The organism is Branchiibius hedensis (assembly GCF_900108585.1).
Lineage (GTDB): Bacteria > Actinomycetota > Actinomycetes > Actinomycetales > Dermatophilaceae > Branchiibius > Branchiibius hedensis.
This window is the reverse complement of record NZ_UESZ01000001.1, coordinates 112308-226888: the sequence shown is the minus strand read 5'-3', so window position 1 is coordinate 226888 and position 114581 is coordinate 112308. Positions and strand designations below refer to the sequence as shown.

109 protein-coding genes and 4 tRNA genes (2 of these 113 cut by a window edge) are annotated in these 114581 nt (G+C 66.9%); 32 read left to right on the top strand and 81 right to left on the bottom strand.

All coding sequences use genetic code 11. The annotated features are described in order from the left end of the window. The 12 genes from DR843_RS01165 to DR843_RS01110 all read right to left on the bottom strand — a co-directional run. On the bottom strand, positions 1–2506 hold the 5' portion of the coding sequence (locus DR843_RS01165) for a DNA-directed RNA polymerase subunit beta' (protein ID WP_109683725.1). 1391 nt of this gene lie to the left of the window's left edge; the window shows 2506 of its 3897 coding nt (coding positions 1–2506); its start codon is at positions 2504–2506; its stop codon lies off the left edge, out of view. Between the two features lie 111 nt (positions 2507–2617). Next, positions 2618–6103: a DNA-directed RNA polymerase subunit beta gene (rpoB, locus tag DR843_RS01160; RefSeq protein WP_109683724.1), complete on the bottom strand. Its 3486-nt coding sequence runs from the start codon at positions 6101–6103 to the stop codon at positions 2618–2620. Between the two features lie 407 nt (positions 6104–6510). Further along, a complete protein-coding gene (locus DR843_RS01155) occupies positions 6511–7596 on the bottom strand; it encodes an acyl-CoA dehydrogenase family protein (RefSeq protein ID WP_170119708.1) in 1086 nt (361 codons plus the stop codon). Between the two features lie 31 nt (positions 7597–7627). Next, a complete protein-coding gene (locus tag DR843_RS01150; protein WP_109683722.1) occupies positions 7628–8809 on the bottom strand; it encodes an acyl-CoA dehydrogenase family protein in 1182 nt (393 codons plus the stop codon). Between the two features lie 145 nt (positions 8810–8954). Further along, positions 8955–9347 (bottom strand): 50S ribosomal protein L7/L12, encoded by a 393-nt coding sequence (gene rplL, locus DR843_RS01145; RefSeq protein ID WP_109683721.1) that lies wholly within the window; start codon positions 9345–9347, stop codon positions 8955–8957. Between the two features lie 57 nt (positions 9348–9404). Next, complete coding sequence (rplJ, locus tag DR843_RS01140; RefSeq protein ID WP_109683720.1) at positions 9405–10013, bottom strand: 50S ribosomal protein L10; 609 nt, start codon at positions 10011–10013, stop codon at positions 9405–9407. Positions 10014–10344: 331 nt separating this feature from the next. Beyond that, entirely contained in the window at positions 10345–11166 is an 822-nt protein-coding gene (locus tag DR843_RS01135) for a hypothetical protein (RefSeq protein WP_146202455.1), read from the bottom strand. Between the two features lie 153 nt (positions 11167–11319). Next, entirely contained in the window at positions 11320–12042 is a 723-nt protein-coding gene (gene rplA / locus DR843_RS01130) for a 50S ribosomal protein L1 (protein ID WP_109683718.1), read from the bottom strand. 76 nt (positions 12043–12118) lie between these two features. Next, a complete protein-coding gene (rplK, locus tag DR843_RS01125) occupies positions 12119–12550 on the bottom strand; it encodes a 50S ribosomal protein L11 (RefSeq protein ID WP_109683717.1) in 432 nt (143 codons plus the stop codon). Positions 12551–12659: 109 nt separating this feature from the next. After that, positions 12660–13616, bottom strand: coding sequence for a transcription termination/antitermination protein NusG (nusG, locus tag DR843_RS01120; RefSeq protein ID WP_109683716.1), 957 nt, complete (start codon positions 13614–13616; stop codon positions 12660–12662). A gap of 100 nt (positions 13617–13716) precedes the next feature. Next, entirely contained in the window at positions 13717–13983 is a 267-nt protein-coding gene (gene secE, locus DR843_RS01115) for a preprotein translocase subunit SecE (protein ID WP_211310159.1), read from the bottom strand. Positions 13984–14058: 75 nt separating this feature from the next. Then, positions 14059–14131, bottom strand: a tRNA-Trp gene (locus DR843_RS01110). A gap of 131 nt (positions 14132–14262) precedes the next feature. On the opposite strand from DR843_RS01110, the gene DR843_RS01105 reads away from it, so the two are divergent. Further along, positions 14263–15315 (top strand): adenosine deaminase, encoded by a 1053-nt coding sequence (locus DR843_RS01105; protein ID WP_109683714.1) that lies wholly within the window; start codon positions 14263–14265, stop codon positions 15313–15315. On the opposite strand, the gene DR843_RS01100 is transcribed toward DR843_RS01105, so the two are convergent. The 9 genes from DR843_RS01100 to DR843_RS01060 all read right to left on the bottom strand — a co-directional run bounded on the left by DR843_RS01100 (position 15281) and on the right by DR843_RS01060 (position 21465). Beyond that, on the bottom strand, positions 15281–16351 hold the full coding sequence (locus DR843_RS01100; protein WP_109683713.1) for a UDP-N-acetylmuramate dehydrogenase: 1071 nt from the start codon (positions 16349–16351) through the stop codon (positions 15281–15283). The genes DR843_RS01105 and DR843_RS01100 overlap by 35 nt on opposite strands. After that, positions 16348–16761, bottom strand: coding sequence for a MaoC/PaaZ C-terminal domain-containing protein (locus DR843_RS01095; protein ID WP_109683712.1), 414 nt, complete (start codon positions 16759–16761; stop codon positions 16348–16350). Before DR843_RS01095 ends, DR843_RS01100 begins: the two co-directional genes overlap by 4 nt. After that, positions 16761–17207: an FAS1-like dehydratase domain-containing protein gene (locus tag DR843_RS01090; protein WP_109683711.1), complete on the bottom strand. Its 447-nt coding sequence runs from the start codon at positions 17205–17207 to the stop codon at positions 16761–16763. The genes DR843_RS01095 and DR843_RS01090 overlap by 1 nt, the downstream gene beginning before the upstream one ends. Positions 17208–17285: 78 nt before the next feature. Further along, positions 17286–17456 carry a 50S ribosomal protein L33 gene (gene rpmG / locus DR843_RS01085; protein ID WP_109683710.1) on the bottom strand — a complete coding sequence of 57 codons (171 nt, stop codon included), beginning with the start codon at positions 17454–17456 and terminating at the stop codon, positions 17286–17288. Positions 17457–17558: 102 nt separating this feature from the next. Continuing rightward, positions 17559–17632 (bottom strand) — tRNA-Met (locus DR843_RS01080). Between the two features lie 45 nt (positions 17633–17677). Then, positions 17678–17750 (bottom strand) — tRNA-Thr (locus tag DR843_RS01075). Between the two features lie 176 nt (positions 17751–17926). Next, entirely contained in the window at positions 17927–18808 is an 882-nt protein-coding gene (locus DR843_RS01070) for a MaoC family dehydratase (RefSeq protein ID WP_109683709.1), read from the bottom strand. A gap of 6 nt (positions 18809–18814) precedes the next feature. Then, a complete protein-coding gene (locus DR843_RS01065) occupies positions 18815–20185 on the bottom strand; it encodes a 3-oxoacyl-ACP reductase (RefSeq protein WP_109683708.1) in 1371 nt (456 codons plus the stop codon). After that, a complete protein-coding gene (locus tag DR843_RS01060) occupies positions 20185–21465 on the bottom strand; it encodes an acetyl-CoA C-acetyltransferase (RefSeq protein ID WP_109683707.1) in 1281 nt (426 codons plus the stop codon). Before DR843_RS01060 ends, DR843_RS01065 begins: the two co-directional genes overlap by 1 nt. A 97-nt stretch (positions 21466–21562) precedes the next feature. Here DR843_RS01060 and DR843_RS01055 point away from each other — a divergent pair, with 97 nt between their 5' ends. Together DR843_RS01055 and DR843_RS01050 are read left to right on the top strand one after the other, a co-directional pair. After that, positions 21563–22237 (top strand): TetR/AcrR family transcriptional regulator, encoded by a 675-nt coding sequence (locus DR843_RS01055; protein ID WP_146202454.1) that lies wholly within the window; start codon positions 21563–21565, stop codon positions 22235–22237. A gap of 47 nt (positions 22238–22284) precedes the next feature. Continuing rightward, complete coding sequence (locus DR843_RS01050; RefSeq protein WP_109683705.1) at positions 22285–24216, top strand: acyl-CoA dehydrogenase family protein; 1932 nt, start codon at positions 22285–22287, stop codon at positions 24214–24216. 49 nt (positions 24217–24265) lie between these two features. Here the strand turns inward: DR843_RS01050 and DR843_RS01045 are convergent. Beyond that, positions 24266–24349 (bottom strand) — tRNA-Tyr (locus DR843_RS01045). A gap of 105 nt (positions 24350–24454) precedes the next feature. On the opposite strand from DR843_RS01045, the gene DR843_RS01040 reads away from it, so the two are divergent. Beyond that, a complete protein-coding gene (locus DR843_RS01040; protein WP_109683704.1) occupies positions 24455–24952 on the top strand; it encodes a YajQ family cyclic di-GMP-binding protein in 498 nt (165 codons plus the stop codon). 7 nt (positions 24953–24959) lie between these two features. On the opposite strand, the gene DR843_RS01035 is transcribed toward DR843_RS01040, so the two are convergent. From DR843_RS01035 to DR843_RS01010, 6 genes are all read right to left on the bottom strand, one after another. Next, the gene (locus tag DR843_RS01035) at positions 24960–26546 is read right to left on the bottom strand and encodes a dipeptide ABC transporter ATP-binding protein (RefSeq protein WP_109683703.1); all 1587 of its coding nucleotides are present in this window, start codon (positions 26544–26546) and stop codon (positions 24960–24962) included. Then, on the bottom strand, positions 26543–27463 hold the full coding sequence (locus DR843_RS01030; protein ID WP_109683702.1) for an ABC transporter permease: 921 nt from the start codon (positions 27461–27463) through the stop codon (positions 26543–26545). The genes DR843_RS01035 and DR843_RS01030 overlap by 4 nt, the downstream gene beginning before the upstream one ends. After that, a complete protein-coding gene (locus DR843_RS01025; protein ID WP_245933932.1) occupies positions 27460–28482 on the bottom strand; it encodes an ABC transporter permease in 1023 nt (340 codons plus the stop codon). The genes DR843_RS01030 and DR843_RS01025 overlap by 4 nt, the downstream gene beginning before the upstream one ends. Then, positions 28479–30029, bottom strand: a complete 1551-nt coding sequence (locus tag DR843_RS01020) for an ABC transporter substrate-binding protein (protein ID WP_109683701.1) — start codon at positions 30027–30029, stop codon at positions 28479–28481. Before DR843_RS01020 ends, DR843_RS01025 begins: the two co-directional genes overlap by 4 nt. A gap of 114 nt (positions 30030–30143) precedes the next feature. Further along, on the bottom strand, positions 30144–30749 hold the full coding sequence (locus DR843_RS01015; RefSeq protein WP_109683700.1) for a helix-turn-helix domain-containing protein: 606 nt from the start codon (positions 30747–30749) through the stop codon (positions 30144–30146). Positions 30750–30800: 51 nt separating this feature from the next. Further along, the gene (locus tag DR843_RS01010) at positions 30801–31400 is read right to left on the bottom strand and encodes a TetR/AcrR family transcriptional regulator (RefSeq protein WP_211310158.1); all 600 of its coding nucleotides are present in this window, start codon (positions 31398–31400) and stop codon (positions 30801–30803) included. A gap of 204 nt (positions 31401–31604) precedes the next feature. Between DR843_RS01010 and DR843_RS01005 the strand changes: the two genes are divergently transcribed. From DR843_RS01005 to DR843_RS00995, 3 genes are read left to right on the top strand one after another with little or no spacing between them, the layout of a single operon-like run. Next, complete coding sequence (locus DR843_RS01005; protein ID WP_109683698.1) at positions 31605–32750, top strand: acyl-CoA dehydrogenase family protein; 1146 nt, start codon at positions 31605–31607, stop codon at positions 32748–32750. Between the two features lie 51 nt (positions 32751–32801). Next, positions 32802–33560, top strand: a complete 759-nt coding sequence (gene fabG, locus DR843_RS01000) for a 3-oxoacyl-ACP reductase FabG (RefSeq protein ID WP_109683697.1) — start codon at positions 32802–32804, stop codon at positions 33558–33560. A gap of 4 nt (positions 33561–33564) precedes the next feature. Continuing rightward, positions 33565–34017, top strand: a complete 453-nt coding sequence (locus DR843_RS00995) for a MaoC family dehydratase (RefSeq protein ID WP_109683696.1) — start codon at positions 33565–33567, stop codon at positions 34015–34017. 14 nt (positions 34018–34031) lie between these two features. Here the strand turns inward: DR843_RS00995 and DR843_RS00990 are convergent, their stop codons facing one another. From DR843_RS00990 to htpX, 3 genes are read right to left on the bottom strand one after another with little or no spacing between them, the layout of a single operon-like run. Continuing rightward, positions 34032–34817 (bottom strand): serine hydrolase, encoded by a 786-nt coding sequence (locus tag DR843_RS00990; protein WP_109683695.1) that lies wholly within the window; start codon positions 34815–34817, stop codon positions 34032–34034. Further along, the gene (gene pepN, locus DR843_RS00985; RefSeq protein WP_109683694.1) at positions 34814–37288 is read right to left on the bottom strand and encodes an aminopeptidase N; all 2475 of its coding nucleotides are present in this window, start codon (positions 37286–37288) and stop codon (positions 34814–34816) included. The genes DR843_RS00990 and pepN overlap by 4 nt, the downstream gene beginning before the upstream one ends. A 38-nt stretch (positions 37289–37326) precedes the next feature. Then, positions 37327–38193: a zinc metalloprotease HtpX gene (gene htpX / locus DR843_RS00980; RefSeq protein ID WP_109683693.1), complete on the bottom strand. Its 867-nt coding sequence runs from the start codon at positions 38191–38193 to the stop codon at positions 37327–37329. 273 nt (positions 38194–38466) lie between these two features. On the opposite strand from htpX, the gene DR843_RS00975 reads away from it, so the two are divergent. After that, entirely contained in the window at positions 38467–38814 is a 348-nt protein-coding gene (locus DR843_RS00975) for a histone-like nucleoid-structuring protein Lsr2 (RefSeq protein WP_109683692.1), read from the top strand. Positions 38815–38897: 83 nt separating this feature from the next. Here DR843_RS00975 and DR843_RS00970 read toward each other — a convergent pair whose 3' ends face one another. The 10 genes from DR843_RS00970 to DR843_RS00925 all read right to left on the bottom strand — a co-directional run bounded on the left by DR843_RS00970 (position 38898) and on the right by DR843_RS00925 (position 47504). After that, complete coding sequence (locus tag DR843_RS00970; protein ID WP_109683691.1) at positions 38898–40370, bottom strand: NADH-quinone oxidoreductase subunit N; 1473 nt, start codon at positions 40368–40370, stop codon at positions 38898–38900. Beyond that, on the bottom strand, positions 40367–41845 hold the full coding sequence (locus DR843_RS00965; RefSeq protein ID WP_109683690.1) for a complex I subunit 4 family protein: 1479 nt from the start codon (positions 41843–41845) through the stop codon (positions 40367–40369). The genes DR843_RS00970 and DR843_RS00965 overlap by 4 nt, the downstream gene beginning before the upstream one ends. Then, the gene (locus DR843_RS00960; protein ID WP_109683689.1) at positions 41839–43809 is read right to left on the bottom strand and encodes an NADH-quinone oxidoreductase subunit 5 family protein; all 1971 of its coding nucleotides are present in this window, start codon (positions 43807–43809) and stop codon (positions 41839–41841) included. Before DR843_RS00960 ends, DR843_RS00965 begins: the two co-directional genes overlap by 7 nt. Next, positions 43806–44111: an NADH-quinone oxidoreductase subunit NuoK gene (gene nuoK / locus DR843_RS00955; RefSeq protein WP_109683688.1), complete on the bottom strand. Its 306-nt coding sequence runs from the start codon at positions 44109–44111 to the stop codon at positions 43806–43808. Before nuoK (DR843_RS00955) ends, DR843_RS00960 begins: the two co-directional genes overlap by 4 nt. After that, positions 44108–44626: an NADH-quinone oxidoreductase subunit J family protein gene (locus tag DR843_RS00950; RefSeq protein WP_109683687.1), complete on the bottom strand. Its 519-nt coding sequence runs from the start codon at positions 44624–44626 to the stop codon at positions 44108–44110. Before DR843_RS00950 ends, nuoK (DR843_RS00955) begins: the two co-directional genes overlap by 4 nt. Further along, positions 44623–45048: a 4Fe-4S binding protein gene (locus DR843_RS00945; RefSeq protein ID WP_109688291.1), complete on the bottom strand. Its 426-nt coding sequence runs from the start codon at positions 45046–45048 to the stop codon at positions 44623–44625. Before DR843_RS00945 ends, DR843_RS00950 begins: the two co-directional genes overlap by 4 nt. A gap of 68 nt (positions 45049–45116) precedes the next feature. After that, positions 45117–46073 (bottom strand): NADH-quinone oxidoreductase subunit NuoH, encoded by a 957-nt coding sequence (gene nuoH, locus DR843_RS00940; RefSeq protein ID WP_170119707.1) that lies wholly within the window; start codon positions 46071–46073, stop codon positions 45117–45119. After that, positions 46070–46585 (bottom strand): NADH-quinone oxidoreductase subunit C, encoded by a 516-nt coding sequence (locus tag DR843_RS00935; protein ID WP_109683685.1) that lies wholly within the window; start codon positions 46583–46585, stop codon positions 46070–46072. Before DR843_RS00935 ends, nuoH (DR843_RS00940) begins: the two co-directional genes overlap by 4 nt. After that, a complete protein-coding gene (locus DR843_RS00930) occupies positions 46582–47112 on the bottom strand; it encodes an NADH-quinone oxidoreductase subunit B (RefSeq protein WP_109688289.1) in 531 nt (176 codons plus the stop codon). The genes DR843_RS00935 and DR843_RS00930 overlap by 4 nt, the downstream gene beginning before the upstream one ends. A 14-nt stretch (positions 47113–47126) precedes the next feature. Further along, positions 47127–47504 carry an NADH-quinone oxidoreductase subunit A gene (locus tag DR843_RS00925; RefSeq protein WP_342767139.1) on the bottom strand — a complete coding sequence of 126 codons (378 nt, stop codon included), beginning with the start codon at positions 47502–47504 and terminating at the stop codon, positions 47127–47129. Positions 47505–47536: 32 nt separating this feature from the next. Between DR843_RS00925 and DR843_RS00920 the strand changes: the two genes are divergently transcribed. Continuing rightward, complete coding sequence (locus tag DR843_RS00920) at positions 47537–48352, top strand: alpha/beta fold hydrolase (RefSeq protein ID WP_211310157.1); 816 nt, start codon at positions 47537–47539, stop codon at positions 48350–48352. A 22-nt stretch (positions 48353–48374) separates the two neighbouring features. Next, entirely contained in the window at positions 48375–51497 is a 3123-nt protein-coding gene (locus DR843_RS00915; protein ID WP_109683684.1) for an AfsR/SARP family transcriptional regulator, read from the top strand. Here the strand turns inward: DR843_RS00915 and DR843_RS00910 are convergent. Continuing rightward, the gene (locus DR843_RS00910) at positions 51494–52312 is read right to left on the bottom strand and encodes an ABC transporter permease (protein ID WP_109683683.1); all 819 of its coding nucleotides are present in this window, start codon (positions 52310–52312) and stop codon (positions 51494–51496) included. The genes DR843_RS00915 and DR843_RS00910 overlap by 4 nt on opposite strands. A 1-nt stretch (position 52313) precedes the next feature. Further along, a complete protein-coding gene (locus DR843_RS00905; protein WP_245933931.1) occupies positions 52314–53258 on the bottom strand; it encodes an ATP-binding cassette domain-containing protein in 945 nt (314 codons plus the stop codon). Between the two features lie 188 nt (positions 53259–53446). Here DR843_RS00905 and rarD point away from each other — a divergent pair, with 188 nt between their 5' ends. Beyond that, complete coding sequence (gene rarD / locus DR843_RS00900; protein ID WP_109683682.1) at positions 53447–54376, top strand: EamA family transporter RarD; 930 nt, start codon at positions 53447–53449, stop codon at positions 54374–54376. A gap of 42 nt (positions 54377–54418) precedes the next feature. Then, positions 54419–54763, top strand: a complete 345-nt coding sequence (locus tag DR843_RS00895) for a DUF4288 domain-containing protein (RefSeq protein ID WP_109683681.1) — start codon at positions 54419–54421, stop codon at positions 54761–54763. Positions 54764–54825: 62 nt separating this feature from the next. On the opposite strand, the gene DR843_RS19955 is transcribed toward DR843_RS00895, so the two are convergent. From DR843_RS19955 to istA, 4 genes are read right to left on the bottom strand one after another with little or no spacing between them, the layout of a single operon-like run. Next, the gene (locus tag DR843_RS19955; protein WP_170119706.1) at positions 54826–54984 is read right to left on the bottom strand and encodes a hypothetical protein; all 159 of its coding nucleotides are present in this window, start codon (positions 54982–54984) and stop codon (positions 54826–54828) included. Between the two features lie 54 nt (positions 54985–55038). Further along, positions 55039–57516, bottom strand: a complete 2478-nt coding sequence (locus DR843_RS00890) for a plasma-membrane proton-efflux P-type ATPase (RefSeq protein ID WP_109683680.1) — start codon at positions 57514–57516, stop codon at positions 55039–55041. A 13-nt stretch (positions 57517–57529) separates the two neighbouring features. After that, positions 57530–58327, bottom strand: coding sequence for an IS21-like element helper ATPase IstB (gene istB, locus DR843_RS00885; RefSeq protein ID WP_109683679.1), 798 nt, complete (start codon positions 58325–58327; stop codon positions 57530–57532). Beyond that, entirely contained in the window at positions 58327–59544 is a 1218-nt protein-coding gene (istA, locus tag DR843_RS00880; RefSeq protein WP_109683678.1) for an IS21 family transposase, read from the bottom strand. Before istA ends, istB begins: the two co-directional genes overlap by 1 nt. 330 nt (positions 59545–59874) lie before the next feature. On the opposite strand from istA, the gene DR843_RS00875 reads away from it, so the two are divergent. Beyond that, positions 59875–60801, top strand: a complete 927-nt coding sequence (locus tag DR843_RS00875) for a PPK2 family polyphosphate kinase (RefSeq protein WP_109683677.1) — start codon at positions 59875–59877, stop codon at positions 60799–60801. On the opposite strand, the gene DR843_RS00870 is transcribed toward DR843_RS00875, so the two are convergent. From DR843_RS00870 to DR843_RS00785, 18 genes are all read right to left on the bottom strand, one after another. Beyond that, positions 60761–62077 (bottom strand): MFS transporter, encoded by a 1317-nt coding sequence (locus tag DR843_RS00870; protein WP_109683676.1) that lies wholly within the window; start codon positions 62075–62077, stop codon positions 60761–60763. The two genes, DR843_RS00875 and DR843_RS00870, sit on opposite strands and share 41 nt — an antisense overlap. A 78-nt stretch (positions 62078–62155) precedes the next feature. Then, positions 62156–63106, bottom strand: a complete 951-nt coding sequence (locus DR843_RS00865) for a polyprenyl synthetase family protein (protein ID WP_109683675.1) — start codon at positions 63104–63106, stop codon at positions 62156–62158. Beyond that, the gene (nuoN, locus tag DR843_RS00860; RefSeq protein ID WP_109688281.1) at positions 63103–64611 is read right to left on the bottom strand and encodes an NADH-quinone oxidoreductase subunit NuoN; all 1509 of its coding nucleotides are present in this window, start codon (positions 64609–64611) and stop codon (positions 63103–63105) included. Before nuoN ends, DR843_RS00865 begins: the two co-directional genes overlap by 4 nt. A gap of 26 nt (positions 64612–64637) precedes the next feature. Further along, positions 64638–66173, bottom strand: a complete 1536-nt coding sequence (locus tag DR843_RS00855) for an NADH-quinone oxidoreductase subunit M (RefSeq protein ID WP_109683674.1) — start codon at positions 66171–66173, stop codon at positions 64638–64640. Then, positions 66173–68083 (bottom strand): NADH-quinone oxidoreductase subunit L, encoded by a 1911-nt coding sequence (gene nuoL / locus DR843_RS00850; RefSeq protein WP_109683673.1) that lies wholly within the window; start codon positions 68081–68083, stop codon positions 66173–66175. The genes DR843_RS00855 and nuoL overlap by 1 nt, the downstream gene beginning before the upstream one ends. Positions 68084–68098: 15 nt before the next feature. Then, positions 68099–68398 carry an NADH-quinone oxidoreductase subunit NuoK gene (nuoK, locus tag DR843_RS00845; protein ID WP_109683672.1) on the bottom strand — a complete coding sequence of 100 codons (300 nt, stop codon included), beginning with the start codon at positions 68396–68398 and terminating at the stop codon, positions 68099–68101. Continuing rightward, positions 68395–69189 carry an NADH-quinone oxidoreductase subunit J gene (locus tag DR843_RS00840; protein WP_109683671.1) on the bottom strand — a complete coding sequence of 265 codons (795 nt, stop codon included), beginning with the start codon at positions 69187–69189 and terminating at the stop codon, positions 68395–68397. Before DR843_RS00840 ends, nuoK (DR843_RS00845) begins: the two co-directional genes overlap by 4 nt. Beyond that, a complete protein-coding gene (nuoI, locus tag DR843_RS00835) occupies positions 69186–69821 on the bottom strand; it encodes an NADH-quinone oxidoreductase subunit NuoI (RefSeq protein WP_425451526.1) in 636 nt (211 codons plus the stop codon). Before nuoI ends, DR843_RS00840 begins: the two co-directional genes overlap by 4 nt. After that, complete coding sequence (gene nuoH, locus DR843_RS00830; protein ID WP_109683670.1) at positions 69814–71193, bottom strand: NADH-quinone oxidoreductase subunit NuoH; 1380 nt, start codon at positions 71191–71193, stop codon at positions 69814–69816. The genes nuoI and nuoH (DR843_RS00830) overlap by 8 nt, the downstream gene beginning before the upstream one ends. Further along, entirely contained in the window at positions 71190–73673 is a 2484-nt protein-coding gene (locus DR843_RS00825; protein ID WP_109683669.1) for an NADH-quinone oxidoreductase subunit G, read from the bottom strand. The genes nuoH (DR843_RS00830) and DR843_RS00825 overlap by 4 nt, the downstream gene beginning before the upstream one ends. After that, entirely contained in the window at positions 73670–75007 is a 1338-nt protein-coding gene (nuoF, locus tag DR843_RS00820; RefSeq protein ID WP_109683668.1) for an NADH-quinone oxidoreductase subunit NuoF, read from the bottom strand. Before nuoF ends, DR843_RS00825 begins: the two co-directional genes overlap by 4 nt. Before the next feature lie 3 nt (positions 75008–75010). After that, a complete protein-coding gene (gene nuoE / locus DR843_RS00815) occupies positions 75011–75919 on the bottom strand; it encodes an NADH-quinone oxidoreductase subunit NuoE (RefSeq protein WP_109683667.1) in 909 nt (302 codons plus the stop codon). Then, the gene (locus DR843_RS00810) at positions 75919–77274 is read right to left on the bottom strand and encodes an NADH-quinone oxidoreductase subunit D (protein WP_109683666.1); all 1356 of its coding nucleotides are present in this window, start codon (positions 77272–77274) and stop codon (positions 75919–75921) included. The genes nuoE and DR843_RS00810 overlap by 1 nt, the downstream gene beginning before the upstream one ends. Next, entirely contained in the window at positions 77271–78017 is a 747-nt protein-coding gene (locus tag DR843_RS00805; RefSeq protein WP_109683665.1) for an NADH-quinone oxidoreductase subunit C, read from the bottom strand. The genes DR843_RS00810 and DR843_RS00805 overlap by 4 nt, the downstream gene beginning before the upstream one ends. Positions 78018–78087: 70 nt before the next feature. Next, positions 78088–78642: a NuoB/complex I 20 kDa subunit family protein gene (locus DR843_RS00800; protein WP_109683664.1), complete on the bottom strand. Its 555-nt coding sequence runs from the start codon at positions 78640–78642 to the stop codon at positions 78088–78090. A gap of 52 nt (positions 78643–78694) precedes the next feature. Further along, the gene (locus tag DR843_RS00795) at positions 78695–79060 is read right to left on the bottom strand and encodes an NADH-quinone oxidoreductase subunit A (RefSeq protein WP_109683663.1); all 366 of its coding nucleotides are present in this window, start codon (positions 79058–79060) and stop codon (positions 78695–78697) included. Between the two features lie 40 nt (positions 79061–79100). Continuing rightward, on the bottom strand, positions 79101–80408 hold the full coding sequence (locus tag DR843_RS00790) for a geranylgeranyl reductase family protein (RefSeq protein ID WP_245933930.1): 1308 nt from the start codon (positions 80406–80408) through the stop codon (positions 79101–79103). 332 nt (positions 80409–80740) lie between these two features. Then, positions 80741–81430 (bottom strand): demethylmenaquinone methyltransferase, encoded by a 690-nt coding sequence (locus DR843_RS00785; RefSeq protein WP_109688277.1) that lies wholly within the window; start codon positions 81428–81430, stop codon positions 80741–80743. A 65-nt stretch (positions 81431–81495) separates the two neighbouring features. On the opposite strand from DR843_RS00785, the gene DR843_RS00780 reads away from it, so the two are divergent. The 5 genes from DR843_RS00780 to DR843_RS00760 all read left to right on the top strand — a co-directional run bounded on the left by DR843_RS00780 (position 81496) and on the right by DR843_RS00760 (position 87097). After that, a complete protein-coding gene (locus DR843_RS00780) occupies positions 81496–82761 on the top strand; it encodes an isochorismate synthase (RefSeq protein WP_109688275.1) in 1266 nt (421 codons plus the stop codon). A gap of 118 nt (positions 82762–82879) precedes the next feature. Further along, positions 82880–83938 carry a TQXA domain-containing protein gene (locus DR843_RS00775; RefSeq protein ID WP_109683661.1) on the top strand — a complete coding sequence of 353 codons (1059 nt, stop codon included), beginning with the start codon at positions 82880–82882 and terminating at the stop codon, positions 83936–83938. A gap of 81 nt (positions 83939–84019) precedes the next feature. After that, a complete protein-coding gene (locus DR843_RS00770; RefSeq protein WP_109683660.1) occupies positions 84020–84937 on the top strand; it encodes a family 2A encapsulin nanocompartment shell protein in 918 nt (305 codons plus the stop codon). 14 nt (positions 84938–84951) lie between these two features. Continuing rightward, positions 84952–86643 (top strand): cysteine desulfurase, encoded by a 1692-nt coding sequence (locus DR843_RS00765; protein WP_109683659.1) that lies wholly within the window; start codon positions 84952–84954, stop codon positions 86641–86643. Positions 86644–86656: 13 nt separating this feature from the next. Next, complete coding sequence (locus DR843_RS00760; protein ID WP_245933929.1) at positions 86657–87097, top strand: flavodoxin family protein; 441 nt, start codon at positions 86657–86659, stop codon at positions 87095–87097. Here DR843_RS00760 and menD read toward each other — a convergent pair. Together menD and DR843_RS00750 are read right to left on the bottom strand one after the other, a co-directional pair. Then, complete coding sequence (menD, locus tag DR843_RS00755) at positions 87083–88825, bottom strand: 2-succinyl-5-enolpyruvyl-6-hydroxy-3-cyclohexene-1-carboxylic-acid synthase (protein WP_109688271.1); 1743 nt, start codon at positions 88823–88825, stop codon at positions 87083–87085. The genes DR843_RS00760 and menD overlap by 15 nt on opposite strands. Beyond that, a complete protein-coding gene (locus DR843_RS00750; RefSeq protein ID WP_109683658.1) occupies positions 88822–89775 on the bottom strand; it encodes an aldose 1-epimerase family protein in 954 nt (317 codons plus the stop codon). Before DR843_RS00750 ends, menD begins: the two co-directional genes overlap by 4 nt. A gap of 40 nt (positions 89776–89815) precedes the next feature. Here DR843_RS00750 and DR843_RS19950 point away from each other — a divergent pair, with 40 nt between their 5' ends. Next, complete coding sequence (locus DR843_RS19950; protein WP_109683657.1) at positions 89816–90034, top strand: VOC family protein; 219 nt, start codon at positions 89816–89818, stop codon at positions 90032–90034. Further along, positions 90031–92202 carry a helicase-associated domain-containing protein gene (locus DR843_RS00740; protein ID WP_109683656.1) on the top strand — a complete coding sequence of 724 codons (2172 nt, stop codon included), beginning with the start codon at positions 90031–90033 and terminating at the stop codon, positions 92200–92202. Before DR843_RS19950 ends, DR843_RS00740 begins: the two co-directional genes overlap by 4 nt. 12 nt (positions 92203–92214) lie before the next feature. On the opposite strand, the gene DR843_RS00735 is transcribed toward DR843_RS00740, so the two are convergent. Continuing rightward, positions 92215–94164, bottom strand: coding sequence for a M13 family metallopeptidase (locus tag DR843_RS00735; RefSeq protein ID WP_109683655.1), 1950 nt, complete (start codon positions 94162–94164; stop codon positions 92215–92217). Positions 94165–94241: 77 nt separating this feature from the next. Between DR843_RS00735 and DR843_RS00730 the strand changes: the two genes are divergently transcribed. From DR843_RS00730 to zwf, 4 genes are all read left to right on the top strand, one after another. Continuing rightward, positions 94242–95888, top strand: coding sequence for a DNA repair helicase XPB (locus tag DR843_RS00730; RefSeq protein WP_109683654.1), 1647 nt, complete (start codon positions 94242–94244; stop codon positions 95886–95888). Between the two features lie 9 nt (positions 95889–95897). Then, positions 95898–96161, top strand: coding sequence for a DUF2530 domain-containing protein (locus DR843_RS00725; RefSeq protein ID WP_109683653.1), 264 nt, complete (start codon positions 95898–95900; stop codon positions 96159–96161). An 18-nt stretch (positions 96162–96179) separates the two neighbouring features. Further along, a complete protein-coding gene (locus tag DR843_RS00720; protein ID WP_109683652.1) occupies positions 96180–96362 on the top strand; it encodes a hypothetical protein in 183 nt (60 codons plus the stop codon). 78 nt (positions 96363–96440) lie between these two features. Beyond that, entirely contained in the window at positions 96441–97862 is a 1422-nt protein-coding gene (zwf, locus tag DR843_RS00715; protein WP_109683651.1) for a glucose-6-phosphate dehydrogenase, read from the top strand. On the opposite strand, the gene DR843_RS00710 is transcribed toward zwf, so the two are convergent. The 6 genes from DR843_RS00710 to DR843_RS00685 form a co-directional block, all read right to left on the bottom strand. Further along, a complete protein-coding gene (locus DR843_RS00710) occupies positions 97859–98656 on the bottom strand; it encodes a DUF3027 domain-containing protein (RefSeq protein WP_109683650.1) in 798 nt (265 codons plus the stop codon). The two genes, zwf and DR843_RS00710, sit on opposite strands and share 4 nt — an antisense overlap. Positions 98657–98658: 2 nt before the next feature. Beyond that, positions 98659–99042 (bottom strand): cold-shock protein, encoded by a 384-nt coding sequence (locus DR843_RS00705; protein WP_109683649.1) that lies wholly within the window; start codon positions 99040–99042, stop codon positions 98659–98661. A gap of 79 nt (positions 99043–99121) precedes the next feature. Beyond that, entirely contained in the window at positions 99122–99742 is a 621-nt protein-coding gene (locus tag DR843_RS00700) for an HAD family hydrolase (RefSeq protein WP_109683648.1), read from the bottom strand. Further along, on the bottom strand, positions 99739–100419 hold the full coding sequence (locus tag DR843_RS00695; protein ID WP_109683647.1) for a hypothetical protein: 681 nt from the start codon (positions 100417–100419) through the stop codon (positions 99739–99741). Before DR843_RS00695 ends, DR843_RS00700 begins: the two co-directional genes overlap by 4 nt. Positions 100420–100439: 20 nt before the next feature. Beyond that, positions 100440–103085, bottom strand: coding sequence for an MGH1-like glycoside hydrolase domain-containing protein (locus DR843_RS00690; protein ID WP_109683646.1), 2646 nt, complete (start codon positions 103083–103085; stop codon positions 100440–100442). A 130-nt stretch (positions 103086–103215) separates the two neighbouring features. Beyond that, positions 103216–104145, bottom strand: a complete 930-nt coding sequence (locus DR843_RS00685; RefSeq protein WP_109683645.1) for a 1,4-dihydroxy-2-naphthoyl-CoA synthase — start codon at positions 104143–104145, stop codon at positions 103216–103218. Between the two features lie 24 nt (positions 104146–104169). On the opposite strand from DR843_RS00685, the gene DR843_RS00680 reads away from it, so the two are divergent. Both DR843_RS00680 and DR843_RS00675 read left to right on the top strand, forming a co-directional pair. Beyond that, positions 104170–105141 carry an o-succinylbenzoate synthase gene (locus DR843_RS00680; protein WP_109683644.1) on the top strand — a complete coding sequence of 324 codons (972 nt, stop codon included), beginning with the start codon at positions 104170–104172 and terminating at the stop codon, positions 105139–105141. Beyond that, on the top strand, positions 105138–105659 hold the full coding sequence (locus DR843_RS00675; RefSeq protein WP_109683643.1) for a DinB family protein: 522 nt from the start codon (positions 105138–105140) through the stop codon (positions 105657–105659). Before DR843_RS00680 ends, DR843_RS00675 begins: the two co-directional genes overlap by 4 nt. Positions 105660–105667: 8 nt before the next feature. On the opposite strand, the gene DR843_RS00670 is transcribed toward DR843_RS00675, so the two are convergent. Both DR843_RS00670 and DR843_RS00665 read right to left on the bottom strand, forming a co-directional pair. Continuing rightward, positions 105668–106027: a VOC family protein gene (locus DR843_RS00670; RefSeq protein WP_109683642.1), complete on the bottom strand. Its 360-nt coding sequence runs from the start codon at positions 106025–106027 to the stop codon at positions 105668–105670. A gap of 128 nt (positions 106028–106155) precedes the next feature. Beyond that, positions 106156–106920, bottom strand: coding sequence for an inositol monophosphatase family protein (locus tag DR843_RS00665; protein ID WP_109683641.1), 765 nt, complete (start codon positions 106918–106920; stop codon positions 106156–106158). A gap of 84 nt (positions 106921–107004) precedes the next feature. Here DR843_RS00665 and DR843_RS00660 point away from each other — a divergent pair, with 84 nt between their 5' ends. After that, complete coding sequence (locus DR843_RS00660) at positions 107005–108273, top strand: ATP-binding protein (protein ID WP_109683640.1); 1269 nt, start codon at positions 107005–107007, stop codon at positions 108271–108273. On the opposite strand, the gene DR843_RS00655 is transcribed toward DR843_RS00660, so the two are convergent. Continuing rightward, positions 108274–109011: an SDR family NAD(P)-dependent oxidoreductase gene (locus DR843_RS00655; RefSeq protein ID WP_245933928.1), complete on the bottom strand. Its 738-nt coding sequence runs from the start codon at positions 109009–109011 to the stop codon at positions 108274–108276. Positions 109012–109046: 35 nt separating this feature from the next. Between DR843_RS00655 and DR843_RS00650 the strand changes: the two genes are divergently transcribed. Continuing rightward, positions 109047–110189, top strand: a complete 1143-nt coding sequence (locus tag DR843_RS00650) for an AMP-binding protein (protein ID WP_109683638.1) — start codon at positions 109047–109049, stop codon at positions 110187–110189. A gap of 6 nt (positions 110190–110195) precedes the next feature. Next, positions 110196–111068, top strand: a complete 873-nt coding sequence (locus DR843_RS00645) for a 1,4-dihydroxy-2-naphthoate polyprenyltransferase (RefSeq protein WP_109683637.1) — start codon at positions 110196–110198, stop codon at positions 111066–111068. Positions 111069–111073: 5 nt separating this feature from the next. Here DR843_RS00645 and DR843_RS00640 read toward each other — a convergent pair whose 3' ends face one another. Both DR843_RS00640 and DR843_RS00635 read right to left on the bottom strand, forming a co-directional pair. After that, positions 111074–111505: a TA system VapC family ribonuclease toxin gene (locus tag DR843_RS00640; RefSeq protein WP_109683636.1), complete on the bottom strand. Its 432-nt coding sequence runs from the start codon at positions 111503–111505 to the stop codon at positions 111074–111076. Continuing rightward, on the bottom strand, positions 111502–111735 hold the full coding sequence (locus DR843_RS00635; RefSeq protein WP_109683635.1) for an antitoxin: 234 nt from the start codon (positions 111733–111735) through the stop codon (positions 111502–111504). Before DR843_RS00635 ends, DR843_RS00640 begins: the two co-directional genes overlap by 4 nt. A 26-nt stretch (positions 111736–111761) precedes the next feature. Here DR843_RS00635 and thpR point away from each other — a divergent pair, with 26 nt between their 5' ends. From thpR to DR843_RS00620, 3 genes are all read left to right on the top strand, one after another. After that, positions 111762–112370: an RNA 2',3'-cyclic phosphodiesterase gene (gene thpR / locus DR843_RS00630; RefSeq protein ID WP_245933927.1), complete on the top strand. Its 609-nt coding sequence runs from the start codon at positions 111762–111764 to the stop codon at positions 112368–112370. Positions 112371–112499: 129 nt separating this feature from the next. Next, entirely contained in the window at positions 112500–112982 is a 483-nt protein-coding gene (locus tag DR843_RS00625) for an FBP domain-containing protein (RefSeq protein ID WP_109683634.1), read from the top strand. Positions 112983–113098: 116 nt separating this feature from the next. Next, positions 113099–114088, top strand: coding sequence for an IS481 family transposase (locus DR843_RS00620; RefSeq protein ID WP_109683633.1), 990 nt, complete (start codon positions 113099–113101; stop codon positions 114086–114088). Here the strand turns inward: DR843_RS00620 and DR843_RS00615 are convergent. Next, positions 114085–114318, bottom strand: coding sequence for a DUF4229 domain-containing protein (locus DR843_RS00615; protein ID WP_109683632.1), 234 nt, complete (start codon positions 114316–114318; stop codon positions 114085–114087). The genes DR843_RS00620 and DR843_RS00615 overlap by 4 nt on opposite strands. Positions 114319–114321: 3 nt before the next feature. Then, positions 114322–114581, bottom strand: partial view of a c-type cytochrome biogenesis protein CcsB gene (gene ccsB, locus DR843_RS00610; protein ID WP_109683631.1) — the end only. It continues 757 nt past the right edge of the window; only the last 260 of its 1017 coding nucleotides appear in the window; the start codon falls outside the window, past its right edge; its stop codon occupies positions 114322–114324.

The window sequence follows — 114581 nt, the reverse complement described above, 5'->3', positions numbered from 1 at the left end:
CACGGAAGTTGGACTTGATCGGGCGCGGGATGATCTCACCCTTCGGGTTGGCCATCAGCCCACGCGCACCGGCGATCTGGCGGACCTGGTACCAGTTACCGCTCGCGCCCGAGGCCACCATGCGGTAGATCGGGTTGGTGCGGTCGAAGGAGCGCTCCATTTCGGCAGCGACCTCGTTGGTGCCCTGGGTCCAGATCTCGATGAGCTCCTGACGGCGCTCGTCGTCGGTCAGCAGACCGCGGTCGAACTGGCTCTGGACCTTGGCGGCCTTGGCGTCGTACCCGGAAAGGATCTGCTCCTTGTTGTCCGGGGTACGCACGTCGGAGATCGCCACGGTGCAACCCGAGCGGGTCGCCCAGTGGAAACCGGCCTCCTTCAGCGCGTCCAGCGACGCGGCGACCTGGGTCTTGGGGTACCGCTCGGCGAGGTCGTTGACCACACCGGACAACGTCTTCTTGTCGATCGTCACGTTGAGGAACGGGTAGTCCTCGGGCAGGGTCTCGTTGAAGAGCACCCGGCCCAGCGTGGTCTCGATCGTGACGTACGCGGCGCGACCCAACTCATCCAGCACGACGTCGTCGGCCAGTTCGTAGCCGGCCGGCGGCACCTGGTCGGCGACCCGGACGGAGATGACCGAACCAAGGTTGATCTCGCCACGGTCGAAGGCCATCCGGGCCTCGGCCGAGCTGGAGAACGAGCGCAGTACGCCGTCCGCCACTTCGGCGCGACCGTCCTCGGAGGTGAGGAAGTAGATACCCGTGATCATGTCCTGCGAAGGCATGGTCACCGGTCGACCGTCGGCCGGCTTGAGGACGTTGTTGCTCGAGAGCATCAGGATGCGGGCCTCGGCCTGGGCCTCGGCGGACAGCGGCACGTGCACGGCCATCTGGTCACCGTCGAAGTCGGCGTTGAACGCGGTGCAGACCAGCGGGTGGATCTGCACAGCCTTACCCTCGACCAGCTGCGGCTCGAACGCCTGGATGCCCAGACGGTGCAGCGTGGGCGCACGGTTCAGCAGCACCGGGTGCTCGCGGATGACCTCTTCGAGGACGTCCCACACGACCGGGTTGGCGCGCTCGACCTTGCGCTTGGCCGACTTGATGTTCTGCGCGTAGTCCAGGTCGACCAGACGCTTCATCACGAACGGCTTGAACAGCTCCAGCGCCATCTGCTTGGGCAGACCGCACTGGTGCAGCTTCAGCTGCGGGCCGACCACGATGACCGAACGGCCGGAGTAGTCCACGCGCTTACCGAGCAGGTTCTGCCGGAACCGGCCCTGCTTGCCCTTGAGCATGTCGGACAGCGACTTCAGCGGACGGTTGCCCGGTCCGGTGACCGGACGGCCACGACGGCCGTTGTCGAAGAGGCTGTCGACAGCCTCCTGCAGCATCCGCTTCTCGTTGTTGACGATGATCTCCGGCGCACCCAGGTCCAGCAGTCGCTTCAACCGGTTGTTGCGGTTGATGACCCGGCGGTAGAGGTCGTTCAGGTCGGAGGTCGCGAACCGGCCACCGTCCAGCTGCACCATCGGGCGCAGGTCCGGCGGGATGACCGGCACGGCGTCCAGGACCATCCCGGTGGGGTGGTTCTTGGTCTGCTGGAACGCGGTGACCACGCGCAGCCGCTTCAGGGCGCGCGTCTTGCGCTGACCCTTACCGGTGGCGATCGTCTCGCGCAGCGAGGCGGCCTCGGCGTCCAGGTCGAAGGTCTCCAGGCGCTTCTGCAGGGCAGCCGCACCCATACCGCCTTCGAAGTACAGACCGAAGCGGTCACGCATCTCGCGGTAGAGGGTCTCATCACCCTCGAGGTCCTGGACCTTGAGGTTCTTGAACCGGTCCCACACCTGCTCGAGCTTCTCGACCTGCTGGTCGTAGCGGCGGCGGATCTGGGTCATCTCGCGCTCGGCGGAGTCGCGCACCTTGCGACGCGCGTCGGCCTTGGCGCCCTCGGCTTCGAGGGCGGCCAGGTCGGTCTCCAGCTTGCTGGCGCGGGTGTTGATCTCGTCGTCGCGACGGTTGATCAGTTCCTTCTTCTCGACCTCGATCTGCGCCTCCAGCGAGGGCAGGTCGGCGTGCCGCTGCTCCTCGTCGACGGAGGTGATCATGTACGCCGCGAAGTAGATGACCTTCTCCAGGTCCTTCGGGGCGAGGTCGAGCAGGTAACCCAAGCGCGACGGGACGCCCTTGAAGTACCAGATGTGGGTGACCGGCGCGGCGAGTTCGATGTGGCCCATCCGCTCACGGCGCACTGCGGAGCGGGTGACCTCAACGCCACAGCGCTCACAGATGATGCCCTTGAAGCGGACCCGCTTGTACTTACCGCAGTAGCACTCCCAGTCCCGGGTGGGGCCGAAGATCTTCTCGCAGAAGAGGCCGTCCTTCTCGGGCTTGAGGGTGCGGTAGTTGATGGTTTCGGGCTTCTTCACCTCACCGTGGCTCCACTGACGGATGTCGTCAGCGGTGGCGAGGCCGATACGCAGTTCGTCGAAGAAGTTGACGTCCAGCACGTTGTGCCTTCCTTCTTGTTACCTAGCGAAGTCTGAAAGTTCGGATCTCAGTCGATGGGTGGTGAGGTACGCCGATCGGCAGCCTCTCGGCGTACCTCACCGTTGGAAGTCTCAGACTTCGTCCACTGAGCTCGGCTCACGCCGGCTCAGGTCAATGCCCAGTTCCTCCGCGGCGCGGAAGACCTCCTGGTCGCTCTCGCGCAGGTCGATCGCCTGGCCATCGCTGGACAGGACCTCGACGTTGAGGCAGAGCGACTGCATTTCCTTGATGAGCACCTTGAACGACTCGGGGATGCCCGGCTCGGGGATGTTCTCGCCCTTGACGATGGCCTCGTAGACCTTCACGCGACCGTTGATGTCATCGGACTTGATGGTGAGCAGCTCCTGCAGCGCGTAGGCAGCGCCGTACGCCTCCAGGGCCCACACTTCCATCTCACCGAAGCGCTGGCCACCGAACTGGGCCTTACCGCCCAGCGGCTGCTGGGTGATCATCGAGTACGGACCGGTCGAGCGGGCGTGGATCTTGTCGTCGACCAGGTGGTGCAACTTCAAGATGTACATGTAGCCCACCGACACCGGCTCCGGGAACGGTTCGCCGGAGCGACCGTCGAAGAGCCGGGTCTTGCCCTCGTGACCGATCAGGCGGTCGCCGTCACGGGTCGGGGTCGTGGAGTCCAGCAGACCCGAGATGACTTCCTCGCTCGCACCGTCGAACACCGGGGAGGCGACGCGCGAACCCGCAGGCGCCTCGTGGGCGTCGGCCGGGATCTGCTTGGCCCACTCGGGGTTGCCCTCGATCTGCCAACCGCGGCTGGCGGCCCAACCCAGGTGCAACTCCAGGATCTGGCCGAGGTTCATCCGGCGCGGCACACCGTGCGGGTTCAGCACGACGTCGACCGGGGTGCCGTCCTCCAGGAACGGCATGTCCTCGACGGGCAGGATCTTGGAGATGACGCCCTTGTTGCCGTGCCGGCCGGCGAGCTTGTCACCGTCGGTGATCTTGCGCTTGTTGGCGACGTAGACGCGGACCATCTGGTTCACGCCGGGGGCCAACTCATCGCCCTCTTCGCGGTCGAAGACCTTGACGCCGATGACCGTGCCGGTCTCGCCGTGCGGGACCTTCATCGAGGTGTCACGGACCTCACGGGCCTTCTCACCGAAGATGGCGCGCAGCAGGCGCTCCTCCGGGGTCAGCTCGGTCTCACCCTTGGGCGTGACCTTGCCGACCAGCAGGTCGCCGTCGCGGACCTCGGCACCGATGCGGATGATGCCCCGCTCGTCCAGGTCGGCCAGGACCTCTTCGGAGACGTTCGGGATGTCCCGGGTGATCTCCTCCGGGCCCAGCTTGGTGTCGCGGGCGTCGATCTCGTGCTCTTCGATGTGGATCGAGGAGAGGACGTCGTCCTGCACCAACCGCTGGGACAGGATGATGGCGTCCTCGAAGTTGTAGCCCTCCCATGGCATGAATGCCACGAGCAGGTTCTTACCGAGAGCCATCTCGCCACCGTCCGTTGCCGGACCGTCGGCGATGACCGAGCCCACCTCGAGGCGGTCACCGGTGGTGACCACGACGCGCTGGTTGTAGCAGGTGCCCGCGTTGGAGCGGGTGAACTTGGCGACGCGGTAGGTGATGTAGGTGCCGTCGTCGTTGGCAACCGTCACCAGGTCGGCGGAGACCTCCTGCACGACACCGGCCTTCTCGGCGCGGATGACGTCGCCGGAGTCCAGCGCGGCGCGGTACTCCATACCGGTGCCGACCAGCGGCGCCTCGGAACGGACCAGCGGCACGGCCTGACGCTGCATCGCGGCACCCATCAGGGCGCGCGAGGTGTCGTCGTGCTCCAGGAACGGGATCAGCGCGGTGGAGGCCGAAACCATCTGCCGGGCGGAGACGTCCATGTAGTCGACCTCGTCGGCCGGCACGTCGGTGGCTTCGCCGTCCTTGACGCGCACCAGCACCCGCTCCTCGGCGAACGAGCCGTCGGGGTTCAGCGGGGCGTTGGCCTGCGCCTTGACGAACTCGTCCTCCTCGTCAGCGGTGAGGTAGTGCACCTCGTCGGTGACGACGCCGTTCTCGACCTTGCGGTACGGGGTCTCGATGAACCCGAACGCGTTGATCCGGCCGTAGGAGGCCAGCGAACCGATCAGACCGATGTTCGGGCCTTCCGGAGTCTCGATCGGGCACATCCGGCCGTAGTGGCTGGGGTGCACGTCACGAACTTCCATGCCGGCGCGGTCACGGGACAGACCACCCGGACCCAGCGCGTTCAGACGCCGCTTGTGCGTCAGACCGGCCAGCGGGTTGTTCTGGTCCATGAACTGCGACAACTGGCTGGTGCCGAAGAACTCCTTGATGGAGGCGACGACCGGCCGGATGTTGATCAGGGTCTGCGGCGTGATGGCCTCGACGTCCTGGGTGGTCATGCGCTCGCGGACGACGCGCTCCATCCGGGACAGACCGGTGCGGACCTGGTTCTGGATCAACTCACCGACGTTGCGGATCCGGCGGTTGCCGAAGTGGTCGATGTCGTCGACCTCGACGCGCAGGTCGGTCTCGGCGCCATTGCGGAAACCGCGCATGACCGGCTCGCCGGCGTGCAGGGCGCACAGGTACTTGATCGTCGCGACGATGTCGTCGACCGACAGCGTGGACTTGTTCAGCGAGACCTGCAGACCCAGCTTCTTGTCCACCTTGTAGCGACCGACCTTGGCCAGGTCGTAGCGCTTGGTGTTGAAGTAGAGGTTGTCCAGCAGGTTGCGGGCCGCTTCGGTGGTCGGCGGCTCGCCCGGACGCAGCTTGCGGTAGATGTCCAGCAGCGCCTCGTCCTGGGTGACCGTGTGGTCCTTCTCCAGGGTGGCGCGGATGGAGTCGTACTGGCCGAACTGCTCCAGGATGTCGGCCTCGCTCAGGCCGAGCGCCTTCAACAGCACGGTGACCGACTGCTTGCGCTTGCGGTCCACGCGCACACCGACGGTGTCGCGCTTGTCGATCTCGAACTCCAGCCAGGCACCGCGGCTCGGGATGATCTTGGCGGTGAAGACGTCCTTGTCGGAGGTCTTGTCGATGCTGCGCTCGAAGTAGACACCCGGGCTACGCACCAGCTGGGACACCACGACACGCTCGGTGCCGTTGATGATGAAGGTGCCGCGCTCGGTCATGAGCGGGAAGTCACCCATGAACACCGTCTGGCTCTTGATCTCACCGGTGTTGTTGTTGATGAACTCCGCGGTGACGAACAGCGGCGCCGCGTAGGTGATGTCCTTCTCTTTGCACTCCTCCGTCGTGTACTTGACCTCCTCAAAACGGTGGTCACGGAACGACAGACTCATCGAGCCGGAGAAGTCCTCGATCGGGGAGATCTCCTCGAAGATCTCTTCCAGACCGGAACGGTCGTTGATGTCCTCACGTCCGACTGCCTTGGCGGCAGCAACGCGCTCCTGCCAGCGCTCGTTTCCGAGCAGCCAGTCGAAGCTCTCCGTCTGGGGAGCCAGCAGGTCCGGCATCTCCAGAGGTTCGCGGATCTTGGCGAACGAGAGACGGCCGGAAGCCGTCTTCGCCGACGAGAGGGTATTGGTCGCAGTACGCGAGGCAGCCAAGGATGGGTCCTTCCACAGGCCTTACGGGCGGTTCGGTCGGCTACCTGCGTCGATGACCTACCCTGCTCATCAGCGGCTGATCGCGGGCACGACGATCACCGACCGTCAAATCGTCTGCCGGCGCGGGATGCGCTCGGGCGGGCGACGCGGTCTGCGTGATATCCGGGCTGGATCAAGCTCATCTGAGCAAAGGGCTGGGCGGACACGGGCAGCGCAAAGCAATACCATACCCGATCAGGCAAGTGAAGTAAACCCGACGGAGTTCCGGGGCGTCCACGTCTCTCGACGGAGCACCCAGCCGTAAGGCCGATGCGTCGCTGCCCCCGCAGCGCGTCCCACGACTGTGCACCCCGCCACCGGCCCTCGTCAAGCACCCGCGCGGGGAAATTCCCGGCGCCCGCCCAGCGTCAGCGCAGGACCGACACCTCGGCGTACTCGCGCACCTGACCGGCCAACCGCGCCAGGTGGTAGGTCGTGTCGCCCCAGGAGTGCTCGATCTCGGTGATGGCACTGGTGTAGTGCCCCACGGCGTATTCGGCGGTCATGCCGATGCCACCGTGCAGCTGGATCGCTTCCTGCCCGACCAGTCGGGCGCCCCGGCCGGCGACCACCTTCAGGCGCGATGCAGCCAGATCGTCCAGCGGGTCAGCAGCCAGGGCCATGGCGGTGTAGAGCACACTGCTGCGGACCAATTCGAGCGCAACGTACATGTCAGCGGCCCGGAAGGTGAGCGCCTGGAAAGTCGCCAAGGGCACGCCGAACTGCTTGCGCGTCTTGAGGTAGCCGACAGTCAGGTCCAGCGCCGCCTGCATCGCACCGAACGCTTCACTGTCGACCGTCAGGATCGCCAGGTTGGCGGCGGCGCGCAGGGCGTCGTCGGTTGCGGCGCCGGGCTGCCCGAGCGGCTCACCCGGCGTACCGGCCAGGGCCACCCGCTCCTGGTCGCCGGTCTCGACGACGAACAGTCCCGTCTGCTCCCCCACCTTCGCCGCGACGATCGCGTGGCTCGCATCGGGTGCGTACCGCACCGGCTCCTTGACCCCGTCCAGTAGCCAGGTGTCACCCTCCTGCCGGGCCGTCACGTCGTACGGCGTGAGGGACCACGCGCAGCCGGGTTCGGCGATCGCGGTGACCACCAGGGTGTCCCCGCCCAGGAGCGGGGCGAGCAACTGCTCGTGCTGCTCATCGGTGCCCAGTCGGGCCAGCAGAGTGGCGGCCGCCAGGGCATCGGCGTACGGCGATTGGATGCGTCCGCGGCCCAACTCCACGGCCGCGACGCTCACCTCGACCGGCGACGCGTCCGCGCCCCCGAGGTCCTCGGCGAACGGCAACGCGATCAGGCCGGTCTCGGCGATCGCGGTCCAGGCCGCCTTGTCCAGCGGCTGCGGCCCGGTGGCCACCTCGCCACCGGTGGATTCGGGCTGATGGCGCTTGGCCAATTCGGCGACGGCGTCGCGCAGCGCGAGTTGCTCTTCTTCGAAGGTGAAGTCCATGAGGTGTACTCCGTTCTCGTCCGGGTGCCGCTCAGGCCCGCAGGCCCAGGATGCCGCCGGCGATGATCTGGCGCTGCACCTCGTTGGAGCCGCCATAGATCGAGGCCTTGCGGAAGTTCAGATAGGTGGGGGTGGCGTGCGCGGTCCACGCTTCGAGGGAGGTGTCCTGCGGTTGCTGCCACAGCAGCGAGGCGGGCCCGGCGATGTCGGCGAGTAGCTCCAGGGCGTCCTGTTGCAACTGGGTGCCGCGCAGTTTCACGATCGACGACGCCGGGTCGGGGCGGCCCTCCTTGGAACCGGCGGCCACCCGGATCACGGTGAGTTCAAGAGCCGCGACCCCTGCTTCCAACTCCGCGATGCGGGCAGCAACCAGGGGTTCGTCGAGCAGGCTGCCGGTGTGCGTACGCGCTTGTGCCGCACGGGCTTTCGCGGTGGCGAGCACCTTCTTGATACTGGCTACCGGGGCCACACCGACCCGCTCGTTGCCCAGCAGGAACTTGGCGTAGGTCCAGCCGGCGTTGACCTCACCGACCAGTTGGTCGGCCGGCACCCGGACGTTCTCGAAGAACACCTCGTTGACCTCGTGCCCGCCGTCGATCAGCTTGATCGGCCGCACGGTGATGCCGGGGGTCTTCATGTCGATCAGCAGGAACGAGATGCCCTGCTGCTTCTTGGGCGCCTGCGGATCGGTGCGCACGAGCGCGAAGATCCAATCGGCGTACTGGCCAAGGGTGGTCCAGGTCTTCTGGCCGTTGACCACCCACTCGTCCCCGTCGAGCACCGCGGTCGTGCGCAGACTGGCCAGGTCCGATCCGGCGTCCGGCTCGGAGAAGCCCTGGCACCACCAGATGTCCAGATTCGCGGTCGCCGGCAGGAAGCGCTCCTTCTGCTCCTGCGAGCCGAAGGCGGCGATGACGGGGCCGACCATGTTGGCGTTGAAGGCCAACGGCGGCGGCACGCTGGCTGCTTGCATCTCCTGCAGGTAGATGTGCCGCTGCAGGTCGCTCCAATCCTGACCACCCCATTGCGCGGGCCAATGCGGCACGGCCAGCCCGGCGGCGTTCAGCGTCTGCTGGGCCTCGATGAAGTCCTTGGGATCGACCTCACCCCCGGCGGCCCAGCGATCCCGCAACTCCTGCGGCACCTTGGTGGTGAAGAAATCGCGCATCTGCTGTTGGAATGCGCGGTCCTCGTCGGTCAGTTCGAGACGCATGAGCCCTCCAGAGTTCGGCTGATACCCACTCTAAGAGGCTGTGACCACCCTCACTGCGGCGGGGTAAGCAACCGCTCAGTGTGGACAGGAAAGAAGGGCCCTCCCGGACGAATCCGGGAGGGCCCTTCTACAGGGAGGGGTTAGCTCACTTGAGCTCGACGCTTGCGCCGGCGCCCTCGAGCTGCTCCTTGGCCTTCTCGGCCGCAGCCTTGTCGACCTTCTCCAGGACGGGCTTGGGGGCGCCGTCCACGAGGTCCTTGGCTTCCTTCAGACCCAGAGAGGTCAGCGCGCGGACCTCCTTGATGACCTGGATCTTCTTGTCGCCAGCGGCGGTCAGGATGACGTCGAACTCATCCTGCTCGGCCGCAGCAGCGGCGTCGCCGCCGCCCGCAGCCGGGGCGCCCGCAGCGGCAACCGCAACCGGAGCGGCCGCGGTGACGTTGAAGGTGTCCTCGAATTCCTTCACGAACTCAGAGAGCTCGATCAGGGTCATCTCCTTGAAAGCGTCAAGGAGCTCTTCGGTGCTGAGCTTCGCCATGATTGGCGTCCTTTCGTTATGCCGTGAGTGGCTGGTTTAACTGGATTGAGCTGAAGATCAGCTCTCGTCGCCACCCTCGGCGACGTCTTCGGTGGCCTCGGCTGCCGCCGGGGCTTCTTCGGTAGCCGGTGCCGCATCGGCAACCGGACCCTCCTGCTCGACCTTCGCCCGCAGAGCGTCGACCGTGCGAGCGGCCTGGTTCAGCGGAGCGGCGAACAGGTAGACAGCCTGGCTGAGCGAGGCGTTCATCGCCCCGGCCAACTTGGCCAGCAGGGTCTCGCGAGACTCGAGGTTCGCAAGCTTGGTGATGTCGCCGGCCTCGAGCGGCTTGCCGTCAAGCACACCGCCCTTGATGACCAGCAGCGGGTTGGCCTTGGCGAAGTCGCGCAGGCCCTTGGCCGCCTCGACCGGGTCACCGGTGACGAAGGCGATCGCGGACGGACCCTCGAGCAAGCCGTCGAAAGCGGTGACTCCCGCTTCCTTGGCAGCGCGCTCGGTGAGCGTGTTCTTCACCACGGCGTAGGTCGCGTGCTCGCGCAGCGAGTTACGCAGCTCAGTCAGCTGCGCCACGGTCAAACCGCGGTACTCGGTCAGCACGGCCGCGCCCGACTCCCGGAACTTGTCCGTGAGTTCGGCAATGGCAGCGGACTTGTCAGCCTTCGCCATGCGGACCTCCTTCGTGGGTGAGCCGGTGGTCCGGACCGCACGAAAAGAGCCCCAGCGCAGATGCGCCAGGGCTCGAAGGTGCTGCTCGGCGTACGGGCAACACGTCCTGCTCTTGCTCACCTGCGCAGGTCGCCGCTTCGTGCGGGCCTTCGGTCTCCCAGGCGAACCCGTCAGGGCACGCTCGGCAGACAACCGGCGGTCATTGGTGTTATCAGGGTACGGCGTGGAGCAGCCCCCAGCCAAATCGAGATCCGCGCGACGTACCGACAAACGCGCAGGTTCTAAGCCGCGCGGCTGTCGACAACCCGCGCAAATCCGCAGATCGCCGGTATCAGGCGCCCAGCGAATCCAGATCCTTCGGCGCAGTCGTGACTTCGCTGCTCGGCGGAGCGGTCACGGTGACCGGTACACCCCAGTCGGACATCGTCATGGTGACCATGTCGCGACCGCCCATCATCACCACGCTCTTGACCGGTCGATCCTGGGCGTCGTAGGTCATCGTCACCTTCATGCTCCCGAACGGGAGGTCTCCGGTCGGCAGATCAGTCGCGCCGGCCGACCCCGCCGCGTCGCGCAGGTCTTTTTCGGTGACGTCGGCGGCGAAGGTGGTCCCCTCCGGCCCGGCCGCGGTGACCTTCCAGTCGATCGAGTCGCCCAGTTCGCCGACACCGTTCAGCGACTGCAACTGCTTGACCGAGGAGCCCATCTCCTTGCTCAGCGCGTCGGTCCCGTCGGGGTCGATCTTGATGTACTTCGACCCCAACATCGGCATCTTCAAGAACAGCTGCCCGTCCACGTAGACCATCGCGATGTTCTGGCCCATCCCGGACATCTTCATCGTCATCTGCGGTTGGTCGCCAGCGAACGTCATGTCGGCGTTGGCGGTCATCTCGCCCATCATCGACATCTTCAGGTGCACCGAACCCGCCTTCTTGATCGCCGCATTGGACAGGTCGCTCAGCGTCTTCGCCGGAACGCTCTGTCCGACGGCGAACGTCGTCGAGGCGGGTGCAGGTGACATCGGCGACGTCGTGCCGGCCACGGCCGCTGAGGCGCTGGTGCCACTTGGGGTGGACACCGTGACCGTCGTCCCGCACGAGCTCAGGCCGAGGGCCACGACGGGTAGGGCAAGGGCGATCACTCTGCGGCGCACCCCGTGATCCTAAGCGAGAAGCCAGCCGATCGACGTACGCCGATGGGCCCGCTTGCCGATCTGCGGAAACTCCCGACACTCCCCACGGCCCGACAACGCCGACGGGCCCCGAAGACCGAAGTCTTCGGGGCCCGTCGCGATGCCGAGAGCAGGTCAGGCGTTGGCCTGGGCGTCGTCCTCGAGCAGGTTGCGGGTCTTGTTGAAGTCCAGCGGGATGCCGGGGCCGATGGTCGTCGACATGGTCGCCTTGCTGATGTAGCGACCCTTCGAGGCGGCCGGCTTCAGACGCAGGATCTCCTCCAGCGCCGCGCCGTAGTTCTCCACGAGCGCCTTCTCATCGAACGATGCCTTGCCGATGATGAAGTGCAGGTTGGCGTGCTTGTCGACACGGAACTCGATCTTGCCGCCCTTGATGTCGGACACGGCCTTGGCCACGTCCATCGTCACGGTGCCGGTCTTCGGGTTCGGCATCAGGCCACGGGGACCGAGCACCTTGCCGAGACGACCGACCTTGCCCATCAGGTCCGGGGTCGCGACGACGGCGTCGAAGTCGGTCCAGCCACCGGCCACCTTGGCGATCAGGTCATCGGAACCGACGAAGTCGGCGCCAGCGGCCTCGGCTGCGGCGGCCTTGTCACCGTTGGCGAAGACCAGCACGCGGGCGGTCTTACCGGTGCCGTGCGGCAGGTTGACGGTGCCGCGGACCATCTGGTCGGCCTTGCGCGGGTCGACACCCAGGCGGAACGCGACCTCGACGGTCGAGTCGTACTTGGTGGTCGCCGACTCCTTGGCCAGACGGACGGCCTCCAGCGGGCTGTAGAGCTCGTCGTGGTTGATCTTGCTATCCGCGGCGCGGTAGGACTTGCTGCGCTTCATGATTTCTCCTTGAGATTCCTAGAGGGAGTTGTGGTTGTGCGGGCCAGCGCTGGGCCCAACCACGGTTCTTCTGAGCTCAGAGCTCAGTGTCAATACCCATCGAGCGGGCCGTTCCAGCGATGATCCGCTCGGCCATCTCGATGTCGTTGGCGTTCAGGTCGGCCATCTTCTGCTCGGCGATCGCCCGGACCTGGTCCTTGCTCAGCTTCGCGACCTTGGTCTTGTGCGGCTCGCCTGAACCCTTGGCGACGCCAGCAGCCTTCTTGATCAGCTCAGCGGCCGGCGGGGTCTTGGTGATGAAGGTGAAGGACCGGTCTTCGTAGACCGTGATCTCCACCGGGATGACGTTGCCGCGCTGGGCTTCCGTCGCGGCGTTGTACGCCTTGACGAATTCCATGATGTTGACGCCGTGCTGACCCAGCGCCGGACCGACCGGCGGGGCGGGGGTGGCGGCACCAGCCTGGATCTGCAGCTTGATGAAGCCGGAGACCTTCTTCTTGGGGGGCATGCTCGTGTTTCCTTACTTGGTGGTGGGCCTACGCCGTGGGCGATGACCCGGTTGCATTGCCACGACCGGTCGGCCGCAGCGGTGGTGTCGCTGGATCAGATCGCAGAACTCAGAGCTTCGCGACCTGGTTGAACGACAGTTCGACCGGCGTTTCGCGGCCGAAGATCGAAACCAGCACCTTCAGTTTCGCAGTGTCGGTGTTGATCTCGGAAATCGTGGCGGGCAGGGTCTCGAACGGACCCTCCATGACGGTGACGGATTCGCCGACCTCGAAGTCGACCTCGACCGGCGCGGTGCCACCGCTGCGGCTGGGCGCCGTCTTGGTCGGAGCCGGGGTCTCGCCCTCCGGGGTCTGGTCCTCGAAGACCGGGTTGAGCATCGTGACGACCTCGTCGATCGACAGCGGGCTCGGCTCGTGGGCGTTGCCAACGAAGCCGGTGACGCCCGGGGTGTGCCGCACCGCGCCCCACGAGTCGTTGGTCAGCTCCATGCGGACCAGCACGTAGCCGGGCATCCGAACCCGGGTGCCGGTCTTGGGCTGGCCGTTCTTGATCTCGCGGTACTCCTCCATCGGGACCTCGACCTGGAAGATGTAGTCCTCCATGTTCAGCGAGGTGATGCGGGTCTCGAGGTTGGCCTTCACGCGCTTTTCGTAGCCGGCGTAGGAGTGGATCACGAACCAGTCGCCCCACTGCGACTTCAGGTCGGCGATGAACGCCTCGCGCTGCTCTTCAGCCGTCAGCGCGACAGCCTCAGCCTCGGTGGCCGCAGCCAGCTGCGGGTCAGCGGCCTCGTCGGCAAGCACCTCGGCCTCATCGGCGATCGCGTCACGCTCGGCGTCGACGGCCTGCTCGGCTTCGTCCTCGGCAACGGCCTCGTCGATGGTCTCGTCGTCAGCAGGCTCTTGGCTCAGCGCCTCGCCGGTGTCCGCGTCGTGGATCGCGGTCTCTTCGGCGTAGAGCTCGGTGTCGTCGGTCGCCTCGGCCTGTGCGGAGTCGATATCACCGTCCGCGACATCGAGATCGTTGTCGATCTCGTCGAGGTTCGGCGTCCACTGATCCGTCATGACCCTTGCTTCCCTTGGTTGATTCGATTGGTTCGCGTCGCGACGCGCCCTGCCGCACCAGCGGCACCCGATGTGGGCACCCGGTGGCGGGCGCCGTACGTCAGGAGGACGTACCGGACGACCCGAAGATCCAGCTGACCAGGTGACTGAACAACTGGTCGAGACCCACGACGTACGCCATGATCACGCAGATGAACACGACCGCGATGACGGTGTAGTTCACCAGTTCCTGACGCGTCGGGTAGACCACCTTGCGCATCTCGGCGATGACCTGGCGGATGAACAGCCAGATGCGCGAGAACAGCCCACGCTTCGCCGGCGTGGCGCCCTGCGCCTCACCGCGATCCGTCGTGCTGGCCTGCGTCACGTCGTCTGCTTCCGTCGGTCCGGACGCCCCAGGGACGTCATGGTCACCACCGCGCGTTGCCACGCAGCGGCTTCGCAGGGCACGAGGGACTTGAACCCCCAACCCCCGGTTTTGGAGACCGGTGCTCTACCAATTGAGCTAGTGCCCTTCGATGAAATCCGGCCCCTTTGGGAAGGGCCCCTCGGGCATGACAAAACAGCCTGAGGTTTTCACCGGTGGGTCAAGCATACGGTGCGCTCGGCTGTGCGCATAACTCACGCTCGCAGGTACGGTCGGGCCATGACCGGGGCACGCGATCTGAGCACGTTGCCCAAAGCGCACCTGCATCTGCACTTCACCGGCTCGATGAGTCTGCCCACGCTGCACGAGTTGGCCGCCGAGCGCGGTGTGCGCCTGCCCGATGCCCTCAAGGGCGGTTGGCCGCCGAAGCTGTCCGGCGCCGACGAGCGGGGTTGGTTCCGTTTCCAGCGCCTGTACGACGCGGCCCGGGCCTGCGTGCGCGGCGAGGACGACCTGCGCCGCCTGGTCCGCGAAGCCGCGCGGGCCGACGCCGCCGAGGGCTCACGTTGGCTGGAGTTGCAGGTCGACCCCACTTCGTACGCCGGGCCGTTGGGTGGGATCAGCCCGGCGCTGGAAGTGATCCTGGACGAGGCCCGAGCCGCGAGCGCCGCGACGGGCACGGGCGTGGGGATCATCGTGGCCGCCTCGCGGATCCGGCACCCGCTGGATGCCCGGATCCTGGCCCGCCTGGCGGCACGGTACGCCGGGCAGGGGCCCGGCGAGGTCCTCGCCTTCGGGCTCAGCAACGACGAGCGCCGTGGAGACACCGACGACTTCGCACCGGCGTTTGCGATTGCCCGCCGGGCCGGGTTGGCGCGGGTTCCGCATGCCGGCGAGTTGCTGGGGCCCGAATCGGTGACCCAGACCTTGGACGCGCTCGCCCCGGATCGTCTGGGTCATGGGGTCCGCAGCGTCGAGGATCGCGACGTGCTGGCCCGGATCGTCGACGAAGGGGTGGCTCTGGAGGTCTGCCCGCGTTCCAACATCGCGTTGGGCGTCTACGCCGACGCCTCGCAGGTGCCGCTGCACGCGCTGGTGGACGCTGGCGCGACGATCGCGCTCGGCGCCGACGACCCGCTGCTCTTCGGCAGCCGTTTGGTCGACCAGTACGAGTTGGCCCGTGAACAGGGCTTCTCCGACGAGGGTTTGGCCGATCTGGCGCGTTCATCGGTCCACGCGTCACTGGCGCCGGCTCCCGTGAAGACCGCGATCCTCACCCAGATCGACCAGTGGCTGGCTACAACTCCAGACCCACCAGTACCGGTTCGTTGACCAGCGTCACGCCGAACTTCTGCTGAACGCCATCGCGCACCTCGCGCGCGATCTCGACAATCTGCCCGCCAGTGGCTCCGCCGCGGTTGGTGATGGCCAGCGGATGCTTCGTCGACAGCGCAGCAGGCCCGGGCAAGCCGTAGCCCTTGCCGAAACCGGCGCGCTCGATCAGCCAGGCCGCCGGCAGCTTCACCAGGCCATCCGGGGCAGGGAACCGCGGGGGTGCCTCTCCTGCTCGTTCGGCGACCTCGTCGGCAACGGCCGCCGGCACGATCGGGTTGGTGAAGAACGACCCGCAAGACCATGTATCAGGGTCCGGGTCATCGAGGACCATGCCGCGCCTCCTGCGTTGCACGAGGACCGCTTCACGAACGTCGCCCAGGGGTGCCCGCTGGCCCTGTTCGATCCCCAGCTGACTGGCCAGATCGGCGTACCGGACGGGCGTGGACAGCGGCTGGGGGTGCAGCTGGAAGGCCACTTCGAGCACGACGTACCGGCTGCCGAAGGCGTCCTTGCGGGTGCGTTTGAAGACCGAGTCGCGGTAGGCGAACTGGGCGTCGGCGGCGGCAAAAGTGCGGATCATGCCGGTCACCCGATCGAGCGTGCGGATCTGCGCGATGGTCTGCGCGACCTCCTGGCCGTAGGCGCCGACGTTCTGCACCGGCGTTGCACCGGCCAGGCCCGGGATCCCCGAGAGCGCCTCCAGCCCGGACCACTCCTGCGCGCAGGCGTAGGCCACGAAGTCATCCCACGGCTCCCCTGCGGACACCCACACGTACGCGCCGCTGCACTCATCGAGGGACTCGGTGCGCACGCCGGTGTTGGCGACCTGCACCACAGTGCCCGGGAAGCCGGCCTCGCCGATGACGACATTGGAGCCACCGGACAGGATCAGCAGCGGTTCGTCGGCGTCGTCGACCTCCCGGACGGCGTCCACCAGTTCGTCGGTGGTCTCGGCGATGACGTAGCGGGCGGCCGGACCGCCCACCCGCATGGTGGTGTGGTCGGCCAGCGGTTCGTCGTCGAGCTGCTTCACGTCAGCCGGACAGTAATGCTGGTCTTTGCCAGCACCTTCGCGTCGTTGCTGGTCGCGGTCAGATCGACGGTCGCGATGCCGTCCTCGATCTGCTTGACGACTCCGGTCACGTCGATCTGCGCGCCACCGTCGTAGGGCACGGGTACGGGGGCACTGAACCGCGTGCTGTACCCGGTGATCCGGCTCGCGTCACCAATCCACCGGCCGACGATCTCACCGGCCGCACCCATCGTCCACATCCCGTGCGCGATCACGTCCGGCAGGCCGACGCCCTTGGCGAAGCGCTCGTCCCAGTGGATGACGTTGAAGTCGCCACTGGCACCGGCGTAGCGGATCAGCCGCGCGCGGTCGACCTCAACGGTGAGCGCGGGCAGTTCGTCGCCGACGGCGATCTGGGTCAGGTCGGTCATCAGGCGTCTCCTCGGATCACCAGGACGCTGCGCGCATCGCAGACGGGTTCACCGGTCGTGGTCTGGATCGCGGTCTCGAGGGTCACCATCGAATGCCCGCCGGCGGAACGAACCGACGCCACCGTCGTGGCCGCCGTGACCTCATCGCCGGCGACCAGCGGGCGGTGGTGGGTGAAGGACTGCTCGCCGTGCACGAGCCGCGCGAAATCGACCTCGGCTTCCGGGTCGAGCAGCATCGCACCCTCGGCTTTCTGCGCGATCAGGATCGCGAAGGTCGGCGGGGCGATGACGTCGGTGAAACCGCGCTGCTGCGCCACTGCGGGATCCGTGTGCGCAGGATCTGAGGCGCCCACAGCGGCAGCGAACTCGCCGATCTTGGCCCGCGACACGACGTACGGGGAAATAGCTGGATAGGTGCGTCCTTGCACCGCGGGGTTGACCGGCATGACCCCAATCTAGTCAGTACCGGGCATGCGAAAGCGCCACCCCGGTGATCCGGGATGGCGCTTTGCGAAGTCTCGCCTTTAGCGGGTTTCGCGGTGCGCGGTGTGCTTGCCGCAGCGCGGGCAGAACTTGGCCAGCTCAACCCGGTCGGGGTTGTTGCGGCGGTTCTTCTTGGTGATGTAGTTGCGCTCCTTGCACTCCGTGCACGCCAAAGTGATCTTCGGGCGAACGTCTGCGCTCTTGCTAGCCACGGGGCAACCTGCTCTCGGTGTTCTTGCGTATCAAACTTCGGTTCACTGCATCGGCCGGATGGCCGCGTGCTGACGGGGTGGTCAGCTCTTGACTTGCGCCAGTAGCGGGGGCGGGGCTCGATCCCGCGACCTCACGATTATGAGTCGTGCGCTCTAACCAGCTGAGCTACCCCGCCTCGATCAACACCCGGGATGCGTACTGCATTCCAGAGGTTCATCAGAGCCCCCAAACGGAATCGAACCGTTGACCTTCTCCTTACCATGGAGACGCTCTGCCGACTGAGCTATAGGGGCCGGCTCCGCAGGCGCACAAACGTCCTTCTCGCGAAGGGTTTTTGTGCGCTAGCAGCGCGACGAAGAGGCTACCTCAGGTGAGCCGGGAACCTGAAATCGAGGCGGCGCGTGAGGGGTTTGGAACTGGTTGCCCCGCCGCAGGGTGTGCCGAGGGGCAACCGGTTCCAAAGCGTTGGTCATGACAGCGCTCGCACACTCCCCCGCACCAACTCGGTGCCCTTCTTGAGGTTGCGCAGTGACATCTCCCACGAGCCGTCCTGGCCGCCGGGGTGCGCGACGAACGTGACCGTGCCGGGGATGTTGACCGGCTTGCGGAACTCCATCTCCGTCACGTACGCCGCGGGCAGCCGGGCGTCCAACGCCGCCACCATCGCGGCCTGGCTCCACATCCCGTGCGCGATGGCCGTCGGGAAACCCATGGCCTTCGCCGACAGACCCGACATGTGGATCGGGTTGACGTCCCCGCTGACCCGCGAGAACCGTCGCCCCAGATCACCGGGCAGTCGCCAGATCGCCCCCGGACCCTCGACACCGTCGCCGGTGTCGACCTTCGCCGGCACCTCACCAGCGATCTTCTGGCCGCGGTAGAGGTAGACCGCCAGGCCCTCCCACACCAGTTCCGAGCCGACGAACGCCTGCGAGAGGACATCGACCTGGACGCCGGCCCGGTGCGGCCGGGCATTCTCCGCCCACGTCTCGAGGGTGAGTTCCTCGCTGAGCAACACCGGCCGGTGCTGAGTCAGCCGATTGCTCAGGTGGACGCTTCCCATGAGCGGAAACGGGTACCGCTTGTCAGCGAACAGCGTTGCCTGCAAAGGGAATACGAGATTATGCAGGTACGTGATGGGAAGCTCGTTGAGCAGCGGAAAACCACAGACATGGTCGTAGTCCGCGAGCGCATTGACGTCGATCGTGACGCCGGTCTGGCGAACCTTCAGATCGGGCAGACCGGCCTTGCCGGTGCGGCCGCGCGAGGACGCGACCGCTCCGGCGAAGACTTTGGCCAGGACCGGCGTCGACTTCAGTTCGATGGTGTCGATCTGCGTTGCTCCAGCCACGCCGGCTCAGGCCCCCAGTTGCGAGTGGCCGCAGACCCGCAGGATCTGACCGGTCACACCCGCCGAACCCGGCTCGGCCAGGAACGCGATGGCCTCGGCCACGTCCACCGGCTGACCGCCCTGCATGAGCGCGTTGATCCGGCGGCCGACCTCACGGGTGGCGAACGGGATCTTGGCGGTCATCTCGGTCTCGATGAAGCCCGGGGCGACGGCGTTGATGGTGATCTGTCGCGGCGCCAGCTCCGGGGCCTCGGCCCGCACCAGACCCATCACACCGGCCTTGGAGGCGGCATAGTTGGCCTGGCCGCGGTTACCACCGATGCCGGAGGTCGAGGCGACACCGATGATCCGGCCACCGTCCTTCAGGCCACCCTTCAACGAGGGGTCCAGCAGCGTGGCGTTGATTGCCATCTCGGCCTTGATGTTGACCGCGATGACGCTGCCCCAGCGGGCGGTGTCGTCGTTGACGAACAGCTTGTCCCGGGTGATGCCGGCGTTGTGCACGATCGCCGCGAGCTTGTCGCCCTTGCGGGCCACCGCCTCGGCGATCTTCTGCCCCGCGTCGGGCGCGGTGATGTCCAGTTGCAGCGCGACACCACCGATCTTGTTGGCGACCTTGGTCAGCGCCTCACCGGCGGCCGGGATGTCCACCACGACGACCGTCGCGCCCTGGCGGGCGAAGACCTCGGCGATCTTGGCGCCGATGCCGCGCGCGGCACCGGTGACGACGGCCACCTCACCCTTGAGCGGCACCCGCCAGTCCTCGACCTCGGCGACCGGAGCCGCACCGACGCGCAGGGGCTGCCCCCCGACGTACGCCGATCGGCTGGAGAGAAAGAAGCGCACCGGGGAGGCGAGCACCTCCGGCTCGTCGAACGCATCGCGCGACAGCCAGATCAGGTTGGCAGTGGCCCCGCGCAGCAGTTCCTTGCCGATCGAGCGCATGATGCCCTCGAGGGCCTGCTGGGCGGCGGCGGCCTCCGGCTCCTCCTGCTCGGCCGGCGGGGTGCCGACGATCAGCACCCGGGCGCTCTTGCCCAGCGCCTTGACGGCCGGCGCGAAGGTGGCCCGGAAGGTCTCCAGGTCATCGATCGTGCGAATCCCGGTGGCGTCGTACACGGCCGCCCCGAGGGAGCCCTTGTCGTACGTCGTCTCAGGGGTTGCGCTGATGACCGTGGCCCCGGAGGACTCGACGATCGAGGTCAGCGCCTTGGCGACGTTGCCGCCGTCGAAGGAGCCGATCGCGACCGGGCCGGTGGTCAGGTCCTGGCCTGGTTCGTAGCGGCGCAGGACCGGGGGCTTGGGCAGCCCGACGGTGCCGGCGAGCTTCTTGCCCAGCGGGTTCTTGTTGACGAAGTTGCTGTAGTTGTCAGCCATCACACTGCCTCCAGAATCGCGACGACGCCCTGGCCACCCGCGGCGCAGATGGAGATCAGTCCGCGGCCAGAGCCCTTCTCGTGCAGCATCTTGGCCAGGGAGGCCACGATGCGACCGCCGGTGGCGGCGAACGGGTGACCCGCGGCCAGCGAGGACCCGTTGACGTTCAGCTTGCTGCGGTCGATCGAGCCCAGCGGCGCGTCAAGACCCAGCCGCTCCTTGCAGAACTCCGGGCTCTCCATGGCGGCCAGGTGGCACAGCACGGTGGAGGCGAACGCCTCGTGGATCTCGTAGAAGTCGAAGTCCTGCAGCGTCAGGTTGTTGCGCTTGAGCAACCGGGCGATCGCGTACGGCGGCGCCATCAGCAGTCCCTCGGCACCGTTGACGTAGTCGACCGCGGCAGCCTCACCGTCAACAAAGCGGGCCAGCGGCTCGATCTTGTGCTCCTCGGCCCACTCCTTGGAACCCAGCAGGACCACGGAGGCACCGTCGGTCAGCGGGGTGGAGTTGCCCGCGGTCATCGTGGCGCCCTCACCCTTGCCGAAGACCGGCTTGAGTTTGGCCAGCTTCTCCACAGAGCTGTCCGGGCGCAGGTTGTTGTCCTTGCTCACACCCAGATAGGGGGTGATCAGGTCGTCGAAGAAACCCCGGTCGTAGGCGGCGGCCAGATTGTGGTGGCTGCGAGCAGTCAACTCGTCTTGCGCCTCCCGGGTGATGCCCCACTCCTTGGTGGTGATCGCCTGGTGGTCACCCATGGCCAGGCCGGTGCGTGGCTCGGCGTTCTTCGGCTGCTCGGGCGCCAACTGGCCGGGACGGATCTTGGTCAACGCCTTGATCCGGTCACCGGCGGACTTGGCGTAGTTGGCCTTCATCAGGGTGCGACGCAGGTCGTCGTTGAGGGCCAGCGGGGCGTCGGAGGTGGTGTCTGAGCCACCGGCGATGGCTGAGTCGATCTGGCCGAGGGCGATCTTGTTGGCGGTGAGGATCGCGGTCTCAAGGCCGGTGCCACAGGCCTGCTGCACGTCGTACGCCGGCGTCGTGGGCGACAGGTGCGAGCCCAGGACCGACTCACGAGTCAGGTTGAAATCGCGGGCGTGTTTGATGACGGCGCCGGCGGCAACCTCGCCGACCTGCTCGCCGCCCAGACCGTAACGGGCGACCAGACCGTCGATCGCGGCGGTCAACATGTCCTGATTGGAGGCCTTGAGGTATTTGCCACCAGAGCGAACGAACGGAAGGCGGTTACCGCCGAGGACATAGACGTCACGTGGACTGCTCATCGCAGGTCTCCTGATGCTGGACCGGGGCCCCCTTGAGGAGGCATTTTACCGATACCGAGAGTAGCAGGTACGCCGGGTTTCGGATACTGTGGGTCTCATGCCCACCACCGAACCGGCGACCCGCCCCGACGGACGGGATACCCGCTGGACGGCACATCGAGCCGAGCGGCGCCGCGAACTCGTCGAGGCTGCGCTGCGGGCGATCCGCGCCCACGGCGCGACGGTCGGGATGGATGAGATCGCCGCCGAAGCCGGGACCTCCAAGACGGTGATCTACCGGCACCTGGGTGACCGACTGGGGCTCTACCTGGCGGTGTGCGAGGCCGTCGACGGCATCATCCTGGCCGACTTCGCCAAGGCGATGTCGGCCAGCGGCGTTCACATCGGCACCGACGATCTGTTCGAAGGCGATCCCTACGACGTGCTCGCTGCGGTCATCGGGTCCTACCTCTCGCTGGTCGAGCGTGACCCAGAGGTCTATCGCTTCGTCACCCGGCGGCCCTTGGTGGATCTGCCGCCGGAGACCGACCCGGTGATCGGCCTGACCGACGCGATCGCCGAGTCCCTAACGGAGATCTTCCGTAAGGCGCTGCTGGCGCGCGATGAGGACACCAGCGCCGCCGCCAGCTGGGCACACGGCCTGGTCGGCTTCGTCCGCGAAGCCGCCGACCGCTGGCTCGCGGACCCTGAGCGGGAACCGCGCGATGAGGTCGTCCGGCATCTGGCCCGCTTCGCCAGCGTCGGACTGAGCGGTGTCCTGGACCTGCACTGAACCGCTGAACCACGGACCGCCCGTGGAGGCAACGAGAGGGTAGATCAATGCCGAGCACCCTGACCGGGACCGCTGCACCCGTGGACGCCCGGGTCGACGAACTGCGGGCCCTGCTGGACGGCCCCTGGCGCGAGTTGCGCGAACGCTTCCGCACTGAGATCGAGCCGGAGATGGTCCTGGGCGAACCGGGCCGCTCCATCGAGGACAACCGCGCCCGGGTCACCGGACAGTTACTCAACCTGGCCGAAAAAGGTTACGGCAGAGTCGGATTCCTGACCGAGTACGGCGGCGAGTACGACTACGGCGCCTCGTGCGTCCTGTTCGAGATGCAGGCGTACGGCGACCTGTCGCTGACCGTGAAGACCGGGGTCCAGTTCGGTCTCTTCGGCGGCGCGGTCCAGCGCCTGGGCACCGCGCGCCACCACGCGGCGTACCTGGAAGACATCATGACCGGCAAGCTGCTCGGGTCCTTCGCGATGACCGAGGAGGGGCACGGCTCGAATGTGCAGCGACTGGAGACGACGCTGACCTACGACGTCGAGGCGGGCGATTTCGTGCTGCACTCCCCCACCCCGAGTTCGATCAAGACCTACATCGGCAACGCCGCCCGGAACGCGCAGCTGGCGGTCGTCTTCGCCCAGTTGATCGTGCCGGCCGGGCCGCAGGGGGTGCACGCAATCCTCGTGCCGGTCCGTGATGGCGACGGTAAACCGTTGCCGGGCGTGACAATTGGCGACAACGGACCGAAGGCTGGTCTGCCCGGAGTCGACAACGGAACGTTCCTGTTCGACCACGTGCGGGTGCCGCGGGAGAACCTGCTCAACGCGTACGGCGACGTGGCTGCGGACGGCAGCTACACCTCGGACATCGAGGGCGAGAACAAGCGCTTCTTCACCATGCTCGGCACGCTGGTGCGCGGCCGGGTGTGTGTGGGCGGCGGTGCCGCAGCGTCGGCGAAGAAGGCGCTGGTGATCGCGCTGCGCTACGGCACGGCGCGCCGACAGTTCGAGGCGCCCGGAGTCGAGCAGGAGAACGTGATCCTGGACTACCTTGCGCACCAACGGAAACTGTTCCCACGCCTGGCGCGGTCGTACGCGCTGTCCTTCGCCCAGAACGAACTGACCAGCCGGTTGCAAGCGCTGCAAGGTGAAGGCGCGCAGCCCGACGAGCAGGGTCAGCGGGAGTTGGAGGGCCTGGTCGCCGGCATGAAGGCGCTGAGCACCTGGCACGCGATCGACACCATCCAGACCTGTCGCGAAGCGTGCGGTGGCGCGGGGTACATCGGGGAGAACGAGTTGGGGCAGATGCGCGCCGACACCGATGTCTTCGCCACGTTCGAGGGCGACAACACGGTGCTGTTGCAATTGGTCGCCAAGGGCCTGCTGACGCAGTACAAGGAGACCTTCTCCGACCTGGACGCGGCCGATCTGGTCGGACTGATCACTCGTCAGGTCGGCGACACCATCGTGGAGAAGACCGCTGGTCGCGCGGGCCTGCAGAAGCTCGTCGATGCAGTGACGCCGCGCAACGACGAGACCGCCCTGGACAACCGCGGCTGGCAGTTGTGGATGTTCCGCGAGCGCGCCGAACACCTGCTGGAGACACTCGGCAAGCGACTGCGCAAAGCGACGCGCGAGAACGCGTTCGAGCTGTTCAACAACGCCCAGGACCACGTGCTGGAGTCAGCGCGGGCCTACATCGAGGAGTTCATCCTGACCGAGGCGAGTGCCGCCTGGCAGGCGATGCCGAAGGGGCCAGCGCGCGATCTGCTGGACAAGGTCATCGATCTGTACGCACTGTCCTCGATCGAGGCCGACAAGGCGTGGTTCCTGGAGCACGGCCGGCTGACCGACAAGCGGTCCCGGTTGGTGACCGCGACCGTCAACGACCTCTGCCAGGCCCTGCGGCCGGAGGTGGACACACTGACCCGGGCTCTCGGCGTACCTGATCAGCTGATCGTGGCGCCGATCGCTCACTGACCCAACGCGAAGGCCCGGTCACCTGGTGGTGGCCGGGCCTTGCTGCGTCTGGTGCCAGGTGAAGGATTCGAACCTTCGTAGCTTTCGCGACGGATTTACAGTCCGCTCCCATTGGCCGCTCGGGCAACCTGGCGCGATGGACGCTGGACGAGGATAACAAGGGACGCCGGGTCGTTGCTAATCGCCGACGAGCGGGATACTGAGGGGCAGACCCGACCGGTTAGCAAAGGAGCCCACCATGGCCGATTCTTCGTTCGACATCGTCAGCAAGCTGGACAGCCAGGAGATCAACAACGCCGTCAACCAGGCCGCCAAGGAGATCAGCACCCGCTATGACTTCAAGGGCGTCGACGCCGAGGTCAGCCTGTCGGGCGAGAAGATCCTGATGAAGGCCAACAGCGAGGAGCGCACCCTGGCCGTCCTGGACGTGCTGCAGAGCAAGCTGATCAAGCGCGGCGTCTCCCTCAAGGTGCTGGACCTATCCAACGACGGTGAGCCCAAGCTGTCCGGCAAGGAATACCGCCTGGAGGCGGCCCTGAAGGAGGGCATCAGCCAGGAGGACGCGAAGAAGATCTCCAAGATCATCCGCGACGAGGGCCCGAAGTCGGTCAAGGCGCGTATCGAGGGCGACGAGTTGCGGGTCACCTCCAAGTCCCGCGACGACCTGCAGGAGGTCCAGCGTCTGCTGAAGGCCGCGGACCTGGACGTGGCGCTGCAGTTCACCAACTACCGGTAACCGGAACTCAGCTGACCGGGCGTTCGGGGAGTACGGCGTCCAGCAGCGTCCGCGTGTACTCAGACTCCGGCGCGGCGAAAAGCTCTGCTGCAGAGCGGTATTCCTGCGTTTTGCCGTTCTGCAGCACCAGGACGTCGTGGCTCATCTGCTGCACGATCGCCAGGTCGTGCGCGATGAACAGATAGGTCAGCCCGAGGTCCTGCTGCAGTTGCGCGAGCAACGCCAGCACTTTCGCCTGAATGGAGACGTCCAAGGACGCCGTCGCCTCGTCCAGGATCATCACTGACGGTTCCAGGGCGAGCGCACGAGCGATCGATACGCGCTGCCGCTGCCCGCCGGAGAGTTCGTGCGGGTAACGCTGCGCCATCTCGGCCGGTAGCTCCACCAGCCCCAGCAGTTCCCGGATCCGCTCGTCCCGCGAACCCTTGGCCAAACCATGCACGACCAACGGCTCTGCGATCGAATCCTGCACGCGCGCTTTGGGATCCAGTGACGAGAAGGGGTCCTGGAAGACCATGGCCAACTTGCGGCGCACCTGGCGGGAACGGCGTTTGCCCAGCAGTTCGTCACCCTCCAGGATCGCCGAACCCGCGTCCGCCGGGACGATGCCGGTCAGGGCGTTGGCGATCGTGGACTTACCCGAGCCGGACTCCCCCACGATGCCGAGCGTGTGTCCGCGTCGCAGGGCGAACGACACGTCATCGACCGCGTGCACCTCTTCCTTGCCACTCGGCGTACTCACTGAGAACCGCACGTCGAGCCCGGACACCTCCAGCACCACCGGCTGCTGCGGATCGGCCGGCGCCGGCTGGTGTTTGCCGATGACCGGGCGGGCCTGCAGCAACTCCTGGGTGTAGGCGTCGCTGGGGTCGTCCAGCAGTTCCAGGATCGGGCGGTGCTCGATCGCGTCACCGTGGCGCAACACCAGCACATCCTCGGATACGCGCCCGATCACCCCGAGGTCGTGACTGATCCAGACCACCGCGGTCCCGGTGCGTTCCTGCAGGTCCTTCACCAGGTCGATGATCTGCGCCTGGGTGGTCACATCCAAGGCCGTCGTCGGTTCGTCGGCGATCAACAACTCCGGGTCGTTGGCCAGGGCGACGGCGATCATCACCCGCTGCCGCTGACCACCGGACAACTGGTGCGGGTACGCCGAGAGCCGGGCTTCCGGTTTCGGAATCCCTACCGCCTCAAGCAGTTCCAGTGCTCTGGCGCGCGCGTCGCGACGGGTCGCGTGCCGATGCACCTCGATGGGTTCGGTGATCTGCCGCTCGAGGGTGAGCAGCGGGTTCAGCGACGTGGCCGGGTCCTGGAACACGAAGCCGACGGTGTTGCCGTGGACAGCCCGCAGCGCGGCCGGGGACGCACCCACCAACTCCTGCCCCGACAACCTGCTCGAACCGGACACCCGCGATGCAGGTGCATCGAGCAGACCCGTCGCGGCCAGCACGGTGAGTGACTTGCCGGAGCCGGACTCACCCACGATGCCGAGCGTCTCGCCCTTCTCCACCGCGAAGGAGACGCCGTGGACGATCTCACGCCGACCAATGGTGACTTTGAGGTCACGAACGTCAAGGACAACCTCGCTCATCGGCGCTTCCTCGCTTCCATGATCGAGCGTTGTTTGGGATCCATTACGTCGCGCAGCCCGTCACCGACCAGGTTGAAGGCGAGCACTGTGATGAAGATCGCGGCACCGGGGAAGACACTCATCCACCAGGCCTGACCGACGAATCCCTGGGCGTCGTAAAGCATTCGGCCCCACGAGGGCTGCGGCGGCTGCACACCAAGACCGAGGAAGGACAGTGCCGCCTCGGACAGGATCGCGAAGGCCAACGACAACGAGGTCTGCACCATCAGCGGGGCGGCAATGTTGGGCAGGATCCGCTTGAGCAGGATCCGCCAGGTCGGCGTACCCATCGTCTGCGACACCTGCACGAAGGTCTCCGTCCGCGCGGACAGTGTGCTCGCCCGCGCGACACGGGCGAAGATCGGCGTGTAGACCACCCCGATCGCCAGGGTCGTGCTGGCGACGCTGGGACCGAGAATCGCGATGATCGCCAGTGCCAGCAGGATGACCGGGAAGGCGAACATCACGTCGACGACCCGCATCAGCACTGCATCCACCCAGCCGCCGATGTAGCCGGACACGATGCCGAGCGTGACGCCGATGACGAACGCGAAAAGCACTGATATGACGGCGACTTGGATGGAGACCCGGGTTGCGACCAGGATCCGCGAGAAGATGTCGCGGCCCAGGTCATCGGTCCCCAACCAGTGCGCACCCGAAGGACCCTGCAACGCCCGGGGCACGTCGATGTCGTTGATCCCGTACGGCGCGATCCACTGGCCGATGATCGCGATGACCACGACCACGAGCAACACGATGATGCTGATCAAGGTGATCGGGTTGCCGATCAGCAGCCGCCAGGCGGGGATACGCAGATCCTCCTCGACCGCCTCGTCCTCGGGCTCGACCGGTTCGATCTCAAGTGGGCTGAAGGTCATGACAGGCGGATCCTCGGGTCGACGAGCGCGTAGATCACGTCCACGATGAAGTTGACCAGCAGGAACATCGCCGCGATCAGCAGGATCGAGCCCTGGATCAGCGGGTAGTCGCGGTTCTGCACGGCCGTGTAGACCAAGTTGCCCAAGCCCGGCCAGGCGAAGACCACCTCGACCACCAGGACACCACCGAGGATGGTTGCCAACTGGATACCCGTGATCGTGACGATCGGGATGAGCGCATTGCGCACGATGTGCCGGAAGGTCACCATCCGCGGCGGCAGGCCCTTGGACTTGGCGGTGCGCACGTACGACATGGAACGTACGTCGAGCACGGCCGAGCGCACGTAGCGCGTCATGATCGCGCCGGCCACCAGGCCGACCGTCGCGCCGGGCAGGATCACGTGCTTGAGCCAGTCCAATGGGTCATCGGTGATGGCGGTGTAGCCCGATGACGGCAGCCACCCCAGCTTCGCCGAGAACAGGCTGATCAGCAGAAGGCCCATCCAGAAGTCCGGCACGGAGACACCGAATTGGCTTGCCAATCGGATCAATCCGTCACCGATGCCGCCCTCGTGCATAGCGGCCCAGACCCCAGCCACCAAGGAGATGGCCAGACCGATCACGATGCCGACGACCGCCAACGAGATGGTCGCCGGCAACCGGGACAACAGTGCCGTGGTCACTGGCTGACCGGACCGGAAGCTGACCCCCAGGTCCCCGGTCAGGGCGTGCCCGACGTACTGGAAATACTGCAGCAGGAGCGGTTGGTCCAGCCCGGACGCCTGGCGTAGCGCGGTGTAGGCCTCGGGTGTGTACCGCGTGCCGAGCGCGATCCGCACCGGGTCGCCGGGCACCAGGTGCACGATCGAGAAGGCCAGGATGCTGACCCCGAAGAGCACGATGACCGAATAGATCAGCCGCGTGCGCAGGAAACGCAGGAGGCCGGCCCCCCGCACCTCGCGGCGCCCCTTGGCGGGGGCTTCGCTGGGTGTCGGGGTGGCCGGCTCCGTGGCGGTCACTGGCTGATCGACGCCGAGCCGAAGCGGATCGCTTTGTCGCTACGCGCTTCGTACCCGGTCAGTTTCGGCGACCACGCCTGGATGACGGCGGGGTTGTAGAGGTAGATGTAGCTCGCCTCGTCCGCCACGATCGTTGCAGCCTTGGCGTAGTCCTCCTTGCGCTTGGCCTGGTCGGTCTCGATCGCGCCCGCGTCGAGCAGTTTGTCGACCTCGGCGTTGGAGTAGTGCTGGAAGTTGAACGACTGGCCGGTGCGCTGCTGGGAGAAGTAGTACTCGGCCGGGTCGATGTTGCCGATCCAACTCATCATGTACATGTCCCAGTTGCCGGCGCCCTGGTCGGACAGGAACGTCGCGAAGTCGACCGTCTTGATCTTGACGTTGATGCCGTAGGGCTGCAGCGCGCTGGCGATGATCTGCGCGGTCGTCACCGTCTCCGGGTAGTCCGAGGTGGCCAGGAAGTTGATCGTGCCGCCCTTGTGGCCGGCCTGGGCGAACAACTGCTTGGCCTTGTTCTCGTCCTTGGAGTACTTGTCGTACTCGGTGTACCACTGCGACTGCTTGGGGATGGCCAGCTGGTTCTCGGTGCCGGTGCCGTAGGTCGTCGCCTGCACGATCGCCTGGCGGTCAATGGCCCAGGCAATGGCCTGACGGACCGCAACGTTGTTGAACGGCGCCTTCTTCTGGTTCATGGTGAGGTACTGGTAGTCGTTGCTCGGCACGACCGCGGTCTTGACCGCCGAGTTGGACTCCAGACCCTTCACCTGTTGCGGCGGAATGACATCCGTCCACTGGATCTCGCCGTTCTTCAGCGCGGTGATCGCGGTGTTGCCGTCGGAGATGAAGCGGTAGGTCACCGAGCTCAGCTTCGGCTTGTCACCCCAGTAGTTCGCGTTCGGCTTCAACGTGATGTGGTCACCGCTGACCCAGTCCGAGACCACGAACGGACCGCTGCCGATCGGGTCGCGGCCGATCTTGCCCGAGGTGACGTTCTTCTCCTCGACGATGCCGACACCCTTGAACCCACCGATCAGCGTCAGCAGGTTCGGGGTCGGCGTCTTGACCTTGATCTCAACGGTCTTGTCGTCCGGTGCCGTGACCGAACTGACGGAGGCGAACCGCCAGGACGGGGACAGCTTGCCCTTGATGATCCGGTCGTAGGTGTAGACAACGTTCTTGGCGTTCAACGGGGTGCCGTCGGAGAACTTCACCCCGTCGCGCATCGTGAACGTCCAGGTCAACTGGTCGCTCGAGGTCTTCCACGAGGTGGCCAGGTCGGGCTGCATCTCGCCCTTGGCGTCGGGCTCGACGAGGGTGTCGTAGACGTTCTCCAGCACTTCGAAGGAGGCGTACGACGAGGTCTTGTTCGGGTCCAGTTGGTCGGGCTCGGCAGAGATCGCTGCCGTGAGGGCACCTCCAGCGTTCGCGGCGGCACTTCCGCCGCCGGCGGATCCGGAAGCGGACCCGTTCAGGTTGACTCCGCCGCCGGACGAACAGCCGGCGAGGGCTACCGCTCCCGCGGCCACAGCCGCGAGCAGGATCTTGCGCATGAACTCTCCCACGATCAGTTTGCTGATTGTTCATCAGTATGTGGCGTGACGGCGGTGCCCACAATGATTCGGCCCAACTCGTTGCACGCTCGTAACACGCGACGGTCGCGCGGGTCAGTCCTCGAACGGGCTGAACGAGCCGATCAGCACACAGCGCCGGTCGGTGGAATTGGCCCAGTAGTGCGGGACGGAACACCGGTAGGACATGGCGTCACCAGAGCGCAGGGTGACCTCTCGTTTGCCGTGCACGATCTCCAGCGCACCCTCCACGATGAAGATGCTCTCGGTGCCGATGTGCCGGAATGGCGCGTGCTGGTTGGTGAAGTGCGGCGGCACCGTGGAGCGGATGACCTGCAGCGTCGTCATGCCTCGTGGGGTCAGCAACTCGCGGCGCACGCTGGGACCCGCACCCTGCGCGCCGTACTCGGACATGACGTAACGCCCATCCGCCCGCACCACGTGCTCGTCCTCCGAGCCCTGATCCGCGAGCAGTTGTTGCATCGGCAGGTCGAGCGAATTCGCTACTCGCTGAAGGGTTTGTAGCGATGGATTGCCCAGACCGCGCTCCAGCTCGCTGATCCGGCCGAAGCTGACACCGGAGCGTTTGGCGAGCGCGTCCACCGTGAGCCGTCGGCGTTTGCGCTCACGCCGGACGATGGTGCCGATGGTCGCCACGGTGCGGTTCAACTCGTCCGTGGCCTCGATGGATCGGGCGGACATGGCGATCAGAGTAGGCCATGCCCGGGCAGCGGGCGCGGCGTCGGACCCGGCTTAGCCTGCAGCGGCCACCATTCGAACGGCGAGGCGTGCGTGGTGGCTGGCGATGCGATCCGGCGCTGGATCGGTGGCCGGGCGGTACCAGCGCGCGGCGTCGATAGCCATCGCCACAATGGCATTGGAGGTGATCCGCACGTCGTCGACCACGAATGATCCGTCGGCCACCCCCGTGCGCAGCAGCCGCCGCACAATCCCCTGGATCTGGGCCCGCAGCTTCTCGATGTCTTCCCGGTGTTGCGCTGACAGGCCATCGAGTTCGTAGTTGACCACGCGCGCGGCCGCGTATTCGCGGGTGTGCCGCAGCACCATCGCGTGGACGACGGCTTCCAGCTTGCCGGCCACTTCTGGTGCCCCGGCGATCGCGGCTCGCATGTCGGTCAGGATCGCCTCGTGCCCGGCCCGGGAGATCGCGTAGAGCAGGTCCTCCTTGGTGCGGTGATGCACGTAGACCGCGGCAGGGCTCAGACCGGCGGCGGCAGCGATGTCACGGGTTGTCGTGGCGTGAAAGCCCTTCTCCCCGAACGCCTTACGGGCAGCCTCGATAAGACGGGAGCGCGTCAGATCCGCGCCTGACTCGGTTGGTTGAGTCGCCACGTCCGTCACCTCCGTCTCGCCAGTCATCACAATCCCTAACCCTAGTGGGCTGTGCTGCGCACGAGCCGGACCGCTCTCGTTGACTGACTCCGAGCCCGGTGCGACACTGGGAGGGATACTAAGCAAGCGCTTAGTCACCAGCCAATCTCTCATCGTCATCGCACAACCGCAACCGCGCGCTACTGCCCAACCTGAGGAGCCGACATGCCCCGCAACATCTACGACGAAGACCACGAGGCGTTCCGCGCGAGTGTGCGCGAGTTCGTGGAGCGCACCCTGCGCCCGCGGGCCGAGGAGATGATCGCCGACAAGACCATCTCGCGGGATATCTGGCTGGACGCCGGCAAGCAGGGCCTGCTGTCGCTGGACATCCCCGAGGAGTACGGCGGCGCCGGGGCTGACGACTACCGGTTCAACGCGGTCGTCGCCGAGGAGATCTCCGCGTTCAACGCCGCGACGGCCTCCTGCTTCGGCATCCACTCCGACGTGTGCCCGCCGTACATCGTCGACCTGGGCACGGAGGAGCAGAAGCAGCGCTGGCTGCCCGGTATCGCCTCGGGCGAGAAAATCATCGCGATCGGGATGACCGAACCCTCCGGTGGCTCCGACCTGGCCGCGCTGAAGACCACCGCGGTCAAGGACGGTGACGAGTGGGTCATCAACGGCTCCAAGACCTTCATCACCAACGGCTACCAGGCCGACCTGGTCATCGTGGCGACCCGGACCGACCCGACCAAGGGCGCCAAGGGCATCACTCTGTTCGTGGTCGAGGACGGCATGCCCGGCTTCACCCGCGGTCGCAAGCTGGACAAGGTCGGTCAGGAGGAGTCCGACACCGCCGAGTTGTTCTTCGAGAACGTCCGGGTGTCCGACGAGAACCGCCTGGGCCCGGAGGGTATGGGCTTCATCTCGATGATGCAGCGTCTCCCGCAGGAGCGCGTCGGCGCCGCGGTGTCGAACACCGCCCACGCTGCGCAGATCCTCTCCGAGACGATCGAATACACCAAGGAGCGCAAGGCCTTCGGTCAGCCGATCGGCACCTTCCAGCACAACAAGTTCAAGATCGCCGAGCTGGTCACCAAGATCGAAGTCACGCAGGCCTACGTCGATGACTGCATCGCTGCACACGCCAAGGGCGAACTGACCCCTGTGGACGCCGCGAAAGCCAAGTGGTGGAGCGCCCAGGTGCAGAACGACGTACTCGATGAGTGCGTGCAGCTCTACGGTGGGTACGGCTTCATGAACGAATACCGCGTCGCCCGCGCCTGGCGCGATGCTCGGGTCACCAAGATCTGGGCCGGCTCGAACGAGATCATGAAGGAACTGATCGGCCGCGACCTGGGCCTGTGAGCCCACGCGCACGCACCAACTGACAGCCCAACTGACAAAGGAGTCACGTACATGAGCGAAGAAACCCGAGTTGCCATCGTCACCGGCGCCGCCCGCGGCATCGGCGCCGGCGTTGCCGAGCGACTGGTGCAGGACGGCTTCAAGGTCGCGGTGATCGACCTCGACGAAGCCGCCAGCCAGGCGACCGCCGAGCAGATCACCGCAGGTGGCGGCACGGCGATCGGCGTGGGTGCCGACGTCAGCGACGAGGCGTCGGTGCAGGCCGCCGTCGATCGCGTCGCCGCCGAACTGGGCGCCCCGACCGTATTGATCAATAACGCCGGCGTACTGCGCGACAACCTGCTGTTCAAGATGAGCGTCGAGGACTGGGACACCGTCATGAACGTGCATCTGCGCGGTAGCTTCCTGATGGCTCGCGCCGTGCAGAAACACATGGTGGACGCCAAATACGGCCGGATCGTGAACCTGTCCAGCACCTCGGCGCTGGGCAACCGGGGCCAGGCGAACTACTCGGCGGCCAAGGCCGGTCTGCAGGGGTTCACCAAGACCCTGGCCATCGAGTTGGGCAAGTACGGCGTGACGGCCAACGCGATCGCCCCCGGCTTCATCGCCACCGACATGACCGCGGCCACGGCAGCGCGGGTGGGGATGGACTTCGAGGAGTTCAAGAAGGCCGCCGCAACCCAGATCCCGGTCGCCCGGGTCGGCACCCCCGCTGACATCGCGCACACCGCGTCGTTCCTGGTGAGCGAAGGTGCGGGCTTCGTCAGCGGCCAGGTCATCTACGTCGCCGGCGGACCGAAGGACTGAGCCGGTGCGCGTCTTCACCGGAGTCGACGAACTCACCGCTGCGGTCGGCGAACACCTGGGCTACAGCGACTGGCATGAGATCACCCAGCAGCAGATCGACACGTTCGCCGACGCGACCGGTGATCATCAGTGGATCCACGTCGACCCGGCAAAGGCGGCCGCTGGACCGTTCGGGACGACGATCGCGCACGGGTACCTCACCTTGTCGTTGCTGCCGATGCTGTGCTGGGAGATCTACAAGATCGAGGGCGTCAGCATGGGAATCAACTACGGCTCCAACAAGGTTCGGTTCCCGTCGGTGGTCCCGGTCGGCTCCCGGGTGCGGGCCGGCGTCGAACTGGCGGAGGTGATCCCCGGACCCAAGGGGGTGCAGGTCGTCAGTCGGGTGACCGTCGAGATCGAGGGCAGTGACCGGCCCGCGTGTGTTGCCGAGACAGTCAGCCTGATCGTCCCCTGACCCGCCACACTCCCTCAGCTCGGGGGCGTCATCCGATCCCGGATGGCGTCCCCGATCTGTCGCATCCGGGCCATGACGGGCACCAAATCGCCTGCCGCGGGGTCGAATTCGGCGATCGCCGCGTAGGCGAGCCGCGTACCCCCTGCCTCGACCAGACCCACGTCCGCCCGGACCCGGTTCAGCGTTCCCGTCTTGTTGATCAACAGCACGTCATCCGCGTCGTACGCCGTGTGCGCCAGTGGGTCGAGCAGGAAGGCTGAGGCGACCATGGACAGATCGGTATCCAGCGACAGCCACTGCGCTACCAACTCGGGAATCTGCCCGGCGGCCAACAGGTCCATGTAGTTCCACAGCGACCGAGCGCTGCCTACCGACAGCGTCCAGGCCACGCCTGGGATCGAGGTGTCGCGCTCCTCGCGCACGAAGTCGAGCAATTCCAACGGCGCCAGACCCAGGTGCTCTCCGTAGGCGCGCACGGCCTCAAGGCCCACCCGTCGCAGCAGCACGTTGGTCGCCAGGTTGTCGCTGACTGCCCCCACCAACCGTGCTGCGTCAGCGATGGTCAGGTCGCGCTGATCGAGCACGTGCCACAGACCGGAGTCGTGCAGGAAGTCCTCATCGGTCCACGTCACCCGTTCGCCCGGGTCGATCAGTCCCGCATCGATCTGCCGAGCCAACTCGCCCAACAGCACCAGCTTGCCGATCGACGCCGTCGGCAGCACCAGGTCCGGATTCTCTTGCGCCCAGGGCGAATCCGGTTGTCCTACCGGCGCAACGAAGACACTCCACTGCGCGGTCATTTCGACGCGAACCGTTCGTGCGAACGCAGCGCGTCGCGCAGCAGCGCCAGCCCTTGCAGGATCTGACGCCGGGCACTGGCCGTCAGGTCGCCGTCGTCGAGCGCGACCTGGGCCTGTTCTGCCGTATGCGGCTCGGTGATCGACAGCGGGAAGCCCGCGCTCACGATCGAGGAGAGGGCGAACTCACCGTAGGCGTGCGATAGACGAGGTACCTCGGTGAAGAAGCGATCGACGTACGGGCGGAGCAACTCAAGGCTCCCGGGGGCCGAGACGTCGAAGAACGAGCCCGCCACCCGCGCGGCCTCGTAGTTCGACAGATGGGCGCCCACGAGCGCGGACCACGCCCGCTGCTTCGCGTCGGCGGTCGGGATGGCCGCCCCGGCTGCCACAGCGGCGAGCGCGCCCGTGAGCGTGGGGTCGCTCCTGCGCAGCTGCGCGATCGCGTCCTCGTCGGCCAGGCCCAGAGCGGCCAGGCGGTGCAGTGCGGACCAGCGGATATCGCGATCGTCAGCCAACACCGCAGGCAGGCTTTCACCCCGTGCCCACGACTGCAGGAGCTCGTGGTCCCTGGTGGTTGCGGCGAGCAACCGAGCCGTCGAGATGGCCGCCGGGTCACCGTCGTCCAGCCCTGCCAACCGGCGCATTGCCGCCTCGGCCACGCTCGCGATCGCTGCAGGACGCTCTTCGTAGGGCAGGAAGTCACCGGCGAACACGAAGGCGGCTTTGACCCCTACCGGGCCAGCGATGACGTCGCTGGGCTCATCGGGCCAGCTGGCCTCGAACACCTCCAACGCTCGACGCGGATCCAGCACGACCCGCGCAACGCCTTCGATGAGAGAGGACCAGATCACTTGCCGCGCATCGAGATCCGGGATGCTGGCCAACTCCTGGGGCAGCACCTGCAGACTGTGCTCGTCCAGATCCACCTGGGCCCAGGTTTCGTCGGAAACGTTGGGCACGACCACGGCCCGCCCCACGAGGAGGTCGGGAAGCGGGGTGATCGTGGCGTCCACTACCAAGGGGAAACGCTGAACCTCCTGGCCACCGGCGAACGCACCCACCTCGACCACGTGCCGGCGGCCCGCCGGATCGCCCGGTGGCGTGCAGATCAGTGTGGGTACGCCGGCCGCGGAGCCCACCGACAACACGTCGGCGCCCGTGGTGCGCAGCCAGGCCCCGGCCCAGGTGTTGACGTCCTGACCGCTGGCCTGCTGCATCGCCGCCAGGAAGTCCGCCAGCGTGGCGTTGCCGAACCGGTGCGCACTCAGGTGGGCGCGCACGCCCGCCAGGAATGCCTCATCGCCCAGCCACGCAACCAGCTGTCGCAACACGCTGGCGCCCTTCGAATAGGAGATGCCGTCGAAGTTCGTGAGGGCGGTGTAGTTGTCGCCCGCTGCCGATCCCGCAACGGGATGGGTGCCCGGGCCGCGGTCCTCGGCGTACCCCCAGGTTTTGCGTTCGATCCCCATCCGCGCCCAGGCGTCGGGGAATTCGTTGACGGCCGCCGTCGTGCGGTAGCCCATGTATTCGGCAAACGATTCATTGAGCCACAGGTCGTCCCACCAGCGCATCGTGACCAGGTTGCCGAACCATTGGTGCGCCATTTCGTGCGCGATCACGCTGGCCCGTGAGAGCAACTCGCCGCGGGTCGGGTGCCCGCGGAAGATGTACTGGTCGCGGAAGACGACGCAGCCGGGATTCTCCATGGCGCCGGCGTTGAATTCGGGCACGAAGAACTGGTGGTAATCACCCCACGGATACCGGATCCCGAAAAGCTGGTGGTAGTAGTCGAAACTGCGCTCGGTCACCCGGAGAATGTCGTCGGCCTGCTCGCGCAACTGCTGCGCCATCGACGCCCGGGCGTGCACGGCCAGGGCAATCCCGTCGTGCTCCCGCTCGACGGTTGCGTAGGGGCCGGCGCAGACGGTCACGAAGTAGGTCGCCAACGGCGGCGTGGTTGCCAGCACCCAGTCCCCCGGTGCGACCTGCTCGGCGTGCCCGTTCCCGGCCACCACCCAGTCGTCGGGGGCGCTCACCCGCACATCGAAGGGGGCCTTGAGATCGGGTTGGTCGAAGCAGGCGAACACCTGCGGCGCCGCGTCCAGGAACGACATCCCGTAGATGTAGACCTGCCCGTCGGCCGGATCGACGCTGCGGTGCAGACCCTGCCCGTCGCGGGAGTAGGCGAAGGTGCCGCTGACCCGCAGGACGTTGGTCCGCGCCAGGTCGCCGAGCCGTAGGCGGCCATCGACCGGCGGATCCAGCCGGCGCCCGTTGAGCGTCGCCTCGCTCAGGTCGAGGGCAACGACGTCCGCGAAGGTCTCGGTGCCCGGTTCGCGCGCTGCGAAGGTGACCGTGCTGGTGGAGGTGAAGGTCTCCCCCGGGCCGGTCAGATCCAACTGCACGTCGTACGACGTGACCTCGATGAGCGCGGACCGCGCCTGTGCTTCGTCCTGGTAGAGCAAGGGCATGGCAGCCACTGTGCCAGCCACTGCTCCCTGCGTGGTGGTCAGCCCCGCTGTCCGAGTTGGCGGGCCTGCTCCTGAAGCCGCAGCACCCGCTCCGCGGTCGGCGGGTGAGTCGAGAACATTCGCGAGACGTCCTGCGCCCGAAACGGATTGGCGATCATCATGTGGCTGGCGTTGACGACCTTCGGAGTCGGGGCCAGCGGCGCCTGCTGGACTCCGGCCTCGATCTTTCGAAGGGCACTGGCGAGCGCCAACGGATCCCCCGTGAGCCGGGAACCATCCTCATCGGCGTCGAACTCCCGGGTCCGGCTGATGGCCATTTGGATCAAGGAGGCGGCGACCGGAGCCAGGAACGACATCGCCAGCAGCGCCAGCGGGTTGGGCCGGTCCTCGTCGCCGCCACCGAAGAAGAGCATCATCTGCGCAACCGCGGTGATCACCCCGGCCAGGGCCGCCGCCACCGACGAGGTGAGGATGTCACGGTTGTAGACGTGCATGAGTTCGTGGCCGAGCACCGCTCGCAGCTCGCGCTCGTCGAGCAGTTGCAGGATTCCCTCGGTACAACACACGGCGGCGTTCGTGGGGTTGCGCCCGGTCGCGAAGGCGTTCGGCGCCTGGGTTGGGGAGATGTACAGCTGCGGCATCGGCTTGCCCGCGGCCGAGGACAGCTCTCGTACGACGCGGTACATGCCCGGTGCTTGCGCTTCGGTGACCGGGTAGGCCTGCATCGACTTGATGGCCAGGGTGGCGCTGTTCCAGTAGCCGTAGAACGTGGTGCCCACTCCGAGCAGGGCGAACAACCAGATGAAGCGGCCACCAGCAACCAGCGAGCCGACGCCCAGCAACAGCACCCAGATCGCAGCGAAGAGCAGGGTCGTCTTCAACCCGTTGTAATGGCGATGCGGCATATCAGAGGTAACGCCCGTGCGCCCGGAGACGTTCCCGGACCTAACGTCCGCGCCACCCAGCGCGTTCGTCTCTTTTCGAAAGGGAATGAGCGATTCAACCTCGGGGTGCTCTCATTCGAATATTCTTCTCACATCGGGTAATTTACTTGGTGCACCATCGGAACGAACGTGCAAACAGTAACGTCACAGCCGTCTCGCGCCGGCTGTCCGGCGGCAACGGCTGGATCTGTTGCAAAAGACGAGTAATCAGAACAAAATCAAGGGAGTCCTTCAATGGCCCAGCGGACGCAGATCATCACCATCTCGGACCTTTCTCGTGTCGAGGTCGTGGATGGCGAAAGCATCCCATTCTCCTTCCGGGGCGTGGATTACGTGATTGACCTGACTGCGCAGGAGGCTAAGGAATTCGACGAGGCGCTTGCGCTCTACACCGGTCATGCTCAGCGAGTGGGCGGGCGCAAGCAGCGCGCGAGCTCCGGCACCTCCTCGGCGACCGGCGCGGACCGTGAGCAATTGGCGAAGATCCGTGAATGGGCCAAGGACCACGGTTACCAGGTGGCCGAGCGCGGCCGGATCAAGTCCGAGGTCCTCGACGCCTACGAGGCAGCGCACAAGCGCTGACCTGCGCCACTGAGCAGTACCCATGACGTAGTACCCATGACGAAGGGCCGGCTGATCGAGCCGGCCCTTCGTCATGGGTAGGTTCAGCCGGGCAACCCAAAGAGCACCTGCGGCCACACCGAGGCCACGATCAGGCACAGAACCAGGACCACCACCACGAGCGAATGCACCGGGGCGACTGCGTCGTTGTCACCGGTCGCGGCTGACCGATGCTGCTCGGTCGCCGTGCGCCCGTCCCGGATGACGATGGCCAGGACCCAGCGCAGGTAGACGGCCAGTCCGATCATCGTGTTGATCGCAGCGGCCACCGCCAACCACCACAGGTGCGCTGCCACAACCGGCCCGACCGCAGCGACTTTGGCGGCCACGCCCAGCACCGCAGGCGGGACCCCGGCGAGGGTCAACAACGCGAAAGCCATCGCCCAGCCCAGGATCGGTCGGCTGCGCGCGAGGCCGTGGTAGGAGCTCAGGTCCAACGCGGCGTCGCGACCACGTGAGTGCGCGACCGCGGTCACCACGGCGAAGACCAGCAAGGTGGCAAGGGCGTACATCAACAGATAGCGCACCGACTCCCCGACTCCGGCGGACCCTGCAGGGGCAAGCGGCATCACCACCCAACCAGCCTGTGCGACGGTCGACCAGGCCAACAGCCGCAGCATCCGCCGCTCCCGCAGCGCCATCAGATTGCCCAGCGTCATCGACAGCACGCTGACCAGACCGATAACCGACAACGTTGCGCCCCCGACCCCGGTCAGGGACCTGATGACGACGATCAGGGCACCGACCGCGGCCACCTTGGAAGTCACCGCCAGGTAGGCCGACACGGGTACGGAAGCCCCCGCGAAGGTGTCCGGGGTCCAGGCGTGGAAGGGGGCGAGGGACAGTTTGAAGGCGACCCCGGCCAGCAGCAGCATGATCGCCAGGATCAGCACCCGACTGCGTCCGGAGTCGGCGATGGCGTGCAACGCGGCCGATTGGCTGAAGCGCAAGGTGCCCGTCGCGGCGTACCACAGCGCCACTCCCATCGCCGCGAGCGCGAACGAGGTCAGGGCCGAGACAAGCAGCGCGAGGCTGCCGTCGATCGCCGATCGGCGGGCGCGTAGCGCAACCAGCCCAACGGTGGGCAGGGTGGCCAGCTCGAGCGCGATCAACCACGACGCGGCGTCCCGGCTGGCGCAGACGATCAGGCCACCGGCGGTAGCGCTGAGCAGCAGCGCGACCTGGACGGGGGTGCGCGACGAAGGGGCCGGGATGGCGCTGATCAGGAGTACGACGACCAAGGAACTGACGGCGATGGCCAGTTGCAGGGACAGCACAACCCGGTCCACGCCGTACGCGCAATAGCCGCTGCTGCACAAGGTGGCGTCGCCCCGCGCCGGGATCTGCACCCAGCGCTGGGCCAGCACAGCGGTGGTGATCACGAGGGTGAGCGCCGCCAGCCACCAGTGCACGCGGCCCAGCCGCGGCAGCGCTGCGTCGACGATCAGGACGCCGACAGCGGCCAGGGCGACCACGAGAGCCGGCGCGAGCAGACCGAAGTCGAAGGTGACGGTCATCGCGCCCCCACCAGGACCTGGACGCTGGCCTGGGTCAGGTGCAGCAGCGGGGTCGGGTAGACCCCGAGGACGACGATCGCCAGTGCGAGTACGCCGATCCCCACCTGAGCGCTGATCGTCAGGTCCGGTGCGGGCTGGCCGGGCGACGGCGGCAGCGCGGTGGTCTCGCCGTCCTCGCCGGCCCACACCCGACGCAGCAACCGGACGCTGTAGGCGCCGACGAGCACGGCGGCCGCTACGGCAAGGATGGCGATGAAGCGCCACCCGCCGCCGTGCTGCCACAGGGCCAGCAGGGTGAGGATCTCGCTCCAGAAGCCGGCCAACGCGGGCACGCCGATCGCCGCTGCCACCCCGAGGATCAGCGCGAAGCCGAGCTTCGGAGTGGCGTCTCGCAGCGCGGGGTGGGCCACGGACAGGTCGTCGTTGCCCCAGCGGGTCTTCAGCTCTCCGGCGACGAGGAAGAGCAGGGCACTGATCACCGCGTGCGCGATGTTGCCGAAGAGCGCGGCCTGCACGCCCAGCACGGTGCCGGTGAGCAACGCCAGCATCACAAAGCCCATGTGCACGATCGAGGACCACGCCACGATGCGTTTGAATCGGTCCTCGCGCAGACAGATCAGTGCGGCCCAGATCATCCCGATCACCGTCATGACCGCGAAGACCGGCGCCACGGAGCGCAAGCCGTCCGGCAGCGGACCGACGACCAGCCGCACGATGCCGTAGCTGCCCATCTTCAGCAGGATCGCCGCCAGCAGCACCGACCCCGTGGTGGGAGCGGCGGTGTGCGCTGCCGGCAGCCAGGTGTGCAGCGGCCAGATCGGGATCTTGATACCCAGACCGGCCAGCAACAAGGTCGCGGCGACGACCTGCGTGCCGTGCGACCCGCCGATGCCGTGCGCGAGGCGGTCCATGTCGGTGGTCCCGGCGGTGGTGACCAACACCAGGATGCCGGCGAGCATCAGCATGGACCCGAGCACCGTGTAGAGCACGAACAGCCATGCCGCCCGGTGTGCTTCGGCCGGCTCCCCGAACCGGCGGATGAGCACCCACATCGGGACCAGCGCCACCTCGAAGGCGACGAAGAAGCCGATGACGTCGCGGGTGAGGAACGCTGCGAGTGCGGCACCCACGACGCCGAGCACGCTGCCGAGGAACAGTCCGTTGCGGTCCTCCTGCGGCCCGGTGCTGCGGGCCACCAGCAGCACCGCGATGACCGCCGTGAGCACAATCAGCGGCACGCTGATGTCGTCGGCGGCCAGGTACAACCGCAACCCGATGGACGGCACCCAGGCGATGTCGATGACCGGTCGGGCGATCACGATCCCGGCCACAGCGGCGGCGGTGACGATCGCGGTGCCGAGGGACACGACGTACGCGAGGCGATGCGGGACCCGGCGCGGCCCGATATCCATGGCGGTCAGGACGATGCCGGCGACGATCGGCAGCAGCGGCGCGATCAGCAGCAAACTCACCACAGGCCGACTCCGAGGAAACAGACCACGAGCAACCCGACGGCTATCCCGGCAATCGCCCGCGACGGCGAGCGATCGTGCAGACGTTCGGACCGATCTCCCAACCAGGTGGCGAAGCCGGCCAGTGAACCCACGGCGCGGTCGAGGAGTTTCTCGAGGCGGCGCACGCCCGCACTGGCCTGCATGACCGGTGCCGCCACGAGAGTCGTGTACGCCTGGTCCATATCCAGGCCACGGCTGGCGCTGCCCCGCAGCCAGGCCGGTACCCGCGACATCGGATCGCCCCACACGGTGCGCACGGACAGCGCGCGCATCAACAGGCCGGCGGCGGCGATCGCGACCAGCCCGCCGGCGATGAGCATGGGGCTGATCCCGGCCAGGTCGAGGTGCCCCAGGGCGGGGACGAAGAAGACCAGCCCGCCGACGACACTCAGGACGGCGAGAATCCACAGGCCGAAGCGGCCGGCGTCGGTGAGGTCGGCGGCCTCCTCGTCGTAGGGTGTCGCCGGCTCCAGGTCGGCCCCCTCGGCTTCACCCAGGGGTGGGGTGGTCTCCAGTAACTCGATCAGGCCGACGTCCTGGACGGTCTCGGAGTCCTCGATGAGGTCGTAGTAACCGTGCCGCTCGACGGCAGTCGGATGGGTCAGGACCAACCAGGCGCGGGCGCAGTAGGCAGCGGTCAGTGGGACGGCGAGCACCAGAGCCACGAGGGCGATGGTCGGCGCGAGGCCGCGGGTCGCGGCCAGTTGACGGGCCGACTCATCGATGATCAGGTCCTTGCTGACGAAACCGACCAGCGGCGGCACACCGGCAAGGGCGAGCAGGCCGATGCCGAGCCGTCGCCGCAACTCCCCCCGACGCCAGGCGACACCGGAAATCCGCTCGACGATGGTGCCGCCGGCCAGCACCGCGGCCCAGCCGATCATCAAGAAGAGCAGCGCCTTGAACATGGCGTGGCCGAGTAGATGCATGATGCCCAGCTGGGTGGTATCGGTGGCCGGTTGGACCACGATCGCGAGCAGCATGATGCCGACCTGGGCGATGGTGGACCAGGCCAGCAGGCGCTTCAGGTCGTGCTGCAGCAGGGCCAGGACCGACGCGAGCACCACGCTGATCGCGGCGAGGACGGCCAAGGTGAGCAGCGCGGGCCGGGAGCCGGCCAGCAGCGGGTGCAGCCCGGTCAGCACGACGGTGCCGGCGGCGACCATGGTGGCGGCGTGGATCAGCGCCGACGCGGGGGTCGGGCCCTCCATCGCGTCCGGCAACCAGTCCTGGAACGGCACCTGCGCGGACTTGCCCGCGACACCGATCACCAGCAGGACCAGCAGGGCGGTCACCGACGCCGGTGGTAGGGCGACGATCTTGTCGATGCTGGTGCTGCGGGCGTGGACCGCCAGGCCAACCAACGCGATCGTGAACGGGGCATCGGCGACCCGGGTGACCAGGAATGCCTTCTGCGCGGCGCGGCGGGCCTTGCTCCGCTCCGACTCGTGCCCGATGAGCAGGTAGGAGCACCAGCCCATCAGCTCCCAACCGGCCAGCGTCAGCAGCACGTCGCCGGACAGGACCACCAGCAGCATCGCGGCGGTGAACAGCGCGACGGTCGCGGCGAACCGCTGGTAGCGCGGATCCATGTCGAGGTACCAGCGGGCAAAGCTCTGCACCACCAAGGACACCAGGGCGACGGCAACCGCGACGATCGCTGCCCAGCCAGGGACCTGCAACTGCAACGGGATTCGCAACTGGTCACCGACCGGAAGCGGTCCGATGGTGGCCTCGCTGATTGTCCCGTGGCGCGTGGTGTGGACCACGAGCCAGCCCGCCGCCGCGAGGGTGAGGAGCCCGCCGAGGAAGGACACGACGTACGTCGATCGGCGGCTCGCGTGACCAACCCACAGGGCGAGCACAGCCGTGAGAGCCGGCAACACGACGGTCAGTTGCGCGAGGTGCTCGGTGACCGCCCTCATGGCTGGTCCTCCTGCGCCCGGGTATCCAGATCGACGGTGCCCCGGCTACGGAAGACCGCGCTGACGATCGCGAGCGCGACGGCGATCTCGGCAGCAGCGATGGTGATCAGGAAGAGCGTGACGACCTGACCAGCACTCTGCCGCAGGACCATGGAGGTGGTGACCAGCAGCAGACCGGCAGCAGCGAGGATCAGTTCGACACCGACCAGCATGAGTACGGCGTTGCGGCGGCTGATCGTGGCGTAGAGGCCGCAGCCGAACAGAACCCCCACCAGCACGTAGGGCAGCGCGAGATGGATCACCGGTCGCCCTCACCTGATCGACCGGGCAGCCGGTAGGTGGCGAAGGCGGTGATCAATGCGACCAGCAGCAGCAGGGAGAGCAACTCGAAGGGCCACACCCAGGTGCTGAACAAGTCATGAGCGAGTTCGACGGTGCCGGTGCCACCGGTGCGTGCAGGGGTGTCGGCGAAGGCGACGATCAGCGCCGCGGACAGCAGGGTCGCGGTGGCGAGTGCGACCACAGCGGCAGTAGCCCGTTGCAGCACACCGGAACTCAGCTCCCGACTGCGGGTCATCGGACCGCGGGTGACCATCAGCGCGAAGAGAACGAGCACCACGACCGCGCCGACGTAGACCAGCAACTGGGCCAGTGCGACGAGTTCGGCACCGAGCACGAGGTAGCAGCCGGCCAGGGAGCCCAGCGCCACGGTCAACCACAGGGCGGCGTGGACGAGGTGGCGGCTGGTCACGGCCAGCACCGCGGACCCCGCACACACCAGCCCGATCAGGGTGAAGAGCACGTCGGCGGCGGTCACGGCGTACCGTCTTCCGGGCCGGCGTCGATCGCCGGCGGCGGCGGCACGTCGGCCAGCCACTCCCCCAGCTTTTCCTTCTCCTGCAACAGATCCCGGATGTCGGTGCTGGCGTAATCGAAGTTCGGCGCCCAGAAGAGCGCGTCGAACGGGCACACCTCGATGCAGATCCCGCAGTACATGCACAGGCTGAAGTCGATGGCGAAACGGTCGAGCACGTTCTGCTGCCGGTCGCGACCGCCCTCCGGCCCCGCGGGGATCGTCTCCTTGTGCGAGTCGATGTAGATGCACCAGTCCGGGCACTCCCGCGCGCACAGCATGCAGGAGGTGCAGTTGGACTCCAGCAGTGCGATGACACCGCGGGATCGGTCGGGCAGTTCGGGTTGCACATGGGGGTACTGCGCGGTGTGCGCCGGGTGCACCATCGTCTTCGCGGTCGTCGCGAGGCCCTTGAGCAGACCTTTCCCGAAGCCGTTGCCTGCTGAGCCGTTGTCTACTGCCACAACACCACCCCCGCGGCCGTGATCAGTAACTGAACCAACGCGATCGGCACCAGGACCAGCCAGGTGAAGCGTTGCAGTTGATCGACCCGCACTCGGGGCCAGGACACCCGCATCCAGATGATCACGAAGACGATGATCGCGGCCTTCAGGACCGTCCAGAGCCAGCCGATGTGCGCATCGAACGGACCGGTCCAACCGCCCAGCCACAGCACGGCGATCAACAGCGAGAGCACGACGATGCCGGCGTACTCGGCCAGCAGGAAGAGGGCGAACCGAAGCCCGGTGTACTCGGTGTACGGACCCATCACGATCTCGGCGTCGGCGACCGGGGTGTCGAACGGAACCCGTTGCAGCTCAGCGGTCCCCGCCGCCAGCAGCACGAAGGCGGCCGGTAGCTGCCAGATCAGCCACCACGGTGTCCAGGCGTGCGCGATGCCGGCCAGCGACAGCGAACCGGCAGCGATGGCGAAGGAGGCCGCGGCCAGGATCAACGCGACCTCGTAGGAGATCAGCGACGCTGCGGCCCGCATCGCCCCCAGCAGCGCGTACTTGTTGCCACTGGACCAACCCGCCAGCAGTGTGCCGACCGTGCCGACGCCGCCCACAGCCAGGACCCACACCAGGCTGGCGGGGACATCCGCGCCGACCAGGTCCGGGCTGAGCGGGATGACCGCGAGCGCCGCGAGATAGGAGACGATCGCGAGCACCGGCGCGATCCGGAAGATCTTGCCGTCCGCGGCCCGCGGGACGATGTCTTCCTTCTGGACGAATTTGACTCCGTCCGCGACCAGTTGGGCCCAGCCGTGGAAGCCGCCGGCCTCCATCGGGCCGAGGCGGCCCTGCATGTGCGCCATCACCTTGTGTTCGCTCTGTCCGACCACCAGGGGCAGGACCAGGAAGCCGACGAGGACCAGGACCGCGCGCAGGATCGCTTCACCGACACTCACCGCGGCCCCCAACTGGCCGGAGGTACGCCGGGTGGCAACGTTTTGCGTCGCGGCGCCCGACCGGGGCGCACCTCGTGTGCCTCGCTGGCGTCGGAGGGATCCTTGGCCCCCGGCCACGGCTTGCTCGCCCGGGCGGTGAGCACGAAGTCTTTACGCAGCGGATTGCCCTCGAAGCCGTCGGGTAGCAGCAGCGGTCGCAACCCCAGGCCGGTGCCGTCCTCGAAGCCGTCGAAGACGATGCCGAACATCTCGAAGGTCTCCCGCTCGTGCCACGCGGCGCCGCGCCACAGACCGGTGATGGTCAGCAGGCTCTGACCCGGCTCGAGGCGGCTGCTGACGAAGACCTCCGCCGCGGCTTCGGGCGTGAAGCGGTACAGGTGCGTGATGACGTCGAATCCGTCCTCACCCTCGTCCACCGCGGTGAGGAAATCGAAGAAGTCGTAGCCGTCTTCGCGCAGTCCGGCCAGCGTGGGTAACCAGCCGCTGGGCTCGCACACGATGGGTTCGATCATGGCGCCGACACCTTGTCCCGGGTCAGGACAGACGCCCGCTTGCGCCGCAGGTTGCCGCTGGTGAGCTTCTCGTCCTTGATCTTCGCCTGGAGTTTGACGATGCCGTCCAGCAGTGCCTCCGGGCGCGGCGGGCACCCGGGCACGTAGACGTCGACCGGGATCAGTTGGTCGACACCTTTGGTCACGCAGTACGAATCCCAGTAGGGGCCACCGGAGTTGGAGCAGGCGCCGAAGGAGATCACGTACTTCGGCTCGGGCATCTGGTCATAGAGCCGGCGCACGGCGGGGGCCATCTTGTCGGTCACCGTGCCGGAGACCACCATCAGGTCGGCCTGCCGGGGGCCGGGCGCGAACGGGATCACACCGAGCCGGATGAAGTCATGCCGGGCCATCGAGGCGGCGATGAACTCGATCGCGCAGCAGGCCAGGCCGAAGTTGAAGACCCACAACGAGTAGCGCCGGCCCCAGTTCAGGATCAGTCGCATCGGTCGGGGCGCTGCCTGCTGCACCGGCCCGACCTTCGGCATACCGAGCTCGGTGCTCACGCGTCGTCCTCCCAGGTCAGCAACCCGCGGCGGCCCGCATGCAGCAGACCGACCAGCACGATGGCGACGAACACGGCCACTTCGATGAGCGTCGTACGCCCCAGGTGGTGGTCGCGCAGCACCAGCGCCCACGGGAACAGGTAGACAGCGTCGACCGCGAAGATCACGTAGAGGAAGGCGTAGGACAGGTAGCGCACGTTGACCTGCGCCCACCCCGAACCGACGGGGTCGACCCCGGACTCGTAGGTGGTCAGACCGGCGGGGACGACGGCCCGCGGCGCGAGCAGCCGGCGCATCACCATCGCGGCGCTGAACAGCACGACACCGGCGATCAGCACGCAGCCAAGCACCAGGTAGCCGGTCAGGTCGCTCACCCCGGAAGCCTAACGAGCCGCGACCCTCCCGCGTGGGACTGACTCACCACGACCGGAACACCTCTGCGCCGAACGGCGTTGCCGACGACATGCACATCGTCGAACGCGGAACCGGTGTCCCCGTCGTATTCCTGCATGGTTTCAGCGTCGATCACCGCATCATGCTGCCGCTGGATCCCGCCTTCGCAGGCGGCGCCTGGCGCCGGTTGTACGTCGATATGCCCGGCTTCGGGCACAGTCCCCGCGGCGATGTCAGCAGCACCGACGAACTGGTCGAGGCTGTCGACTCCGGCCTGACGGATCTGCTCGGCGGCGAGTCGTTCGTGCTGGTGGGTAACTCCTACGGCGGCATGGTGTCCCGGATCATTGCCGGCCGCCGACCCCAGCAGGTCATCGGCCTGGCCACGATCTTCGGCCTGGTCGTGCCCGACCTGGCCGCGCGCGACGTGCCCGCCCACGTCGTACGTCGATCCGATCCATCCGCTGTCGCGCTCGCTGGCGCCTCGGACTACACGGACCTCGCGGTGATCCAGTCGCCGCAGACCGCACAAGGGTTCCTCGACTACATCCAGCCCGGTTTGCAAGCAGCCGACCCGGAAGCGGTCGAGATGCTCTCCGCGGCATATGCGCCGACCATCGAACCCGGCCGGTACGCCGGGCCGAGCCTGTTCGTAACCGGTCGCCAGGACAGCGTGGTCGGCTACCGCGACACGATGGCATCGCTGGAGAACTACCCCGCAGCGACGCTCGCGGTCCTCGACGGCGTCGGCCACAACGGTCACCTGGAAGCACCAGCCCTGGTCCACGCGCTCCTGACCGACTGGCTGGAGCGAGTGCTCGCGCCCTGATCCGACTGCGAGAATCGGCACTGTGCTGATCACCGTCCTTCGCGACCTGCGGGTCGACAGCGACGACGGCTCGGTCGTCCCCGTCGCCGGTGCCCGGCTGCAGGCCTTGTTGGTGCGCTTGGCCGTTGACGTGGGCCGGCCAGTGTCGACCGGCGAACTCATCGACACCATCTGGGCCGACCCGCCCGCGGATCCGGCCGGCGCGTTGCAGGCGCTGGTCTCCCGGCTGCGCCGCACCCTGGGCGTGACCATCGAGCAGACCGGGACCGGCTATCGCCTGCTCATCGACCCTGCCGACGTCGATCTGCACCGGTTCCACACGCTCGTCGAGCGCGGGCGCGAGGGTGACCCATCGGCGTACGCCGAGGCGCTGAGTCTGCTGGACGGCCCGCCGCTACCCGTGGTCGCCGACCAGCCCTGGGCACTGCCGCTCGTTGCCCGCATCGAGCAACAAGCGCTCGAAGCCGAACATAGGGTCATCGAATCTCGTTTGGCAGCAGGCGAACTCACGGGTCTGTCCGGATGGCTCCGCGACCTGGTCGCAGCCCATCCACTGGATGAGGACTTCGCTGCCCAACTGATCCGCACCTTGCGGGCGCAGGGCCAGAGCGCTGAGGCACTCGCGGCGTACGAGCAGACCCGTCGCACCCTGGCCGACACCCTCGGCGCCGATCCGGGCCCGGCCCTCCAGGAGCTCTATGCCGACCTGTTGCGCGGCGCCGAGCCCGTCGTGCGCGGCAGCCACCTGCGCGCCGGGCTGACCAGCTTCCTGGGCCGCGACCGTGAGCTGGCGCAGGTCACGCTGGACCTCGCCCACGACCGGCTGGTCACCCTGGCGGGCCCAGGTGGTGCCGGCAAGACGCGACTGGCTGCGGAAGCCGGAGACGTCTGGCGGCAAAGGCATCTGGCTCCTGTCTGGTTCATTGAACTGGCTGCTGTCACCGAACCCGCGGCGGTCCTGCCAACCTTCGTGGCCGCCCTCGATCTGCAGACCTCCCGGGTCTTCGACCGCCTGCGCGACAGCGGCCGACCGGTCGACGACTGGGGTCTGCTCACCGGTGCCCTCAGCACCGATGAGCAACTGCTGATCGTCGACAACGCCGAGCACCTGCTGGACCCGGTGGCCCGGTTGATCGAGGACCTGCTGGTCGCCGTACCCACCGTCCGCGTCCTGGTCACCAGTCGCGAGCCGCTCGCGATCGACGGCGAACACGTCCGTTCGTTGCCGCCGCTGGCGACCGATCCGGCCACCCAGCTCTTCCTCGACCGGGCGGCGTCCGCGGGGGTGACGGTCAGTGATGAGGACTCAGCCAGCGTGGCCGAGATCGTACGCCGACTGGACGGCTTGCCGTTGGCCATCGAGTTGGCTGCGGCGCGGGTGCGCACCCTGCCCGTGCCGGTCATCGCGGCGCGACTGTCGGACCGGTTCGCGTTACTGACCGGTGGTCGACGCACCGCGCTGCCCCGACACAGGACGCTTTACGCAGTCGTCGCGTGGAGCTGGGATCTACTGGATGCCCCGGAACAGCAACTGCTGCGACGGTTCTCAGTGTTCGCAGGTGGGGCAACTCCAGCTGCCGCAGCGACGGTCACCGGCGCCGATCAGTCACTGCTGGCCTCGCTGGTGGACAAGTCCCTGCTGGTGATGGAGCGCTCGGCGAGCGCCTTGCGCTATCGACTGCTGGAGACGATCCGCGAGTTCGGGCTGACCCAACTCTCGGCTGACGGGGAAGCGACCGCCGTGCGGCAGGCGCACGCGCGCTGGGCTCTGGGCTTCGCACGTGCCCAGGACGCTCGGTTGCGCGGACCCGAGCAGGCCGACGCGCTCGCCCGACTGGAGGACGACACCGACAATCTCGTTGCGGCACTGCGGTTCCTGGCTGACAGCGGCGATGCACAGGGTGCGACCGATCTCGTGCTGGCCTTGTCGTGGGCCCTCACCATGACCGACGACGACCACCGCACCCTTGCCCTGGCCCAGATCGCACTGGATGCCGAAGGTGCGGTGGACTCGGCTCGGCGCGGCTTGGTCCGGATGATGCAATTGTCTGCTCAAGCCGCCATCGGCGTCCTGGACCTAGCGCAGTCACGGCCCCGGATGCGGGAGGCCACGACCGCCGTCGAGGCCGACCCGACGCTCTTCGCCGACTACCCGCACGCACTGATCCTCGTGGCCCAGGCCGCCGCCTGGACCGACCTGCCAGAGGTGACTGCGCGGCTGATGCAGCAGGCGTTGGAGCACGACGACCCGTGGGTCCGTGCAGCCGCCCTGCAGACGCGAATCGACCTCGCCGAGAACGCCGGCGAGCACGACCAACTCCGCTCCGACGTGGCCGATCTCGAGCGTGCCGTCGGTCCGCTGCAGGATCGCTGGCTGACCGCCGCGATGTTGGTGCGCCGCTCCCAGGTCGAGTCCTTGGACGGCGATCCCGGTCGGGCCATGGCCACCCTGCACGAAGCACGCGAGCTGATCGATGCCCTCGGCCGATCCGGGGACGCGATGTTCCTGGCCGTTCGAGCGATGGATCTGCGGTTGCGCTTGGGCGACTACGACGGGGCCCGGGCGGCGATTGCCGACGTCCCGCAGCAGTGGCATGAGGTCATCGGCGACGACGTCCCCCACGCGTTTCTGGTGACGATCGCTGTGGCAGAGGGCGATTCGGAACGGCTGGCCGAAGCCCGCGAAGCGCTGGGTCAACCCCAGCCGGTGGCCGGGGCGTTCCATGACCACAGCGAGGCGATCGTGCACAGTGCGCTCGCGCTGCTCGAGGCGGTCGGGGGCGACCAGGCAGCCGACGGCGACCAGGCAGCCGACGGCGACCAGGCGGCCGCGATCCGTGCGCTACGCACTGCCTACCCCGCGGCGCTGAAGACAGCCGACATGCCGATCCTTGCCGGGTACACCGTCTCGGCAGCCTTCGCAGTGTCGCTGGACCGACCCGAGCGCGCCGCCGAATGCCTCGGCGAAGCGGCCGCGATCCGCGGCACCGACGATCCCGGGGAGCCGATCGTTGCGGTCCTGACCCGGCGGCTACGTGCCGCTCTGGGCGGAAGGTTCGACGCGGCGTACGCCATGGGACGCAGCAAAGACCGGGCCGACGCCATCACTGACGTCGACCCGGCGGTGTTGTTCGCGAGCGGTTAGGCGCGGCGGCGGTAGGCCCGCAGCGCCAGCGGTACGAAGACCACGAGCAGGCCCACCATCCACGCCAGCAGCCACCACACGTGATTGCCCATCGGTGTGCCGAGCAACAGGCTGCGGATCACGTCGACCAGGTGGGTGATCGGGTTGACCTTCACGAACGCCTGCAACCAGCCCGGCATGGTGTCGACCGCGACGAACGTGCTGCTGGCGAAGGACAGTGGCAGCACCAGCAGGAACATGATGCCCTGCACTGCGCCCGGGGTGCGGGCGACCATCCCGACGAAGACCGAGATCCAGCAGAAGCACAGTGCGAAGGCCATCGCCAGCACGAGCGCCACGACCACGTTGAGTGCGTTGGTCTCGACCCGGAAGCCCATCAACGAGCCGACCGTCATGATCACCGTGAACAGGATGAGGTAGCGCACCAGATCAGCCAGCACGGTGCCGACCAACGGCGCGGAGCGAGCGATCGGCAGCGACCGGAACCGGTCGAAGACACCCTTCTCGATGTCCTCGTTGAGGTTCTGGCCGATGCTGACGCTCGCCGTGGCGATCGTCTGCGCCATGATGCCGGGCAGCAGGAACTGCAAGTACTCATGCTGCGATCCACCGGAGATGGCCCCGCCGAAGATGTAGGTGAACATCGCCAGGAAGATGATCGGCTGCAGCGTGACGTCGATCAGTGCTTCTGGCGTGCGGAACGTTTTGATCAGACTGCGCTTGGCCAGCACGACCGCGTGCCACAAGGCATTCCCGCCGCCGGCGTTGCTCGCTGCCGTCAACGTTCCGGTCTGGGTTGCTTGCAGGGTGCTCATCTCAAGCCGCCGCCTTCTTCTCACCGGTGAGCGTCATGAAGACCTCATCGAGACTGGGTAGATGCAAGGACACTTCGTTCATCGAAATTCCCTGCTGAGCAAGGGTGTTCACGATCTGCGGGAACGCTGAGTCATCGTCGACCGCCACCGTGAGCTCGCTTCGCCCGGTCAACTCAGGGGTGCGGTGCGTCGTCTCGGTGAGCACTCGGCGTACGTCGTCCAGCCGCTCCCGGTCGGCCGGCACCAGCACGATGCGCTGGCCACCGATCACCCTCTTGAGACCCTCGGGGGTGTCGTGCGCGATCACCCGGCCGTGGTCGATGACCGTGATCTCATCGGCCAGGGCGTCGGCCTCCTCCAGGTACTGGGTCGTCAACAGGACGGTCGAGCCGTCGGTGACCAATCGGCGTACGACGTCCCACATGTCCTCGCGTTTGGCCGGGTCCAGGCCGGTGGTCGGCTCGTCCAGGAAGATCACCGCCGGCCGCCCGACCAGGCTGGCGGCCAGATCCAGACGCCGGCGCATGCCGCCGGAATAGGTCTTGGCCATCCGGCCGGCGGCCTCGGCCAGGTCGAACCAGTCGAGCAGCTCGGCGGCCCGGGCCTTGGCATCCTTGGTCCTCAGCCCGAGCAACTGGCCGATCATGACCAGATTCTGGGTGCCGGTCAGGTCCTGATCGACCGAGGCGTACTGACCGGTCAGGCCGATCGTGCGACGTACGTCGCCGGCCTGCTTGGCGACGTCGAAACCCCCGACCGTGGCGTGCCCGCCGTCCATCTGCAACAGCGTGGCCAACATGCGAACGGTGGTCGTCTTGCCCGCGCCGTTGGGGCCGAGGACGCCGAGCACGGTGCCGGCGGGGACCGCCAGGCTGACGTCGTGCACGGCGGTGAAGTCGCCGAACCTCTTGTGCAGGTTCTCCGCGTAGATCATCGGATCGCTCATCGCGGGCCTCCTTTCGTTTCTGGCGCCGCGGGTGTGCGGCGAACTGGTTCCAGCATCGTGAGGACCGCTGACACGGCGCTGACACGGCGCTGATTGCGATATATCGCGTCGGGGATGCCGACACGATATATCGCGTCTTCGGCACCGGGCAAGAGGCACTTCCGACCCCCGATTAGCGTGGAGCGGTGGTGGGTGAGCGGTCAGAGGAGACCAAGGGCACGACGTACGGCGTCCTGGCCTATTTGATCTGGGGCATCTTCCCGCTCTACTTCCACCTGTTGGAGCCGGCCGGCGCCTGGGAGGTGCTGTGCCACCGCATCTTGTGGACCCTGGTGGTGTGCGCGATCGCGTTGGCCATCACGCGACAGACGTCGTTCATCCGCGAGCTTCGGCACAGCCCCCGCCGGTTGGCGATGGTGACGATGGCGAGCCTGGCGATCGCGGCCAACTGGATCATCTACGTGCAGGCGGTGCTGACGGGCCACGTCACGCAAGCGTCATTGGGCTACTTCCTGAACCCGCTGTTCACCGTCGCGCTCGGGGTGCTCGTCCTGCGGGAACGCTTGCGGCCGTTGCAGATTGCGGCCGTCTTCATCGGGCTGGCCGCGTGTATCTACCTGGCGATCGACGACGGCCGGCCACCGTGGATCGCGCTCTCGCTGGCCCTGTCCTTCGGCACCTACGGGTTGTTGAAGAACAAGATCGGCGGCTCACTGAACGCCCTGCAGTCACTGTCGAGTGAGACCGCCGTGCTGGCACCGGTGGCCGCGATACTGCTGGTCGTCCTCACGATCCGCGGGGACACCACCTTCACCACCGACGGGGCCGGTCATTCGCTGCTCCTGATGTCGACCGGTCTGGCGACGGCCCTTCCGTTGTTGCTGTTCGCCGCCGCGGCCTCTCGCGTGCCACTGGTGTCGATCGGCCTGATGCAGTTCATCACCCCGGTCCTGCAGCTGATCTGCGGAGTCACACTCCTGGGCGAGCACCTGTCGACCGGGCGGTGGATCGGCTTCGGGATCGTCTGGATCGCCTTGATCCTGCTGTCGATCGACGCGCTGCTCAGCGCCTCGCGCGGCCGTCGGCTCGCGCGCGCCGCCGGCGAAGCCGCGATCTGAAATCGGCTGGTGAGGTCCCCAGCCGAAGTGCATCCTTGAGGCATGACCCAGGAACACTGGTACGCCGTCCGGACCCTCGTCCGGTTTGCGAATGCGGGTCACGCCGACGGCCAGGACGCCTTCGAGGAGCGCATCACGCTATGGCGTGCCGCGAGCTCCGAAGAAGCGATTCTGATGTCGGAAGGATCAGCCGCCGAGTACGTGAAAGTGATTGACGGTCAAGTGCTGGACCTCTCTCAGAGCTACCAACTCTTTGATGAGCCCGGTCATGGCGCCGAGGTATTTTCGCTCGTGCGCAGTTCTTCTCGCACTCCCGAGAAGTATATCGACAGTTTCTTCGATACGGGCGATGAGCACCAGACCGGTCTGTTTTCGAAAGATTCATGACTTGAAGTCATGAATCCCGCGACACGCGGTATGCCTTCGCGGAGCCGTGCCACGCGACCCGATCAGCGCTCGATGTCGCGGCGGTGCAGGTTCTGCGCCAGCAGGAATGCCGCCACACCGAGCACCAGCAACACCCCGCCCAACCACACGATCTTGGCGAACACGACAATCCCTGCGATTGCCAACACGAGGGCGAGGACCATGATCAGTGCGGCGTTCATGCCGGTGATCGTCTCACGGACGCGGCAGCACGCAACAAGCTCACGGACGCGCGCTCACACGGCCCGAGCCAGATCCTGCGTGACCAACGCCTGGTGGTGCAGGTGGGTGGCGGTGCGGTCCGCGATCATCCGATCGGAGACGACCCGCACCGCGCCCATGATGAAGACCCAGACCAGGCAGTAGACCAGGACCAGCAGAATGGCTCCCCACGAGATGGCCGGAACCAACCAGCCGAAGGCAGCCATCAGCACCGCAATGATCTGGGTGGCCAGGATGGCCAGCCACAACTGTTTGGCCGGGAACGGTCGCTGGAAGAACCACCCGGCGCTGCGAGTCACGAAGATCAGGAGGTGGCCACCGGTGACCAGTTGCAGGAAGACGATCGTCTGGATCGCGCCCTCGGTCGTGACGTCCAAGGCACCGGTGCGGCGCAGACCCACCGCGATGAGCAGCATGATCAGGGACTGGACCACCGCGAACAGGCCGAGCACGCCGGCGTTGAGCAGTAGCTGGCGCATGTTCCACCGGATCGGGGTCTTGCTCACCGGGGTGTTGTCGTAGGCGATGGTCATGATCGGGATGTCATCGAGCAACGACAGGACCACGATCATGATCGGGGTGAGCGGCTGGAAGCCCTCCAGAATGGTGGCGATCACGACCAGGAACATGATGGTCAGCGTCAGGGCGACCCGGTAGATCGTGTACGACGTGATGCGGCCGAAGATCCGCCGCGCCTCATCGATGGCGCTATTGATAACCGACAACCCCGGTGCGGTGAGGCTCAGCGCCGCGGCGCCGCGCGCCGCATCGGTCGCGCCCGATACCGCCGTGCCGCAGTTGGCTTGTTTCAACGCGGGGGCGTCGTTGACGCCGTCACCGGTCATCGCGACCAGACGACCACGCTTCTGCAGGGACTTCACGATGGCGTACTTGTGCTCGGGGAAGACGCGCGCGAATCCGTCGGCCTTCTCGATCTGATCCACGATGGCCGAGGGGACGTTGTCGGGGTCGAGGTCCTTGGGGAAGACGTCGGCCGCGGCCAGGATGTTGGTTCCCATCCCGAGTTCCTTGGCGGTCTCGATGGCGATCGCGGTGTCGTCGCCGGTGATCATCTTGACCGACAGGCCCTTGGTCTCCACCGCGTCGATCGTGGCCTTGCTGTCATCGCGGGGCGGATCGGACATCGGCAGGATGCCCAGGATCTGCCAGGTCGCACCGTCGTCGGTCGACTGGGCCACCGCCAGCGCCCGTCGTCCGTTCGCCGCGAGGTCGGCCACCGTCTTGGTCACCGTGTCAGCATCCGCACCGGCGTCACCGGCCAGCTTCACGATGGCCGCCGGAGCGCCCTTGGCGACCACCAGGTGCTGACCGTCCGGACCGGTGACTTTGGCCTTGGTGTACTTCGTGATCGGATCGAACGGCGTGTAGTCGGTGACCGTCCAGGCCTTGGTGGCGCTCGGGTCGGACAGGCCCGCAATGACAGCGTCGTCGATGACATCGTGGTCCTCCGCGCGGGAGGCGAGTGCACCGGCGAGGACCACCTGAGAACCGTCTTTGCCGTGCAACAGAATCGGATCGGACAGCGTCAGTTGATTCTTGGTCAGCGTTCCGGTCTTGTCCGTACACAGGATGTCGACGCCGGCCATTTCCTCAATGGACTGCAACCGGGACACGATCGCCTGCTTCTTGGACAGCGCCAGCGCACCCAGGGCGAGGGTCACCGAGAAAACCGCAGGCATGGCGACCGGAATCGCTGCGACCAACAACACGAGCACGAACTGCAGGATCCGTAACGCGTCCTTCCACTCCCAGCCCGCGTGCACGTTGCGCCACACCTGGAAGATGACCAGCACCGCGGCGAGGACGACCGCCACGAGGATCAGGAAGTTGCCGATCTGGAACATCGCCGTCTGGGCGTTGGACTTCACGCCCGCGCCGGCGACGAGTTTGGCGGTACGACCGAAGAAGGTCTTGCCGCCGGTGGCGATGACGACCGCCGACATCTCCCCTTCTTTGACCACGCTGCCCGAGTAGGCCTCGTCCCCCTCGTGTTTGGTGACCGGCACCGACTCCCCAGTCAGCGCGGACTGGTCGATCGAAGCGAAGCCCTCCCCGATCAGTCGCAGGTCCGCCGGCACGATGTCGCCCAGACGCACCTTGACGATGTCTCCGGGCACCAGTTCCTGTGCCTTGATCGAGGACCACGCGCCGTCGCGCAGGACCTTGGCTTGTGGCGCCAGACCGGCTTTCAGCGCCGCCAACGCGTTCGCTGCCTTGGCGTCCTGCCAGAAGGCAAGTCCCGCATTGATGATCAGCAGTCCGAAAATCACTGCGAAACTCGGCCAGTCTCCCAGAATCGCCGAGACCAGAGCCGCTGCCTCGATCATGTAAGCGATCGGCCCGGTGAAGTACCCCAGCAACTTGCGGGCCAGCGACTCCTCCTTGTCGGTGATCCCGTTTGGCCCGTACTTCGTCAGTCTGTCGACGTCGCTCGAAAGTGAGGCCGTTGCGACGCTCGAAAATGAGGCCACCGGTTCGTGTTGTCTAGTTTGCCGTGTCTTGGGTTCTGATGCTGGGCAGGGTGTCGATCCCGCGGTTGCGTAGCCGGTAGCTGGCGCCTTTGAGGGTGAGGACGTCGGCGTGGTGGACGACTCTGTCGATCATGGCGGCGGCGACGGCTTGGTCGCCGAATACGCCGCCCCAGCCGCTGAATGGCAGGTTGCTGGTGAGGATGAGCGAGGCGTGTTCATAGCGCGATGACACGAGTTGGAAGAACAGGTTCGCGGCGTCTTGTTCGAAGGGTAGGTAGCCGACTTCGTCGACGATGATCAGGCTGTAGCGGCGCAGTCGGGCGAGTTCTTGCGGGAGTCGACCGGCCTGGTGGGCATCGGTCAGGCGGGTGACCCACTCGGTTGCGGTGGCGAACAGCACACGGTGTCCGTGGTTGGCCGCGGCGATCCCCAGTCCGGTGGCCAGGTGGGTCTTGCCGGTGCCGGGTGGCCCGAGCAGCACGACGTTGCGGGCTTCGGTGAGGAATCCACCCGAGGCCAAGGATGCGACCTGTTGCCGGACGGCGGGTTGGGCATCCCAGTCGAACTCCTCGATCGTCTTCCTCGCCCCGAACCCGGCGGCGCGGATCCGCAGCTGGGCGCCGGAGGCGTTGCGGGCGGCGACCTCACGATCCAGGACTGCGGCGAGGTACTCCTCGTGGGTCCAGCCGGCGTCCCTGGCATGATCAGCCAACCGGGCCGCGGCTTCGGTGATCCGGGGCGCCTTCAACGCTGATGCCAGGTAGGTCAGCTGTTTCAGCGCCTCGGTCGTCTCGGTCTTCTTCGTGGCCATCAGGCGACCTCCTCGCCATCGATCAGGCCGAAGGCCCGGTCGTATTCGGCCAGGTCCCGTGCCAACTCCTGGTCGGGATCGGCGGCTGGTCGGGGTAGTTGGAACTGCTCACGCAGGACTTTCGCGGCCGCGACGTGGGCCGGGTCGGTGATCGTCATCCCGCGTGCCCACACCCGCTGGTGGGCGGCGACCAGGCGGCCCTCGTGGCGGACTTCGACCCTGGCCAGGTCGGCGTGGACGTCGACGAATCTGCCGATCACGTTCGGTTCCACGGAGTAGTCGCTGCTGTCGACACGCACGTAGTAGTCACGTCCCAGCCGGACCCGGTTGACCCATCCCACCGCTGGCGGCACGGGTGGCAGCGGCAGCATCGCGGCCCGGTCGGCATCGACCAGATCGACCGGGCGAGCCTTGATGGTCCGCACGACACGGCTATTCGCCAGTCCAAGCCAGTCGCGGAACTGGGCATCGAAGTCAGCCGGTGACTCAAAGGTCCGCCCGGGCATAAAGGACGTCTCGTAGTAGCGGTTGCGGCGTTCGACCACACCCTTGGATTCAGGGTCGTAGGGCTTCAACCGCAACAGGGTGGTCGCCAAGGTGCCGGTGAACGCGCCGACTCCCTCGGCATGCCGCTTCCCGCGACCGATCCCAGTCTCGTTGTCCCAGATCAACCGACGCGGAACCCGGCCGAGGTCTTGCAGCAGTTCCCACATGCCCAGCAACAGGTCCTGGGTATGGCGGGTCGGGATCATCCGCCCGACCATGAACCGGGAATGCGCGGCAGTGATCACCATCACCGGCAGCAACGTCCTGCTGCCGTCCTCCAGCGGGATCTTCCGCGGCGGGAACCACAGGTCGCACTGCGCCGCGTCACCCGGCAACCAAATCAACCGATCGCAGGGGTCAACCGGCCGATGCTCAGGTCGCAAACGCCGCACGTTGTCACGGAACCAGGTGATCGACCCCGTCCAGCCGACCCGTTCGGCGATCACCGTCGCTGGCATGTCTGGTGTCTTCACCAGCAGTTGCCGCACCGCCGGCTCGAACGGCGTGAACGATGTCGGACCCGCTGGCCGCTCGTACTTCGGGGGCCGGTCCGAGGCCAACGCCCGCTCCACCGTCGACCTGCCAATGCCCAACTCTCGTGCGACCTGACGCTGCGGAACACCATCCGCCACCAGCCGCCGGATCAAAGCCCAATCCTCCACAGAGATCACCCATCCAATCTGTCTGGGTGGCCTCGTTTTCGACCGTCGCTATGGCCTCGTTTTCAAGCGTCGTCGACACAGTCGCGTCGCCGCTTCGGCGGAGCTCAGACCGGCATCTGCGGTCACCGCCAAATCGGTGAAAACCTCCGGTAGCGAGGCCTTTTCCAGATCTGGGTGCGCCGCTGCGGACGAATCAGCAGCTACAGGGGTGGCCATCGCGCTCCTCGAAATAGTGCCGGACTGTGGATTTCTGGGGGTACCGATACGGTAGACCCATAAGGGTGATGGCACGTGAAAACGTCGCCGTATTCAGCAGGTCGAAGTCAGGGAGGCCCACAAATGTCCCAGCACAAAGCGTCGGACGAGATCAACTACGCCGCGCTGGCGAAGGCCACCAGGGTCACCCCGGGCAGCCGCGTCGACCTGCGCAAGGATTTCGACCCTGGCTATAAGGACTCTGCCTTCACCAAGACGACCGGCAAAGCGGCGCTGGAGAAGGCAAAGATCCGGCTCTTCGAACTACAGGATCGGCTCTACGCCGAGGCCGAGTCGGCCGTCCTGATCGTCCTGCAGGCTATCGACGCCGCGGGTAAGGATTCCACGATCAAACACGTCATGTCCGGGGTGAATCCGGAAGGGGTCGACGTCTACTCCTTCAAGGCGCCCAGCGCGACCGAGCGCGAGCATGACTACCTGTGGCGCCACCAACTCGTCGTGCCGCCGCTGGGCCGGATCGCGGTGTTCAACCGGTCACACTACGAGAACGTCACCGTGACCCGGGTGCATCCGGAGTTCCTCTGGCCGCGGACCGCCCACAAACGGCCGCACCACTTGTGGCAGGAACGGTATCGACAGATCAATGACTGGGAGCGCTACCTCACCGAGAGCGGCACCACGATCGTCAAACTATTTCTGAATGTCTCCCAAGAGGAGCAGCGGTTGCGGTTCCTGGAGCGGGTCGAGAACCCAGCCAAGAACTGGAAGGTATCCCCCACCGATATGGCCGAGCGGGCGCACTGGCCGGATTACACCAAGGCGTTTTCGGAAATGCTGAGCCACACCTCGACGCAATGGGCACCCTGGCACGTGATTCCCGCCGACCACAAATGGTTCTCCCACTTGTCCACCTTCGGCGTCATCCTGACCGCATTGGAACAGATCGATCCGCACTACCCCAAGGTCGACAGCGACACCAAGAGCAAACTGGCCGACATCAAGGCCGAACTCACGGCGCAGGCGCCGAAGGACGACTCCGGAAAATCTTGAGTCCGACCAGGAAGGCCGCTGCCATGATGACGGCGGCCAGCGGCGGCAACGATCCGTAGCCGAAATGAACGGCCAAGAACGACGGCACGACGGCCCCGACAATCGCACCAGCAGCGACGGCACTGTTGAACAGCCCCATCGCCGAGCCCTGCCCATCGAGTGTGAGTTCCGCCGCGAGCATCGTGCCGCCCACGTAGTCGAACGGGTAGCCGATGGCGACCACGATCAACGCACACGGACCGATGATGTGGCCACCGGGCAGGTCGAAGAGCCACGCGGCCGCCATCATCACGAACGCGGTGAGCGTGATGAGCATGCCAATCGCAAGGACCCGTCCCGAACCGATTTTCGCCGCCAACGCGCCACACACCGGGTAGAGCAACGCACCGACGACCGAGCCGACCAGGTAGTAGGTGGCCGTCTTGGACGGCGGAACCTCGAACGCGTGCTTCATGATCAGCGGCATCACGTTGAGGATGGTCTGGACCGCAATCATCGCCAGCAGCCAGGTGAGCAAGAAGGTGCCGAACGGGCCGTTCAACTCCCGGCGCAACTCACCTTTCTGCACCACCGGTTCGTCATGGCCACGATGGTGCCGCGCGGGAACGGGCGCGGCCGGCCCGGCGGTCGCGGAGTGCACCGGGTGCGCCCGGCGCACCGGATCCTTCGCAGTGGGCGCGTCGGGGTCGCCCGCCGCGGTGAGGTGCGGCAACCCCAGGCGGCCGAGGAAAACCCCACACAGGATCGCGGCCGCGCCGACGAACCATCCGGTGCTGACCTGATGGTCGGCGAAGACCGCACCGATCGCCAGACCTGCCACCTGGCCGGCCCCGAAGGTCAACCGGAACCAACCGATGCGCATATCCCATTCACTGCGCGGGTGGCCCTCCACGATGAACACGCTGCCGGTGGTCTGCGCCGCTCCGGCCGCGGCGCCCGCAACGAGCGCTGCCAGGACCCACAGCACCACCGAATGCGACAGACCGAAAGCGACCGCAGCGGCCGCCATGATCGGGAAGGAGCCGAGGAACACCTGCCGTTGGGCGTTCTTGCGGTCCGCGAGACTGCCGATGAACGGCGCCGTCAACTGCCCCACGAAGAACGCAGAGATGACCACCGCGACGGCCACCGGCCCCTTGGACTCGACCGTGACCGGGATCAGGATCGGGACCAGGGCGTTGACCAGCAGACCGGCCAGGGCGTACGCCGAGAACCAGGGCTCCAGCCACCGCCCGGCTACCCGGTGCCACCGTGTCGTTCCCCTGTCATCGGTCATGGCCGAAGTGTGCCGCCTCTGGGCGCAGGGCGGTAGCGGACGCGCCCACGCGACGTACGGGAATCCGGCAGGTCCGGCTCAGGCGGAGCGGCCGGCCACCTGATACGGCAGAAGACGCAGGGTCTGGACCGCCTCGCTGTCCGGCAACGGATCCAGCAGGCCGGCCGCGTCGTCGGCCAGCTGCAGAGCGTGCGCCCGGGCCCGCTCAACTGCCGGGTGGGCACGCAACAGCCCCAGCGCTTCCTGCACCTGCGCCTCGTCCTCGATCGGACCGGAGGTCAGGTCCTGCAGGCGCGCATCGGCCGGGTCGGTCGACTCCCGCAGGTAGAGCACCGGCAGGGTCAGCACACCCTCGCGCAGATCGGTACCGGGGACTTTCCCGGATTGCTGACTCTGGGAGGTGATGTCCAGGACGTCGTCGGCGAGTTGGAAGATCAGGCCGATCAACTCGCCGTACTGGATCATGACGTCGACAGTCTTGTCCGGCGCCCCGCCGAACATCGCGCCGTAGCGGGCCGCGGTCGAGATCAGCGAACCGGTTTTGTCCGCCAGGACCCCGAGGTAGTGGCTCATGGCGTCTGCACCGGCGGGCGCCTGCCGGTCGTCCTGGATCTGCCCCTGGCACAACCGCACGAAGGTCTGGGCCTGGATCCGGACCGCTTCGGCACCCAGCCCGGCGATCACCTCGGAGGCCCGGCCGAAGAGCAGGTCCCCGACCAGGATGGCCGTCGCGTTGTCGTAGGTGGCGTTGGCCGACGGTACGCCGCGGCGCACGTCCGCCTCGTCCATCACGTCGTCGTGGTAGAGCGAGGCGAGGTGGGTCAGCTCCACCCCCACAGCAGCTTCGATGACGTCATCGTTGATGCCGGTGCCGAGCTCGCTGGCCAGCAGGGTCAGCATCGGCCGGAAACGTTTGCCACCGGCGTCCAGCAGGTGCGAGGACGCGGCCGCGATGAACGCATCGTCGTGCGAGACGACCTCGTGCAGCCGGGTGTCGACCCGGGCCAGCCCCGCCTGCAGGTCACTCATCGGATGAAGAGCGCCGAATGGTTGGCCAGGTCGAGGATCGGGGCGGGCACGATGCCCAGCAGCAACGTGATCAAGGTGCCTGCGGCGACGGCGACACCGGTCAACGGCGAGGGCATGACCACGGTGGTGTCACCGGTCGGTTCGGAGAAGTACATCAGCACGATCACGCGAACGTAGACGAAGGCCGTGACCGCCGAGGCCAGGACACCGATGACCGCCAACCACGCGCCGCCGTTGCCGACGGCTGCCGAGAACACCGCGAACTTGCTGGTGAATCCGGAGGTCAGCGGGATACCGGTGAACGCGAGCATCAGGAAGGAGTAGACACCGGCAACCACCGGGTGCTGCTTGCCGAGGCCCGCCCACTGCGACAGGTGCGTTGCCTCGGACCCGCCGGAGCGGACCATCGCGATGATCGCGAACGCCGCGATCGTGGTGAACCCGTAGGCGATCAGGTAGAACAACGTCCCGGAGACGGCGGCCCGGTCCAACGCCACGACACCCACCAGCAGGAAGCCGGCGTGCGTGATCGAGGAGTAGGCCAGCAGTCGCTTCATGTCGGTCTGGGTCACGGTCAGGACCGCTCCGACCACCATGGTCAGGACCGCGATGATCGCCAGGATCGGCTGCCAGTTCCACTTCAGTCCGTCGAAGCCGACGTAGAACACGCGCAACACCGCGCCGAACGCGGCGACCTTGGTGCATGCCGCCATGAAGCCGGTCACCGGTGTCGGAGCCCCTTGGTACACATCCGGGGTCCAGGAGTGGAACGGCACGGCGGCGACCTTGAAGAGCAGGCCGACCGCGATCAGCATCAGTCCGGGGACCAACAGGTTGTCCAGACCCGCGACCGCCGGCACCGCATCGGCGATCCCGGACAGGTTCAGCGTCTTGGTGGCACCGAAGACCAGTGCGCTGCCGAACAGGAAGAACGCCGAGGAGAACGCGCCGAGCAGGAAGTACTTCAGCGACGCCTCCTGCGACAGCAACCGGCGCCGCCGGGCCAGGCCGGTGAGGATGTACAACGGCAGCGACAGGATCTCCAGGGCGATGAACATCGCGATCAGGTTGTTCGACGCCGGGAAGAGCATCATGCCGGCGACCGCGAAGAGGGTCAGCGGGAAGATCTCGGTGGTGGTGGCGCCCAGCCGTACGGCGTCGGCTTCCAGCACCGAACCGGGCGTTGACGCACCGGATTGGGTGAAGGCGTCCGCTTGGGAGCCGCCGAAGCGCTCGGCCATCGCCAGGACCGCGATGAACGCCAGGGTGAGCACGGTGCCCTGCAGCATCAGGGTCACCCCGTCGATGGCGACTGCATTCCCGGCCGTCAGACCCTGGTGGTGCCTGGCCCACAGGACCAGGGTCAGGAACGAGACGACCAGGGCGATGAGAGTCAGGGCCAACTGCGCGACGTACCGCACCTGACGGGGCGCGAAGGCCTCGATCAGGACACCGATGATGCCCGCGGCGAAGATCACCAACATCGGACTGATGGCCGAGTACATGAAACTCGCCTGGGTGAAGGTGTCGCTCACTTGCCGCTCCCCTCAGCGACCTGGACCGCGGGAACCGGGTCGGTCGAATGCGTGTACTGCAACGTCTGTTTGACCGCCGGATTCAACAGATCCAACGCCGGCTTGGGATAGAACCCGAGCGCGACCATGAACGCGATGAGTACGCCGGCCACCACCTTCTCGCGCACCGACAGGTCCGCAACGGTGCCGCCATCCGCTGTGGCCAGCCCTTCCGGCTTCGGCCCGGTCATCACCCGCTTGTAGAGCCACAACACGTAGATCGCCGCGAGGATCACGCCGAGGGCGGCGATGGCACCGGCCCACTTGTACCGGCTGAAGGTGCCCATCATCACCAGGAACTCGGAGATGAAGGAGTTCAACCCGGGCAGCGACAGACCCGACAGACCGGCGATCAGGAACACGCCGGCCAGGACCGGGGTCACCCGCTGCCAACCGCCGTAGTCGGCGATGTTCTTGCTGCCGCGGCGCACGATCAGGAACCCGGCGAACAGGAACAGGGCTGCGGTCGTGAAGCCGTGGTTGACCATGTAGAGGTTCGCCCCGGCCTGGGAGGTCGAGGTGAGCGCGAAGATGCCCAGCACGATGAACCCGAAGTGACTGACCGAGGTGTAGGCGATCAGGCGCATCATGTCGGTCTGGCCGATCGCGACCAGAGCCCCGTAGATGATCGATATCAACGCCAGCACGATCACCACCGGTGTCGCCCACTTGCTGGCCTCGGGGAACAGCTGCAGGCAGAACCGGATCATTCCGAAGGTGCCGACCTTGTCCAGCACACCCACGAGCAGGACCGCCACCGCCGGCCGCGACTCGGCGGCGGCATCGGGTAGCCAGGTGTGCACCGGCCACATCGGCGCCTTGATCGCGAAGGCGAGGAAGAAGCCAAGGAAGATCAGCCGCTCGGTGCTGGTCGACATGTGCAACCCGGTCAGCTTGCTGATCAGGAAGCCGTCGTCACCGCCGGGTCCCTGCTGGTACAGCGCGATGACCGCGATCAGCATGATCAGGCCACCCAGCAGCGAGAACAGCAGGAACTTCACCGCGGCGTACTGCCGGCGCGCACCGCCGAACGTTCCGATCAGGAAGTAGACCGGGATCAGCATCGCCTCGAAGAAGACGTAGAACAAGAAGACGTCGGTCGCGGCGAAGACGCCGATCATGAACGTCTCGAGCACCAGGAGCAGGGCGAAGTAGACCTGCTGACGCCGACCGGCCTCCGGCTCGTCATTCCACGCCGCCAACAGCGACACCGGCACCAGGACCAGGCTCATCAGGATCAGCGCGAGCGCGATCCCGTCAACGCCGAGCGCGTAGGAGACACCGAACTGCGGGATCCAGGAGTGGGTCTCGGTGAGCTGGAACTGCGCGGTGGAGTTCAGGTCGAAGCGGGTGGCCATCACGATGCCGAACACCAGCGTGACCAGGGAGAAGGCCAGTGCGATGTGCCGTGCGTAGACCGCTGAACTCTTCGGCAGGAAGGCGACGATCAGGGCCCCGACCAGCGGGATCAGACCGAGCGTTGTCAACCACATCACTGGACCACCCACACGATGCCGAGGATTGCGACGACGCCGAGGAGCATCGTCAGAGCGTACGAACGCACAAAGCCGTTCTGGATCTTGCGCAACCGGGACGACGAGCCGCCGATCAGCGCGGCCGCACCACCAACGGCGCCATCGACACCCTTGTTGTCGGCGTAGACCAGGGCCCGGGTCAGGTGGACACCGGGACGGGCGAAGACCGCCTCGTTGATGTCGTCCTGGTACAGGTCTTTGCGGGCCGCTTGCGTGAGCGGCGAGCCGACCGGTGGGTTGATCGGCACATCGCTGGCCCAGAACTGGCGGTAGGCCACGAAGATTCCGAGCAACACCAGCGCGAGGGTCAGGATCATCAGCACCCACACGGGCAGGACCGGGTGGTCCTCACCGACTTCACCCAACACCGGCTTCAACCAGGAGGTGATGATCCCGGTCGGACCGAGGATCAGACCCAGGAACGCCGAGCCGAACGCCAGCACCATCATCGGGATGGTCATCACCAGGGGCGACTCGTGCGGGTGCACGTCGTCGGTCCAGCGGGCCTTGCCCTGGAAGGTCATGAAGAACAACCGCGACATGTAGAAAGCGGTCAACCCCGCCGCCAGCATGGCCGCCCCACCGAAGACCCAGGGTCGCCAGCCATCGCCGACGAACGCACTCTCGATGATCTTGTCCTTCGACCAGAACCCGGACAGGCCGGGGATACCGATGATCGCCAAATACCCCAGGCCGAAGGTGACCCAGGTGATTTTCATGACGGTGGACAGGCCGCCGAATCTGCGCATGTTCACCTGGTCGTTCATGGCGTGCATGACCGAACCGGCACCGAGGAACATGCCGGCCTTGAAGAAACCGTGCGTGAGCAGGTGGAAGATCGCGAACGCGTAGCCGATCGGGCCGAGGCCGGCGGCGAGGATCATGTAGCCGATCTGGGACATCGTCGAGGCGGCGAGGGCCTTCTTCAGGTCGTCCTTGGCGCAACCGACGATGGCGCCGTAGACCAGCGTGATGGCACCCACGATGCACACGGCGAGGCGAGCGTCCGGGGTGGCGGTGTAGATGACGTTGCTGCGGGCGATCAGGTAGACACCCGCGGTCACCATGGTCGCTGCGTGGATCAGCGCCGACACCGGTGTCGGACCGGCCATCGCATCGCCCAGCCAGGCCTGCAACGGGAACTGCGCCGACTTACCGCAGGCACCCACCAGCAGGAAGATGCCGATCGCGGTCAACACACCCTTGCTCGCGCCCTGCACACCGGCGTCGACGCCGGCGAAGTCGATCCGGCCGAACGTCGCGAACATGGTGAAGATGCCCAGCAGCAGACCGAAGTCACCGACGCGGTTCATGATGAACGCCTTGTTACCGGCGGTGGCGTAGGCCGGGTTCCAGTTCCAGAAGCTGATCAGCAGGAACGAGGCCAGACCGACGCCTTCCCAGCCGACGAAGAGCAGACCGTAGGAGTCGGCCAGCACCAGCGTGAGCATCGCGGCGATGAAGAGGTTGAGATAGGCGAAGAACCGCCGCTTGTCTGGATCGTGCTCCATGTACCCCAGCGAGTAGACGTGGATCAGCGAGCCGACGAAGGTGATCAGCAAGACGAACGTCAGCGACAGCGGGTCCATCAGCAGACCGGCGTCGAGCTTGAAGTCACCGGTCTGCAACCAGGAGAACAGGTGCAGGTGCAACGAGCGCGCGTCACTGGCCCGGCCGGCCAGCTGGATCACAATCCCGATCCCCAGCAGGCAAGCCAGCCAGGACATCGCGACAGCGATGTAGGGCCCTACCTTGTCCAGGGCTTTCCCGCCCAGCAGGAGGATCGCCGCACCGGCCAGCGGCAGCGCGATGAGCAGCCAGCCAGCACTGGCCAACCCCGTCGCTGCTGTCGTTTCCAAGGACTGCATCAGTTCACCGATCCCTTACAGCTTCAGCAGGTTCGCGTCGTCGACCGAAGCCGACCGGCGAGCCCGATAGATGGCCATGATGATCGCGAGGCCGACAACGACCTCCGCAGCGGCAACCACCATCACGAACAGGGCGATCACCTGACCATCGAGCGTGCCGAACATGCGCGCAAACGTGACGAAGGAGAGGTTGGCGGCGTTGAGCATCAACTCGACCCCCATGAACACGATGATCGCGTTGCGTCGCAGCAGCACGACTGCGGTGCCGATGGAGAACAGGATCACCGACAGGTAGATGTATCCGATCAAGCTCACTGGCGGTCACCCACTTCTTGCGAGGTCATGTCTCCCGACTCCGCTTCCAACTCCTGGGAGTGCTCCAACTCCGCGCGGCTGTCGGCGATCTGCTTACGCGCCCGCAGGACCCGCGAGACCGACAACTCGCTGATCGAGCCGTCGGGCAGCAGGGCCGGAGTGTCGACCGAGTTGCTCCGGGCGTAGACACCCGGCACGGGCAGACCGGCGACGTTCTCACCGGACTTGATGCGCTCACGCGACCAGTCGGCCTGGCTGGGCTTGGCGCTCAACCGCTCGCGGTGCGCCAGGATCATCGCTCCGATCGCGGCGGTGATCAGCAGCGCCGAGGTGACCTCGAACGGCCACACGTACGGCCCGAAGATCAGGTTGGCGATCCCGCTGACGTTGCCCGGGTCGGCGTTGACCTGCTGCAGACCGACGGCGGTCGGGAACCGTGCGTGTGCGACCTGCGCGAGCAGCATCGCCATCAGCGCCAGGCTGAGGAGGAGACCGGCGACGCGCTGGCCACGGATGGTCTCCACCAACGAGTCGGAGGAGTCGACACCGATCAGCATGATGACGAACAGGAAGAGCATCATGACGGCGCCGGAGTAGACGAAGATCTGGATGACACCGAGGAACTCGGCCTGCTGGGCGATGTAGAAGACACCCAGGATGATCATGGTCAGCGCCATGCCCATCGCGGCGTGGACCGCTTTGCGGGCAAAGAGCAACCCGAGGGCGCCGAGGACGGCAAGCGGTGCACCAACCCAGAACAGGGTGGTTTCCGCACCTCCGAGGTGGGTCATGAGACGTGTTCTTCCTGCTTGGCTTCCTCGTGCTGCTCGACCCAGTCACGCTGGGCCTGGGTAGGTCCGGTGACCTTGCCCTGGTAGTAGTCGCGCTCTTCCATCCCCTCGACCATCGGGTGCGGGGCGGGCAGCATCCCGGACTGTAGCGGAGCCAGTAGCTGATCCTTGGTGAAGATCAGATCGGCCCGGTTGTTGTCCGCGAGTTCGTACTCGTTGGTCATCGTCAGGGCCCGCGTGGGGCACGCCTCGATGCACAGACCGCAGAAAATGCAGCGCAAGTAGTTGATCTGGTAGACGCGGCCGTAGCGCTCCCCCGGTGAGAACCGCTCGCCCGTGGCGTCGTCGTTGTTGGCGCCTTCGACCAGAATCGCGTCCGCCGGGCACGCCCAAGCACACAACTCGCAACCGACGCACTTCTCCAGGCCGTCCGGGTGCCGGTTGAGCTGGTGGCGCCCGTGGAAGCGCAGCTGCGTCGGGCGCTTCTCCTCGGGGTACTCCTCGGTCGGCACCTTGCGGAACATCGTCGAGAAGGTGACCCCGAATCCGGCGACCGGTGCGAAGAGATCCGCGAGGAAACCCTTCTTCTCCTGGTCACCGGGCCCGTTGACGGGCACTGGGTTGTCAGTCACGGGATTCCTCCACTGGGGTGAGCGAGTCGTCGGTGGCAGTGCGGGTCGCACTGGCAGCGGCCAGCGCCGGGACTGGTTCACGCAACCGCTGGCCGGGTAGCGGCGGAACGGGGTAACCGCCGGCGAACGGGTCGATCTCGGCTGGCGGCGAGGTGTCGACAGCCGCCTTGCGAGCCTGCCGGCTATCGAAGATCCAGGCGGCGATCAGCACGAGAACCGCAATCACTCCGACCACGAACATCGTGGCCTGCGGGAACGTCTTGCCGAAGAGGCTGACCTGCCGATCCCCCAGGAAGCCCAATTGCGCGGCCCTGATGAAGGCGATCGCCACCACCCAGATCAGCGTGGTCGGGATCAGCACCTTCCAGCCCAGGCGCATGAACTGGTCGTACCGCACCCGCGGTAGCGAACCGCGCAGCCAGACGAAGAAGAACATGAACAGCCACAGCTTGATGCCGAACCAGAGCAAGCCCCACCAACCGCCGTTGAACATGCCGTTGTTGATCGCGCTGATCCCGGGCGGCGCCTGCCAGCCACCGAAGAACATCGTGGTGGCCAAGCCGGCGACGGTGAACATGTTGACGTACTCACCGAGGTAGAACATCGCGAACTTCATCGAGGAGTACTCGGTGTGGAAACCTCCGGTGAGCTCGCCCTCGCCCTCGGCGAGGTCGAACGGCAACCGGTTGGTCTCACCGACCATGGTGATGACGTAGACGATGAGGGAGAAGAACGCCGGGATCGCGAACCACAGACTGCTCTGCGCGGCGACGATCTGCGAGGTGGACATCGACTTGGCGTACATGAAGACCACGACCAGCGACAGACCCATCGCGATCTCGTAGGAGATCACCTGGGCGCTGGAGCGCAGACCACCCAGCAGCGGGTACGTCGACCCGGAGGCCCAGCCGGCCAGGACGATGCCGTAGGTGCCGACTCCCGCAACGGCGAGCACCAGGAGTACGGCGATCGGGGTGTCGGTCAACTGCAGCGGCGTGTGGTGCCCGAACATCCAGACGCTGTTGCTGATCGGGATGATGGCGAACGACACGAATGCCATCGCCCCGGCCAGGGTCGGCGCGAGGATGAACATGAACTTGTCGGCCTTGGCGGGGACCACGTCCTCCTTGAAGGCCAGCTTCACGCCGTCGGCGGCGGACTGGAAGATGCCCCACGGTCCGAACCGGTTGGGGCCGGGCCGCTGCTGCATCCGGCCGATGACGCGTCGTTCGAACCAGATCACGATCAACGTCGACAGCAGCAGGATGACGAAGAGGAAGACGGCCTTGACCAGCGAGAGCCACCAGGGCGTGTCACTGAAGTCAGCGACCGGGTTGTCCGTCGTCGCGGCCAGGGTGACCAGGGCGCTCATCGCACCGCCTCCTTCGTCCCGGCGCGCAGCGCCACGATCGCTCCGGCGTCGACCGCGAGGTCAGCGCGGACGGCGCACCCTTGCGACTTCGTCGGCAACCACACCACGTGGTCGGGCATATCGGTGATCGCCACCGGCAACGTCACCGATCCGGCCTTGGCCTGCACCGTCAGCGGGTCACCGTCTGCGACGCCTGCGCCGGCAGCCGTCGCCGCGGAGATCCGCGCGACGCTGGGGTGCGCGGTGCCCGCGAGGAACGGCTCCCCCTCTTGCAGGGAACCCTTGTCCAGCAGCAGATTCCAGGTTGCGAGGACCGCTTCACCGGCCAGCGGCCGCGGCACCGAACCACCGGTCGCCCTCGGACGCGTGGCCCGCTCGCCGGTCCATGCTCCGATCTCGGCCAACTCGGTCTGGATGGCGGCGACGGTGCGCGTCCCGAGGAATTCGCCCATTTCGCCGGCCAGCAGATCCAGGACCCGGTAGTCCGACATCCCCTGGGTCTCGATGGCCCGCTCGAAGGGGCGCACCCGGCCTTCCCAGTTGACGAAGGAGCCGTCCTTCTCCTGATGGGCGGCAACGGGCAGGATCACGTCGGCGACCTCGCTGACCGTGCTGGTCCGCAGCTCAAGGGACACCACGAACGCATCGGTCAGCGCGGCTCGGGCGGCCGCGGGGTCGGGCAGATCGTCCAGGTCCACCCCGCCGATCACGACCCCACCGATCTCTCCCGCGGCAGCGGCTCGCAGGATCCCGGTCGTGTCACGCCCCGGGGTGTCGGGCAGATCCGTTGCCCCCCAAACGGTTTCGATGGAGCCGCGGGCTTCGGCGTTGGCGACGGGTCGCCCACCCGGGAGCAGGTTGGGCAGTGCGCCGGCCTCCAGCGCACCCCGCTCACCGGCCCGGCGCGGCAGCCACGCCAACCGAGCGCCGGTGGCCTGCGACAGCGACAGCGCTGCGGACAGCGCGCCGGGGACACTCGCCAACCGGGCGCCGGCCAGGACGATTGACTCGCGACCCAGCACATCGGCGTACTCGCTGATCGTGCCCTTGGCCAGCGCGTCGAGGACCTCGGCCTCGGTGCCGGGGGCGGCCTGGATCAAGGCACCACCCGCCTTGCGCAAGCCATTGGTCTCGAAGGGCGCGATCGAGACGACCTTGAGTTGCTTCTTGCGCCACGCCTTGCGCAGTCGCAGGAAGACCATGGCCGCTTCTTCCTCGGGCTCCAACCCGACGAGAAGCACGGTGTCCGCCTGCTCCAGGGCGTCGTACGTGACGGCGTCCGGCGAGTCGACACCGGTGCCGGCCACGTGGTGGGCCAAGAACTCAGCCTCCTCGGCCGAGTGCGGCCGGGCCCGGAAGTCGACGTCGTTGGTGCCCAGCACCAGCCGCGCGAATTTGCTGTAGGCGTAAGCGTCTTCGACGCTCATCCGGCCACCGGTCAGGACCCCGGCAGCCCCGGCGGCCTTCAGGCCGCGTGCCGCGAACTCCAACGCCTCGGGCCAACCGGCCACGCGCAGTTCACCGTTCTCGCGGATCAGCGGGTAGTTCAGCCGGTCGCTGGTCGCATAGGTGAACGCCCAGCGGCCCTTGTCGCAGTTCCACTCCTCGTTGACCTGCGGGTCGTTCAGCGCCATCCGACGCAGGACGACGCCGCGGCGGTGGTCGACGCGCAGCGAGCAACCGCCGGCGCAGTGCTCGCACACGCTCGGGGTGGAGACCAGGTCGAACGGGCGGGAGCGGAAGCGGTAGGCCGCACCGGTCAACGCGCCGACCGGGCAGATCTGGACGGTGTTGCCGGAGAAGTAGCTCTTGAACGGCTTCTCCTCGTAGATGCCCACCTGCTGCAGGGCGCCACGCTCGATGAGGGAGATGAACGGGTCGCCGGCGATCTGGTCGGAGAACCGGGTGCAGCGAGCGCACAACACGCAGCGCTCCCGGTCCAGCAGCACCTCTGAGGAGATGTTGATCGGCTTGGGGTAGGTGCGCTTGATGTCCTCGAAACGGCTCTTGGGCCGCCCGTTGCTCATCGCTTGGTTCTGCAGCGGGCACTCACCACCCTTGTCGCAGACCGGGCAGTCCAGCGGGTGGTTGATCAGCAGCAACTCCATCACGCCGTGCTGCGCCTTCTCGGCCACGGGCGAGGTGTGCTGGGTCTTGACCTGCATGCCCTCGGTGGCCTCGATGGTGCAGGACGCCTGCGGCTTGGGCATCGCCCGCATCGAGCCGTCGGGACCGGGCGTCGCCACGTCGACCAGGCACTGGCGGCACGCGCCGACCGGGTCCAGCAACGGGTGGTCGCAGAAGCGCGGAACTTCGATGCCTGCCTTCTCGGCGGCGCGAATGACCAGCGTGCCCTTGGGCACGCTGACCGGCAGACCGTCGATGGTCAGGTTGATCGCATCGGGCGCGATCGGCGGGGCGGCGTTGCCACCCTTGTCGACCGCGTTGCCGCCTGCGGCCGGTGAGGTCACAGTCGTCATGCGGGGATCGTCTCCTTCGCGGTTGACGGATTCGCGGTGACGGGGAACAGGACAGAGCGTTCCGGCGGGAAGGCCTCCCACCACGGGGTGTGCATCCCGGCCTCGAACTCCTCACGGAAGTACTTCACCGCGGACGTGACCGGGCTGGTGGCGCCGTCACCCAACGCGCAGAAGCTGCGGCCGAGGATGTTGTCGCAGATGTCGACCAGTTTGTCGATGTCGTCCTGGGTGCCCTGGCCGTATTCGAGGCGGGTCATGATCTGCTTCAACCAGAACGTGCCCTCACGGCACGGGGTGCACTTGCCGCACGACTCGTGCGCGTAGAAGTCGATCCACCGGCTCACCGCGCGGACGACCGAGACCGTCTCGTCGAAGATCTGCAGTGCGCGGGTGCCCAGCATGGAGCCGGCGGCGGCCACAGACTCGAAATCCAGGGGTACGTCGAGATGTTCAGCCGTGAAGATCGGCGTGGACGAGCCGCCCGGCGTCCAGAACTTCAATTCGTGACCGTCGCGGATCCCACCGGACATGTCCAGCAACTCGCGCAGGGTGATCCCCAGCGGCGCTTCGTACTGACCCGGGGTCGTGACGTGCCCGGACAGACTGAAGATGCCGAAGCCCTTGGACTTCTCCGTGCCCATGTCGGCGAACCAGTCCGCACCGTGCAGCACGATCGGCGGCACGGACGCGATGGACTCGACGTTGTTGACCACGGTCGGACGGGCGTACAGACCTGCGACCGCGGGGAACGGCGGCTTCAACCGGGGTTGACCGCGCCGACCCTCCAAGGAGTCCAGCAGTGCCGTCTCCTCACCGCAGATGTAGGCACCGGCACCGGCGTGCACCGTCACGTCGAGGTCGAAACCGCTGCCGTGGATGTTCTTGCCCAGGTGTCCTGCGGCATAGGCCTCTTCGACCGCGTGCAGCAGCCGGCGGTAGACGTGCACCACCTCACCGCGCAGATAAATGAAGGCGTGGTTGCAGCCGATCGCGAACGAGGTGATCGCAACGCCTTCGATCAAGAAGTGCGGCGCGGCCATCAACAACGGGATGTCCTTGCAGGTGCCCGGCTCGGACTCGTCGGCGTTGACCACGAGGTACCGCGGGCCGCCGTCCGGCTTGGGCAGGAAGGACCACTTCAGGCCGGTCGGGAAGCCCGCTCCACCACGGCCACGCAGACCGGAGTCCTTGGCCGCCGCGACGAGGTCTTCCTGGCTCATGCCCAGCGCCTTATCAAGACCCTGGTAGCCCTCGTGCTTGACGTAGGTGTCCAGGGTCCACGACTGCGGGTCGTCCCAGAACTTTGTGAGGATCGGGGTCAACGGAGTGCTCACGACTTACTCCTCGTCCTTGGTCTGCTGCGCGTCGCCACCGCTGCTCTGCGGCAACGTGTCCGGATCGTTGGCGGGGGTGTCCTGCGAGGTGTGCAATCCCGGCAGCATCCCGCCGGTGTCAGCGGCCTCATCGGAGGTGTCGGTCGAGCCGTGCGTGGCGCCGGTGCTCTGACCGGACTCACGCTCTTCGGCGCGCACCAACTCCAGCCCGGCCAGCGACGCCGAACCGGCGCCGACACCCTGATCGGCGAGGCCGTCGTTGAAACCGGCGAGCACCCGCGAGACCTGCTTGAAGGTGCAGATCGCGTTCGGGCCGCGGCTGGGTCGCACCGGTTTGCCGGCACGCAAATCCTCGACGAAGTCGATCGTGGACTCCGGAGTCTGGTTGTCCATGAACTCCCAGTTGGCCATCACGACCGGCGCGTAGTCGCACGCCGCGTTGCACTCGACACGCTCGAGGGTGATCTTGCCGTCTTCGGTGGTCTCGTCGTGCCCGATCCCCAGATGCTCGGAGAGCCGCTCGAAGATCAGGTCACCACCCATGACCGCACACAGCGTGTTGGTGCAGACCCCGACGGTGTACTCGCCGTTGGGGTGGCGCTTGTACTGCGTGTAGAACGTCGCAACGCCGGTCACCTCGGCGTCGGTCAGCTCGAGCTGCTCGGCGCAGAAGGCCACGCCACGACCGGTCACGTAGCCATCGACGCTCTGCACCAGGTGCAGCAGCGGCAACAACGCGGATCGCTTGTGCGGGTAACGCGCGATGATCTGAGCGGCGTCGGCCCGCAACGCGGTCAGCTGCGCCTCGTCGTACTTGCTCTCGCTGGGCTGGATCGGGGTCAGCCGGTGGAACGGCTCCGGGATTCCCTCCAGGTCGTACGCTTCGCGGATTTCCGCGTCATCAATGCTCATCAGCGATCCACCCCTCCCATGACTGGGTCGATCGAGGCGACGGCGACGATCACGTCACCGATCTGGCCGCCTTCGGACAACGCGGCGACCGCCTGCAGGTTGTTGAAGGACGGCTCCCGGAAGTGCACCCGGTAGGGCCGGGTCGAGCCGTCGGAGACTGCGTGACAACCGAGTTCGCCCTTGGCGCTCTCCACCGCGGCGTACGCCTGACCCGGCGGTACCCGGAAACCCTCGGTGACCAGCTTGAAGTGATGGATCAACGACTCCATCGACTCGCCCATGATCTCGCGGATGTGGTCAAGGCTGTTGCCCTGACCATCGCTGCCGACCGCCAACTGCGCCGGCCAGGCGATCTTCTTGTCCGCAACCATGACCGGACCGGCCGGGCCGTCGAGACGCTGGACGCACTGCTCGACGATCTTCATCGACTCGTGCATCTCGTTGACCCGCACGCGCAGCCGCCCGTAGGCGTCGCAGGTGTCCCAGGTCGCGACGTCGAAGTCGTAGGTCTCGTAACCGCAGTAAGGGTTGCTCTTGCGCAGATCGTGCGGCAGCCCCGTGGCCCGCAGCATCGGGCCGGTGATGCCCAGCGCCATGCAGCCGGTCAGGTCCAGGTAGCCGACGTCGACGGTGCGGCCCTTCAGGATCGGGTTCTCCAGCAGCAGGGCCTCGAGCTCACCGATGCCCTTCTTCATGTCCCGCAGCGCTTCTCGGACCTTGTCGAGGCAACCGGGCGGAATGTCCTGGGCGACGCCACCGGGACGGATGTAGTTGTTGTTCATCCGCAGACCGGTGACCATTTCGAAGATCGACAGGATCCGCTCACGCTCGCGGAAGCCGATGGTCATGACCGTGGTCGCGCCCATCTCCATCCCGCCGGTGGCCAGGGCGACCAGGTGCGAACCCATCCGGTTCAGCTCCATCATCATCACCCGGATGGTGCTGGCGCGCTCCGGCACCTGATCGGTGATGCCGAGCAGCTTCTCGACCGCGAGGCAGTAGGCCGTCTCGTTCAGGATCGGGGTCAGGTAGTCCATCCGGGTGCAGAACGTGACGCCCTGCACCCAGGTGCGGAACTCCATGTTCTTCTCGATCCCGGTGTGCAAGTAGCCGATTCCGGCGCGAGCCTCGGTGACTGTCTCGCCGTCGAGTTCGAGCACCAGCCGCAACACACCGTGGGTGGAGGGGTGCTGCGGGCCCATGTTGACGACGATGCGCTCGTCGGACAGGGCCGTGACCTCATCGACGACGCTGTCCCAGTCGCCGCCGTAGGAGTTGACGACCGGGGTGCCTTCCTCGACGTCGTCCGGGGTCGAGGCGCCGTAGGCGTCTGAAGTGTCCGAAGTAGTGGTCACCGGTAGGACCTCCGATCGTCCGGCGGCGGAACCGTCGCGCCCTTGTATTCCACCGGGATACCGCCCAGCGGATAGTCCTTGCGTTGCGGGTGGCCCGGCCAGTCGTCGGGCATCAGGATCCGGGTCAGCGCCGGGTGGCCATCGAAAATAATCCCGAACATGTCCCAGGTCTCACGCTCGTGCCAATCCGCGCTGGGGTAGACCGGCACGATGCTGGGCAGGTGCCGGTCATCATCGGCGGTGGTGAGTTCGAGCCGAACCCGCCGCGAGCCGTTGGTGATCGACAGGAACTCGTAGACCGCGTGCAGCTCCGCGCCGGTCTCCTGCGGATAGTGCACACCCGAGACCGACAGGCACATCTCGAACCGCAGCGCCGGGTCGTCGCGCAACACCTTGACCACGGACAGCAGGTGGGCCGGGTCGATGAACAAGGTGAGCTCGTCGCGGTCGACCACCACTCGGCGTACGGCGTCCTGCAGGGTGGTCTCGCCGGCGGCACCGAGCGCGCGGCCCAGGTTGTCGACGATCTCATCGAAGTACGAGCCGTAAGGCCGGGTCGCGGCGCCGGGGAAGAAGATCGGCCGGTCCAGGCCGCCGTACCCCGTGGTGTCTCCACCCAGCGACGAGCCGAACATGCCTGTGCGGTGGGCGATTTCGACCGGCGCGTCCTGCGTCGCGTGCTCGTCGACCTCGTGCTCGGTCACGCCGCTCAGCGCAGCGTTCTCCCCTTGGGTATCGCTCACGCTGCACCTCCGGGCGCGATTCCGCGCTCGTTCCGGGCCCCGCTGCGCTCGTTTCCTCGCTTCGCTGTCATCACGCCAATAACCCCTTCATCGCGTGCGTCGGCGTCGCCGCCAGCGCGGCCGCCTCAGCAGCCTTGGCCGCTTCCTTGCGGTTGACGCCGAACTTCGTGCTGCGGATCTGCTTGTGCAGCTCCAGGATCGCGTGCTCCAGCATCTGCGGTCGCGGCGGACAGCCGGGTAGATAGATGTCGACCGGGATGATGTGGTCGACACCCTGCACGATGGCGTAGTTGTTGAACATGCCGCCGGAGCTGGCGCACACCCCCATCGAGATGACCCACTTGGGCTCAGGCATCTGGTCGTAGACCTGGCGCACGACCGGGGCCATCTTCTGGCTCACCCGGCCGGCGACGATCATCAGATCCGCCTGGCGCGGGGTGGCGCTGAAGCGCTCCATGCCGAACCGGGCGATGTCGTAGTCCGGCGTGCCGACGGCCATCATCTCGATCGCGCAGCACGCGAGGCCGAACGTGGCCGGCCACACGGAGAATTGGCGCATGTAGCCAGCGAGCACCTCCACAGAGGTGAGCATGAAGCCCGCGGGCAGCTTCTCCTCGATCCCCATCAGTGGGCTCCCTTCTGCTGGTGAAATAGCTTGACTGTCAGGGTGTTTGCCATCAGTCCCATTCCAGGCCGCCGCGACGCCACACGTAGGCGTAGGCAACGAACACGGTGATGATGAACAGCACCATCTCGACCAGCGCGAACAGCCCCATCCGGTCGAACGCCACAGCGAACGGGAAGAGGAAGACGCTTTCCACGTCGAAGATGATGAAGAGCATGGCCGTCAGGTAGTACTTGATCGGCACGCGGCCGCCGCCCTCGGCGTGCGGACTGGGCTGGATGCCACATTCGTAGGCATCCGCCTTGGCGCGGTTGTACCGGCGACGGCCCGTGATGGGTCCGATCGCCACAGAGAACGCTGCGAATCCCCCACCCAGGGCGAGGAAGAACAGCAACGGTGCGTATGAGTACCCGTTCACCTGCGCGACTCCTTCCGTGACCCCATGCTATTGCCGCAACTCATGCCGCTGGGGTGATCTTGTTCAGCGCTGCGAGCAGTCGATCATCGACGTGCCCGCCGTTCTCGTCCCCGAGGTTGGCCATCACCTTGAGCAAGAACCGCATCATCGTCTGCCGCGGCAGTCCGTACTTGACGGCCAACCGCATCACCTCGGGATTGCCGATCGCCTTGGCGAACCAGCGGCCGAGCGTGAAGTAACCGCCGAGGGCTTCGCGCATGACCTTCGGGTACGTCGAGAGCACCCGTTCGCGGCCGGCGTCGTCGGCGCGCGCGAACGCCTGCGAGACGACCTCGGCAGCGATCCGGCCCGACTCCATGGCGTAGGCGATACCTTCGCCGTTGAACGGGTTGATCGCTCCGGCGGCGTCGCCCACCAGAAGCAACCCATCGGCGTACATCGGGGCGCGGTTGAAGCCCATCGGCAAGGCGGCGCCGCGGATCGGTCCGGTGATGGTCTCGTCGTTGTACGTCCACTCGGCCGGCATGGTGGCGACCCATCGCTTCATGACGTCGCGGTAGTCGGTACGCCCGAACGCCTTGGAGGTGTTCAGGATGCCCAGCCCGATGTTGCTCGTGCCGTCACCGACGCCGAAGATCCAGCCGTAGCCGGGCAGCAGGATCTTGTTGCCCGCCTCGTCGGTGGACCACAGTTCCAGCCAGGACTCCAGGTAGTCGTCGTCGTGCCGGGGGCTGGTGTAGTACGCGCGCACCGCCACCCCGATCGGCCGGTCTTCGCGCTTCTCCCGGCCCATCGCCAGCGCGAGGCGGGCTGAGTTGCCGTCGGCGGCGATCACCAGCGGGGCGCGGAAGGTCATCGTGTTGCCGGTCGCGCGGCCGTCGACGCCCATCTCCTTGGCCTCGACGCCGACAACCTTGCCGTTCTCGAGGATCGGAGCGGTCACGTTGATGCCTTCGCGCAGCTTCGCGCCGTGCTTGACCGCGTGCCGGGCGAGGATGTCGTCGAAGTCCTGACGCGTACGCACCAGACCGTAGGGCGGGAAGCTGGTCGTGTCCGGCCAGTCCAGTTGCAGGCGCATGCCGCCGCCGATGATCCGCAGCCCCTTGTTGCGGATCCAGCCGTCGTCCTCCGGCGTGGGGATGCCGAGAGTGACCAGTTCGCGTACGGCGCGCGGCGTCAAACCATCGCCGCAGACCTTCTCGCGGGGAAAGTGCGTTTTCTCCAGTAGGAGGACGTCCAGACCGGCCATCGCCAGATACGCGGCAGTCGTCGATCCGCCGGGTCCGGCGCCGACGACGATGACATCAGCACTGTCCTGGGACAGGGCAGATGGATGTTGCTGGCTCACGTTGCTTCCTTGCATGCTCGGCGACCCTGGCGCGGCGGTAGCCGCACGGATCGACCGTACTTGTGAATCTCTTCACTTGCCTGGTGATCCGACTCTATGCCTCCGATTCAGCACGCGAGAACTAAGGAGAACCTCACTAGTTGTCCTTGGTCGCACGGTGCAAGGCGACAATCACCCCGTCGCCCTTTCCGGCCACTACGTGACCCCTACCCTCCGCTGCGCTCCGGCTGACGGGGATCACTTCGTGCCTCGGTGCAAGGCGACAATCACCCCGTCGCCCTTTCCGGCCACTACGTGACCCCTACCCTCCGCTGCGCTCCGGCTGACGGGGATCACTTCGTGGCGCGGTGCAAGGCGACAATCCCCCCTGTCAGGTTCTGCCACTCCACCCCACCCCAGCCCGCAGCCGCGATCTGCGCCCCGAGACCCGCCTGATCGGGCCACGCCTGGATGGACTCGGCCAGGTAGACGTAGGACTCGGCGTTGGAACCCACCCGGCGCGCAATCTTCGGCAGCGCGACCATCAGGTACTCCGAGTAGACCTTGCGGAAGGCCGGGTTCACCGGAGTTGAGAATTCACAGATCACCAGTCGGCCGCCGGGTTTGGTCACCCGCAGGAACTCCCGTAGCGCGAGATCCACCCGCACCACGTTGCGCAGCCCGAACGACATCGTGACCGCATCGAAGGACGCGTCCGCGAACGGCAACCGGGTCGCGTCGGCCGCGGTGAAGGCCAACGACGGGTACTGCTTGCGGCCCTGGCGAAGCATCCCGATCGAGAAATCTGCCGGTACGACGTGCGCGCCCAACCGCTCGAACGGCAAGCTGCTGGTCCCCGTGCCGGCCGCGATGTCGAGCACGGTCTGGCCGGGCTGGGCATCGACCGCCTGAACGACCCGGGTGCGCCAGGCCCGGTCCTGACCAAGCGACAGCACGTCATTGGTCAGGTCGTAGCGAGCAGCGACACCGTCGAACATCCGCGCGACGTCAGTGGGTTGTTTGTCGAGAGTTGCGCGGTTCATGGCTGCATCCTCCCGCATGCCGACAGCGCGATTCGAGCGCGGGTTTATCGTTGCCTCTTGTGACGATGCCCGCGAGCGCCGATCAGAGCGCACCCGCACTGGTCGTCCGCACCCGTCGTATCCCCGATCCCGGCGACCTGGTCGCGATCATCCCCCCGGATGTCGATTCCGCTGATGTGTTGTCGTGGTTGCGCGACGGCGAGGGTTTCGTCGGTTGGGGTCGCGCGGCGTACCTGGAAACCTCGGCAACCTCTCGATTCGCCGATGCCGACGCGTGGTGGTCGGATCTGGTGGGACGCGCGGTGGTGCGCTCCGAGGTCGAAGTGCCCGGCGCTGGACTGGTGGCCTTCGGATCCTTCGCCTTCGCCGCCGACTCCGCCTCCCCCAGCACGTTGATCGTGCCCCGAGTCATCGTTGGTCGCCGCGGCGGCCTGGCCTGGGTGACGACCATCAGCGGCTCCCTCGAACAGCCCCCCTCGCCCCGCGAGCAGCCGATCGCCGTACGCCCCGCGAACCTGCAGACCCGGCCCGGGGCGTTGGATGAGGATGGCTGGGCGCAGGCCATCGGCGTTGCCGTGCAACGCATCTCCGCGGGCGACCTGGACAAGGTGGTGATGGCGCGCGATGTCTTCATCACGGGCCAGGAGCCGCTGGATGCCCGCTGGCTCCTGGAGCGGTTGTCCACGTCGTACCGCAAAACGTGGACGTTCAGCGTCGACCGGCTGATCGGCGCAACACCGGAGATGCTGGTGCGCCGCGAGAAGGCCCTGGTGACCTCCCGGATCCTGGCCGGCACCATCCAACGCACCGGTGACGACGAGCACGACCTCGCCCTGGCGGCGTCGCTGGCCCGCTCCTCGAAGGACTTGGAGGAGCACGAGTACGCCGTGCGGTCGGTTGCCGAGGCGCTGGATGCGCACTGCTCGTCGATGAACGTGCCCGAGGCGCCGTTCGTGTTGCACCTGCCCAACGTGATGCATCTGGCGACCGATGTGGCCGGGGTGCTGTCGGACAGTTCGTCCTCGCTGGCCCTGGCGGCCGCGCTGCACCCGTCGGCGGCGGTGTGCGGGACCCCCACCTGGAAGGCCCGCGAGGTGATCGCGGATCTGGAGCAGATGGATCGGGGGCGGTACGCCGGGCCGGTCGGCTGGATCGATTCCTCCGGAGACGGCGAGTGGGGTATCGCTCTGCGGTGTGGACAGATCCAGGGGGACCCCGCGACGATCCGCCTGTTCGCCGGCTGCGGCATCGTGGCGGGCTCGGATCCACAGGACGAGGTGGCCGAGTCCAACGCCAAACTGCGGCCGATGCTGTCCGCCCTGCACGACTGACCTGACCCGCCGACGCGCGCCCACCGTGGTGCCCGCGTACTGAGATCCATAATTGCGTGTTCCCGAAGACATAACTTAAAGTTTTGCCTGGCCATCACCCGTCAGACAAAGGCGTCGCATGTCATCCGCAGCCAGCGCTCCCGTGCCCGTTGTCGCACCCCTGGAGATTCGCAGCGAACCCCGGCTGTCCCGGGTGCGGGGCGGGACCTACTCACCGACCGTCGCCCAGATCCACTTCACCAACGGCCAGAGCGCCCTGACGGACCTGATCCGGCTCAATCCCGGGGTCGACAGCTACTCGTTGGACTTCTTCGGCCGCAGCCCCCGACAGATCGCCCACTACCAGGGCAGTGCGTGGCCCGCAGCGCACCCGTCGACCCATCGCACCCACGAGCGCACCATCGCCCGCATCCTGTCGGTCAGCTACCCGTTCGTCTCACTGGCCAAGGTCCGCGCCCGCCTCGCAGCAGAAGGGGTCGCCGGAGCCGCCGAATTGCGCCCGCACGAAGCCATCGCGGCAACCCAGGCGGCGATCTGGCACCTCACCAACGACCTGCACCTGGACACGCGCGAGATCGCCGCACCCGTGCAGCAGTCGGCTCGGCACCGCGGCGGCCGGTCGACGCTGACCCTCACCTTGGGCCAACCTTTGGAACTGCGCAGCTACGACGTCACCGTCAGCAGCGACGGTCCGGTCACGGTGCACCTGGAGCGTTCCCTCGACGGCCGGACCTGGCAGCGGGTGGCGACGTCCTCGGTGCGTGCACCTGACGGCGGGATGGTGTCCAAAGCGCTCGGCGTCGGCGTCACCGTCTCGCACACGACGAACGCCCGGACCATCGGCTTCCTGCACTACCGCTGCGTCGCGCGGGCCGACGGGGATCACCGCGTGCGCCTGGCGGACGTGTCTTTGCGGCCGGTCGCCGCCTCCCCCTACCGCAATCCCGCACGCATCGTCGCCCTCTATGAGCACCTGGTGCACCTGGCCACTTCCGTCGTGGTCGATTTGGATGTTTCCGCTATTCATGCGCGTCGGCTAGCGGGTTCTAGCCGACGGGACAGCCACGAAGAATTCACTCCCTTGGTGACCGCAGTGCGACGAAGCTCACGAATCGTCGCGACAAACACCGATGGCGAGTACCGTTCGTATTCAAGGACATTCGCAGCAAACACGTAGATAACGGATCGTTCTTCCAGCGATAACCCGACGACGCGAAATCGCTATGAACGCCCGTTTCACATTGTGAAAGAGGACGTTATGGCCACCGAACAAAACGAATCGCAGGCACTGGGCGATCTCGCGGCACGACAACTTGCGAATGCCACCAAGACGGTTTCGCAACTGGAGACAATCACCCCGCGCTGGTTGCTGCATCTGCTGTCCTGGGTGCCCGTCGAAGCCGGTATCTACCGGGTCAACCGGGTGTCCAACCCGGAGAACGTCCTGGTCCAGGTCGGCGAGGCCGGCGAAGAGCCGTTGCCGCAGACCTTCGTGGACTATCAGACCAACCCGCGTGAGATCACGCTGCGCTCGATCTCCACGATCGTCGACATCCACACCCGGGTCTCCGACCTCTACTCCAGCCCGCACGACCAGGTCAGCGAGCAGTTGCGCCTCACGATCGAGACGATCAAGGAGCGCCAGGAGTTCGAACTGATCAACAACGCCGAGCACGGCCTGCTGTCCCAGGTCACCCAGGACCAGACGATCTCGACCCTGTCCGGTCCGCCCACCCCCGACGACCTGGACAGCCTGATCGCCAAGGTCTGGAAGACCCCCAGCTTCTTCCTGACCCACCCGCTGGGTGTCGCCGCGTTCGGTCGCGAAGCCACTCGCCGCGGCACCCCGCCGCCCACCGTCGACCTGTTCGGGTCGCCGTTCATCACCTGGCGCGGCATCCCGATCGTGCCCTCCGACAAGGTGCCGGTCGAGAAGGGCAAGACCAAATTCCTGCTGGTCCGCACCGGGGAAGAGCGCCAAGGTGTGGTCGGCCTGTTCCAGCCGGGGCTGACCGGTGAGCAGTCCCCTGGCCTGTCCGTGCGCTTCGCCGGGATCAACCGGTCGGCGATCGCGTCCTACCTGGTCTCGCTCTACTCCGCGCTGGCCGTCCTCACCGATGACGCGCTGGGTGTGTTGGACGGCGTCGACGTCGGCACCTTCCACGACTACGCCTGATCGGGGTCACCGCCGTGTCCCATCACGAGCCACCCATCAACCCCGCCAGCGGGGATTACATCGTCAGTGCTGAGCAGGTCGCCCAGATCGCGAACGAGTTGTTCGCCGGTTCGCTGCCGCTGCCCGGCCCCGACTCACCGCCCGGCGTCGTACCAGTAGCTCCCCGCGGCGGCGGCGCGAGCGTGGGATCCGCGCCCGCCGTGGGCGCTGGTGCTCCCCCCGGCGTCGTGCCAGTGGCTCCCCGCGGCGGCGGAGTGAGCGCCCCGACCGGCATCCCGGGGCTGGATGCACCCTTGACGGGGCTGGCACCGCCCAACCGTTATCTGGGCGGTTCGCTGCCCCAGCCGTCACCGTCGGCGGGGTCCCACGCACCGCACGGAGCGCCGTACGCCGTCCCGGTCGAGGGTCCCTATGCGCGTACGGCGACCCGGCCACCCCAGGTGCCCACCGGCACGTTCGGGCCGGCGCCGGTCAGCGACGTCAGCACCCGGGACACCTTCGACGTCGGCTCAGTGCGCGGCGACTTCCCGATCCTGTCCGAGCAGGTCAACGGTCACCCGCTGATATGGTTCGACAACGCTGCCACCACCCAGAAGCCACGGCCGGTGATCGAGCGGATCTCGGCGTTCTACGAGCACGAGAACTCCAACATCCACCGCGCGGCCCACGAGTTGGCGGCGCGGGCCACCGACGCCTACGAGGACGCCCGCTCGACGGTCCAGCGGTTCCTGGGCGCGGCGCGCTCGGAGGAGATCACCTTCACCCGCGGCACCACCGAGGCGATCAACCTGGTCGCCCAGTCCTGGGGCCGGGCGAACCTAGGCCCGGGCGACGAGATCCTGCTGACCAACCTCGAACACCACGCCAACATCGTTCCGTGGCAGATGGTGGCCGACCGCACCGGCGCTCGCATCGTCGTGGCACCGGTCGACAACCGCGGCCAGCTGGACGAGCAACGGTTCGGGGAGTTGCTCAACTCCCGCACCAAGATCGCCGCCTTCACCCAGGTCGCCAACGCCACCGGCACCGTCAACCCGGTCGTCTCGATGGCCCAGATGGCTCGTCGGGCCGGCGCCCGGGTGTTGGTCGACGGGGCGCAGTCGGTGCCACACCTGGCCGTCGACCTGAGCGAGTTGGACGCGGACTTCTTCGTCTTCTCCGGTCACAAGATCTTCGGCCCCACCGGCATCGGCGCGGTCTTCATCCGGGAGCGCGTCTGGGACGAGACGCCGGCCTGGCAGGGCGGCGGCAACATGATCGCCGACGTCACCTTCGAGCGCAGCATCTACCAGCCGCCACCGAACAAGTACGAGGCCGGGACCGGCAACATCGCCGACGCCGTGGGGCTGGCCGAAGCGTTGCGGTACGTCGAGCGCATCGGCCTGCATCGCATCGCCGCCTACGAGCACGACCTGCTGGAGTACGCCACGCCCCGGCTGGCCGCCATCCCTGGTGTCACGTTGGTGGGCACGGCTGAGCACAAAGCCAGCGTGCTGTCGTTCGTGCTCGCCGGTCACGAGCCCCACGAGGTCGGAACAGCTTTGAACGAGAAGGGAATTGCGGTGCGCGCCGGTCACCACTGCGCGCAGCCAATCCTGCGCCGGCTGGGCTATGAAGCAACGGTCCGTCCGTCGTTCGCGTTCTACAACACCTACGACGAGATCGACTTCTTCATCGAGACCGTCCGCCAGATCGCGGGGGCATGACCTGCGACAACTGTTGATCGTCCATCACAGTCCGACCCCGCTGCTGCGGTCCCTGACCGAAGCCGTCGTCGCGGGAGCCACCGACGACGCGATCGACGCGGTCGACGTCAACGTCGTTGCCGCGCTTGACGTTTCGATCGATGACTTCCTATCGGCGGATGGTTATCTGCTCGGGACACCAGCCAATTTCGGTTACATGTCGGGCGCGATGAAGCATGCCTTCGACTCGACGTACGACGACATCCGGGGACGGGTCGACAAACGCCCGTTCTCGGTGTGGATCCACGGGCGATCGGACACCACCGGCGCCCGCCGATCGCTGTTGTCCGTGGCGACCGGCCTGACCTGGCGGCTGGCGGCGGAACCAGTTGAACTCATCGGACCCGTCGACGAATCCGACCTCGCCCGATGCACCGAGTTGGGCGGGACCCTCGCCGCACTACTGGCCGACTGAGCCAGGCGATAACGCCGCGTCGACGGCCGCCGCGAGGTCCTGACGCAACCGTCGGGCGTCCGTGCGCGGCACCCGCACCTCGAGCACCGTCAGACCCTGCGGGGTGGCACTGATCGCCTCGGCCAGTTCGGCTGCGGTGTCGACGCTGCGATGGGCCACGTCGTGCGCTGCGCACACACCGGCGATGTCGGCGCCCGTCGCTGTGCCGAAGATCCGTTCGAACGCCCCGGCGTACTCGGGCGCCCCCACCTCCAGCGTGCTGAAGATCGCGCCACCGTCGTCGTTGACGACCACCATGGTCAGATCCGGGCGAGGTTCGTCCGGACCGATCAGCAGGCCGTTGGTGTCGTGCAGGAAGGTGAGGTCACCCATCAGCGCGTACGCCGGCCGGTCCGGTTGCGAGAGGGCCGCACCGATCGCGCTGGATACCGACCCGTCGATTCCAGCCAGACCCCGATTCCCCACGGTCACAACGCCTTTGGCGATCCGCGCCGGCTCACGGGCGATATCCAGATCCCGCACGGCACTGGATGCACCCACAAACAGCAGCGCCCGCTCCGGCAGGTTGTTCGCGACCGTCCGGGCGACCGCCGGCCCACTGGGCCACGACGCTTCGACGATCGGGCCGGCGGTGGCGGCGACCACTGCTCCCGCGGCTCGCCAGCGGGCGGCCCAGGTCCGATCGACACACCCGGCCACCACCCGGTGACTGCGCTCGATGTCAGCCCAGTCGTGGACCCGGTGGACCGCATGCACCGGGTCGGACCAGGACGTCAGCGCCGTGACCACCTCGACGGTCACCTCAGGACGGCGTAACAGGGCCAGCACCCGGCGGTCCAATGTGACGGCACCGGCGACCAGGACCCGCTCGGGCAGGTTCTCCTCCAGCCAACCGGTCGCCGACAACAACAGTGGTCCGTGCGGGGTGACCCGGGCACGCCGGAAGAGGCCGGCCGGTTCGGCGATGATCGGCCAGCCAGCGACATCTGCCAGCTCGGTGATGTCGGCGGCGCGAGCGGGGTCGGCAAGGCTGCCGAGCACCAACAGTGTGCGCGGGACCGGGGCGATGCCCGGCCCGGCGCCCGCCGCTTCGTGGCGCACCGGCGACCGCAGACTCAGCCACGCCTCACCGTGCGGGCGACCGTCGAGCGGTTCGGACCACCCCGTCGGGTCGGTGTCCGGGGTCAGCGGCTCGCGGAAGCTGACGTTGAGGTGCACCGGCCCCGGGTCGCCGGAGGGGTGACCGCACGACTCCGCGACCGCCCGGCCGACCACCGAGCGCCACTGACCCTGCTGGCCGGGGCGACGACCAGCAGCGGAGAACTCGTGGAACCACCGGGTCATCCCGCCAAAGATCTTCACCTGGTCGGTGGTCTGGTTGGCGCCGCTACCGCGCTGCTCGGCCGGGCGGTCCGCGGTGAGCAGCAGCAGCGGCACGTTGCCGTGGGATGCCTCGAGGACCGCGGGGTGCAGGTTCGCGACCGCCGTCCCGCTGGTCGTGATGACCGCGGCCGGTTGCCGACTGACCTTGGCTAGACCCAGCGCAAGGAACGCACCGGATCGTTCGTCGACCCGGACATGCAACCGGGCGCGCCCGGCCCGCTCAGCGGCCAGCACGGCGTACGCCAAGGGAGCCGACCGCGATCCAGGACAGACGACGAAGTCACGCACCCCCTGCCGGATCAACTCGTCCACGAGCACGGTCGCCAGAGCAGTCGAGGGGTTCACGCCGGCATCCTCCCGGATGCGGTGATCCCCCAGGTGCCGGACCACACGTCACCCGGGCGCAGGATGGTCAAGGCCTCACCGGACACAAAGGCATTCGCGGGGGCCGACATGGGCTCCACAGCGACGCCGGAGCGTCGCTTGCGCTCCGGGGGCAGCGAGTCCCCGGTGAAGACCTGCAGGTAACTGAAGGCGCCCGCGTCGGCCCAGATCGTCGTACGCCGATCGCCCCGTTCGATACTCACCCGCCAGCGGCCGTCGTCGCCAGGAGAGAGATCGGTGAACGCGGTGTCCAGCGAGGTACTGCCGATGGGGACGCCCGCCCGGAAGTCGGTCCCCGGGCCCACCGGGGAGGAACCGACCGGGATCAACCGGTCGTCCACGTCGATCTTCCGCCCCGCCGGAATCGTCAGAGTGACCTCGTCGACGGTCGTCTCACCGGTCGTCAGGTAGGGGTGGGCGCCATAGGCGAACGGCGCCTTCGCGGTGCCCACGTTGGTGACCTTGGTGGCCACTTCCAGGCCGCTACTGGTCGCGGTGTAGCGGACCTTGATCCGCAAACACGCATCCCAACCCTGCTGCGGCAGAAGCAGATACGACAGCGTTACCGACGTGTCGGCCAAGTCCTCCAGGCTCCACAGCGCCCACCGCACCAGGCCGTGGCTGGCGTTCCCGCGGCCCGGCTCGGACAACGCCAGCTGCTGGCTGACCCCGTCGAAGGAGTACTTGCCGTCCCGGATCCGGTTTGGCCAGGGCATGAGCAGTTGGCCGCGGCCGCCGTCGGCTTTGCTCTGCAGCGGGTAGCCATGCAGGACCGGCTCACCACCCACCTTGAGGACGCGGATGCCGCCGCCGACCTGCGTGATGATCGCAACTGCCCCCGGGCCACGATCGTCCGCGGGTGCACTGATCGACCACTGTTCACCGCTCGGCGGAATCGTCACCTGACCCATGACCCGATCCTGACATGCGAGCGGGCCGTACGCTGGATCGGTGCAGCACTACGTCTCCTTCCTTCCCGCCGAGAGCCTGGCGCCCATCACCCTCGCGCACAATGTCGGCAGGGGCGAGGAGGTCGACGCGGTACTGACGGCGGCTGAGGATGCAGGAGCTCGCGAGGTGTCCCGTGCAGTCCGCCGTGAATGGGGCGGCCTGCTGGGCGACCAGTTGGTGGCCGCTGGCCGGGCGGCGTCCGCCCGAACGCGTCGATGACCGGCTCCGCACCGGCGCGTAGCTACGCCGATGACATCCGATCGCGCGACGACACTGCGCTGGTCCAACTCCTGCTGGCTCGCCCCGATCTGGCGCGACCGGTGCCTACCGATCTGACCGCGCTGGCGGCACGCGCGGGATCACGACCGAGCGCACTGCGCGCGTTGGAGTCGTTGCACGCCGACACCTTGCACGTCCTCGAAGCGCTGCTGATCGGCGATCCCGAGATCCTGTTGGCGGCCGATGTCAGCGCGCAGCTCGAACAGCTGTGGCGCCAGGCACTGGTCTGGCGATCGCCAGAGGGTCTGCGCCCGGCGCGCGTGATCAGCGAGTTGCTGCCAGAGCCCGCCGGACTCGGTCCGGCCGCGAGCTCCATCGAGGACTACCGCCCGCCGACGGATCTGTCGGTCCGATTCGAGACCCTGTCCGATGCGGCCCGTGCCGCTCTGGAACGCCTTCGCTGGGGACCGGCGAAGGCGAGATTCGACGGTCCGGCCGCGATCGGCGTACTGGAGGAGTTGGTGGCGGCCGGGTTCATGGTGCGCACCGAGGAGTCCACGGGCACCGTGCCCCGCGAAGTGGGGTTGTGGCTGCGCGACGGGCAGCTTGTTGCCGGCGGCCTGACCGGGCTGCCCGCGCCTGACCTGCCGAGCGACCCACAGCGGGCCCAGTCCGGTGCCGGGGTGGCGATCCGCGAATTGCTCTGGCAGCTCGAACGATTGGCCTCACTGTGGCAGCTGGACCCGCCTCGGGTGCTGCGCACGGGAGGACTTGGTGCACGTGAGCTCAAGGTGACCGCCGAGCGCCTGGACCAGGACCAGGCCTTCACGGCGTTCCTGATCGAACTGGCCTACGCCGCCCAGCTGGTCGCCTCCGATGACGCCGACGAGCCCGTCTGGCTCCCCACGACGGAGTACGACGAGTGGTTGCGCCGCGACACCCCCGCGCGGTGGGCGCGGCTCGCGTTCGCGTGGCGCGACAGCCCGCGCGCCGCCTTCCTCGTGGGCACGACCGGCGACAAGGGAAAGATCAATGCTCTTGGCTCAGAGGCTCATTGGCCGATGATGCGCGCCCGCCGTCGCGACGTCCTTGAGATTCTCGCCACTGGCAGCGGCGGCTATTCGGCTGGCGCCATGGACGAAGCGTTGCGGTGGCTGCGGCCATTGCGCCTACCGGCCGGCGCGCCGACTCGGGCCGGCGAATTGCTCCAGGAGGCAGAGTGGTTGGGCGTTACCGCTGGCCATGCACTCACCGCTGCCGGCCACGTGCTTGCCGATGCTGCGGCCGACGAGGCAGCGGTCGCCGTTGCCCTTGTCGGCAGTCTGCCCCCGCCGCAGGATCTGCTGTTGGTGCAGGCGGACCACACGGTCGTGGCGCCAGGGGCCCTCTCGGATGACTTGCGGCGGTTCGCCGACCTGATCTTCAATGTCGAATCGAGCGGTGGGGCAACGGTTTTCCGGATGACGTCGGGGAGCCTCCGCCGCGGTTTCGACCGCGGGCTGACTGCGACGGACATTCTGAGCCGTCTGCAGGCCGTGTCCCCTGCGCCGATCCCCCAGCCCGTCGAGTATCTGATCAACGACGCTGCGCGCCAGCACGGTCAGACCCGGGTCGGAGCAACCTCCAGCTACATCCGCAGTGACGACGTGGCTTCGCTGCAGTCGATGATGGCCGACCCTCGCACCGGGATCCTGCGACTGCGGCAGATCGCTCCGACTGTTCTGGTGTCGCCGGTGGCTGCGGAGACGGTACTGGATGTGCTTCGTGAGCAGGGGCATTCACCGGTCGCGGAGACCTCCGACGGCGTCTCCATCGTCGGAGTGCGTCGCCAACCGCGCGCTGATCCTCGCCCGCTGGCTGGTCCGGTGGTGGTGGACAGCGTCACCGCCGAGCTGGCAGAGCAGGCGGTCGCACGGTTGCGACAGCACCCCGACTCCTCCGAGGGCCCGCGCATCGCCTCGACCGACCCGGCGCTGACCCTCGCGACGTTGCAGGATGCGGCGGCGGGCCGGATGCCGGTGTGGATCGGCTACTCCGACCCCACGGGCGACGTGCACCGCGCCCTGTTGCAACCCGAACAGGTCGCTGGTGGAAGGGTGGTCGGCGCCGTTGATGGTCAGCGTCGCACGATCGCGCTACACCGCATCCTCGGCGTCGCCCCCGCCTGAGCCGGACGCGGCTTAGAAGATGCGGACCCGCTGCTCCTCCGGCAGATACATGCCGTCGCCCTCCGTCACGCCGAACGCCTCGTGGAACTCCACCAGGTTGCGCGCGACGTTGCAGCGACAGTTCGCCGGTGAGTGCGGATCGATCGCGATCAGCCGCTTGGCCTCAGCCTCCCGGGCTTTGCCACACCACACCTGGGCCCAGCCGATGAAGAACCGCTGCGCCGGAGTGAATCCGTACAACTCGATCGCCGGGTTGGTCTCCTGGGAGATCTCGTACGCCTTGTAGCCGATGGTCAGGCCACCCAGGTCGCCGATGTTCTCCCCCACGGTCAGCGCACCGTTGACCTTCACGTCGGGTGCATCCGCCGGCGACTGCTCGTTGAACTGGTCGATCAGCTTCTTGGCCAACGAGTCGAACCGCGAGCGGTCCTGCTCGGTCCACCAGTCCCGCAACGCGCCGTTGCCGTCGTACCGCGAGCCCTGGTCGTCGAAACCGTGGCCGATCTCGTGCCCGATCACGGCGCCGATGCCGCCGTAGTTCACCGCATCGTCGGCGTCCACGTCGAAGAACGGCGGCTGCAGGATCGCGGCCGGGAAGACGATCTCGTTCATCACCGGGTGGTAATACGCGTTGACCGTCTGCGGAGTCATCAGCCATTCGGTGCGGTCGATCGGTTTGCCGACCTTGTCCAACTGGCGGTGGATCTCGAACTCCGCTGCGCGGCGTACGTTTCCGATCAGATCGTCGGCGTCGATGGTCAGGCTCGAGTAGTCCCGCCACTTGTCGGGGTAGCCGATCTTGGGCGTGAACTTGCCCAGCTTCTCCAGCGCCTGCGCGCGGGTCTGCTCCCCCATCCAGGGCAGCGTCTCGAAGTCGCGCCGGTATGCCTCGATGAGGTTGGCGACCAACTCGGTCATCCGCTCCTTGGCGCGCGGCGGGAAGTGCGCCGCGACGTACAACTGGCCGGCCGCCTCACCCAGCGCCTCCTCGACCAGGCCGACTCCGCGCTTCCAGCGCTCCTTCAACTCGGGCACACCGGACAGGGTGCGGCCGTGAAAGTCGAAACTCTCCTGCACGATCGCATCGGTCAGGTGCGGCGCGCGGGAGCTGATCAGTCGCCAGGACAGATAGTCCTTCCACTGCTCGATCGGCAGATCCACCAGAGCTGCGGACAGTCCGGTGAGGAAGCTGGGCTGGCGCACCACGACGGCATCGAACGAACCGTCCGGTGCCTCGAGTGCGGCCAAGAAGACGGGCCAGTCCACGTTGGGCGCCAACTGCTGCAGGTCGGCAGAAGACGACTTGTTGTAGGTGCGCACCGCGTCACGGCTGGCCACGTTGTCCCAGTGCGAGGCGGCGATCAGGTGCTCCACGTCGAAGATGCCCTGGGCGTGTTTGGCGCTCGCCTCGTGGCCGGCCAGGTTCAGCAGCTTCTCGATGTGCGCGATGTACTTCTCCCGGATCGGCTGGTACTGGTCCTCGCGGTAGTACGACTCATCCGGCAGGCCGAGCCCGTACTGCTCGAGGTAGGCGATGTTCTCCTCGGGATTGCCTGCGTCGGCCGACACGTAGATCGCGATCGGGCCCCAGACGTCCTGCCTGGCCAGGCGCCCGAATTGTTCGATCAGACCGGGGACGTCGTGCACGGCCGCGATGGCCGCCAGATCGTCGCTCAGCGGCTGGCTACCGAGACCTTCGATGCGGTCGGTGTCCATGAACGACCGGTAGAGGTCCCCGACTTTCGCCTGTTCCGTGCCCGGCTCGGCGTCCGCGGCGGCCGCCTTCTCGATCAACTCGCGCATCGCGGCCTCGGAGGCCTCGCGCAACCGGTCGAACGCGCCGTACCGAGCACGGTCCGCCGGGATCTCGGTGTTCTTGATCCATTCGCCGTTGACGTGCTCGAAAAAATCATCCTGAGCGCGGACGGACGCATCAAAGCTGCTGGTGATCCCCGAATTCATAGTCACCAGATTAAACACGGGAAGAGAATCGGGGTTCATCGACGTTCGATAGGTTGCACCCTCCCGGAAGGACACCCATGACCGACGGACCGCTGATCGTCCAGAGCGACAAGACCGTGCTGTTGGAGGTCGATCACCCCCAGGCCGGTGACGCTCGTCGGGCGATCGCACCGTTCGCGGAGTTGGAGCGCGCTCCGGAGCACATGCACACCTACCGGATCACGCCGCTCGGCCTGTGGAACGCCCGGGCGGCCGGCCATGACGCCGAGACCGTCGTGCACACGCTGATCACGTACAGCCGTTACCCGGTGCCCAACGCGTTGCTGATCGACATCGCCGAGACGATGGACCGCTACGGCCGGTTGCGGCTGGTCAAGGACGACGACGGCCGGTTGATGCTCATCTCCACTGATCGGGCGGTGCTGGAGGAGATCCTGCGGCACAAGAAGATCACCCCGCTGGTGGGCGAGCGGATCGCCGACGACCGCGTCCTGGTGCACCCCTCCGAGCGCGGCGCGATCAAACAGCAGCTGATCAAGGTGGGTTGGCCGGCCGAGGACGAGGCGGGGTACGTCGATGGCGAGGCCCACGCAATCAGCTTGCGGACCGAGGGCTGGGACCTGCGCCCGTACCAGGAGCAGGCGGTCGACGGGTTCTGGCACGGCGGCTCGGGTGTCGTCGTACTGCCTTGTGGCGCAGGAAAAACCATCGTTGGCGCCGGCGCGATGGCCAAGGCCGGCGCGACCACGCTGATCCTGGTGACCAATACGGTGTCGGCCCGGCAGTGGCGTGACGAGTTGCTCAAACGAACCTCCCTGACCGAGGAGGAGATCGGCGAGTACAGCGGGGCCCGCAAGGACATCCGCCCGGTGACCATCGCGACCTACCAGGTGCTCACCCACAAGCGAAAGGGCGTCTTCCCGCACCTCGAGCTGCTCGACGCGCGCGACTGGGGCCTGGTCGTCTACGACGAGGTGCACCTGCTGCCCGCGCCGATCTTCCGGATGACCGCGGACCTGCAGGCCCGCCGCCGGCTGGGTCTGACCGCGACGTTGGTGCGCGAGGACGGCCGGGAGTCGGACGTGTTCAGCCTGATCGGCCCGAAGCGCTACGACGCGCCGTGGAAGGACATCGAAGCCCAGGGCTACATCGCCCCGGCCGATTGCGTCGAGGTGCGGGTGACCCTGTCGGAGTCGGATCGGCTGGCGTACGCCACGACCGAGCCTGAGGAGCGTTACCGCTTCGCGTCCTGCGCCCCCGCCAAGGACCGCGTGGTCGAGCAACTGGTCGAGCAGCACCGCGGTGAGCCGACCCTGGTGATCGGGCAATACCTCGACCAGTTGGAGACCCTGGCCGGGCGTCTGAACGCCGACCTGATCACCGGTGAGACGCCGGTCGGCCAACGGCAGAAGCTCTTCCAGCAGTTCCGGGACGGGGAGATCTCGCTGCTCGTGGTCAGCAAGGTGGCGAACTTCTCGATCGACCTGCCCGAGGCGAGTGTGGCCATCCAGGTGTCGGGCACATTCGGCTCCCGCCAGGAGGAGGCCCAGCGTCTTGGCCGGGTGCTGCGTCCCAAGGGCGACGGGCGGACCGCGCACTTCTACACGGTCGTCGCCCGCGACACCGTCGACGCCGAGTTCGCCGCCCACCGCCAGCGGTTCCTGGCCGAGCAGGGTTACGCCTACCGGATCGTCGACGCCGACGACCTGCCGGCGCTGGCTTAAACTCGCCCTGTGAGCGACGACCCGATCTTCCAACGTACGCCGCCCCCTCCCGTCCGCGTCGACACCAAGAAGGTGCTGCTGGTCGGAATCGCTTGTTGGGCAGTGGCTTTCGTCATCACCTGGCTCGTCCCGGCACTGCACACCGGCGACAAGAAGGACTGGCCGTGGATCGCGCTGACCGGGTTCATCCTCGGCTTCGTCGCGTGGGCCTATCTGGCTGCTGGACGTGGCAATGCGCAAGGTGTTGACTTTGGATCGTCAGCATCGCGCTGACCTCGAAAGGAAGTCGCCATGGCCGTGCTCATCGCAGTTATCGCCTTGCTGGCCGTCATGATGGGAATCGTCCTGGTCACCGGCCGGCGCAGCCGTTACGACGGCTCAGGAGACCCCAACACCGACCTGCAGGTGGCCCGGTCCCATATGGACCGGCAGCGGCAGAACGGCACCTCCTTCGGCGGCACTCCACCGTTCTAGTGGGCTGCGCCAAATTCGTAACCTGACGTTTTCACAGCAGGTCTTCCCGTCCGCGCTCCTAGCCAGGACCCTTGATCCATGGCGGAACGGCCCACCACGATCATCCTGTTCGGCGCGACCGGTGACCTGTCGCGCCGAAAACTGCTGCCCGGTCTGCTGCACCTGTTCCAGACCGGCCTGCTGAACGACCTGCGCGTCGTCGGCAGCTCGATGGAGGACTACACCCGGGACAGCTTCGTGGAGTTCGCCGCGACGGCGATCGCCGAGTTCTCCTCGCACAACCCGGACGACGCCGTGTGGGAGGACTTCGCCAAGCGGCTCTACTTCGTGCGCAGCCAGGACGGGCCGGACGGGCTGAAGCGCACTGTCGACGAGGCGGAAGCCGAGTTCACCGAGATACCCCGGCGATTGCACTACCTCAGCGTGCCGCCGAAAGCCGCCCTGAACGTCATCGAGATGATCGCAGCCGCCAACCTGGTCGAGCGGTCCCGGGTGATCATGGAGAAGCCGTTCGGCACGGACCTGGCCTCTGCCAAGTCGCTCAACGCAGCAGTCCACGAGGTTTTCGCCGAGGAGCAGGTCTTCCGGATCGACCACTTCCTGGGCAAGGAAGCGGCCCTGAACATCCTGGCGTTCCGGTTCGCCAACGGTCTGTTCGAACCCATCTGGCACCGCAACTTCATCGAGCACATCCAGATCGACGTACCCGAAGCCCTTGGCTTGGAGGGTCGGGCGGCGTTCTACGAGAACACCGGCGCCTACCGCGACATGGTCGTCACCCACCTGTTCCAAGTCCTGGCCTTCACTGCGATGGAGCCGCCGACCGAGTTGGAACCCGGTGCCATCACCGAGGAGAAGAACAAGGTCTTCCGCTCGATGCTGCCGATCCTGCCCAGCGACGTCGTGCGCGGTCAGTACGTCGGCTACCGCGACGAGCCCGGGGTCAACCCCGAGTCGGAGACAGAGACGTTCATCGCGCTGCGTTGCCGGATCGACAACTGGCGCTGGGCGGGAGTTCCCTTCTATCTGCGGACCGGCAAGAAGCTCGCCGAGGGACAGCGGATCATCTCCATTGCGTTCCGGGAACCGCCGAAGTCGATGTTCCCCGCCGGCTCCGGCGTCGGCGAGCACGGCCCGGACCACCTGACCTTCGACCTGGCCGATCAGTCGAAACTGTCCCTGTCGTTCTACGGAAAACGTCCCGGGCCGGGTTTCCGGTTGGACAAGTTGTCGATGCAGTTCAGCACCTCGGACACGCACTGGTCTGGTTCGGTGCTGGAGGCGTACGAGCGGTTGATCTATGACGCGGTCCGCGGTGACCACACGTTGTTCACCAGCGCCGAGGGCATCGAGCGGGTGTGGGCCCTGAGCCAACCGCTGCTGGACAATCCGCCGCCAGTGCGCCCGTATTCCGGCGGATCGTGGGGACCGAACCAGATCCACCAATTGGTGGCACCCCGCGCCTGGCGGTTGCCGTTCGAGCGCAAGTGGCGCGCTTAAGCCTCGACGGGATCGGCGACGCTCGACTCGACCTCGATCTCGAAGTCGTCCAGCCGGGGTGGGTCGACCTGCTCGGGCTCGCGGGCGACGACGTCGACCTCACTGTGCGCACCGCAGCCGTGGTCAAGGGAGACGACTGAACCGTCGGACGGCGACCATTCGTTGGCGCACACACCGAAGACCTGACGCAGAGCACCCGGCATCGGCAGGAAGTAGCCACACGTCGTGCAGTGCGCTGGTGCCTCGACGGCGACCGCGCTGCGCGGACCGTGCGAACCGTCGTACCACCGCTGGGCGGCCGCCTGGCGACCCTCCCGGGACAGAACCCGTGGCCGCCCAAGACCCAGTTCGAAGAGAGCCATCTCGTCGACCTCTTCGTCGCCGCTGGCCTCGAAACCGAATTCCAGGTTGGGGTCGTCCTCGACGTACGGCGTGACGTCCCCGGCGCCGATGTCACCGGGACGCAACCGCTCGGCGTACGGGACCCAATCGGGGGTGAGGATGGCGCCCGACCCGGGCAACAGGTTGACCTCGCACACCGTCGCGAACTTCTGTCGCGGCGCCCGGGCGACCGAAACCGCCCAGTGCCAGCCGGTGTATCCCTTGGCGGTGTACGCGAAGTGGTGCATCGCCAGCCGTTCGCCGACCATCTCGGCGCCCTGGTGCTCCCCGATGGTGTCAGCCGGGGTGATGTCGAGCAGCGCGGTCTTGGCCAGATCGGCCGCGTCGAGCAAGACCTTGTCGGCCTTCTCGGCCTTGGCCCGCTTCGGCTTCTCGCGCACGTCGACAGTCATGATCAGGCGTCCAGATCGTCCGCAACGGCGCGCATGACCGCGGCCACCTTGCCAGCCTGGCCCTTGTCGGGGTAGCGCCCGCGGCGCAGGCTGCCGCCCACGTTGTCGAGCAACTTGATCAGGTCCTCGACGATGACTGCCATATCGTCGGCGGGCTTACGGCTGCGGGCCGCCAGCGACACCGTCGGCTCGGTCAAGGTGACGCTGAGCGCCTGGGCGCCACGTCGGCCCTCGGCCACGGAGTACTCGATCCGCGTCCCGCTCTTGAGCGCCGTGGTGCCGGTGGGCAGCGCACTGGAGGGAAGGAACACGTCCTGGCCGTCGTCGCCGGACACGAAACCGAATCCCTTGTCGGAATCGAAGAACTTCACCTTGCCGGAAGGCACTGTCCACCTCGTTGTGCTGGGTAACCGGGCTCTCACCCGAACGTCATGAGGGCACGCCGAAACGTGCCGGTCCTTAAGGCTAACGCGCGGGCGGGCCGGACAGATAATCGTTAAGCCACGGGCCGAAACTGCGCAGACCGGGTACGACGGACTGCGCACCCGCCGCCCGAAGCCTCGCCTCATCGTGAGGTCCGGTGAGCACCCCCAGCGGGTAGGCGCCCCCGGCGACCGCGCCGGCCATGTCCCCCTCGTGGTCGCCCACGAAGATCGTGGCGCGGTGCTCCCGGATCGGGATCGCCTTTCCGGCGCCGAAGGCGTCTCCGACCACGATGTCGGGCCGGAGCTCGACCTGATCCAGGACGGCGTGCACGGCGGGCTCGTACTTCGCGCTGACCACCATCGGGCGGCCGTCGTACTCGCGGATCGCGGCGAATGCCTCGTGCGCGCCGGGTAGCGCTGTGGTCATCGGGACAGCCACCGCCGGATACATCGAGCGGTAGTGCTCAACGGCGTCCGGCACCTGCTCGGCGGGCAGGAATTGCGCCAGGTTGTCTGCCAAGGGTGCACCGATCAGCGGCCACAACTGTTCGTCGGTGGCATCCACGCCGCGATCGGCCAACGTGCGCTGCATGCAGGTGACGATGCCGGCCCGGGAGTCGACCAGCGTCATGTCCAGGTCGAACCCGACGACGAGGTTCACTGGGGGTTCGGCGGCTGCTGGCCCGGGTTCTGCGGCGGCGGGGGCTGCTGCTCGTACGGCGAGGGTTGCTGGGGATAACCCTGCTGGCCATACGGATACCCGGCCGGGGCGGCGCCGTACCCACCGGCGTACGCCTGCTGCTGGCTCCAGGCGGTGCGCTCGCGGTTGGATCGCACCAACTTCACGATGCCGGTGATCAGCATCGCCAGACCGATCAGACCCGCCAAGGCGGCCCCGCCGAAACCGACGAAGATCGGCATCAGCAGCTTCTTGCTGACGTCGGCGGCGTCCTTGCCGCTGAGCACCTTGACGTCCACGCCGGAGCCGCAGTCGATCTGGTAGGCACCGGCAGCGCTCGTTGTGAACGAGCCGAGCAGGTTGAACGTGGTGTCACCCTCGCTCACCGAGCCACTCGTGGAGTTCTCGACGGTCACCGTGCTGCCCGAGGGATCGGTGACCGTGCAGGACGAGCCGGTCGAGTCACCGAACATGGCGACCGTGGTGTCGGCTGCGAAGTCGTGCGTCGAACCCGCCGTCACGACCGGTGCTTCGTCGACCAGATGGGCCAGGTTCTTGACGCCGAGCACCGTTCCGGCCAGGAAGATCCCGAAGGCGACCGGGAGCATGATGATCGCCCCGATGATGGTCAGCCACAGGCCACGACGTTTGGGTTGCATGCTCGGGAGCCTAGCCCGGGCTACGCATGTGTCGCCTGGGTTCCACCCGGCGGGTCAAGAAGCAGATCGACCACCAGTGCGGTCCATCCGGTCTGGTGGCTGGCACCCAGGCCTTTGGCTGTGTCGCCGTGAAAGTACTCGAAGAACATCAGGTTGTCGCGCCACGCGGGGTCGTCGGCCAGCCGTGGGTCGGCGCCCCAGACCGCCCGTCGCCCGTCCGGGGCGGGTAGCCAAATCCCGACCAGGCGGTCAGCCAGGTCGGCGGCGATCTGCGCCAGCGAGCGCCGTACGCCGGATCCGGTCGGGTACTCCACGCTGATCCGAGCACCGGGCACCGTGTCGTACCGCTGCAATGCCCGCACCACCAGGTAGTTGGTCGGCAGCCACACCGGCCCGCGCCAGTTGGAGTTGCCGCCGTACATCGCCGTCGTGGACTCCCCGGGCTCGTAGTCGATCGTCGCGTCGGGCAGACCGGGCACGACGTACGGCGTGACCAGCCTTTTGGTCACCGACCGCAGACCGTGGGGCGAGAGGAACCCGTCTTCATCGAAAATGTGGCCCAATGCGGTCGCTGCCATGTCGGGCGTGACCAGGGAGATGAGCACACCGTCGGCAGACCCCGCCGCTCGTGGCAGTCGGCCCAGACCGTGACTGGGCGCGTCCCGTTCGGAGTCATCGAGCCGGTGGGCGGTGCGCTTCTCCAGCAGCGCCAGGCGCCGCACCTGCTCCGGCGGCAACGACACCGATGCCAGCAGCGGGATCATGCCCACCAGGCTCTGCACCTTGATCGGCGTCTGGTGGCCCGCGGCGTCGGTGATCCGGTCGTAGAAGAAGCCGTCGTCGGGGTCGTAGAGGTTGGCCTCCTCGAGCGCGTCGGCGATCAGGAAGAACTGCTCGAGGAACTTGACGACCATGTCGTCGTAGACGTCGTTCTCCTCGGCCAGCAGCAGTGCGATGAGCAGCATGTTCTCCGAATACATCGCCATCCAGGCGGTGCCGTCGGCCTGCTCGATGGTGACGCCGTCGGGCAGGTGGGAGCGGTCCACTGGGCTGATGTTGTCCAGCCCGAGGAAGCCGCCGCCGAAGACGTTGTGCCCGCCGGGGTCCTCCCGGTTGAGCCACCAGGTGAAGTTCAGCAGCAGCTTCTGGAAGATGCGCTCGAGGAAGGCGCGGTCGGTGCCGCCGTCGATCAGGAAGACGCGCAGCGCCGCGAAGGCGTGCACCGGCGGGTTGACGTCGTCGAAGCTCCATTCGTACGCCGGCAGCGCACCGTTGGGGTGCTGGAACCACTCGCGCAGCAGGACGGTCAGCTGGTACTTGGCAAACGCCGGATCCAGGTGCGCCCAGGCGATCGCGTGGAAGGCGAGGTCCCACGCCGCGAACCAGGGGTACTCCCACGGGTCGGGCATCGCCAGGATGTCGAACGCGTCGACGTGCCGCCAATCGGCGTTGCGACCGGTCTTGCGCTGCGGCGGCGGGGGCGGTTCGGCAGGGTCGCCGTCCAGCCAACGACTGACCCGGTAGGGGTAGATCTGCTTGCTCCACACCAGCCCCGCGGACGCCTGGCGCAGCACCTGCCTGCGCTCCTCGTCGAGGTCGGGGCCAAGTGCGGCGTAGAACTCGTCGGCTTCGCTGACTCGGTCGGCAATCACCTTGTCGCACAGGGATTTGTCCCAGATCTTCGGCTGGTCCACCGGTCGGTGCAGGCGCAACCGGAGCGTCACCGTCTGCCCCGCGGGCACCGTCGGTTGGAACCAGAACGCCGACTTGGTGCCCCGTTGATCGGGGTTGACGGTCGGCTTTCCCGAGACGACGTGATCGTTGATGCCGTCCTTCGGGTACGCCGAGCGGTTGGGCTTGCCGTGCAGAAGTTCCTCGTTGGTCTCGTTGTCGCAGAACAGGATTCGCGGATCTGATCCCGGTTCTGCGTCGAACCGGTAACCGCCGGCGATCGGGTGGTCGGAGACAATCGTCGTCCCGTCCAGGGACAGGACCGGTGGCGCGGCGTCGGTCCATCGCCACGTGTTTCGGAACCAGAAGGTCGGCAGGACGTGCAACGTGGCTTCGTCCGGACCGTGGTTGGTGATGTCGATCCGCAGGAAAAGGTCGGTGGGTGATTCCTTGGCGTAGGTGACGTCGACGATCCAGAACCTGCCGTCGTCGAAGACGCCGGTATCGATCAGTTCGAACTCGGGGTCCTGCCTTGTGCGACGGGCGTTTTCGGTGACCAGTTGCTCGTAGGGGAACTGCGCCTGAGGGTAGTGGTAGCGCCACTTCAGCAATGCATGGCTGGGCAGACCGTCGAGGTACCACCAGTACTCTTTGACGTCCTCGCCGTGGTTGCCCTGGGGGCCGGTGAGGCCGAACATCCGCTCCTTCAGGAACGGGTCGCGGCCGTTCCACAGCGCCAGCGAGAGGCACAGCTCCTGGCGGATGTCGCATACGCCCGCCATGCCGTCCTCGTTCCAGCGGTAGACGCGGGAGCGCGCCTGCTCATGCGGGAAACTCGCCCAGGCGTCGCCGTCGGGGCTGTAGTCCTCGCGGACAGTCCCCCAGGCACGTTCGGCCAGGTAGGGGCCCCACTCGTACCAGGGATTCGCTTCGGACAGAGAGTCTTCGGCCCGACCCGTCGCCTCGGCGAGCCGGCGGTGTTCAGCAGTACTCACGCGTGGAAGGGATCGCCTCGTCCAACAGGATCGGCGGCACCCCGAAGATCGAGCCGACGATCTTGCCGATGTTGCCTTTGGTGTCATCGGGTTCGTAGGTACTCATGGGGCTCACTCTTTCGCGGAATGGCTAGAAGTACCAGGGGAAGGCAGACCAATCCGGGTCGCGCTTCTCCAGGAACGCGTCCTTGCCTTCGACGGCTTCGTCGGTCATGTACGCCAACCGGGTCGCCTCGCCGGCGAAGACCTGCTGCCCCATCAAACCGTCATCAGTCAGGTTGAACGCGAACTTCAGCATCCGCTGTGCGGTGGGAGATTTGCCGTTGATCTCGGCAGCCACCTGCAGTGCCTCGACCTCCAACTGGGCGTGGTCGGCGACGATGTTGACCGCGCCCATCCGCTGCATCGTCTCCGCGTCGTACGTGCGCCCGAGGAAGAAGATCTCGCGCGCGAACTTCTGGCCGACCTGCTTGGCCAGGTACGCCGACCCGTACCCCGCGTCGAAGGACCCCACGTCCGCGTCGGTCTGCTTGAAACGCGCGTGTTCGCGGGATGCGATCGTCAGGTCGCACACCACGTGCAGCGAATGGCCGCCGCCGGCTGCCCACCCGTTGACCACGGCGATCACGACCTTGGGCATCGTGCGGATCAGTCGCTGCACTTCCAGGATGTGCAACCGTCCCCCAGCCGCCTTCACGCGCGCCTGATCGACGGTGTCGGCGGTCTCCCCCTCGGCGTACTGGTAACCCGATCGTCCCCGGATCCGCTGGTCGCCGCCGGAACAGAACGCCCAGCCACCGTCCTTGGCCGACGGTCCGTTGCCGGTGAGCAGCACGCAGCCCACGTCGGGGGTCATCCGCGCGTGGTCCAGCGCCCGGTAGAGCTCATCGACGGTGTGCGGCCGGAACGCGTTGCGCACCTGCGGGCGGTTGAACGCCACGCGCACCGTGCCCTTGGCCGGCCCGTCCAGCACGCACCGGTGGTAGGTGATGTCGGTCAGGTCCTCGAAGCCGGACACCAGTGCCCAGGCGGTCTCATCGAACGGGTTCTGATCAGTCACAGGGCCAACCCTAGGCTTGGCTGCGTGGTGAGCCTCCAGGAGCTTCAGGAAAGCGCGCACGTGGTGTCGATTCCGCTGCGGACGCGCTTCCGTGGCGTCGACCACCGGGAGGCGATGATCCTGCGCGGCCCGTCCGGGGATGCCGAGTTCGCCCCCTTCCTGGAGTACGACGCGGCCGAGTCCGCGCGCTGGCTCGCCGCCGCGATCGAGGCCAGCTGGGGTTCGTGGCCCGCTCCGGTCCGCGACTCCATCCCGGTCAACGCGACCGTGCCCGCTGTGTCCGCCGCCGAGGTGGCGGGAGTGCTGGCGCGGTACGACGGGTGCACGACCGCCAAGGTCAAGGTCGCCGAACGTGGGCAAGCGTTGGAGGACGATGTCGCCCGGGTGGCCGAGGTGCGATCCATCCTCGGTCCGTCGGGGCGCATCCGGGTCGACGCGAACGGCGGCTGGTCGCTCGATGACGCCGTGTGGGCGCTCACTGCCTTGTCCGGGTTCGAGTTGGAGTACGCCGAGCAACCGTGCGCGACGATCGATGAGTTGGCGTCGTTGCGAATTGCGTTGGTAAACAACGGAGTTGACCTGCGCGTGGCGGCCGATGAGTCGATCCGGAAGGCCACTGATCCGCTGTTGGTTGCGCGTCGGCACGCAGCGGACGTCGCCGTCGTGAAGGTCGCACCGCTGGGTGGCGTGCAGGCCGCGCTGGACATCGCGGTGGAGGCCGCATTGCCGACCGTGGTGTCGTCTGCACTGGACACCTCGATCGGGATCGCGGCCGGAGTGGCCCTGGCCGCCGCGCTGCCATCCCTTGAATTCGCCTGCGGCTTAGGAACAGTCGAGCTTCTCTCAACGGACGTCACGTCCGAGCCGCTGGTTCCGCGGGCCGGTGCGATCGACGTACGCCGACCCTTGGCTGACCGTTTCTCCTTCGTCCCTGCGTCGCCCGAGCGGGAGTCGTGGTGGCGGGAACGACTTGCTGCTGCCTACGCTGAACTATGACCTCCATCGAACCGGACACCAAGGACTGGACCTGGGTGCTCGAAAGGCCCTGTCCGGACTGTGGATTCGATCCTGCACAGGTCGATTTCGGCGCCCTTGGGGAGGACATCCTGTGGTTGACGCCGCGATGGCAGGACCGGCTTGCGCGCCCGGACGCGCGCACGAGGCCCGCGCCCAACGTCTGGTCACCGACTGAGTACGCCGCGCACGTGCGGGACGTGCACCGCGTCTTCGACCAGCGGTTCGAGCAACTGCTGACTCAGGATGATCCGCTCTTTGCCAACTGGGACCAGGATGCGGCCGCAATCGAAGGGGACTATGCGTCCCTGTCCCCCGATGTAGTGAGCGTCGAATTAGCTACTGCTGCAGGCGCTGTCGCCTCTCGCCTCAACACGATCACCCCGGACCAACTCGATCGGCCGGGTCGTCGGAGCAACGGATCAATCTTCACCGTCGAGACGCTGGGTCGCTACTACTTCCACGACCTTGTCCATCACCTGCATGACGTCGGCGCCTGAGTCCGCCATCAGCCTCCGGCAGGTGCACCAGCGACGCAGAACTGGTTGCCATCAGGGTCGGCGAGCGTGGTCCACGCGGTGCCACCGATCTCATGGTCTGCCACAAGGGTGGCCCCGGCGGTCGTCAGCCGTGAAACCTCTGCCCCAGGGTCCTCGCTGTGTAGGTCCAGGTGCATGCGGTTCTTGCCCGGCGTCGGATCCGCGACCCGCTGGAACGCCAATCGCGGCTGAGTCTCGGCGATTTCCACCACGACGAACCAGCCTTCGTTCTCCGCGAGGATCCGGCCGCCGAACTGGTCCGACCACCACCTGGCGATCGGAAGCGGGTCAGCGGAATCGAGGGTGATCATGGCAACGCGGAGGCTCATGCAGTCACCCTAGTGAGCGTTGAGACGGTCATTGTCTCGATGCACTTGCGCGTACTGCGCGACATCGCTGAGGACGTCGGACCGGATCAACCGGACACCAATTGCCATCGGCCCATCGTGCCGCACCCTCAAACCTTTGGGGCGACCTGTTCGAAGATGGCCTGCGACCCGGCCGCGATGAGCGGCTTGCGCAACGACGTCGGGTTGTAGAGCGTGAGGTCCGGGTAACCGGTCACTCCGCCCGCCTCCGCGAGCAGCAGCGATCCCGGCGCGTGATCCCACGGCATCGTGCCGCCGTAGACGATGTAATCCGTCTCTGCCTCAACGAGTTTCGGATAGTCGATGCCGCAGGACGCCCAGGTCAGCGACAGCGGCGGCAGGTCGCCGCCGAGGGACTGGCCGACCTCGCGACGCCACGAGGTGCGCCCATCCGGCTCCCGCCGCACAGGACCGATCGCCAGCCGACGCTCACCGCACCATGCCCCGGCGCCCCGCTCCGCGACGTACGCCAATTGATGCTCCGGCTGCCAGATCCAGCTGCGCAGCACGGTCGGGCCGTCCAACTCGGCCACCATCAGCGCGTGGTCGGGCGATCCGTGCACGAAGTTCTTGGTGCCGTCGATCGGGTCGACCGTGAACCAGTGCCCCGCGCTGCCTGCGCGACCCAGGATGGCCGGGTCTGCGGCGACCGCCTCCTCGCCGACGATCAATGCATCGGGGTACGCCGATCGCAGGACCTCCGTGATCGCCACCTCTGCCTCACGGTCGGCGACCGTCACCAGGTCCCCGGGGTTCTTCTCCATCACCTGTTCATCGGACAGGCTGCGGAAGCGGGGTCGCACAATGCGTTCGGCGACGTCTTGGAGCAGTTCGAGCACCTGGGCGGTCTGCACGGTCCAACTATGCCCGATCCAGTTATCCACACAGCGTCGATATGACTTCATATGAGTCCGCCTGAGTCATATAAAGTCATATTCATGGTTCAGCCAAGTCCTTATCGCCCCGGCGAGGTCACCCGCCACCTCGCCGGTCGTCAGGGGCAACTCGCCGAGATCGAGGAACGCCTGGACTACCTCACCCAACTGCAGCGTCTCGTCCCGCGCATCCGGATCGACTACGCACCGCGCGGCGTGGGCAAGACCTCGTTGCTGCGCGAGATCCAGCGGATGGCTGATTCCAGAGGCGCGACCGCGTTGTGGGTTACCGCCGGCGAGACACCTGGCTTGTTCGCCGCGCTCGCCACGGAGGCGGCGCGAGTGTTGCGACCCGTCGGGCCAAGATCGCGGCTTGCCCGACTCACTGACCAGTTCGGCCTGGCGGTCCAGGTCGGCGTACCAGGCATCGCGAGTGTCACCGCCTCGACCCGAGCAGTTGCAGTGCCGCAGCCCACCGCCCGCGATCTGCAGGACCTGCTCAGCGCGACGGTCGAGGCCGCCCGCGACGCCGGGCGCCGGGCAGTAGTGCTCCTGATCGATGAGATCCAGGCAGCCGACCCCGCCGGTCTTCGCACCCTGTCCTACGCCTGGCAGCACCTACAGTCGGAGGCGCAGGACCTGCCGGTCGCCTTCTTCGGAGCGGGTCTGCCCGAGAGCGTGGGACATATCAATCGAGCGGTCAGCAACTCCGAGCGGTTCGCCTACAAACGCCTCCTCGGCCTATCAGAGGACGCGGTGGCCGTTGCCCTAGCGGGACCGGCGCGTGAGCTCGGGGTCATCTGGGACGATGCTGCTCTCACGGATGCGATCGATGAGGCCGCCGGCTATCCGCACACCGTGCAACTACTCGGCGACTACGCCTGGCGACGCGCCGGCCGGCCTGACCCAGGAGCACGCATCACTCGGGAACACCTGGCAGCGGCCATCGCCGACACTCGCCAGGACCTCGATGCGCTCTACGAAGCCCGCCTGGCCAAGATCACCGGTCAGCAAGAGGTCGAGTTGGTGGGTTCGCTCGCGATGTTCGGCGACGGCCCTATCCGGCGCATCGACATCGCCAAGACGTTGGGCAAGACCTCCAACGATCTGAGCCTGCCCCGTCAGAAGTTGATCGCGGCTGGAATCATCGCCGAATCCGGTTACGGGCAGATGGAATTCACGATCCCGGGTTTTGCCGCGTTCGTCAGACACCACTACGGGTTGGGCGAGGAGGAGCCACCGGCGCCCACGACGTTCGCCGCCCAAATAGCCCGCGAGCGCGGCATCACCGCACGCATCAAGGCCAATGCGCCGAAGGACCTCAGCCGCTGACTACTGCCGGAAGACCTTGTGATTGGCCGCCTGGGCGCGCGGACGGATAACCAACTGGTCGACGTTGACGTACTCCGCCCGCGTCGCGATCCACGCCACCGCATCAGCGATGTCGTCCTGCGTCAACGGATTAGCGACCCCTGCATAGACCTTCTCGGCCGCCTCCTTGTCACCGCCGAGACGCACGAGCGCGAACTCATCGCTTTTCACCATTCCGGGGTCGATCTCGCAGATCCGCACTGGCTGGTCGAAGAGCTCCAGCCGCAGCGACTGCATCATCGAGCGCACCGCCGCCTTCACGCCGCAGTAGCCGCCGCCACCTTCGTACGCCGTGAGGCCCGCGGTCGACCCGATCGTGATCACGACACCGTGGGCGTTGATCAGTGCCGGCAGCAGCGCCTGGATGGTAGCCGTGGCACCGATCACGTTGGTGTCGTACATCCGCCGCCAGTCGTCCAGATTCGCCGTCGCCACCGGGTCGGTGCCCAGAGCGCCGCCTGCGTTGGCGACCAGCACGTCGACCCGGTCCCCGGCAGCCTCGGCGAGCGCTGCGACATCCGCAGCCGAGGTCACGTCACACGTCACCGCACGGCCACCGATCTCCTCGGCCAACGCCTCGATCCGATCGGTCCGCCGTGCGGCGCAGATCACCTCGAACCCCTCGGCGGCCAACCGGCGAGCCGAAGCGCGGCCGATCCCACTGGAAGCGCCTGTCACCACTGCAATCCGGGCTGTCACAGGGACAACGATAGGGCGGGCATACAGTGACATCCGTGCCCACCCTGCAACCGTTCGAGGTCCGACCGGGTGAGCACGCGGCGTACGCCGAGGCGTTGCGCCGGGCCCTGGACGGCACCGGACCCGCGCTGGCCCCCTTCGCGGGCGACCTACCCGACCTCCCGACGTACGCCGAGTCCGACCTCCCAGCCCACCTCGCTCTCGCCGTGGGCACCTCGGGATCCACCGGCATACCCAAACGCGCGATGCTCACCGCGGAAGCACTCATTGCCAGCGCCGACGCCACACATGACCGGCTCGGCGGACCGGGCCAGTGGTTGTTGCCGATGCCGGCGCAGTACATCGCCGGCACGCAGGTGCTCATCCGGTCGCTGCGGGCCGGCACCACACCGATCGGGGTGCAGCACGACTTCGCCGACGCCGCAAGGCAACTCACCGGCGAGCGCCGCTACACCGCACTGGTTCCGACCCAGTTGGGCCGGTTGCTGGCGACGGCACAGTCGGCGCTGCGGTCCTTCGATGCCGTTTTGCTCGGTGGCGCCGCCGCCGGTCCGCGGCTGCTCGAGCGGGCACACGATGCGCGCGTCAGAGTCGTCCGCACCTACGGGATGAGCGAGACGGCGGGCGGTGCGGTCTACGACGGGATCCCATTGGCCGGCACCGAGCTGAACCTGGACGCCGACGACCAGATCGAGATCACCGGTCCCACGGTGGCGCACGGCTACCTCGCCGACCCGGAACGGACGGCGGCCGCCTTCCGGTTCCACGGTGGCACCCGTACCTTCCGCACCGGCGACCTCGGATCGATCGTCGGTGGCGTTCTGCGGGTCGACGGCCGCATCGACGACCTGATCAACACCGGTGGCGTGAAGGTGGCCCCTCGGGTCGTCGAAGAGGCGACCGAGCGGATCGAATACGTCTACGAGGCGGTCGCGCTCGGATTGCCGGACCCCGAGTGGGGACAGGCGGTCAGCGTCGCGGTTCGCACCTCGAAAGACTGGGAGTGGTCGGGTCTGCGCAACCTGCTGCGCGAACACCTACCGCCCTATGCCCTGCCCCGCCGGTTCTTGCGCGTGGACACGTTCCCGACACTCGGGTCGGGTAAGCCGGACCGGGCTGCGCTCGCTGCCCTGCCGGGATGGGAGACTGTCCCGACGTCCGCACCCGAGAAGCCCTGAGGAGTCATGGCCACCGTCGCTGAATGGATCGAAGGCGCCCGCCCGCGCACCCTGCCGGTCGCCGTCGCCCCGGTCGCGGTCGGTTCTGGCTCCGCTCACCTGCTCGGTGGTTTCAATGCGGCGAATGCCTTACTGGCGCTGATTGTTTCGCTCTTCTTGCAGATCGGCACGAACTACGCCAACGACTACTCTGACGGCATCCGCGGCACCGACGAGGTGCGGGTCGGACCGGTGCGCCTCGTCGGGCAGAAGCTGGCGACTCCCGCCAACGTGAAGTTCGCCGCCTTCGCCTGCTTCGGCGCCGCTGCGCTCGCCGGTCTCGCGTTGGTGGCCCTGTCGGGCGCGTGGTGGTTCCTGCTGGTCGGGGTCGCGTGCATCGTCGCCGCCTGGAAGTACACCGGTGGCAAGAACCCCTACGGCTACCTCGGGCTGGGCGAGATCTTCGTCTTCGTCTTCTTCGGCCTCGTTGCGACGCTGGGCACGACCTACACCCAGGCCGGTCGCGTCGACCTGGTCACCTGGGCCGGAGCCGTCGGCGTCGGCGCGGTCGCCTGCGCGATCCTCGTGGCGAACAACCTGCGCGACATCCCCTCCGACATCGACTCGGGCAAACGGACGTTGTCCGTGCGGATCGGTGACCGCAATTCGCGGATCTTCTACGTGGCGTTACTGATCGTCGCCGCGATCTGCGTGCTGGTGTGCGCCGTCCGCCACCCGTGGGCGCTGCTCGGCCTGCTCGGCCTGGCACCCGCCGTACCTGCCGTCGTCACCACCCTCAAAGGCGCCGTCGGCCGTGATCTGATCCCGGTCCTGGCCCGCACCGGCATCACCTCCGGCACGTACGGCGTGCTGCTGGGTCTTGGCCTCTTCCTCGCCTGACCAGGTCAGTCGGCTCCGATCATCACCAGGTGGTCGGCGGTCGCGCCACGCACGGCGCTCAGTGGAATCCGATGATCGAAGGTGACCAGGCGCCCTCCTCGAGACACGGCAAGCGCTAAGAGGTAGAGGTCGGTCAGTTGCTTTGGCCCATGGACTCGTTCGCGATCCAGGGCATCCAGCGCACTCACTTCAGCCGACCAGAATTCGTGGGTCTCTGGTCGGCGAGCAGCGTCAAGCAGGTCGAACGCCTGACGAGTACTGACCGAGTTGGGGTAGGAGGGGTGACTGATGATGCGCAGGAAGCCGTTCTCCGTGAGGGCGCACGAGGACCAGCCGCTGTCCGCATGCTTGACCAGCCATTGCCGGGCGAGGACGTGATTGACGTGGTCCTCGTCGAACAGGGCAAGCAGCACGTTCCGGTCGAGCAGCGCTCTCACTCGCCGATTTCCTCTTTGATCGTGTCGATCAGTTCGTTGGTCACGAGCGCACCCCGCTTCGGCAACGGCCGGAAGCCTAGGAACCCGGGCGCCGTCGCTGGGTCGCCCGAGGCGGCCAGCCCCTGCCGGGCGAGTTCGGACAGCACCTCGCCAGCCGTGCGCCCTTGCGCTTTGGCACGCTCCTTAGCAGCGACGAGGACGTCCTCCGCGATATCAAGTGTCGTGCGCATACATCTGATGCTAGATCATCAGATGTATGCGCATCGAAGAACGTGCATTGACAATGGCGGGCATGGGCCAACGAATGTTCATCGCCATCACCCCGCCGATCGAAGTCATCGAGGACCTGTCGGAATTCCTCGAACCACGCCGTGAGCAGGGTCTGCCGTTCATCGATCCGGCGCAGTGGCACGTGACGCTCGCGTTCATGAGTGAGGTGCCTGAGTACGCCGTGGACGAATTGGAAGAGCGGCTCACCGACGCGGCGGCACGGCGGAACCCGATGACGCTGCGGTTTCACGGCGGCGGCTGCTTCCCCGATCCGACGCGGGCCAAAGTGCTGTGGCTCGGGCTGACCGGCGACACCGAGGAGTTGAGCAGGCTCGCGATCAACGTCCGGGCCGCGGCGACCACTGCGGGCGCACCGGTCGATGGCAAGGCGTTCGTCCCGCACCTGACGCTCAGCCGGTTGCACCACCCGATCGAAGCGACCCGGTGGCTGCGGATCCTGGACTCCTACGACGGCCCGACCTGGCGGGTCGAGCACATCGATCTGATCGCCTCGCATCTCCACGAAGGGCGTCGGCCACGCTACGAGGTCGTCAACTCGTTCGACCTGGGCGAGCACGCGTCGTACCCTGCATAACGTGGCTATCAAGAAGGAGGTCTCCGGCGCACTCTTCGCCGGATCGATCTGAGGCGCTCCGCACCCCGGCCGACCGGTCGGGGCGCGTCATCGTGCCCACCTGACCCACTTCACGAAAGCCCCTTTGTCATGCATGCAATTTCCGACTCCGACCTGCTCGCGTCGTTCGTCAACGTCTCCGTCCGCGAGCGCAAAGCCATCCCGATCCCGCAGGACGTCGACTGGGACAAGCGCGACTTCCTCGGTTGGCGCGACCCGAAACTGCCGCAGGTCGGTTACGTCGTCATCCCGGCCGACGATGACCTGATCGGCATCCAGTTGCGCGAGACCGCCCAGAAGGCGTTGCGCCGTCCGCAGTGCGCCTGGTGCGAGGACGTGACGTTGCCCAACGAGGTCGTCTTCTTCAGCGCAAAACGCGCCGGCGCCGCCGGTCGCAACCACAACACGATCGGCACGCTGATCTGCGCGGGATTCCAATGCAACGCCAACGTCCGCAAGCCACCGCCGTTGGCGTACAACGGGTTTGACTTGGAGGCGGCCCGCGTACAGCGGATCGAGCAGCTGCGCGAGACCGTGACTGCGTTCGCGCGATCGGTGACCGCAGCCCGCTAGTTGTACTGCCCCGGGACGTTAGGAACGGTTCTCGGCCTGTCGGCGTGACTTGAGGAAGACCTCCGGGTGAGGTGTGAAGCGACGAAGCAAACACATCCCCAAACCCGGAGGTCCTCATGGTCCACGCTAATGCCCCGCTTTCTGCGACTGGTCGCCTGCGCCTGGCGCGGTGCGTGGTGGACGATGGGTGGCCGTTGCGGCGGGCCGCAGACCGGTTCGGGGTCTCGGTCACCACCGCGCACCGCTGGGCGGCCCGGTACCGCCAGCATGGTGCGGCGGGGATGTGCGATCGTCCCAGCCGGCCCCAGTCATGTCCGCACCGCACCAGTAGGCGCCGGGAACGGCGAGTCCTGGGGTTACGGGTTTCGCGGCGGTGGGGGCCGGCCCGGATCGCCTACCACCTGGGGATGAATCCGGCCACGGTGCACCGCATCCTGACCCGGTACCGGTGTCTTCGGTTGTCCTGGACGGACCCGGCCACTGGTGCCCCGGTACGGGCCGGTCGTCGAAAGGTGGTGCGCTACGAACGCGACGCCCCGGGTGATTTGGTCCACGTGGACATCAAGAAGCTGGGCCGCATCCCCGATGGGGGTGGACACCGGGTCCATGGCCGCGCTGCGGGGAAAGCTAACTCCCGTGCTACCTCCAGCAGTGGGCGGGGGTATGCCTACCTGCACCACGCGGTCGATGACCACTCCCGGTACGCCTACTCAGAGATCCTGGCCGATGAGAAGAAGGAGACCGCGACCGCGTTCATGCAACGGGCGGTGGCGCACTTCGCGCAGGTCGGGATCACCACGGACCGGGTGATGACCGACAACGGGTCCTGTTACCGCTCCCACCTATTCCGGAACATGCTGCAGGACCATGGGATCACCCATAAACGCACCCGCCCCTACACCCCGAAAACCAACGGGAAAGTCGAGCGGTTCAACCGGACCCTGACCGAGGAGTGGGCCTACGCCCGCCCCTACACCAGCGAGACCGAACGCGCCGCCGCGTACGAGGACTTCCTGCACATCTACAATCACCACCGCGCACACACCGCGCTCAAAGGTGGCTCACCCGCAGACCGCGTACCCAACCTGGCGGGGCACTACAGCTAGTCGTCGTCTTCCGCGGTGCGGTGTGCCTCGGCTTTGACCCGCTTGGCTTCGACCTTGTCCTCGATCTGCCGAGCGAACTTCTCCCGGGGCACCTGCAGCGCGATCAACGAGATGATCGCCGATGCGACCGCCGACAGCAGCAGCAGCGGCCACCCGCGAAGACCGGTGAACCACAACAGGATCAGGACGATCGCGAAGATCGCAAAGCGGAGCAGCGAATAGCGGACCATCGGTTACATCCCCGAGTAGGAGTGCTGGCCAACGAAGTACACGTTGACGATGCCGTAGTTGATGATGATGCAGGCGTACGCCGCGAGCGCCAGGTAGGCAGCCTTCTTGCCCGACCAGCCGGCGGTGTAGCGCGCGTGCAGGTACGCGGCGTACATCACCCAGATGACCAGGGTCCAGACTTCCTTGGGGTCCCAGTTCCAGTAGTGGCCCCACGCCTTCTGCGCCCAGATCGCGCCCGCGATCAGGGTGAAGGTCCACAGCG

Bases quoted from the DNA above. Each gene is read 5' to 3' on its own strand.
- DR843_RS00775 (WP_109683661.1), top strand. From the start codon at position 82,880: ATGTCATCCGCAGCCAGCGCTCCCGTGCCCGTTGTCGCACCCCTGGAG.
- DR843_RS00875 (WP_109683677.1), top strand. From the start codon at position 59,875: ATGTCCCAGCACAAAGCGTCGGACGAGATCAACTACGCCGCGCTGGCG.
- DR843_RS01050 (WP_109683705.1), top strand. From the start codon at position 22,285: ATGCCGAGCACCCTGACCGGGACCGCTGCACCCGTGGACGCCCGGGTC.
- DR843_RS01035 (WP_109683703.1), bottom strand. From the start codon at position 26,546: ATGAGCGAGGTTGTCCTTGACGTTCGTGACCTCAAAGTCACCATTGGT.
- DR843_RS00675 (WP_109683643.1), top strand. From the start codon at position 105,138: ATGACCTCCATCGAACCGGACACCAAGGACTGGACCTGGGTGCTCGAA.
- DR843_RS19955 (WP_170119706.1), bottom strand. From the start codon at position 54,984: ATGAACGCCGCACTGATCATGGTCCTCGCCCTCGTGTTGGCAATCGCA.
- DR843_RS00800 (WP_109683664.1), bottom strand. From the start codon at position 78,642: ATGGGGATCGAGGAGAAGCTGCCCGCGGGCTTCATGCTCACCTCTGTG.
- DR843_RS00935 (WP_109683685.1), bottom strand. From the start codon at position 46,585: ATGATCGAACCCATCGTGTGCGAGCCCAGCGGCTGGTTACCCACGCTG.
- DR843_RS00735 (WP_109683655.1), bottom strand. From the start codon at position 94,164: ATGAATTCGGGGATCACCAGCAGCTTTGATGCGTCCGTCCGCGCTCAG.
- pepN (WP_109683694.1), bottom strand. From the start codon at position 37,288: ATGCCCTTGCTCTACCAGGACGAAGCACAGGCGCGGTCCGCGCTCATC.
- DR843_RS00855 (WP_109683674.1), bottom strand. From the start codon at position 66,173: ATGTGGTTGACAACGCTCGGTCTGATCCCGCTGGTCGGGGCCCTGATC.
- DR843_RS01095 (WP_109683712.1), bottom strand. From the start codon at position 16,761: ATGACCGACCTGACCCAGATCGCCGTCGGCGACGAACTGCCCGCGCTC.
- DR843_RS01015 (WP_109683700.1), bottom strand. From the start codon at position 30,749: ATGTCCGCCCGATCCATCGAGGCCACGGACGAGTTGAACCGCACCGTG.
- DR843_RS01090 (WP_109683711.1), bottom strand. From the start codon at position 17,207: ATGCCGGTCAACCCCGCGGTGCAAGGACGCACCTATCCAGCTATTTCC.
- htpX (WP_109683693.1), bottom strand. From the start codon at position 38,193: ATGCCGCATCGCCATTACAACGGGTTGAAGACGACCCTGCTCTTCGCT.
- DR843_RS01005 (WP_109683698.1), top strand. From the start codon at position 31,605: ATGCCCCGCAACATCTACGACGAAGACCACGAGGCGTTCCGCGCGAGT.
- DR843_RS00945 (WP_109688291.1), bottom strand. From the start codon at position 45,048: ATGGTGCACCCGGCGCACACCGCGCAGTACCCCCATGTGCAACCCGAA.
- DR843_RS00960 (WP_109683689.1), bottom strand. From the start codon at position 43,809: ATGAGGGCGGTCACCGAGCACCTCGCGCAACTGACCGTCGTGTTGCCG.
- DR843_RS00840 (WP_109683671.1), bottom strand. From the start codon at position 69,189: ATGACCCACCTCGGAGGTGCGGAAACCACCCTGTTCTGGGTTGGTGCA.
- DR843_RS00975 (WP_109683692.1), top strand. From the start codon at position 38,467: ATGGCCCAGCGGACGCAGATCATCACCATCTCGGACCTTTCTCGTGTC.
- zwf (WP_109683651.1), top strand. From the start codon at position 96,441: ATGGCGGAACGGCCCACCACGATCATCCTGTTCGGCGCGACCGGTGAC.
- DR843_RS00895 (WP_109683681.1), top strand. From the start codon at position 54,419: ATGACCCAGGAACACTGGTACGCCGTCCGGACCCTCGTCCGGTTTGCG.
- nuoL (WP_109683673.1), bottom strand. From the start codon at position 68,083: ATGCAGTCCTTGGAAACGACAGCAGCGACGGGGTTGGCCAGTGCTGGC.
- DR843_RS00660 (WP_109683640.1), top strand. From the start codon at position 107,005: ATGGTTCAGCCAAGTCCTTATCGCCCCGGCGAGGTCACCCGCCACCTC.
- DR843_RS00710 (WP_109683650.1), bottom strand. From the start codon at position 98,656: ATGACTGTCGACGTGCGCGAGAAGCCGAAGCGGGCCAAGGCCGAGAAG.
- DR843_RS01155 (WP_170119708.1), bottom strand. From the start codon at position 7,596: ATGGACTTCACCTTCGAAGAAGAGCAACTCGCGCTGCGCGACGCCGTC.
- DR843_RS01150 (WP_109683722.1), bottom strand. From the start codon at position 8,809: ATGCGTCTCGAACTGACCGACGAGGACCGCGCATTCCAACAGCAGATG.
- istB (WP_109683679.1), bottom strand. From the start codon at position 58,327: ATGGCCACGAAGAAGACCGAGACGACCGAGGCGCTGAAACAGCTGACC.
- DR843_RS00625 (WP_109683634.1), top strand. From the start codon at position 112,500: ATGCATGCAATTTCCGACTCCGACCTGCTCGCGTCGTTCGTCAACGTC.
- DR843_RS00645 (WP_109683637.1), top strand. From the start codon at position 110,196: ATGGCCACCGTCGCTGAATGGATCGAAGGCGCCCGCCCGCGCACCCTG.
- DR843_RS01020 (WP_109683701.1), bottom strand. From the start codon at position 30,029: ATGCGCAAGATCCTGCTCGCGGCTGTGGCCGCGGGAGCGGTAGCCCTC.
- DR843_RS01060 (WP_109683707.1), bottom strand. From the start codon at position 21,465: ATGAGCAGTCCACGTGACGTCTATGTCCTCGGCGGTAACCGCCTTCCG.
- DR843_RS00750 (WP_109683658.1), bottom strand. From the start codon at position 89,775: ATGGGTCAGGTGACGATTCCGCCGAGCGGTGAACAGTGGTCGATCAGT.
- rplL (WP_109683721.1), bottom strand. From the start codon at position 9,347: ATGGCGAAGCTCAGCACCGAAGAGCTCCTTGACGCTTTCAAGGAGATG.
- DR843_RS00930 (WP_109688289.1), bottom strand. From the start codon at position 47,112: ATGCCGAAGGTCGGGCCGGTGCAGCAGGCAGCGCCCCGACCGATGCGA.
- DR843_RS00720 (WP_109683652.1), top strand. From the start codon at position 96,180: ATGGCCGTGCTCATCGCAGTTATCGCCTTGCTGGCCGTCATGATGGGA.
- rplJ (WP_109683720.1), bottom strand. From the start codon at position 10,013: ATGGCGAAGGCTGACAAGTCCGCTGCCATTGCCGAACTCACGGACAAG.
- DR843_RS01065 (WP_109683708.1), bottom strand. From the start codon at position 20,185: ATGGCTGACAACTACAGCAACTTCGTCAACAAGAACCCGCTGGGCAAG.
- rplA (WP_109683718.1), bottom strand. From the start codon at position 12,042: ATGAAGCGCAGCAAGTCCTACCGCGCCGCGGATAGCAAGATCAACCAC.
- nuoH (WP_109683670.1), bottom strand. From the start codon at position 71,193: ATGAGCGCCCTGGTCACCCTGGCCGCGACGACGGACAACCCGGTCGCT.
- DR843_RS00825 (WP_109683669.1), bottom strand. From the start codon at position 73,673: ATGACGACTGTGACCTCACCGGCCGCAGGCGGCAACGCGGTCGACAAG.
- DR843_RS00620 (WP_109683633.1), top strand. From the start codon at position 113,099: ATGGTCCACGCTAATGCCCCGCTTTCTGCGACTGGTCGCCTGCGCCTG.
- DR843_RS00695 (WP_109683647.1), bottom strand. From the start codon at position 100,419: ATGCAACCCAAACGTCGTGGCCTGTGGCTGACCATCATCGGGGCGATC.
- fabG (WP_109683697.1), top strand. From the start codon at position 32,802: ATGAGCGAAGAAACCCGAGTTGCCATCGTCACCGGCGCCGCCCGCGGC.
- DR843_RS00910 (WP_109683683.1), bottom strand. From the start codon at position 52,312: ATGAGCACCCTGCAAGCAACCCAGACCGGAACGTTGACGGCAGCGAGC.
- thpR (WP_245933927.1), top strand. From the start codon at position 111,762: ATGCGCATCGAAGAACGTGCATTGACAATGGCGGGCATGGGCCAACGA.
- nuoE (WP_109683667.1), bottom strand. From the start codon at position 75,919: ATGAGCATTGATGACGCGGAAATCCGCGAAGCGTACGACCTGGAGGGA.
- DR843_RS00970 (WP_109683691.1), bottom strand. From the start codon at position 40,370: ATGACCGTCACCTTCGACTTCGGTCTGCTCGCGCCGGCTCTCGTGGTC.
- DR843_RS01055 (WP_146202454.1), top strand. From the start codon at position 21,563: ATGCCCACCACCGAACCGGCGACCCGCCCCGACGGACGGGATACCCGC.
- DR843_RS00785 (WP_109688277.1), bottom strand. From the start codon at position 81,430: ATGAACCGCGCAACTCTCGACAAACAACCCACTGACGTCGCGCGGATG.
- DR843_RS00635 (WP_109683635.1), bottom strand. From the start codon at position 111,735: ATGCGCACGACACTTGATATCGCGGAGGACGTCCTCGTCGCTGCTAAG.
- DR843_RS00865 (WP_109683675.1), bottom strand. From the start codon at position 63,106: ATGAGTGACCTGCAGGCGGGGCTGGCCCGGGTCGACACCCGGCTGCAC.
- DR843_RS00730 (WP_109683654.1), top strand. From the start codon at position 94,242: ATGACCGACGGACCGCTGATCGTCCAGAGCGACAAGACCGTGCTGTTG.
- DR843_RS00870 (WP_109683676.1), bottom strand. From the start codon at position 62,077: ATGACCGATGACAGGGGAACGACACGGTGGCACCGGGTAGCCGGGCGG.
- DR843_RS00670 (WP_109683642.1), bottom strand. From the start codon at position 106,027: ATGAGCCTCCGCGTTGCCATGATCACCCTCGATTCCGCTGACCCGCTT.
- DR843_RS00780 (WP_109688275.1), top strand. From the start codon at position 81,496: ATGCCCGCGAGCGCCGATCAGAGCGCACCCGCACTGGTCGTCCGCACC.
- DR843_RS01105 (WP_109683714.1), top strand. From the start codon at position 14,263: ATGACCGGGGCACGCGATCTGAGCACGTTGCCCAAAGCGCACCTGCAT.
- DR843_RS00905 (WP_245933931.1), bottom strand. From the start codon at position 53,258: ATGAGCGATCCGATGATCTACGCGGAGAACCTGCACAAGAGGTTCGGC.
- rplK (WP_109683717.1), bottom strand. From the start codon at position 12,550: ATGCCCCCCAAGAAGAAGGTCTCCGGCTTCATCAAGCTGCAGATCCAG.
- DR843_RS01030 (WP_109683702.1), bottom strand. From the start codon at position 27,463: ATGACCTTCAGCCCACTTGAGATCGAACCGGTCGAGCCCGAGGACGAG.
- DR843_RS00740 (WP_109683656.1), top strand. From the start codon at position 90,031: ATGACCGGCTCCGCACCGGCGCGTAGCTACGCCGATGACATCCGATCG.
- DR843_RS00615 (WP_109683632.1), bottom strand. From the start codon at position 114,318: ATGGTCCGCTATTCGCTGCTCCGCTTTGCGATCTTCGCGATCGTCCTG.
- nusG (WP_109683716.1), bottom strand. From the start codon at position 13,616: ATGACGGATCAGTGGACGCCGAACCTCGACGAGATCGACAACGATCTC.
- DR843_RS00990 (WP_109683695.1), bottom strand. From the start codon at position 34,817: ATGACCGCGCAGTGGAGTGTCTTCGTTGCGCCGGTAGGACAACCGGAT.
- nuoN (WP_109688281.1), bottom strand. From the start codon at position 64,611: ATGTACTCGGCCATCAGTCCGATGTTGGTGATCTTCGCCGCGGGCATC.
- DR843_RS00770 (WP_109683660.1), top strand. From the start codon at position 84,020: ATGGCCACCGAACAAAACGAATCGCAGGCACTGGGCGATCTCGCGGCA.
- DR843_RS01040 (WP_109683704.1), top strand. From the start codon at position 24,455: ATGGCCGATTCTTCGTTCGACATCGTCAGCAAGCTGGACAGCCAGGAG.